77 protein-coding genes are annotated in these 98856 nt (G+C 64.5%); 28 read left to right on the plus strand and 49 right to left on the minus strand.

What is annotated here, in order from left to right:
* Positions 1-87 precede the first annotated feature (87 nt).
* From ACE3TQ_RS08610 to ACE3TQ_RS08620, 3 genes are read left to right on the plus strand one after another with little or no spacing between them, the layout of a single operon-like run.
* Positions 88-927 carry an HDOD domain-containing protein gene (locus ACE3TQ_RS08610; RefSeq protein WP_374581664.1) on the plus strand — a complete coding sequence of 280 codons (840 nt, stop codon included), beginning with the start codon at positions 88-90 and terminating at the stop codon, positions 925-927.
* A 39-nt stretch (positions 928-966) separates the two neighbouring features.
* Positions 967-1908, plus strand: a complete 942-nt coding sequence (locus tag ACE3TQ_RS08615; protein ID WP_374581665.1) for a DUF2157 domain-containing protein — start codon at positions 967-969, stop codon at positions 1906-1908.
* Entirely contained in the window at positions 1905-3452 is a 1548-nt protein-coding gene (locus ACE3TQ_RS08620) for a GDYXXLXY domain-containing protein (protein ID WP_374581666.1), read from the plus strand. The genes ACE3TQ_RS08615 and ACE3TQ_RS08620 overlap by 4 nt, the downstream gene beginning before the upstream one ends.
* A gap of 3 nt (positions 3453-3455) precedes the next feature.
* On the opposite strand, the gene hmpA is transcribed toward ACE3TQ_RS08620, so the two are convergent.
* Positions 3456-4637 (minus strand): NO-inducible flavohemoprotein, encoded by a 1182-nt coding sequence (gene hmpA, locus ACE3TQ_RS08625; protein WP_374581667.1) that lies wholly within the window; start codon positions 4635-4637, stop codon positions 3456-3458.
* Between the two features lie 102 nt (positions 4638-4739).
* Positions 4740-5198, minus strand: coding sequence for an Rrf2 family transcriptional regulator (locus ACE3TQ_RS08630; protein ID WP_374581668.1), 459 nt, complete (start codon positions 5196-5198; stop codon positions 4740-4742).
* Between the two features lie 93 nt (positions 5199-5291).
* On the opposite strand from ACE3TQ_RS08630, the gene ACE3TQ_RS08635 reads away from it, so the two are divergent.
* From ACE3TQ_RS08635 to ACE3TQ_RS08660, 6 genes are read left to right on the plus strand one after another with little or no spacing between them, the layout of a single operon-like run.
* Entirely contained in the window at positions 5292-6482 is a 1191-nt protein-coding gene (locus tag ACE3TQ_RS08635; RefSeq protein ID WP_374581669.1) for an NnrS family protein, read from the plus strand.
* 2 nt (positions 6483-6484) lie between these two features.
* Entirely contained in the window at positions 6485-8161 is a 1677-nt protein-coding gene (locus ACE3TQ_RS08640; protein WP_374581670.1) for a cbb3-type cytochrome c oxidase subunit I, read from the plus strand.
* 1 nt (position 8162) lies between these two features.
* Positions 8163-8774 carry a cbb3-type cytochrome c oxidase subunit II gene (locus ACE3TQ_RS08645; RefSeq protein WP_374581671.1) on the plus strand — a complete coding sequence of 204 codons (612 nt, stop codon included), beginning with the start codon at positions 8163-8165 and terminating at the stop codon, positions 8772-8774.
* Positions 8761-9363, plus strand: a complete 603-nt coding sequence (locus tag ACE3TQ_RS08650) for a cytochrome c (protein WP_374581672.1) — start codon at positions 8761-8763, stop codon at positions 9361-9363. Before ACE3TQ_RS08645 ends, ACE3TQ_RS08650 begins: the two co-directional genes overlap by 14 nt.
* Positions 9320-10000: an SCO family protein gene (locus ACE3TQ_RS08655; protein ID WP_374581673.1), complete on the plus strand. Its 681-nt coding sequence runs from the start codon at positions 9320-9322 to the stop codon at positions 9998-10000. The genes ACE3TQ_RS08650 and ACE3TQ_RS08655 overlap by 44 nt, the downstream gene beginning before the upstream one ends.
* Positions 9997-10554, plus strand: coding sequence for a hypothetical protein (locus ACE3TQ_RS08660; RefSeq protein WP_374581674.1), 558 nt, complete (start codon positions 9997-9999; stop codon positions 10552-10554). Before ACE3TQ_RS08655 ends, ACE3TQ_RS08660 begins: the two co-directional genes overlap by 4 nt.
* Here ACE3TQ_RS08660 and ACE3TQ_RS08665 read toward each other — a convergent pair.
* The gene (locus ACE3TQ_RS08665) at positions 10521-11300 is read right to left on the minus strand and encodes a response regulator (RefSeq protein WP_374581676.1); all 780 of its coding nucleotides are present in this window, start codon (positions 11298-11300) and stop codon (positions 10521-10523) included. The two genes, ACE3TQ_RS08660 and ACE3TQ_RS08665, sit on opposite strands and share 34 nt — an antisense overlap.
* 71 nt (positions 11301-11371) lie before the next feature.
* Here ACE3TQ_RS08665 and ACE3TQ_RS08670 point away from each other — a divergent pair, with 71 nt between their 5' ends.
* Positions 11372-11782, plus strand: coding sequence for a hemerythrin domain-containing protein (locus tag ACE3TQ_RS08670; protein ID WP_374581678.1), 411 nt, complete (start codon positions 11372-11374; stop codon positions 11780-11782).
* On the opposite strand, the gene ACE3TQ_RS08675 is transcribed toward ACE3TQ_RS08670, so the two are convergent.
* Genes ACE3TQ_RS08675 through ACE3TQ_RS08690 form a run of 4 tightly spaced genes read right to left on the minus strand, consistent with a single transcriptional unit; the run spans position 11783 to position 16770 of the window.
* Complete coding sequence (locus tag ACE3TQ_RS08675) at positions 11783-12418, minus strand: FABP family protein (RefSeq protein WP_374581679.1); 636 nt, start codon at positions 12416-12418, stop codon at positions 11783-11785. It abuts the gene before it with no gap.
* Positions 12419-12436: 18 nt separating this feature from the next.
* On the minus strand, positions 12437-15082 hold the full coding sequence (locus tag ACE3TQ_RS08680; RefSeq protein ID WP_374581680.1) for an EAL domain-containing protein: 2646 nt from the start codon (positions 15080-15082) through the stop codon (positions 12437-12439).
* A gap of 1 nt (position 15083) precedes the next feature.
* Positions 15084-15506, minus strand: coding sequence for a phosphate ABC transporter substrate-binding protein (locus ACE3TQ_RS08685; protein WP_374581682.1), 423 nt, complete (start codon positions 15504-15506; stop codon positions 15084-15086).
* Positions 15507-15519: 13 nt separating this feature from the next.
* Positions 15520-16770, minus strand: a complete 1251-nt coding sequence (locus tag ACE3TQ_RS08690) for a porin (protein WP_374581683.1) — start codon at positions 16768-16770, stop codon at positions 15520-15522.
* A gap of 228 nt (positions 16771-16998) precedes the next feature.
* On the opposite strand from ACE3TQ_RS08690, the gene ACE3TQ_RS08695 reads away from it, so the two are divergent.
* Complete coding sequence (locus tag ACE3TQ_RS08695; RefSeq protein ID WP_374581684.1) at positions 16999-17418, plus strand: NUDIX hydrolase; 420 nt, start codon at positions 16999-17001, stop codon at positions 17416-17418.
* Here the strand turns inward: ACE3TQ_RS08695 and ACE3TQ_RS08700 are convergent, their stop codons facing one another.
* Positions 17419-18159, minus strand: a complete 741-nt coding sequence (locus ACE3TQ_RS08700) for an SDR family oxidoreductase (RefSeq protein WP_374581685.1) — start codon at positions 18157-18159, stop codon at positions 17419-17421.
* 26 nt (positions 18160-18185) lie between these two features.
* Between ACE3TQ_RS08700 and ACE3TQ_RS08705 the strand changes: the two genes are divergently transcribed.
* The 3 genes from ACE3TQ_RS08705 to ACE3TQ_RS08715 all read left to right on the plus strand — a co-directional run bounded on the left by ACE3TQ_RS08705 (position 18186) and on the right by ACE3TQ_RS08715 (position 19687).
* On the plus strand, positions 18186-18695 hold the full coding sequence (locus tag ACE3TQ_RS08705) for a bacteriohemerythrin (protein WP_374581686.1): 510 nt from the start codon (positions 18186-18188) through the stop codon (positions 18693-18695).
* A gap of 98 nt (positions 18696-18793) precedes the next feature.
* A complete protein-coding gene (locus tag ACE3TQ_RS08710; RefSeq protein WP_374581688.1) occupies positions 18794-19210 on the plus strand; it encodes a DoxX family protein in 417 nt (138 codons plus the stop codon).
* A gap of 60 nt (positions 19211-19270) precedes the next feature.
* Positions 19271-19687: a universal stress protein gene (locus ACE3TQ_RS08715; RefSeq protein WP_374581689.1), complete on the plus strand. Its 417-nt coding sequence runs from the start codon at positions 19271-19273 to the stop codon at positions 19685-19687.
* Between the two features lie 6 nt (positions 19688-19693).
* Here the strand turns inward: ACE3TQ_RS08715 and ACE3TQ_RS08720 are convergent, their stop codons facing one another.
* The 6 genes from ACE3TQ_RS08720 to ACE3TQ_RS08745 all read right to left on the minus strand — a co-directional run bounded on the left by ACE3TQ_RS08720 (position 19694) and on the right by ACE3TQ_RS08745 (position 25073).
* Complete coding sequence (locus ACE3TQ_RS08720; RefSeq protein WP_374581690.1) at positions 19694-20437, minus strand: YoaK family protein; 744 nt, start codon at positions 20435-20437, stop codon at positions 19694-19696.
* A gap of 22 nt (positions 20438-20459) precedes the next feature.
* Positions 20460-21371, minus strand: coding sequence for a dihydrodipicolinate synthase family protein (locus tag ACE3TQ_RS08725; RefSeq protein ID WP_374581692.1), 912 nt, complete (start codon positions 21369-21371; stop codon positions 20460-20462).
* A 1-nt stretch (position 21372) separates the two neighbouring features.
* The gene (locus ACE3TQ_RS08730; RefSeq protein WP_374581693.1) at positions 21373-22644 is read right to left on the minus strand and encodes an FAD-dependent oxidoreductase; all 1272 of its coding nucleotides are present in this window, start codon (positions 22642-22644) and stop codon (positions 21373-21375) included.
* Positions 22641-22835 (minus strand): 2Fe-2S iron-sulfur cluster-binding protein, encoded by a 195-nt coding sequence (locus ACE3TQ_RS08735; protein ID WP_374581757.1) that lies wholly within the window; start codon positions 22833-22835, stop codon positions 22641-22643. The genes ACE3TQ_RS08730 and ACE3TQ_RS08735 overlap by 4 nt, the downstream gene beginning before the upstream one ends.
* A gap of 172 nt (positions 22836-23007) precedes the next feature.
* Positions 23008-24129 (minus strand): NAD(P)/FAD-dependent oxidoreductase, encoded by a 1122-nt coding sequence (locus tag ACE3TQ_RS08740; protein ID WP_374581758.1) that lies wholly within the window; start codon positions 24127-24129, stop codon positions 23008-23010.
* A gap of 2 nt (positions 24130-24131) precedes the next feature.
* The gene (locus tag ACE3TQ_RS08745; RefSeq protein ID WP_374581695.1) at positions 24132-25073 is read right to left on the minus strand and encodes a 4-hydroxyproline epimerase; all 942 of its coding nucleotides are present in this window, start codon (positions 25071-25073) and stop codon (positions 24132-24134) included.
* Positions 25074-25174: 101 nt separating this feature from the next.
* Here ACE3TQ_RS08745 and ACE3TQ_RS08750 point away from each other — a divergent pair, with 101 nt between their 5' ends.
* Positions 25175-25930, plus strand: a complete 756-nt coding sequence (locus ACE3TQ_RS08750) for a helix-turn-helix domain-containing protein (protein WP_374581696.1) — start codon at positions 25175-25177, stop codon at positions 25928-25930.
* A gap of 50 nt (positions 25931-25980) precedes the next feature.
* The gene (locus ACE3TQ_RS08755) at positions 25981-26451 is read left to right on the plus strand and encodes a hypothetical protein (RefSeq protein ID WP_374581697.1); all 471 of its coding nucleotides are present in this window, start codon (positions 25981-25983) and stop codon (positions 26449-26451) included.
* Here the strand turns inward: ACE3TQ_RS08755 and ACE3TQ_RS08760 are convergent.
* A complete protein-coding gene (locus ACE3TQ_RS08760) occupies positions 26424-27041 on the minus strand; it encodes a glutathione S-transferase family protein (protein ID WP_374581698.1) in 618 nt (205 codons plus the stop codon). The two genes, ACE3TQ_RS08755 and ACE3TQ_RS08760, sit on opposite strands and share 28 nt — an antisense overlap.
* Before the next feature lie 120 nt (positions 27042-27161).
* Between ACE3TQ_RS08760 and ACE3TQ_RS08765 the strand changes: the two genes are divergently transcribed.
* The 4 genes from ACE3TQ_RS08765 (at position 27162) to ACE3TQ_RS08780 (ending at position 33648) form a co-directional block, all read left to right on the plus strand.
* A complete protein-coding gene (locus ACE3TQ_RS08765) occupies positions 27162-27617 on the plus strand; it encodes a universal stress protein (RefSeq protein WP_374581699.1) in 456 nt (151 codons plus the stop codon).
* A gap of 202 nt (positions 27618-27819) precedes the next feature.
* Positions 27820-30219 carry a CehA/McbA family metallohydrolase gene (locus ACE3TQ_RS08770; protein ID WP_374581701.1) on the plus strand — a complete coding sequence of 800 codons (2400 nt, stop codon included), beginning with the start codon at positions 27820-27822 and terminating at the stop codon, positions 30217-30219.
* A 311-nt stretch (positions 30220-30530) separates the two neighbouring features.
* Entirely contained in the window at positions 30531-32066 is a 1536-nt protein-coding gene (locus ACE3TQ_RS08775; RefSeq protein ID WP_374581702.1) for a PoNe immunity protein domain-containing protein, read from the plus strand.
* Between the two features lie 949 nt (positions 32067-33015).
* The gene (locus ACE3TQ_RS08780; protein WP_374581703.1) at positions 33016-33648 is read left to right on the plus strand and encodes a DUF4291 domain-containing protein; all 633 of its coding nucleotides are present in this window, start codon (positions 33016-33018) and stop codon (positions 33646-33648) included.
* A gap of 2 nt (positions 33649-33650) precedes the next feature.
* Here the strand turns inward: ACE3TQ_RS08780 and ACE3TQ_RS08785 are convergent, their stop codons facing one another.
* From ACE3TQ_RS08785 to ACE3TQ_RS08860, 16 genes are all read right to left on the minus strand, one after another.
* On the minus strand, positions 33651-34166 hold the full coding sequence (locus tag ACE3TQ_RS08785; protein WP_374581705.1) for a hypothetical protein: 516 nt from the start codon (positions 34164-34166) through the stop codon (positions 33651-33653).
* Entirely contained in the window at positions 34163-34669 is a 507-nt protein-coding gene (locus ACE3TQ_RS08790; protein WP_374581707.1) for a hypothetical protein, read from the minus strand. The genes ACE3TQ_RS08785 and ACE3TQ_RS08790 overlap by 4 nt, the downstream gene beginning before the upstream one ends.
* A gap of 163 nt (positions 34670-34832) precedes the next feature.
* On the minus strand, positions 34833-35105 hold the full coding sequence (locus ACE3TQ_RS08795) for a hypothetical protein (protein ID WP_374581708.1): 273 nt from the start codon (positions 35103-35105) through the stop codon (positions 34833-34835).
* On the minus strand, positions 35105-45919 hold the full coding sequence (locus ACE3TQ_RS08800; RefSeq protein WP_374581710.1) for an NBR1-Ig-like domain-containing protein: 10815 nt from the start codon (positions 45917-45919) through the stop codon (positions 35105-35107). The genes ACE3TQ_RS08795 and ACE3TQ_RS08800 overlap by 1 nt, the downstream gene beginning before the upstream one ends.
* A 215-nt stretch (positions 45920-46134) precedes the next feature.
* A complete protein-coding gene (locus ACE3TQ_RS08805; RefSeq protein WP_374581711.1) occupies positions 46135-46641 on the minus strand; it encodes a PilN domain-containing protein in 507 nt (168 codons plus the stop codon).
* A complete protein-coding gene (locus tag ACE3TQ_RS08810; RefSeq protein WP_374581713.1) occupies positions 46638-47396 on the minus strand; it encodes a hypothetical protein in 759 nt (252 codons plus the stop codon). Before ACE3TQ_RS08810 ends, ACE3TQ_RS08805 begins: the two co-directional genes overlap by 4 nt.
* Complete coding sequence (locus ACE3TQ_RS08815; protein ID WP_374581714.1) at positions 47377-49026, minus strand: GspE/PulE family protein; 1650 nt, start codon at positions 49024-49026, stop codon at positions 47377-47379. The genes ACE3TQ_RS08810 and ACE3TQ_RS08815 overlap by 20 nt, the downstream gene beginning before the upstream one ends.
* Before the next feature lie 8 nt (positions 49027-49034).
* Positions 49035-50219 carry a type II secretion system F family protein gene (locus ACE3TQ_RS08820; RefSeq protein ID WP_374581716.1) on the minus strand — a complete coding sequence of 395 codons (1185 nt, stop codon included), beginning with the start codon at positions 50217-50219 and terminating at the stop codon, positions 49035-49037.
* 11 nt (positions 50220-50230) lie between these two features.
* Positions 50231-50653: a type II secretion system major pseudopilin GspG gene (gspG, locus tag ACE3TQ_RS08825; protein WP_374581717.1), complete on the minus strand. Its 423-nt coding sequence runs from the start codon at positions 50651-50653 to the stop codon at positions 50231-50233.
* Between the two features lie 11 nt (positions 50654-50664).
* On the minus strand, positions 50665-51120 hold the full coding sequence (locus ACE3TQ_RS08830; protein WP_374581718.1) for a type II secretion system protein: 456 nt from the start codon (positions 51118-51120) through the stop codon (positions 50665-50667).
* Complete coding sequence (locus ACE3TQ_RS08835) at positions 51121-51492, minus strand: type II secretion system protein (protein WP_374581720.1); 372 nt, start codon at positions 51490-51492, stop codon at positions 51121-51123.
* A 3-nt stretch (positions 51493-51495) separates the two neighbouring features.
* Complete coding sequence (locus tag ACE3TQ_RS08840; RefSeq protein WP_374581721.1) at positions 51496-51969, minus strand: type II secretion system protein; 474 nt, start codon at positions 51967-51969, stop codon at positions 51496-51498.
* On the minus strand, positions 51966-54281 hold the full coding sequence (locus ACE3TQ_RS08845; RefSeq protein WP_374581722.1) for a cohesin domain-containing protein: 2316 nt from the start codon (positions 54279-54281) through the stop codon (positions 51966-51968). Before ACE3TQ_RS08845 ends, ACE3TQ_RS08840 begins: the two co-directional genes overlap by 4 nt.
* Before the next feature lie 3 nt (positions 54282-54284).
* Positions 54285-54794, minus strand: a complete 510-nt coding sequence (locus ACE3TQ_RS08850) for a hypothetical protein (protein WP_374581723.1) — start codon at positions 54792-54794, stop codon at positions 54285-54287.
* A gap of 2 nt (positions 54795-54796) precedes the next feature.
* Positions 54797-55342, minus strand: coding sequence for a hypothetical protein (locus ACE3TQ_RS08855; RefSeq protein ID WP_374581725.1), 546 nt, complete (start codon positions 55340-55342; stop codon positions 54797-54799).
* A gap of 162 nt (positions 55343-55504) precedes the next feature.
* A complete protein-coding gene (locus ACE3TQ_RS08860; RefSeq protein ID WP_374581759.1) occupies positions 55505-56461 on the minus strand; it encodes a GlxA family transcriptional regulator in 957 nt (318 codons plus the stop codon).
* A 107-nt stretch (positions 56462-56568) separates the two neighbouring features.
* On the opposite strand from ACE3TQ_RS08860, the gene ACE3TQ_RS08865 reads away from it, so the two are divergent.
* The gene (locus tag ACE3TQ_RS08865; RefSeq protein ID WP_374581726.1) at positions 56569-56868 is read left to right on the plus strand and encodes a putative quinol monooxygenase; all 300 of its coding nucleotides are present in this window, start codon (positions 56569-56571) and stop codon (positions 56866-56868) included.
* Between the two features lie 319 nt (positions 56869-57187).
* Here ACE3TQ_RS08865 and ACE3TQ_RS08870 read toward each other — a convergent pair whose 3' ends face one another.
* The 3 genes from ACE3TQ_RS08870 to ACE3TQ_RS08880 form a co-directional block, all read right to left on the minus strand.
* A complete protein-coding gene (locus ACE3TQ_RS08870; RefSeq protein WP_374581727.1) occupies positions 57188-59383 on the minus strand; it encodes an NHL repeat-containing protein in 2196 nt (731 codons plus the stop codon).
* 125 nt (positions 59384-59508) lie between these two features.
* Complete coding sequence (locus tag ACE3TQ_RS08875; protein WP_374581729.1) at positions 59509-60798, minus strand: ABC transporter substrate-binding protein; 1290 nt, start codon at positions 60796-60798, stop codon at positions 59509-59511.
* Between the two features lie 12 nt (positions 60799-60810).
* Positions 60811-62790, minus strand: a complete 1980-nt coding sequence (locus ACE3TQ_RS08880) for a TonB-dependent receptor plug domain-containing protein (protein ID WP_374581730.1) — start codon at positions 62788-62790, stop codon at positions 60811-60813.
* Between the two features lie 153 nt (positions 62791-62943).
* Between ACE3TQ_RS08880 and ACE3TQ_RS08885 the strand changes: the two genes are divergently transcribed.
* From ACE3TQ_RS08885 to ACE3TQ_RS08900, 4 genes are read left to right on the plus strand one after another with little or no spacing between them, the layout of a single operon-like run.
* Positions 62944-63453 (plus strand): YfiR family protein, encoded by a 510-nt coding sequence (locus ACE3TQ_RS08885; protein WP_374581732.1) that lies wholly within the window; start codon positions 62944-62946, stop codon positions 63451-63453.
* A gap of 16 nt (positions 63454-63469) precedes the next feature.
* Positions 63470-66163, plus strand: a complete 2694-nt coding sequence (locus ACE3TQ_RS08890) for a response regulator (protein ID WP_374581733.1) — start codon at positions 63470-63472, stop codon at positions 66161-66163.
* Entirely contained in the window at positions 66163-68253 is a 2091-nt protein-coding gene (locus tag ACE3TQ_RS08895; protein ID WP_374581734.1) for a putative bifunctional diguanylate cyclase/phosphodiesterase, read from the plus strand. The genes ACE3TQ_RS08890 and ACE3TQ_RS08895 overlap by 1 nt, the downstream gene beginning before the upstream one ends.
* Positions 68254-68284: 31 nt before the next feature.
* Complete coding sequence (locus ACE3TQ_RS08900) at positions 68285-69022, plus strand: substrate-binding periplasmic protein (protein ID WP_374581735.1); 738 nt, start codon at positions 68285-68287, stop codon at positions 69020-69022.
* A 30-nt stretch (positions 69023-69052) separates the two neighbouring features.
* Here ACE3TQ_RS08900 and ACE3TQ_RS08905 read toward each other — a convergent pair whose 3' ends face one another.
* Genes ACE3TQ_RS08905 through ACE3TQ_RS08940 form a run of 8 tightly spaced genes read right to left on the minus strand, consistent with a single transcriptional unit; the run spans position 69053 to position 82632 of the window.
* Entirely contained in the window at positions 69053-70765 is a 1713-nt protein-coding gene (locus tag ACE3TQ_RS08905; RefSeq protein ID WP_374581736.1) for a ShlB/FhaC/HecB family hemolysin secretion/activation protein, read from the minus strand.
* 21 nt (positions 70766-70786) lie between these two features.
* Entirely contained in the window at positions 70787-79816 is a 9030-nt protein-coding gene (locus ACE3TQ_RS08910) for a YDG domain-containing protein (RefSeq protein ID WP_374581737.1), read from the minus strand.
* An 11-nt stretch (positions 79817-79827) separates the two neighbouring features.
* On the minus strand, positions 79828-80250 hold the full coding sequence (locus tag ACE3TQ_RS08915) for a hypothetical protein (protein WP_374581738.1): 423 nt from the start codon (positions 80248-80250) through the stop codon (positions 79828-79830).
* A complete protein-coding gene (locus ACE3TQ_RS08920) occupies positions 80247-80741 on the minus strand; it encodes a GNAT family N-acetyltransferase (protein WP_374581740.1) in 495 nt (164 codons plus the stop codon). Before ACE3TQ_RS08920 ends, ACE3TQ_RS08915 begins: the two co-directional genes overlap by 4 nt.
* Positions 80738-81271 carry a phage tail protein gene (locus tag ACE3TQ_RS08925; protein ID WP_374581741.1) on the minus strand — a complete coding sequence of 178 codons (534 nt, stop codon included), beginning with the start codon at positions 81269-81271 and terminating at the stop codon, positions 80738-80740. The genes ACE3TQ_RS08920 and ACE3TQ_RS08925 overlap by 4 nt, the downstream gene beginning before the upstream one ends.
* A gap of 10 nt (positions 81272-81281) precedes the next feature.
* Entirely contained in the window at positions 81282-81812 is a 531-nt protein-coding gene (locus ACE3TQ_RS08930) for a phage tail protein (protein ID WP_374581742.1), read from the minus strand.
* An 11-nt stretch (positions 81813-81823) separates the two neighbouring features.
* Positions 81824-82336: a phage tail protein gene (locus ACE3TQ_RS08935; RefSeq protein ID WP_374581744.1), complete on the minus strand. Its 513-nt coding sequence runs from the start codon at positions 82334-82336 to the stop codon at positions 81824-81826.
* Positions 82337-82353: 17 nt separating this feature from the next.
* The gene (locus tag ACE3TQ_RS08940; RefSeq protein WP_374581745.1) at positions 82354-82632 is read right to left on the minus strand and encodes a hypothetical protein; all 279 of its coding nucleotides are present in this window, start codon (positions 82630-82632) and stop codon (positions 82354-82356) included.
* A 171-nt stretch (positions 82633-82803) separates the two neighbouring features.
* Between ACE3TQ_RS08940 and ACE3TQ_RS08945 the strand changes: the two genes are divergently transcribed.
* Positions 82804-84420, plus strand: coding sequence for a sensor histidine kinase (locus ACE3TQ_RS08945; RefSeq protein ID WP_374581746.1), 1617 nt, complete (start codon positions 82804-82806; stop codon positions 84418-84420).
* Here ACE3TQ_RS08945 and ACE3TQ_RS08950 read toward each other — a convergent pair.
* Positions 84404-86698, minus strand: a complete 2295-nt coding sequence (locus ACE3TQ_RS08950) for an FdhF/YdeP family oxidoreductase (protein WP_374581747.1) — start codon at positions 86696-86698, stop codon at positions 84404-84406. The genes ACE3TQ_RS08945 and ACE3TQ_RS08950 overlap by 17 nt on opposite strands.
* 168 nt (positions 86699-86866) lie before the next feature.
* On the opposite strand from ACE3TQ_RS08950, the gene ACE3TQ_RS08955 reads away from it, so the two are divergent.
* The gene (locus tag ACE3TQ_RS08955) at positions 86867-88540 is read left to right on the plus strand and encodes a diguanylate cyclase domain-containing protein (protein ID WP_374581748.1); all 1674 of its coding nucleotides are present in this window, start codon (positions 86867-86869) and stop codon (positions 88538-88540) included.
* A gap of 16 nt (positions 88541-88556) precedes the next feature.
* On the opposite strand, the gene ACE3TQ_RS08960 is transcribed toward ACE3TQ_RS08955, so the two are convergent.
* The 6 genes from ACE3TQ_RS08960 to ACE3TQ_RS08985 all read right to left on the minus strand — a co-directional run bounded on the left by ACE3TQ_RS08960 (position 88557) and on the right by ACE3TQ_RS08985 (position 96534).
* Entirely contained in the window at positions 88557-90557 is a 2001-nt protein-coding gene (locus ACE3TQ_RS08960; protein ID WP_374581749.1) for a methyl-accepting chemotaxis protein, read from the minus strand.
* Between the two features lie 10 nt (positions 90558-90567).
* Entirely contained in the window at positions 90568-91329 is a 762-nt protein-coding gene (locus ACE3TQ_RS08965) for a TorF family putative porin (RefSeq protein WP_374581750.1), read from the minus strand.
* Positions 91330-91425: 96 nt separating this feature from the next.
* Entirely contained in the window at positions 91426-92454 is a 1029-nt protein-coding gene (locus tag ACE3TQ_RS08970) for a diguanylate cyclase domain-containing protein (RefSeq protein ID WP_374581751.1), read from the minus strand.
* Between the two features lie 71 nt (positions 92455-92525).
* Positions 92526-93137, minus strand: a complete 612-nt coding sequence (locus ACE3TQ_RS08975; protein ID WP_374581753.1) for a redoxin domain-containing protein — start codon at positions 93135-93137, stop codon at positions 92526-92528.
* Positions 93138-93158: 21 nt separating this feature from the next.
* Entirely contained in the window at positions 93159-95267 is a 2109-nt protein-coding gene (locus ACE3TQ_RS08980; protein ID WP_374581754.1) for a protein-disulfide reductase DsbD family protein, read from the minus strand.
* A 40-nt stretch (positions 95268-95307) separates the two neighbouring features.
* On the minus strand, positions 95308-96534 hold the full coding sequence (locus ACE3TQ_RS08985) for a PepSY-associated TM helix domain-containing protein (RefSeq protein WP_374581755.1): 1227 nt from the start codon (positions 96532-96534) through the stop codon (positions 95308-95310).
* Positions 96535-96632: 98 nt separating this feature from the next.
* On the opposite strand from ACE3TQ_RS08985, the gene ACE3TQ_RS08990 reads away from it, so the two are divergent.
* A complete protein-coding gene (locus tag ACE3TQ_RS08990; RefSeq protein WP_374581756.1) occupies positions 96633-98759 on the plus strand; it encodes a TonB-dependent receptor in 2127 nt (708 codons plus the stop codon).
* Positions 98760-98856: the final 97 nt, after the last annotated feature.

The raw sequence follows: 98856 nt of genomic DNA on the forward strand, positions 1-98856 counted from the left end.
TCTATGCGCTTCGCGCATAGATTGTCCGATTGTCAGACCTGACCCCGAATTTGGCACTAAGGGCCGTGGGGCCGTATAATTTTCGGCATGAATAAACTGGAAGCTTTCGGACACGTCGCCGCGCTGGCGATCCGCGGGGATCTCGTCTTCCCGACCAGCGTCAATGCCGCCCTGCGAGTGCAGCTCGCGCTGGATGATCCGGATTGCCCGATGGAGGACGCGATCAAGCTGGTGCTGGCTGAGCCGCAACTGGCGGCCCGTACCGTCGCGCTGTCCAATTCCGCCATGTTCAACCGCACCGGCGGGCCGGATGTCACCAACGTCCGCAACGCGATCATGCGCGTCGGCTACCACAACCTGTACGCGCTGGCCGCCGCCATGGTGGTGCGCGCCTTCGGCAGCAAGATCGTCGATCCGGAACTGCGGGCCAAGGCCGAACAGCTGTGGCAGCACACCATCCACGTCGCCTGCCTGGCGCGCATCATCGCGCGCGAAGTCACTGGCGTGAATCCGGATACCGCCCTGTTCGCGGCTATCGTGCATGAAGTGGGCGGCTTCTACCTGCTGTCGCGCGCCGACGAATTCCCAGGCCTGCTGGAACCCGATCCGGAAAACTGGCAGACCGCCAGCGAGGAAATCATCACGCGCGAAGTGCTGAAGAAGCTGGGCATCCCGGCCGAAGTGGCGGAAGCCATCGAGAGCCTGCGCGGCGGCATGCTGCAGATCCCGCCGGAGACCCTGCTCGATACGCTGCTGCTGGCGAACCACTTCGCCCCAGTGCCCTCGCCGCTGTCCAGCACCGATGCGGAGGAAGCGCCGCATGAGGATTCGGTGATGGATTTGTTCATCGACAGCGAGAAGCGCGCGCGCATGCTTGAGGAAGCTCAAGCAGATGCACTGGCAATGAACGCGGCGCTGCTGGTCTAGGTTACGCTTGGTCGCTCTAAATGCGACCAGGAGTAACCGATGAAGCTCCGCACAACTATCTTCCAGCTAGCAGTCCACTATAAGCTGGACCGCTATTCCACCACCGAACTGCAAACCATGGCCGGCCTGCTTGGGCAACCGAGCTGGCTGCCGGCCCGCCTGCCGATGGCGACGGCAATCGCGGGGGCTGCCCTGCTTGGACTGGGCATCATGTTCTGGATTGCCGCCAACTGGGATATCCTCGGGCGTTTTGGCCGCATCGTCTTGTTGCAAGGCGTGCTGGCGGCCAGCCTGCTGACGGCCTGGCACTTTCCCATCTGGCGCAGCATGGCTGCCCTGCTGGCCCTGCTCTCCATCGGCGCGCTATTCGCTTGCCTGGGGCAGACCTACCCCACCGGGGCCGATCCGTGGCAGTTGTTCGCGCTTTGGGCAATTCTGGCGCTGCCGCTTTGCCTGGCTGTGCGCAACGATGTAGTCTGGATGCCCTGGCTGCTGGTGGCGCAGTTGGCCATACAGCTTTGCGTTGAGCAATCAAGTGCGCGCTACGCGCCGCGCATAGGGCCACATCTCGCCGGCTGGCTAGCCGCACTCGCGGTCGCTGCCGCAATGATGCCTCACTTCCGGCCACTTACCGGTAGCGGTTTGTGGTCACTGCGCCTTGCCACGCTCACCGTCCTGGGCGTGGTCACGGCAAGCTGCATTCGCCTTTCCACCAGCAACACCGCATTATGGCTGGCGACTCCGATCCTGGGTGTGAGCGCCCTGGCGACAGCGGAAATGGAGAATACCGATTTGCCAACCGTCGCCATGCTGGCGTTGGGCTTCGATGTTGCGTTCTCCGCCCTCGTGGCATCGCTTGTGCTTTCTGGCCGCGCGGGACTGTTCGGAAGCATGCTGATAATCGCGCTAGTGGTCGTGGCGGTATTTGCAGCGACCGCCCAATTTTTGATGAAGTTGCATCGGGATGGAGGCCAGCCATGAACCGGGATGGATTGGAGCAAATCTTGCGGGAGGCTGTCGATATCGCGAACGCCCCCGAACCGAACACCCGGCCATGGCCGATCGTCATGCTCATGACGCTTGGGGCCTGGCTGGCGACGCTGCCAATACTTGCCTTGATCGCCCTACTGGCGTGGGACGGTCTGCGCAGCGGTGGCGCGCTGCTCCCGCTGGGATTCGCTATTTTCACGGGCGCGTTCGTATTGCTGTTCAGCTTCCCCGAAAAGAAACTGCTGGGACAAATGGCCCTCGCCCCCCTGATGGCGGGCCTGGCTGCGGTCCTTTTCCATTTCATCTTCAAGGACGAACCACAAACCGGCGCCATTGTTACGTTTTTCATGGCGGCCAGCGCCGGTCTGGCGCTGCCTCAAAGTTGGCAGCGGACCATAATGGGTGTCACAGCCGCAGCAGTGCTCTTTCATTTTTTCCGATCCCGATACATCTGGTTGCCTGAGCGGGGGATCGGGCTTTGGAGCCTGGTGCATCTCCAGGCAGCGATGTGGCTGACAGGGCGCGCAATGGCGCGTGACCCAAATCCCGCCTTGCGCCTGGCGCCTTTCCTTGACGGCTGGCTGGCCATGACCTTGCTGGGGCTGGTGTACTGCGCCGGCCCTGCTTTCCTGACGCCGGGCGCCTTGTATTTTGGCGAGGCCGAACCATTCCATCCCGGGCGCTTGGCAACGTATGCCGTTTCGCTGGCCTGCGCCTGCGCCGGCGCCGTCATCGTCGCGCGCGCCTTTCCCGCCCTGCGCCAGGGCTGGTGCCTGGGAATCGCGCTGACACTGGCTGTCTTCACTTGCTTCATGCCCTGCCTGGGCGCCGTGCTGCTGGTTGCGGCATGCTGTGCCGCCGACAGCAAATATCGCATGGCCTGCGCCGCTGCCCTCGCCGCTGCCTGGGCAATAGGCAGCGCCTACTATGACCTGGCTTTTCCGCTGTACCAGAAGGCTATCCTGTTTGCTTCCGTTGGTGTGGCCGTGATTGCATTCAGCTGGCGGCCATTGCGCGCGCTGGCTTACGCGCCAGTCGTGCGGCCGAATGTGGCCTACACACGGGCAGGACGTATCTGCCTTGTCCTGGGTGGTGTGGCATCGCTGGCGATTGCCAACGCGTCCATGGTGCGCAATGAAATCGTCATCGCACGCAGTGCGCCCGCCTATATTGAACTAATGCCCGTCGACCCGCGCTCCCTGGTGCAGGGTGACTTCATGCAACTGAACTTCCAGCTTCCGCCCGATTCACCGCCAAGCTATCGAGACGCGGCATTCGCGGTCGCACAACGCGGCAACAATAACGTCACGCGGCTGGTACGCTGGCATGAAGACGACAGTGCGCTCCGCCAAGGCGAGTTCCTGGTCGGACTGGAAATGAAGAACGGCCGATGGATGGTGGCCAGCGACGCCTGGTTCTTCCGCGAGGGCGAAGCGCAGCGCTTTGCCACGGCGCGCTACGGCGAGTTCCGCATTTCGCCCTCCGGCAAGGCGCTGCTGGTCGGTTTGCGCGGCCCCAACCTGGAGCCGCTTTAAGGCTTAGTCGAGCGCCTTGGCCGGACCGAAGAACTCATAGTAGGTCTGGCTCTCCGGCACGCCCAGTTCGCGCAGGCTGCGTTTGACGGCCTGCATGAACGGGGCCGGGCCGAGGAAGTAGGCGTCGACGTCGCGCGACTGCGGCAACCATTCCCCTAATTGCTCTTTGCCCAGCAGGCCGATGGCGTCCGCTGCGGGCTGCCCGGCGCGCTGTTCGGCGTAGATGTAATGGCGCTTCAGTTGCTGGTGGCGCTGCGCCAGACCGTCGATATGTTCGCGGAAGGCGTGCACCCCGCCGTGGCGGGCGGCGTGGATGAAGCGGATCTCCCGCCCGGTTTGCAGCGCCTGCTCCAGCATGGCCAGGGTCGGGGTGATGCCGACACCGCCGGAGATCAGGACGATCGGCCGGCTGCCCTCGGCCAGACTGAAGGCGCCGGAAGGCGGGAACAGTTCCACCGTGTCGCCCACGTCCACCCGCTGGTGCAGGAAGCCCGACACTTTGCCGCCCTCTTCGCGCTTCACGCTGACCTGGTAGGTCTGGCCGTTGGGGGCGGCCGACAGCGAGTACTGGCGGCGCTGCTCTTCTCCATCCACCAACACGCGCACGCCGATGTACTGGCCGGGCGCAAAGTCCATCACGGCCTGGCCGTCCGCCGGGCGGAAAACAAAGGTGGTGATCTCTTCGCTCTCAATGCGCTTGGCGGCAACGATGAAGGCGCGCGCGCCGCGCCAGCCGCCTTTGGCGGCGGCTGCGGCCTGGTAGGCCTTGCCCTCGGCGCCGATCAGGATGTCGGCCAGCTGGCCATAGGCTGCGCCCCACGCTTCCAGCACTTCGTCGGTGGCGGTGGCGGCGCCCAGCACCGCGCGGATCGCTTTCAGCAGGCTGGCGCCGACCATCGGGTAGTGCTCGGGCTGGATCTGCAGGGCGACGTGCTTGTTGACGATGGCGCTGGCGAGCGGTCCCAGTGCTTCCAGCCGTTCGATATTCCTGGCGTACGCCAGGATGCCGTTGGCCAGGGCGCGCTGCTGCTCGCCGCTGTGCTGGTGGGCCTGGTTGAAGAAAGCTTTCACCTCGGGGAAGTCGGTGAAAAGAATCTGGTAGAAGTGGCGGGTCAGTGCTTCGCCGCCCTGCTCCAGGATGGGCACGGTGGCGGTGACGATGGCGCGGTGTTCTGCAGACAGCATGGGTACGGCTCCTCAGGAGTTAAACATGCATTCATCATACATGTTTAAGCCAAGCCTCGTCAATAAAGATGTATTTGAAATACCTAATTAATTGGGCGGGTGTCAGCCGTGCTTTTTCGGCATTTGCAGGATCACCGGCTGCGCGCCGCCCTTGCCTTTCGGTCCCGGCAGGATATCGGCCAGCGTCATCCCGTCGAGCACGTGCAGGAAGGCTTCGGTGGCTTCGCCCAGTTTGCGCTTGAGGGCGCAGTCGCGCAGGAATGCGCAGCTGCCGCCGTCGGCATCGAAGCATTCGGCGATATGGAAATCCGATTCGCTGTCGCGCACCACGTCGCCGATATTGATTTCCTCTGGTTCGCGGTTCAGGCGCAGGCCGCCGTGCCGACCACGCACAGTTTCCACCAGGCCGCTGGCGCCCAGCTGGTGGATCACCTTGGTCAGGTGGTTCTTCGAGATGTCGTGCAGGTCGGCGATCTCCTGGATGGTGACCAGCTTGTCGCGGTTCATGCCCAGGTACATCAGCGAGCGCAGGGTGTAATCGGTAAAAGATGTGAGTCTCATGATCCAGGTCGCCTAAACATGCATTCAGAATATTGCTTTACACAAAGCGGTAATGTAGCATTCATTATACATCTTAAGAACATGAGGCCAGCCATGCGCAGCATCCTTACCCCCACCGAGCCGACGCCCAGTGCACAACAACCGCACCCCTTGCTGCGGCTTGGTTTCCGCCCCTTCTACCTGCTGGCCGCCTTGCTGGCGGCGTTGTCCGTGCCGGTGTGGCTGGCCAGCTACAAGGGCCTGCTGCCGGCCCTGCCGGCGGCCAATATGCTGTGGCATATGCATGAAATGGTGTTCGGCTTTGGCGGCGCGGTGATCGTCGGTTTCCTGTTCACGGCGGGCCGCAACTGGACCAACCTGCCAACGCCGGCCGGCGCCCACCTGGCGGCGCTGGCCTTGCTGTGGCTTGCCGGACGCGGGGCGATGCTGCTGGCGCCAAAGGAAGCGGCGTTCGTCGTCGACGGCGCCTTCCTGCCGCTGTGCGCGCTGGCCTTTGGCCGCGTGCTGGTGCAGGCGCAGAGCAAACGCAATTACCCTATCCTCGGCATCCTGGCGTTGCTGTCGCTGGCCAACCTGCTGTTCCACGCGGCGGCCAATGGCTGGATTGCCCTGTCGCCCTTCACGCCGGCGCATGGCGCGATCCTGATGATCACCGTGCTGGAAGCGGTGATCGGCGGCCGCGTGATCCCGATGTTCACCCGTAACGGCGCACCGGGCAGCCAGCCGGCCAGCGTGGCCTGGCGCGAGAAGGCCAGCATCGCCCTGCTGGCGGCGACCGCCGTGGTTTGGGTGGCGGGCTTGCCCGGCATCGTGGTGGCCCCGGTGGCCTTTGCCGCAGGCGCCATCAATGCCTGGCGCCTGCTGGGCTGGGCGCCGTTCGCCACGGTGCGCGTGCCACTGCTGTGGATCCTGCACCTGGCCTACGCCTGGGTCGTGGCCGGGCTGCTGCTGCTTGGCTTTGCGGCGCTCGGCATCGGGTCGGCCAGCAGCGCCTTCCACGCGCTGGCCGTGGGCGGCATGGCGGGCCTGATCCTGGGCATGATCACGCGCACCGCCCTGGGCCACACGGGCCGCATGCTGCGCGCCGGCCGCGCCGAAAGCGCAATGTACCTGCTGCTGCAGGCTGGCGCTGTGGCCCGTTTGTGTGCCAATATTATCCCCGCCGGGATTCGTGACTACCTGTTACTGGGCTCCGCCTTGGCCTGGTCGTCTGCTTTCCTGCTCTATGTCTTCGTGTATGCCCCATATTTGAGCCAGGCCCGTGTCGACGGGCGGGAAGGATAGCTGTGGATACCGTCACCCTGCTTCTCTCTTCTTTCATACTGTCAGTCACCGGCCTGCTGGTTTTCATCTGGTCTTTGCGGCATCGCTTGTTTGATGCGAGTTCGGCGGCGGCGAGCGTCATCTTCTCGCCCGGCGAAGTGGGCCACGGCGAGGAGCCGGCGGCCACGCCGCAACAGCGCGCGGGACTGGCGCAGCCGGTCGCCGGCGAGGCGCGGCCCGCGCCCGATGCGGCCGAGCGGGCGGCCCTGGAGCAGGAACTGGCCGAGCGCGTGCAGGCCGACCGCTCCAGCGCCTTCACCACGTTCGTGTTCCTGGCCTGTTCGGTGGTGTGGCTGCTGGTGGCCACGGCGGCGGGCCTGACCAGCTCCATCAAGCTGCACGAGCCGGACTGGCTGGCGCAGTATCCGTGGCTGACCTTCGGCCGCATCCGCACCATCCACCTGAACGCCGTGGCCTACGGCTGGGCGCCCATGGCGGCGCTGGGAATAGCGATCTGGCTGCTGCCGCGGCTCCTGAAAACCCACCTGGTAGGCGGTCGCTTCGCCATCTTCGGCGCCATGCTGTGGAACGCCGGGCTGGTGGCCGGCCTGGGCTGCATTGCGGCGGGCATCAGCGATGGACTGGAGTGGCTGGAGATCCCGTGGCAGGTGGATGTGCTGCTGGTGGCGGGTGGCGCGCTGGTCGGCCTGCCGCTGGTCTACACGCTGCAAAGCCGCAAGGTGCATCACCTGTACGTGTCGATCTGGTATATGGGCGCGGCGCTGTTCTGGTTCCCCATCCTGTTCCTGATCGGGAACCTGCCGGCGGTGCACTTCGGCGTGCAGCAGGCGGCCATGAACTGGTGGTACGGACATAACGCGCTGGGGCTGTTCTATACGCCGATGGCGGTGGCCTCGGTGTACTACTTCCTGCCCAAGATCATCGGGCGGCCGGTGCAGTCGTACAACCTGTCGCTGCTGGGCTTCTGGACGCTGGCCTTCTTCTACGGCCAGGTGGGCGGGCACCACCTGATCGGCGGGCCGGTGCCGGGCTGGCTGATCACGCTGTCCATCGTGCAGAGCGTGATGATGGTGATCCCGGTGATTTCCTTCTCCATCAACCAGCATATGACCATGCGCGGGCACTTCGGCAAGCTGCTGCACTCGCCTACCCTGCGCTTCATCGTCCTGGGCGGCATGATGTACACCCTGAGCTCGATCCAGGGTTCGATCGAAGCGCTGCGCAGCGTGAATACGGTGGCGCATTTCACCCACTTCACGGTGGCGCACGCCCACCTCGGCCTGTACGGCTTCTTCTCGATGGTGATGTTCGGCGCCATCTACTTCGTCATGCCGCGCGTGATGGCGTGGGAGTGGCCTTACCCGAAACTGATCGCCTGGCACTTCTGGCTGGTGGTGGCCGGCTTCTCGATCTACTTCGTCGGCCTGTCGATTGGCGGCTGGCTGCAGGGGCTGGCCATGCTGGATGCGGCGCGGCCATTCATGGATTCGGTCAATGTCACCATTCCATGGCTGAAGAGCCGTTCCATCGGCGGTGCCATCATGACCCTCGGCCACCTGGTCTTCGCCTGGCATTTCGCGACAATGGCGCTGCGCTACGGGCCGCGCCGGGTCGGGGCGGCGCTGCTGCATACGCGGGGCGGCGCTGCCGGCCCTTCCAGCAACCTGGCGGGAGCCTGAGATGCAAGACGAACTCAAACTGCTGGGCGGCGCCATGGTGACGCTGGCCCTGGCCACCTCGGCGCTGGTGGTGGTGCCGCATGTGCAGCTGCGCAACGGCGAGCCGCCGGCAGCGCTCAAGCCCTACACGGCGCAGCAGCTGCGCGGGCGCCAGGTGTATATCGAGAACGGCTGCATTTACTGCCATTCGCAGCAGCCGCGCGACAAGTCGCAGGCGCCGGACGACCAGCGCGGCTGGGGCCGGGCGTCGGTGGCGGCCGACTACCACTACGATACGCCGCACCTGCTGGGCACCATGCGCACCGGGCCGGACCTGTTCAACATCGGCGCGCGCCAGCCCAGCGCGGACTGGCACCTGGGGCATATGTACCAGCCGCGCGCCTATGTGCCAGGTTCGATCATGCCGTCCTATCCCTACCTGTTCGACGTGAAGGATGCGGCGGAGCCGGGCGACCGGGTGGTGAACCTGCCGCCCGGCCACAAGCCGCCGGGCAAGGTGGTGGTGGCCAAGCCGGCGGTGCTCGACTTGGTGGCCTACCTGCAAGGGCTGGACCACACCTACCCAGTCCTGCCGGCGCCGCCGGTGAAAGGAGGACAGAATGGCACAAAATGATTTCGGGGCGCAGCAGCGCGAAAATCCCGACCCGACCGAGAAGGACCGGCCGATACCCTGGTTTGTGCTGGCTGTGGTGGGCGCGGCGCTGGCGTGGGCCGTCGGCTATATCCTGACCGTGCGCGACGACGACCCGGCGCTGGGCGACCGGCGCACCATCGAGACGCTGCAGGCGAAGGCCGGCGGCGCTGCGGGCGGTGCCGCGGACGGGGCGCAGGTGTATGCGGCGCAGTGCGTGGCCTGCCACCAGGCCAGCGGCGCCGGCTTGCCGGGCGTGTTCCCGCCGCTGGCCGGTTCGGAGTGGGTGCTGGGCGACGAGAAGGTTGCGGCGGCCATCCTGCTGCACGGCGTGACGGGCAAGCTGACGGTCAAGGGCAGCGCATACAACGGGCAAATGCCGGCCTTCAAGGACAAGCTGGGCGACGCCGAGATCGCGGCGGTACTGAGCTACATCCGCGGCAATTTCGGCAACCAGGCGGCGGCGGTGACGCCGGCTGTGGTGAAAGCGGCGCGCGATGCGGGCGCCGAGCGCAAGGAACCGTTGAATGGGGACGATGACCTCGCCCGGCTCACCAAGCCGGCCGGCTGAAGGCGACTTGCGCCGCACGGCCCTGCTGCTGGCGGCCATGGCGGCGCTGGCCGGAGCGGCGCTGTGGCAGGCGACCATGGGATTCCGCGTGGTCGCCACCGAAGAGGGGCGGCGGCTGGCGATCGCCGACGCGCCGCGCGCCCTGCCACCGGCCCGGCTCTTGCTGCCGGCAGCGGGCGGCGCGCCGCCACGCGCGGCTGCCCTGCCCGACCTGCTGGCGCGCGATGGGCGGGTGGCGATCGTGACCTTCTTCTATACGCGCTGCACCTCGGTGTGCTCGGTGCAAGGCACCGAACTGCAGCAGATGCAAGGCGAGATCCTGGCGCGCGGCCTGCAGGACAAGCTGCGGCTGCTCGCCATTTCCTTCGACGCGCGCGATACGGTGGCGGACCTGGCGGCGTACGCGCAGCGCATGCGCGCCGACCCGGCGCTGTGGCAGGTCGCGGCGGTGCCGGATGCCGCGCAGCGCCAGGCATTGCTGGAGCAGGCCGGGATTATCGTGCTGCCGGCGCCGCTGGGGGAATTCCAGCACAATGCCGCCTTCCATATCATCGGGCGCGATGGACGGCTGTCGCGCATCGTCGATTATGAGCAGCCGCAAGCAGCCCTGCACGCGGCGCTGGAGGCGGCGCGATGACATCGCGGGCCGCAGCGGCGGTGCTGGTGGGCGCGGCCTGGCTGCTGCGGGGGCCGCTGGAGGCGTCGATGGCGCTGCACATGGCGCTGCAGCTGCCGCTGATCGTGGTCGGCGGCGCGCTTGCCGGCGCTGGCCGCGCGGGGCTGGGGCGCTGGGATGCGCACGGGCTGGCGGGGCTGTCCTGGCTGCTGCTGGCCAGCGCCTACTGGATGGTACCGCGCGCGCTGGAGCAGGCGTTGACGCTGCCGCTGGCGGAGCTGGGCAAGTTCGCCAGCCTGTTCCTGGCCGGCTTCCTGCTGCCGGGCGCCCTGGCGCGGGCGGCGGCGGTGATCCAGCTGTTCTTCCTCGGGAATTTCTGCGCCATGATGGCGATCGCCGGCATGCTGTACCAGGACCTGCCGCAGCGCCTGTGCAACGCCTACACGCTGGACGACCAGGTGATCACCGGTGTCGGCCTGGTGGTGGCGTCGCTCGGCATCGCGGCCGCCTGGTGCATCTGGCAGCTGCCGGCCCTGGGCGGCTATGCCGGGCCGGAAAGGCGCAACGCCAGGTAGGCGTCCAGCCCGGCGCAGGCACGGTCGAAGCCGGCCTGCCCTGCCAGCGCCGACGCCAGGTCGGCATGGCGCCAGGCTGCTTCCAGCGCGCCTGCCGCATGCGCCAGCCGGGCCGCGCCAATGGTTTGGGCGGCGCCGCGCACGGCGTGGGCGATGCGCCCGATGGCCGCCAGGTCGCCGCGGGCGCAGGCGCTGCGCAAGGCGCGCCGGTCGGCGGCATTGGCGGCGGCGAAATCCTGCAGCAGCCTGGCGGCGACGGGCGCGCTGCCGCCGGCCAGTGCGTTCAGGCGCACCGGGTCGAGCGTCGCTTCGGCGGCGGCGGGCAGCGGCAGCCACTGCGCCATCAGGCGCGCCAGCGCTGCCATCGTAGCGGGCTGCGGCAGGTGGTCGTCGATGCCCGCCTCGTAGCACGCCTCCAGGTCGCGCAGGAAAGCGTAGGGCCAACTCGCCACGATGGCCACGTTGCCGCTGTCGCCGGCCCGTATGGCGCGCGCCAGAGCGTAAGCATCCATGTCCGCCAGCCAGCATTCGGTAATCACCATGCCTGCCGCGCCGCCGCGCCACAGGGCCAGCGCCTGGGCGCCATCGGCAGCCGGCAGGGCCGTGTAGCCCAGGCTGTGCAAGCGGCGCAGCATCAGTTCGCGGCTGGCGGGATTGGGGTCGGCCACCAGCACGGCGCGCGGCAGCGCGGCGGCATCCGCCGCATCCACCGCCTCCACCGCTTCCAACATCGGATTCGATAACATATATCCCTCCTGCATCTTTTATTGAATTATGCCATAATATGCATTCTAAATGCATGTTTAAGGAGAGCGCCATGAAAGTGCAACGTTTCGAACACGACCATCACGAAATCCTGGAAGGCATCCGCCAGCTGCGCAAGCTGGTGGCCAGCGGCATCGAACAGAACGCCGGCCCGATCACCCAGCTGCTGCGTACCATGAGCGCGTCCATCAAGCTGCACCTGGCGGTGGAGGACCGCGTGGTCTACCCTGCTTTCGCCAACTCCGGCCACAACGACCTGGCGGCGCTGGGCCGCTTCTATCAGCAGGAAATGGGCGACCTGGCGCAGAAATACATGGCCTTCGCCACGCGCTGGACCCTGCCGCACCGGCTGCAAGCCGATCCGGCCGGCTTCCGGGCGGAAGCGAACAGCGTGTTCAAGGCGCTGTTCCTGCGTACCAAGCGCGAGGAAAGCGAGCTGTATCCCGCTTTCGCCCGGCTGTGATTACTTGCGCGCCAGCGGGTTCGGGGTCGGCTCGGCGACCTTGTGCAGCACGTTGCGGTCGACGTGGTGGAAGGGTTCGTGCTCCTTGCCGCGCAGGAGCATGACGGTGTCTTCCTCGTAGCCCCAGGTGCCGTCGTCGTTGATGGTGACCTTGATGCGGTACTCGGTGGTCTTGAAGCCGAACTCCAGGAACGGGTTGGAGCAGATGCCGTAGGTGTCCTGCTCGCGGCGCGCCACCAGCTCGAACTCCCTGGCGTCCGGCGCGGCAATGCCCGACGCCATGGCGATCTGGCCGCGTGGGATGGCCAGGGTCTGGATCACGGTGCTGGTGCCCGGCTCCCACAGCCAGTAGCCGACCTGTTCGTGGTAGGTCTTGATATTGTCCGGTTTATTCACGATCAGGACGTAGCGCAGGCCATAGAACAGCTGCGGGCCGTTGGTGACCGGGTCGATCGGCTGCAGTTCAATGCGCTCGACGTAGGCCTGCTTGCGCGGGCCGTCCGCCTTGGGCTTGATATCCAGGCCGCGCTGGCCTTCCCAGATGCCGGCCATGGCGCGCAGCGGGCCGAGGTTGGCCAGCGTGTCCATGTCGATATTGGATGGTTCGGTGTAGATGTCGTTGCTGTATTCGCTCATGGCTTGCTTGCTCTGTAATCAGGGAGCAAACATTGTAACCTCGTCCGCCACTTCTTCGCCGAGCAGCATGGCGGTGATGCGCTGCGCCGGCACCGGGCGGCTATACAGGTAGCCCTGCACCTCGTCGCAGCCATGCTGCTGCAGGAAGCTGCGCTGCTGCTCCGTCTCCACCCCTTCCGCGATCACGCGCATGTCCAGCTGGTGCGAGAGCGAGATGATGGCGCAGGTGATGGCCTGGTCGTCGGCGCTGCCGGCCAGGTCGCGTACGAAGGACTGGTCGATCTTCAGGCGCGTGATCGGGAACGACTTCAAGGCCGCCAGGCTGGAATAGCCGGTGCCGAAGTCGTCGATCGCCAGGGCGATGCCCATCGCTTCCAGCTGGCGCATCTTGGCCACCGATTGCGCCGTGTCGCGCATCACCATGCTCTCGGTCAGCTCCAGCTCCAGCCATTGCGGGCACAGGCCGCTCCATGCCAGGGCCGAGGCCACCCGCTCCACCAGGCGCGGGTCGTCGAACTGGCGCGCCGACACATTGACCGACACCACCAGCGGCGGCAGGCCGGCGTCCTGCCAGGCGCGCGCCTGGCGGCAGGCTTCGCGCAGCACCCATTCGCCGATCGGGATGATCAGGCCATTCTCCTCCGCCAGCGGGATGAACTGGGCCGGCGTGATGTTGCCGCGCTGCGGATGCTGCCAGCGCAGCAAGGCCTCGACGCCGAACATGCGGCCCGATTCCAGGTTGACCTTGGGCTGGTAGGCCAGCGACAGCTGGTTTTCCGCCAGCGCCTTGCGCAAGCCGTCGGTCAAGGCCAGCTTTTCCTCCATGCCGGCGTTCATTTCCTGCATGTAGAACTGGCAGTTGTTCTTGCCGCTTTCCTTGGCGCGGTACATGGCGGCGTCGGCATGCATCATCAGCGTGTCGGAGTCGCGCCCGTCGCGCGGATAGACGGCGACGCCGATCGAGCAGCTGACCTGCATCTTCTGCCCTTCCAGCACGATCGGCTCGACCACCGACTCCAGGATCTTGTTCAGCAGCGGCACCAGCACCTGCGGGTCGTCGTCCAGGTGCGGCAGCACCAGCACGAACTCGTCGCCGCCGAAGCGGCCCACGGTGTCTTCGCGCCGCACGCAGCCCACCATGCGGTTGGCCACTTCCTTCAGCAGCTCGTCGCCGGCGTTGTGGCCCAGCGTGTCGTTGACCAGCTTGAAGCTGTCGAGGTCGATGAAGGCCACCAGCACCGATTCGCCGTTGCGCTCGGCGTGCGCGATGGACTGCTGCAGGCGGTCGCAAATCAGGCTGCGGTTGGGCAGGCCGGTCAGGGTGTCGTGGTGCGCCATGTGGTAGATGCGTTCTTCGGCGCGCTTGCGTTCGCTGATATCGCGCACGATCGCCACCACGCCGCCTTCCACGCCCACCACCTGCCAGTGCAGCCATTCCGCGCGCAGCTGCGGCGTGGCGTTCGGGCCTTCCTCCTGGTGCACGCCGCCGTTCTCGGTGACATGGGCCAGGCGTTCGAACATGCCGTTGTGGCGCGCGGCCGGCAGCCAGCCGCACAGGGTCTGCGCGCGCAGTTCGCTGCGGCTGATGCCGGTCAGCTGTTCGGCGCGCGAGTTGATGGCGGCGAACTTGAAGTCCACCACGGCGCCCTCTTTGTTGCGGATGGCGCGCAGCACGAAGAAGGCGTCCATATTCGATTCCGACGCGGCGGCATAGGTTTCCTGCGCACGGCGGATGCGGCGGCGCGCCTTGGCGCCCAGCCAGACGCAGGCCCAGGCCATGGCGGCCAGCAGGATCAGCACGGCGCTGGCGACCCCGGCTTCCCATAGCAGCTGGCGGCGCTGGGCCGCGAAGGCGGCCATCTGCTCCCCTTCCGCCAGGCCGACCACGGCGCTCAGGTGCAGGCCGGCCAGCTGGCGCACAGCGGTGTAGCGCTTGACGCCGTCCCAGCTGGCGGGCAGCGGCACGCCGGGCCGCGCCTGCAGCGCCGCCAGGTCGATGCGCTGGCCGAAGGACTGGCGGTCGCCCACGCGCAGCGCGCGCACCACGCCGTCGTCGCCGACCAGGCCCAGCACGCCTTGCTCGCCCAGGCGGCTGCGTTCGTAGCCGCTGGTGAAGTAGGCCGGGTCCACCTCGACGATGGCCACGCCGGCGAATGCCCCGCGCGCATCTTCCAGGCGGCGCGTAAAGTGCAGGTGCCAGTCCTGGTTGGCCGGGTCGCGCATGACCTGGGCGATGTAGGTGTAGTTGCTGCGCTGCTGCTGGTGGAAGCGGAAATAGTCTTCCTGCGCCACGTTGAGCGGCGGCGCGGCCGGGTTGCTGGCCACGGTGTCGCCGTGCGCGTCGACGATGCTGACGATGAACACCAGGCCGGACGGCAGCAGGCCATGCGCCTGCAGGTCCGGCAACGCGCCGCGCGCGCCCTGGCGTTCGGCGCTGTATTTGAGCACCTTGAGGGTCTGCTCGATGCCATTGATGCTGCGCGCCACCTGCGCTTCGTAGGTGGCGATCATTTCGCTGGCCGATTCGGCGGCCAGCTCGCGCGCGGCGACTTCCTCGCTGTCGATGAAATGCAGGGTGGCGGCCCAGACCACCGCCAGCAGGACAATGGTAAACAACGGTAGCGAGACTTGCGTCTCCAGGCACATGCGAAGCCAGCGTTTCATATCAATGCACCACCAATACGGGTCGGACACTGGCATCGAGCGCGCTGCGCTCGATGTAGCCAATCAGGGTCGGGTTGTCGGCCACCAGCTTGCGCACTGCCTGGCTATTCGGCAGTTCGCGCGGCGGCTGGCCGCGGCCGGTGAAGATTTTCTTGGTCCAGTAAGCCTTCATCAGCGCCGGCGTGCGGTTCGCCACCTTCAGGTAGAACTCGTCGCGCAGCGGGGAGCCGATCGGCAGGTCGAGCGCCACCGCCTCGCCGCCGTCCGGGAAGCGGCGCGCCTCGGCCAGGAAGATGTCGGCCACCTGTTCGGCGCGCAGGGCGGCGACCGGGCTGCGCGCCGACACCACCACCACCAGGTCGGCGGCGGCGGCCGCGCCGGCGGCCAGCGCCAGCAACAGGCAGCATAGGAATTTGCGGATCATGCCGTGCCCCCGCTCAGAAAACGAAGTCCAGCGCGGCGCTGACCACGCCGAAGCTGCGGCCGTAGCGGTAGCCCGGCTGCAGGTTGGACAGGGTGCCGCTGGTGCCCTTGCGCGGGCGCACATGGTCGAACTGCAGCTTGACGGCGGCATTGCTGGCGGCGTCCCAGCGCAGGCCGGCGCTGACGCTGTCCTGCACCGAGATCATGCTGAGCCAGGCGTTCAGCTCCGTATTCAGGCGCTGGCCGGCCGCCGCGTACGGGGGCGGCAAGGCCGCCAGGTCCAGGCCATCGACGCGGGTGGCGGTATTGGCCACCACCTTGCTGAACGTGGCGTACGGCGTGAAGCTGCCGAAGCGGTAGCCGCCGCTGATATAGCCGGCGCTCTTGTCGCCCAGCAGGGAACGCGCATTGATGCGGCCCACCTCGCCCATCACGAACCATTGGCCCGGGTCGTAGGAGGCGCCGATGCTGAGCACCGAAGCGCGCTTGCCGTCCGGTTCATAACGGCGCGCCAAAGCTTCGCCCTGCGGGCCGAACTGGCGCAAGGCCGTGAACAGCTGCTCGCCCATCCTGGTTTCCAGGTCGGCGCGCAAGGCGGTGGCGCGCACGGTCACGGCGCCCATGGTGCTGGTGTTGGAAATGCCCGTCAGCTGGTGCGCGTCGGCGCGCAAGGTGTCGGACAGGCGCACCCGGGTGCGCCCGAACAGCACCTGGGTCGTGTGCTTCCACTGGCCCAGGTCCCAGCGGTAGCTGGCGTCGATGCCATCGCTGTTGCTGATCGGGAGCGCGCCATACAGTTCGGTCGGCGTGCGCACCGAGGTCAGCGCGTAGCTGGCTTTGCGGTAGTCGCCGGACAGGAACAGCGGCAAGGCGATGCGGCCAAAACGCAGGCTCAGTTCCGGCGACACCTGGTATTGCACATTGGCCCATTCCACCACCGGACTCCAGGAATTGGTCAGGTTGCGCTCGGCCACCACCTGCAGCACGGCCGACCACTGGCCGCCATCATAGGCCAGCTGGCTGCCCAGGCGGCTGTCGACGGCATAGCTCCAGTCGCGCGTGGCGCCGGCCTGGCCCGGGTTCAGCGGGTTGGCGGAAAAGTCGGCCTGCTTTTCGCTGGAATGCACGGCGCTCAGGGTGCCAAAGCCGCCAAAGGTCCAGTCGCTGCCCTCGCGATGGCCGGCCTGCGCCGGCACTGCGGCAAGCAGTTGCAGGGCCAGCACGGCAAGGGCAGTCGGGGCAGGCGTCAGGTGCAGCTTTGGCATAATGGCACTCTTGGCAAGAAACGTCGGCAATATTCGGGCAACGCTTGCCATTCTGGCATGCGTACGCTGGGCGAACCGGGGTGGATAAAGGCTGGGCGGACAAAGCGCGCCAATTGAATTCTCACACTTTATAGCAGCCGTTTGTAACTGTCGAGAAATTTCCGTAGAGTACTGTTTCTATCCGTTGGGTAATTATCAACGCTAATAAAAAGCAAAGGAATCAAGGACATGCAGCAAACCTCCTGCGGAACGCTCGTGGTAAATTCGACACGCCAGTTGCTGCTTTGTCATGTCACTGGCACCGGCAGCTGGGATATCCCCAAGGGCCTGCAGGACGCCGGCGAGACGCCGCTGGCGGCGGCCCGGCGCGAGCTGTTCGAGGAGGCGGGACTGGACTTTGACGCCAGCCGTTTTGAAGACCTGGGAGAGTTCAGCTACCGCCCGGACAAGCGGCTGCACCTGTTCAAGGTCGAAGTGGGGGACGAGTTGTGCAGCCTGGACCACCTGCGCTGCACCAGTTTTTTCCCGCACCAGCGCACCGGCGAGCCGACGCCGGAGGCGGACGGCTTCCGCTGGGCCGCGCGCGATGAACTGAGCACGCTGTGCTGGCCGCGCATGGCGGCGCGCCTGCTGGCGATGGAGTGGTGATCAGGCGCCGCCGGACACGCGCAGCGTGGTGCCGGTGATGTAGCGCGCCGCCGGCGACAGCAGCCACACCGCCGCTTCCGCAATTTCCTCCGGATCGCCCACGCGCAGCATGGGGATACGGCCCGCAACGCGCGCCGGCCGCCCGGCATCGCCGGAACTGGCGTGGATGTCGGTCTGGGTGGTGCCCGGCGCCACGCCGCACACGCGAATACCCTCCGCCGCCACTTCCTTGCCCAGGCCCATGGTGAAGGTATCGACCGCCGCTTTGCTGGCGGCGTAGCCGACATACTCGTTCGGGCTGCCGGCCGTGGCGGCGGTTGAGCTGATATTCACGATCACCCCGCCCTGCCCGTGCGCGCGGAAAGCCGCCAGCGCCAGCCGGCTGCACTGCATCAGCCCCAGCACATTGGTGCGGAACACGCGCTCCAGCACCGCCGGGTCGGTGGCGCTGAAGGTGCCCAGGCCGCCGGTAATGCCGGCATTGTTGACCAGGCCCGTCACCGGCCCCAGTACACGCTCGGTTGTGGCGAACAGGCGGGCGATATCGTCGTCGCGCGCCACGTCGCCCTGCACCGCCACGGCGCGCCCGCCGGCCGCCTCGATTTGCGCCACCACGCGCGCCGCCGCGTCGGCGTCGCTCACATAGTTCACAGCCACCGCCCAGCCGTCGGCGGCCGCCTGGCGGGCAATTGCGGCGCCGATGCCACGGCTGGCGCCCGTCACGATGAGTACTTTATCCATGCGCCGTATTGTATTTGATCTGGGTCATGGAATCCGCAGCGCCGGCGCGCCAGACTGGCGCAATCGACAAGGAGGTCACCATGCAACGCCTGGAATGGAGCCCGCTGCTGGAAACCGGGGTTGCCGAAATGGATGCTTCGCACCGCGCGCTGCTGCAAGCTATCCACGCAACCATCGACGCCGACGATACATCCCTGCCTGGACGGATCGCCGCACTGCTGGCCGCCCTGGCCGCCGATTTCGCCGAAGAAGAAGCCATGATGGACCAGTTGCACTACCCCGCCGCGCATGAGCACCGCGCCGCCCACCGCCGCCTGCTGGCCGCGCTGCAGCACGCGCTGCCCGTGGCGCAGGTCGATCCCGACGGCGCGCGCACCCTGCTGGAGCGGCTGCCGCGCTGGTTCCTGGGCCACCTGAGCGCGATGGACCTGCCGCTGGCCGTGGCCTATGAACGGACCGCGCGCCCCTACGCGCCGCCGCCCGGAGCACAGCTGCGGATCGAGCTGGCGCGCCTGCTACAGGAGCAAACCATCTGATTTAACGATAGATCTCATCGAAACATATAGGCTTCCGGAATGGGTTGCTGCGGCATAAGATGCCTCCATCAACAACACATTCCTGAAGGAGCCATACCATGAACAACCAAACCAACACCACTGTCCTGCCACTGACCGGCCGCATCCTGATGGCCGCCATCTTCATCATGAGCGGCATCGGCAAAATCGCCGCCCCGGCGGCCACCATGGGCTACATCAGCGCCATGGGCCTGCCCTTCCCTGCGGTGGCGCTGGCCGGTGCCATCGGCATTGAAGTGATCGGCGGCCTGCTGCTGGTGCTCGGCCTGTACACCCGCCCGGTCGCCCTGGCGCTGGCCGCGTTCTCGATCGTGACGGGCCTGGTCTTCCACAGCGCCGTCGGCGACCAGAACCAGATGATCCACCTGATGAAGAACCTGGCCATGGCTGGCGGCCTGCTGCAAGTTGCCGCCTTTGGCGCCGGCAGCCTGAGCCTGGATGCCCGCCGCGCTCCGGCCGCGCTGCGCGCCGCCTGAACGGTTGCCGAAAAACGGCGGGACACTTAGACTGCGACACCAAAAAGGAGATTTAGTCTGATGTTCCGCCACATCCTCATTCCCAGCGACGGTTCCGCCGCGTCCCAACTGGCAGTCAACGCCGCCTTGCGCATGGCGCGCGAGAGCGGCGCCCGCGTAACCGCCATCCACGTGCTGCCGGAAGAACCGGCCCTGGTGTCGCGCACCGAAGCCCAGCTGGCGGCCGCCGCCGAGGACGAAATCCTGGCCGCCATCGCGCGCCAGGCCGGCACCCTGCACGTCAACTGCACCACCCTGCAAGTCCACCACGAACAGCCGCATGCGGCCATCATCGCCACCGCCCTGCAGCGCGGCTGCGACCTGATCGCCATGGCCTCGCGCGGGCGCAGCGGCCTGGCCAGCCTGATGCTAGGCAGCCAGACGCAGAAAGTGCTCACGCACAGCAAGATCCCGGTACTGGTGTTCCGCGAGGGTTGACGCGCCCTAGCGCAGGCGCGCCTTGAGGTCGTCGTAGATCGGCACCGCCGCCAGCGCCAGCAGCACGCCGGCCAGCGGCAAGGTCGCGCCAAAGCCAATCGCCTTGAAGCCGAACGCGCCCGCCAGGGCGCCGATAAAGAAGGACCCGACCAGGGCGGCCAGGATACGCACCCGCTTCCAGTCCGCAGCCACCAGCGGCACGGCCTGGTCGTCGCGGTTCCAGTAGCACGCCTTGCCGGCCTCGATACCCAGGTCGGTGATGATGCCCGTCATATGCGTGGTGCGGATCTCGGCGTTGGAAAGCTTGGTGATGACGGCGTTCTGCAAACCCATCATGAAGCACAGCAGCGTGACCGTGGCCGGCAGCACCAGCACGTCGATCGCCTGCAGGCGCGCGCCAAGCACGCCGAAGGCCAGCAGCAGCAACGCTTCCAGCAGCAGCGGCAGCGCGAACTCGCTGTGCAGACGGCGGCGGCGGGCGAAATTGACCATGATGGCGCAGCAGGCGGCGCCCGCCATAAAGGCCAGCAAGGCGCCGGCGCAGTCGATGGCGGCCTCGATGGCACCCAGCGCCAGGTCGTCGGCGGCGGCCGACAGGATGCCGGTCATATGGGAGGTGTACTGCCGGACGGCGAGGAAGCCGCCGGCGTTGGCCGCCCCCGCCACGAAAGCGAGGGCGATGCCGAGGTGGCGATTAGCCTGGGCGGCGCGCTGCCGCCCGGTCAGGCGTCTGACATAGTTGATCGGCATTCGTCCCCGGCATGGTCATGGCTTACAGGTAAGCGCTGACGTCAGGACGGGTGGCCAGGGCTTGCTGCACCACCTGGACAATGTACTCGCGTTCCGCGCCGCGCAGTGGCTGGCGTGGGCGGCGTACGTTTTCGTTGCCGACACCGACCAGTGCTTCCACCAGTTTCAGATTTTGCACCAGCTTGGTCGAAACGTCGAGGTGCAGCAGCGGCATGAACCACTGGTACAGCTTCAGCGCTTCCGCATAGCGGCCGGCTTTCATCAGTTTGTACAGGGCCACGGTCTCTTTCGGGAAAGCCACCACCAGGCCGGCCAGCAGGCCGTCCGCACCCACGGCCAGGCCTTCGAAGGACAGGTCGTCCACGCCCATGAAGATGGCGTAGCGGTCGCCCACGGCGTTGCGCAGGTCGGTCACGCGGCGGATGTTGTCGGTCGATTCCTTGATCGATTCCAGCTCTTCGCAGTCGGCCAGTTCCTTGAAGTCGGCCGGGGTCAGGTCGACTTTATAGGTCACCGGGTTGTTGTACACCATGATCGGCAGCTTGGCAGCCTTGGCGATGGTGCGCAGGTTGGCTTTGGCCTCGTAGGCGTCGGCGGCGTACAGCACGGAAGGCATCACCATGAAGCCGTCCACGCCCAGGTCGCGCGCTTCCTGCACATAGCGCTCGGCGTTGGCGGTGCGGGTTTCGCTGACGTTGGCCAGCACCGGCACGCGGCCGTTGGCCACTTTCACGGCAGTCTTGGCGACCGCCAGCTTCTCTTCAAACGACAGGGTGCTGGCTTCGCCCAGGGAACCGCAGGTCACCAGGCCGTGGCAGCCACTGTCGATCATGAAGGAGAAGTGCTTCTCCATTTCGGCGTGGTCCAGCTCCTCGTTGGCGTGGAATTTGGTGGTTACTGCAGGGAATACGCCTTCCCATTTGATTGCTGCCATTTCAAGTCTCCTTGTGAGGTTCGAGGGTGATGATGCTGCCGGCACGGGCCGGCGAGATCGGTGTACGCACGGCGTCCGGACGCCATCCATACAGGAAATCGGTTGCGTTGCCGCAGATGCGGCCCTGGCACGGACCCATGCCGCAGCGGGTGTGCAGCTTGGCGCTGCGCCAGTTCGGTTGCGTGCGCAACTCGTCGTGGCACACGTCTTCGCAGCGGCAGACGATGGTCTCGGGCTGGGCCAGCGTGCGCAGTTCGGCGCGCGGCGCGAAGGCTTGCGCCAGCCTGCCGGCGAAACCGCGCCACTTGTCGCGCTCGGCGAAGTGGACCTGGGCCGCGCTGGACTGGCCGGCAGCCGCCAGGCCGGCGATGCGCCCTTCCACCAGCGCCAGGTCGACGCCGCCAACGCCGGTGCCTTCGCCGGCGCAGAGGATGTTGGCCACGCTGGTGTGCTGCCACGGGTCGGTCTTCACCGCGCCGTCTTCGATGGCGCAGCCCAGGGCGCGCGCCAGCTCGGTATTGGGCAGCAGGCCGTAGCCGCAGGCCAGGTAGTCGCAGGCGATGTCGATGCTGGCGCCCTTGCGCTGCACCAGCACGGCGCCCAGCTTTTCGTCGCCGCAGGCGGCGCTCACATAGCTGTCGCTGTAATACGGTATGCCGCGCAGGCTGGCGCCCAGCTTGAGCGCCTGCAGCGCTTTGGACGGCGTCAGCGCCAGGCCGGCGGCAAAGCGCGCCAGCGCCGGCAGGCCGGCCTGCTCGATGATGGCGGCGACAACCGCGCCGCGCTCCTTCAGGGTGGCCGCCACCGCCAGCAGCAACGGGCCGGTGCCGGCCACCACCACGCGCTTGCCCTGCACTGGGTAGCCGCCCTTGGCCAGCGCCTGCAGCCCGCCGGCGCCGGTCACGCCGGGCAGCGTCCAGCCGGGGAACGGCAGCAGCAGCTCGCGCGCGCCGGTCGCCAGGACCAGGCGGTTGTAGCGGATGCTGTGCGCCTGCTGCGCGTCCTGCACCAGCAGTTCGCCGGGCTGGGTTTGCATCAGCACGCGGGTGGCGGGCAGGAAGACGACGTTGTCCGCCGCCTGCAAGGCCTGCCACAGGTCGCGCGCCCTGGAGTCCTGCTGCTTGCCCGGACCGCCGCGCCAGATCTGGCCGCCGGCCAGCGGGTTATCGTCGATGATGGCGATGCGGCCGCGCGCCGCGCCGGATGCGGCCTGCGCCGCTGCCAGGCCGGCCGGGCCGGCGCCAACGATCACAATGTCAAAAAATTGCGTCATGCCGCAGCTCCCGTCTGCACATCCATGCCCGGCGCGGCCAGCGTCTGGCAGGACAGCACATGGGCACGGCCGTTGACCGTGACGCGGCACTCCTGGCACACGCCCATGCCGCACAGCGGTGCGCGCGGCTGCCCGCCGACCGAACGGCGCGTTACGCCCGCCCCGCCCGCGCCCTGCCCCGCGCTCGCCAACGCCGCAGCGCACGGCGAAGCGCCGGCAGCGGCGGCAGCAATCTGCGCGCGGCCCGCCGCGCCCGCCGCGCCAGCCGCCTCGCGCGCATCGGCCGCAATCGCGATTGCAGCGGCAACGGTGGTGCCGGCGGCGACGGAAGTGCTGCGCCCGTCGATCGTCAAAGTAATCTGGTCAGCCATAAGCCCTCCCCCGCTCGCCGAAGCGGCCTGGCAGGTAAGGACGGGCATCGATGCCCGCCTGCCCGCCCGCCATCTGCGCGGCCAGCAGTTCCGCCGTCGCCAGCGAAGTAGTGATGCCCAGGCCTTCATGCCCCGTCGCCAGCCACACGTCGCGGCGCGCCAGGTCGGGACCGATCAGCGGCAAGCCATCCGGCGTCGCCGCCCGCAGACCGGTCCAGCAACGCAGTATGTTCAGCCCAGCCAATGCCGGCGTGTATTCCACCGCCCGGCGCAGCATGCGCGCCATCATGGCCGGTTCCGCCGCCAGGTCGGTGGTATCGAACTGGCGGGAAGACCCGATCAGCACCTGCCCGGTGGGGCGCGGCTGCAGGTTGAACGCCACCGAATCGCCATCCGACGCATGGGCGCTCTTGATGTAGCCCAGCTCCACCAGCTGGTGCCGGATAAAGCCCGGGTAGCGGTCGGTAATCATGATGTGGCCCTTCTTGGGCCGCAGCGGCAAGTCCGGCGCCAGCCCCAGGCAACGCGTGCCCGCCGCCAGCACCACCTGGCCCGCCGACAGATGCGAACCATCCGCCAGCCGCACGCCGCCCTCCTCCAGCGCCACCACATCGCCCTCGATGAGGGTCGCGCCGCGCGCCACCGCCCGCGCCAGCAGGATGCGAGCGCTCTTGGGCGGATACACCAGCCCATCGCCCTGCACGAGCAAACCACCGGCCAGGCCCGGACGCAGCTGCGGCTCCAGCTTGTACAAATCCGGCGCACCGATCACATCGCACTGCAGGCCATGCGCCGACATGGTGGCGGCCTTGGCGCGCGCCGCCTCCAGTTCCTCATCGTCGGCAGCCACCCAGATCGTGCCGCAGCGGCTGTACTCATGGCGCTGCGGCTGGCCGTCCACCAGTTCGCGCCACAGCTCCAGCGAATGGGAGCTCAGCGCCAGTTCGGCCGCGTTGTCGTCCATGGCCACCAGGTGGCCCATGCCGGCCGCCGTGGCGCCGCTGCCGACCGCATCGCGCTCGACCACGGCCACGCGCAGGCCGCGCGCCGACAGGGCATCGGCGCAAGCCGCGCCGATAATCCCGGCGCCGACGATCAGCACGTCCGGTTTCATGATCAACGAATGCCCCAGACGAATGGATCGCTCGGATCAAGCACCAGGGTCGACGTCGCATTGACCCACGCCTTGCCGCGGATCGAAGGCAGCACGCGCTCGCCATCGCGGCGATAGGAAGCCTCGAACACGCTGCCGACGATGCTCTCCTGGCGCCACACCTCGCCCTCGGCCAGCTTGCCGTCGGCCGCCAGGCAGGCCAGCTTGGCGCTGGTGCCGGTGCCGCAAGGCGAACGGTCGTAGGCGTTGCCCGGGCAGAGCACAAAGTTCTGGCTGTCCGCGCCGTTGCGCGAATCGGCAAAGAGTTCGATATGGTCGATCAGCGCGCCGTTATCGCCGGTAATGCCTTGCGCCTCCAGCGCATCCTTGATCGCCGTGGTGTAGTTGGACAGCTCGCGCACATTGCCCAGCTCCAGCTGCCGGCCATGGTCCGACACCAGGAAGAACCAGTTGCCGCCCCAGGCGATATCGCCACGCACCACGCCGTAGCCCGGCACATCGACCGGCACCGCCGACGCCTTGCGCCAGGACGGCACATTATTCACGGTCACGCTGCCATCTTCATGCAGCTGCGCCTCCACCACCCCCACCGGCGTATCGATCCGGTGCACGCCGGCGCTGATGCGGCCCATATAGGCCAGCGACGCCACCAGGCCGATGGTGCCGTGGCCGCACATGCCGAGGTAGCCGACGTTGTTGAAAAAGATGACGCCTGCGGCACAATCCGGCGCATGCGGCTCGCACAGCAGCGCACCGACCAGCACGTCCGAACCGCGTGGCTCGCACACCACGCCGGAGCGGAAACCGTCATGCTCATCACGGAAGCGCGCCAGGCGCTCATTCAGGGGGCCGTTCCCCAGGTCGGGGCCGCCGTCAATCACCAGGCGGGTGGGTTCGCCGCCGGTGTGGGAATCGATAATGGCTATGGTTTTCATGCTTGCCATCTTAGGCTCTTCGCCGCCCGCCGTCTTGCATCGCCGCCTCGTTGAAGGTGACGAAATCTGCACAATCGTGTAAAAATGAAGTAATTGACGGGGAGGACGGCATGGCAGCACATCATTTACACAGTTCCGCGCGCAGCGAAATGGGCGCAAAGATCGGTGATGTCTTCTTTGCCGAGCCCCTGTTCGACACCCTGCCGGACGTGGTGTTCTTCCTGAAAGACCGCCAGGGCCGCTATGTGGTGGTCAACCAGACGCTGGCCCGCCGCTGTGGCATGAAGGACAAGGCCGGCCTGCTCGGCAAGACCGCCAACGAAGTCTTCGCCGCCCCACTGGGCCAGCGCTTCCAGGCCCAGGACCAGGCCGTGCTGGACGACGGCATGCTGATCGAAGACCAGCTGGAGCTGCACCTCTACCCCAACCGCGACCCGGGCTGGTGCCTGACCCAGAAACGCCCGTTGCGCGACGCCCACGGCGCCATCATCGGCCTGGCCGGCGTGTCGCGCGACCTGGCCATGGCCGACCACAAGAACCCGGCCTACCACAAGGTGGCCGACGCCGTGCGCCTGATCCACGAAAAGTACAGCGAACCCCTAACCCTGCCGCAACTGGCGCGCACCGCCCATATGTCGGTCGCACAGATCGAACGCTACTTCGACCGCATCTTCCACCTCACACCGCGCCAGATGATCATCAAGACCCGGCTGGAAGCCGCCTCGCGCCTGCTGGCAGGCAGCGCCAGCGTGGCCGATATTGCCCAGGCCTGCGGCTACGCCGACCACAGCGCCTTTACCCGCCAGTTCCGCGCCACCGTCGGCGTCACCCCCAGCGAATACCGCCAGTTGCAGCGCGGCGACTGAGCCTTCGCCCGCCGCGCTATCCTGCGAACTCCAATGGTATGCTGCGCAATATGAAAATTCGCCTCCCCGCCATCCTCGCCACCCTCTGCCTGACGTTCAACGCCACTGCGGAACCGCTTTTGTTCACAGGACAGGTGCAGTCAATCACACTACAGCCGTCCGGCGTCGGCCAATGCTCGCTGCCGTGCGGCGCCCCGAAGCCGCCGGTGAATGGCATCCAAAGCATCTGTATCAGCAATATGGGCGGCTGCCAGAACGCCATCGTCAAGGTATTGACCGACCACCTGGGCGGTGGCGCGGAAGGCAAGGAATTGGCGTTCGCTTCGCGCACCGGGGAATGGGGCAAGCTCAATTTCCCGAATATGGCCGAGCCTATCCTGGTTTACTCACGCGGCGGCCAGCCACGATGGCACCCTTTAGTGGAGCGTGAAGGGACAAGCTACGTGGACGCGCCCGACGGCCAACGCCCACTAAGCGACTTCATAAACGAGTTTCAGGCGCAGCCCGTCAGCTCACGGTAGGCGGGACGCTCCCGCAACAACTCCAGGTAGCCCTGAATTGCTGGATAGGACGGTCGCTCGATCGGCGTTTGCAGCCATCGGTTCAGCGACAGGCCCAGCACGATATCGGCCAGTGTGAAGGCGGCGCCGGCGGCATACGGCCCGTGCGCAGCCAGATGGCGGTCCAGGATACCGACATTCCGGTTCCAGGCCGCCGCACTGGCCGCAACCTGCGCCAGATCGGTGAACGCGGCATGCCCCCGCACCAGCGCCATGAATGCATAGCGCCAGGAAGAATTCAGGTCCGTCGCCTGCCAATCCATCCACTGCTCAACCCGAGCGCGCGCCTGCGGATCGACCGGCAGCAAATCAGCCCGCCCCGTCTTGCCAGCCAGGTAGCGGCAAATACTGTTCGACTCCCACAGCACAAAGTCACCATCCACCAGCACCGGCACCATCGCATTCGGATTCAGCGCCAGGAACTCAGGCACATTGGTGGCACGGAAGCCATCGCCCCAGTCCTCGCGCTCATATGGCAGACCGGTTTCGGCCAGCGTCCACATCACCTTGCGCACGTTGATAGACGTAGGCTTTCCCAACAGTTTGATCATAAGGCTCAGCTCAACCAGAAATCGTCAACGGACAAATCATAAACCGAATTTGACCCAGATCATGGCTGCACGACTCCCGGCGGCACACACTGCCTGCATCCAGTCCAACAGGAGGAAGCTATGTACAAGCACATTCTTTTCCCGACCGACGGTTCGCCCGCCTCCAACGCAGCGCTGCATGAAGCAGTCAATTTCGCCAAGGAAGCCGGGGCACGGATCACCGCGCTGCACGTCATCCCTGAGTTCCACATCTTCACCTACCACCCCGACATGCTGGAGGACACGCGCGGCGTGTACCTGAAGGAAAGCGAACGCCATTCAGCGGCCGTGCTGGAAGACGTGGCCAAGGTGGCGCGCGAGCACAACGTCCCCTGCGACGTCGTACAGCGCCGTTCCGACCAGCCCTATGAAACCATTGTCGCCATCGCCGTCGACTACGGCTGCGACCTGATCGCCATGGCCACCCACGGCTACAAAGGCGTACGCGGCGTGCTGCTGGGCAGCGAAACGCACCGCGTGCTGCTCAACACACCAGTGCCGGTACTGGTCTTCCGGCCGCGCGAAACTGCGGCTTAAACGCCACAACGCGCAAAGAGAATTATGACGACCCCGTCACACTGCGCGACCAAAACTGGACAAATCGCCGGATTTGTCCAGGATGGGACTTTTCAAACCGGTATATAAGCCTGGCGTCTGAATCGCCAAGCTTTTCCATATTTGTCCGGTACCCCGTGCTGCAGCATAGTCACGCCCATTATTTACAGCACGGGGAACCACCATGTCTTTCGCAATCCGCCAACTGGCGCTGGCCGCCGCCCTGGTCGCCGCAAGTGCCGCCCAGGCCTCCAGCGCCGACCACCACGAATTTGAAGCCACCCTGCACGCGCCCTACCGCGCTGCCGCAGGCGCAAATGAAGCGCGCAGCTTCACCCTTGAATTCAGCTTCCCCAACGTCAGCGAAGCGCAAGCCGTAAGCTGGGTGCTGGAAGTCGTGTCCCCCAACGGCACCACGGTGGAACGCTGGACCGGCGTCGAACGCCTGCACGGCAAACCGGTCAGCGTGAACGTCGACTGGCAAGGCCGCAACCGCCGCAATGCCCTGCCACGCGGCATCTACAAAGCCCGCCTGCGCGCCATATCGGAAGAATCGAAACGCGGCCTGGCCGCCAGCGCCGACGCGGTACAGGCCCGCATTGCCGCCCACGGCGACGATGTGCACGAACAGGAATGGGACATTGCCATCGGCCAGCAGCAGACCAAAGCTGGCGCGCCGGTCATGATGGCCGCCGCACCGGCCCCCTCCGCCCTGCCATACACCGTCTACTTCGGCAACCTGCACAGCCAGACCAACCACAGCGACGGCGGCGGCGACCTGGCCAGCTGCAGCGGCGCGCAAGCGCCGCAATCGGCAGCCTACGGCCCGAACGACGCCTTCAGCTACGCCAAGAACCGCGGCCTCGATTTCCTGATGGCGTCCGAACATAACCACATGTACGACGGCTCGGACTCCACCAACACCTCGGCCAGCCCCGCCACCGCTAAGGCGCTGTACCAGTCCGGCCTGAGCGACGCGGCCAACTTCAACAGCGCCAACCCCGGCTTCCTCGCCATTTACGGCCTGGAATGGGGCGTCATCAACAACGGCGGCCACCTGAACATCCTGAACGCCAACGAGCTGCTGGGCTGGGAAAGCAACAGCTCCGGCCAGCTGCTGGCCGACACGCTGACCGCCAAGAACGACTACGCCGCCCTCTACACCCTGATGCGCCAGCGCGGCTGGCTGGGCCAGTTCAACCACCCTTCCACCTCGGGCCAGTTCCTGGTCAACTCCGTACCGCTCGGCTACACCGCCGACGGCGACGAAGCCATGGCCCTGTGCGAAGTGATGAACACCTCCGCCTTCTCCACCAACACCACGGAAAGCGAAACAGGCCGCAGCAACTACGAAGGCGCCTGCCGCAAAGCGCTGGAAGCCGGCTTCCACGTGGCCTTCTCCACCAACCAGGACAACCACTGCGCCAACTGGGGCGCCTCGTACACCAACCGTACCGGCGTGCTGATCCCGAACGGCACCGCCCTGACCAGCGCCAGCTTCATGGACGCGATCCGCGCCCGCCGCGTGTTCGCCACCATGGACAAGACCTCGCAGCTGGTGCTGACCGCCAACGGCCGCATGATGGGCGAACGCTTCACCAACAGCGGCCCGCTCAACCTGGTGGCCAACTTCAGCAGCACCAGCGGCAAGACCGTCTCCACGGTCGAAATCTTCGAAGGCGTCCCAGGCCGCAACGGCACCGTGACCCTGCTCTCCTCCAGCGCCAACACCACCACCACGCCAAGCGACGGCGCCCACTTCTACTACGCCAAAGTGACGCAAAACGACGGCAACATCCTGTGGTCGGCACCGGTCTGGGTGACGCAGCAGGCTGGCGGCGGCGACACTGCCCCCCCAACCGTCAGCGCAACGAGCAGCGGCAGTAGCGGCACCATCACCTTCAACGCCAATGCCAGCGACAACGTGGGCGTGACCAAGGTCGAGTTCTACGTCGACGGCGCGCTGAAAGGCAGCGACAGCGCAGCGCCCTGGTCCTACGCCTTCAACTCCAGCAGCATCGCCAACGGCAGCCACGCCCTGACCGCCAAAGCGTTCGACGCCGCCGGCAACAGCACCCTGTCGGCGCCCGTCAACTTCAACGTCAGCAACGTCACCGCGCAGCAGCTGGTGCTGAACGGCGGCTTCGAATCCGGCAACACCAACTGGAGCGCCAGCAGCGGCGTGATCACCAACGACAGCTCGGTCGCCGCCCGCACCGGCAGCTGGAAGGCCTGGATGAACGGCTACGGCAGCGCCCACACCGACACGCTGTACCAGCAAGTCAGCATCCCATCCAGCGCCAGCAGCGCCACCCTCGGCTTCTGGCTCAAGATCACATCGGACGAAACCACCACCAGCCAGGCCTACGACACACTGAAAGTCCAGGTCCGCAACAGCAGCGGCGCGGTACTGGCCACCCTCGCCACCTACTCCAACCTGAACAAAGGAACGAGCTACGTGCAGCGCACCTTCGACCTGGGCGCCTACAAGGGCCAGACCGTGCGCATCTACTTTGAAGGCGTGGAAGGCTCCACCGTCGCTACCTCCTTCATCGTGGACGACGTGACGCTGAACGTGCAATAACCAAGCTGCACCCTGGGCACAAGCCTTTGTCAGGCTTGTGCCTGAGACCACCGCCGCACTCAATTGGACTCCTCTTGCTGTAAGCCGAATTCTGGGGTGTAATGGCGCCTCTTAGTTATTAAATGAGCAACGCCATGCATAACAGCCTGCCAGAAGACGTCTTCTATCAATCACTGCGCGAACCCTTACTGCGGTTTTATGGTTACGAGCAGTTGTTCTCCGATCACGTGGAGACCTTTGGGCAGGTGACTGCCGGCCTGCAACACCACGCGCAGAACCCGGGCGGCAGTTCGCACTACAGGTTAATGGACATGGCCGAACTCCTGGCCAGCGACGCCACGGCACACCTGGTCAACTGCTACAGCGCCGGCCACCCGATCTCCGACCTGCAACAGTTCTATGGCCGGGCAGTTGAGTACTGGGAGACTTACGCACATTATAACCAGGCCTACAACGACAGCGGCGAGCGTGAAACACCATGGGCGCATGTACCGCTGGCCAGCCCCAAATACCACCAGGCGTTGACAATGACCTGCTTCGCCCTCCTGCTCGGCAAGCAAGACATGCTGCAGCGGCTTGCCCCCTTACTGGACTACTGCAACGACTATCGCGATGGGCTGCTCGAACGCCTGCTAAGCTGCAGCGTCGACGGCCGGGAGCCAGGCACCAGCATTTGCAGGCGCAACCTGCCCTATTCGAAAACACTCGCCATTTTCTCCGCGCCAGCAGCGAACCGCCCGCAATTGATGGCACGCTACCTCGCCGAGTGGTACCAGTCCAGCCGGCGGGAAGACTACTTCAACCGGCACGAAAAGGGACACGACTTCGTCGGCTACTGGTCCTGGGAGGCTGCGGCGATCACGCTGGTACTGGGAATCGACGACAGCAGCTATCGCGACATGCCCTACTACCCGAAGGATATCGTCGATTTCGCGCGCGCTGCGTATGGGGACGATGGGCCGGTCTATCACGCCCCTGCCACGCTGGGCCCCAGCGAGTTGCCCGTCCCATCCAGCTTTGGCGAACTGCAGGAGTATTGGCAATTCAAGAAATTCTCCATGGCCGAATTCGAGAGCAAGCGCCGTTCCGGCCGCATGCGCTACGAGAGCTATGAAGACAACCTCGAATACGCAGCGCTGAAGACCTTCTACGAATGCGGCGACCCCGATGATTACGACGCGGCAGCCCAGTTGGCATGGGAATCCGTCAACCACCTGCGCAACTGCTTCAGCGCCGGCCATACGCTGGAAGACTTGCATGCCTTCTATCCTTTGGCCGTCGGCTTCTGGGAGAACTACGGGCGTTTGCTGAAGTCCTATGCGCCCGGCGCGAATGCGGCTCGGGCATATGAGGACGACGACTACGATGAATTCAAGACCTGGGTTGACTTGCGTGGCGACGATTACCATACCGCCCTGTCGCTGGTGTGCTTCGCCATCCTGCTCGGCCACCAGGACCAGTTGGCCCGCATCATGCCCGTCCTCGACCACGGCAACCAGCGTCGCGACGCACTGTTGGAACAGCTTGTCGCGCCATGGGTACCTGGCCGAGGCGAAATGCCAAAGAAATGCACACGCGGCAAACCCTACTCGCAAACCTTGCCGCTGTTCTCCTGCGCACCGGAGAAACGTGCAGCCATGATGGCGGAATACATGCGCGGATGGTACGACATGAGCGAGAACGAGCCCTACTTCGGCACCAACCGAAAAGGCATGCAGTACTTTGGCTATTGGTCATTCGAAGCGGCCGCCATCACCTTCGTACTCGGCATCGACGATGCGACTTACCGCGAGGACCGCTTCTATCCGCGCGACCTGGTCGACTTTGCCCTGTCACGCGCTGCCTGACCAATTTGACTTTGCCAAGCTTGAAATCGCTGAACTGAAAGTACTGGCACGCAACGCTTCGCGCCTCCAGCGAAGGCACTACATCGACCTAGGGCGCGACCACCTAGCCTGGCAAGAAATCGCCGCATCGTCGGAATTAGAGGGCATCACCATGACCGACAGTGCCAAACGTGCCGGACGCATGATCCCCGGCTACCCCAGCTATGTACAGGTAATAATGAAGGAGAGCCGCGCCAGGCGTCTGCGTTGACCCGGCGTCGATTCAGTCAAGGCCGCGCAGCACCCGCGCTGCCCGGCCTTGACGGCCCGGACCAAAGCACCCTCGGTCATGCGGTCCAAGCTGGATGTTCGCCTTGCGCCGCACGTAAACTCGGGGCTGGGCCTTGGGGTTGCATTCACACCAACTAACGGCGAAGCGCGGAGGCAAGCGAAGGCACGGGCGCCGTAGCGCGCCCTGTAGCCCTGACCATGTTGCGTGTTCATACTGACTGACGGCAGCGCGCTGCCGTACGCGCCGTAGGAGCGCACGCCGTGGCGCTGACTGCTTGATGCGCCCCCAAGGCGCACTAGCTGGATTGGCAGCCACGCAGGGGCGCAAGACATAACGCCCGTTCCGTCAAGCCGCAGGGCGCGTAGGCGAAGCCGGAGCGATCGGCCCAAGGAACGAAGCGCAGCGTAGTGAACGGGCCGATTTGACGGAATGCCGCGTTATGTGGAATCGGCCGCGCAGCGGCCGATTTCCCCCGGAGCGACTGTGCCTTTGCTGGTGTTGACCTGACTGACGGCGGAGCGCGGCGGCAAGCGCCGCCAAGCGCGCGCCCCCTAGCCCGCGAACGAACCAAGCGTGGCCTTTGCTCCCCGCGCAGCGGCTGGCGGTATCGCGCAGCGACTGACTGGATTGTCCCCATTGCGTCATATCAACTTTCGAAGCAAGAAGTAAAATGACGACATGTCGAATACTAAACTCCCTGCCCCCATCCAGCAGATCCGTGCCATTTACGATGATCAGACCATTCGCGTTTATCAAGCCTACTCAGGTGAAATCGCCGATTCAGCAATAGCGAACGGAACTTTCGTCTCTCCCCCTTTCAAGATGGGGAGAATGACTTGGATCAAGCCATCATTCCTATGGATGATGTATCGCTCAGGGTGGGGGTTGAAGGATCCTGGACAGTCCCGGATCCTGGCAGTCGACATTTCTCGCGAGGGGTTTGAGTGGGCATTAGCCAACAGCTGTCTTAGTCACGGGCAGGGTACCAACGATCGAGAAAAATGGCGACAGCTTTTGGAAAACACACCTGTTCGAGTCCAATGGGATCCTGAAAGAGATCTCTTATTACAACCTCAAAGCTATCGCGCTATTCAAATCGGCTTATCCAAACACGCCGTCGACCTTTACGTTCACTCATGGATTCAGCGGATCATAGATGTGACCCCCATAGCTCATGCTATTCATGCCCATCTTCTGCGCAATGAAATTGAGGCAGCGCGAACATTGGTTCCCGTGGAGCGACCGTACCCTATTCGTCACGATCAGTTCCGCAACGTTTTCACCGGGACAGAGTCCGACGCCCACCCATGATACTAATCTTGGCCCCCGGTCTCTAGCGAGCGCAATAGTCGCTGTGCATTTTCCGCGAGAACTGGATTGTCGCCGCCGGCGATCAGGCCTAACTTTGCTTTCGCATCATCGCTGCCAATTGCTTGCAGCGCATATAAACACTTTACGCCGAGGGCATAACTCTCATCGTAATCCAGGTATGGGAACTCGACGAGAGCTGCGCGATATAAGCAATCCACGGTCCCAGGCAGCCTCAAATTCTGCAAAACCATCGCGATATTCTCGTGCTGCATGTGCCAGTCCTGCAGGATGAGCTCACACAACACTTCAGCGCATTCAGCACCAAAGCCAAACTGAAATCCGAGAAGCATAAGATGCTCTACGGCGTCTGAATCACGCTCTTTCAGAGCTGTTTCGAGTTGCTTTGGTAAGAAGGCCGACGCCGGATCGCGAACCTCGGGGAATTGCTTAAGAAATTCTTCCTTAGAGATTCGCCCGAGAGTCAAAGCTAAAGCCAATTCTTGCATTTGTTTATTCATTGTCGCACCGCCGAAAATCCTTGGATGTTCGAGTTAAAGGTATCAAGCGCTCTCCCTTGGCCAAGTCCGATATTAATTTGCGAACCTTCAGCTTTAAAGAACGCATTGCTTGACGACCAGCCCTTCGATACCACGGGCATTTCTCCATAAAGCGATTTCGAAAGAGCGGAAGCATCCCTTACACCCATACCTTCCAACGCATTGAGCGTGCCGCTCCTCATCTTGAATTGAACCAGAACGCCCTGATAGTTCTCCGAGAATGCTCGGGTTGGAGAAATAAAGGTTTCAGCGGTTGCCGGCAGCCTGCCTGTGGCCACGAGCTCTTGGTAGTGGGCGGCGCTCATAGTTCGATAAAAGACCTCCGCCTCTTTCGCAGCAAACAGACCTCGGACCCAAACCAGCGCTCTGGCAGGCAACGACAGAACACCCGCGGCATCTACCGCTAGGTCAGCCTTCTCCCGAAGATCGACACCCTTCTGCCTGGAGCTGAAATTCGGATCCATGACATCGCCGATCTTACCGGAAGCGAACCCCTGCGAGAATGCTTCAACGCTAGGGTCCGGAGCCATTGCCATCCCAGTCTTAGCGCCGACGAATCCAACGACTGAAGGAGTAGTGTTTGCCGACTTGGTATTGGCTTTTTCCTACTTCAACACACCGAGGGCATCACGGCCCCTTCGAGGCATCACGCGAAGTGTGCTGGTTCAGTAACTTTACAACGATAATCATACCCAAGGTGACAATACCGGACGCAACAAGGCCAATAACTAAACTAGGCGCTATTACGAAAGACAGTAATTCCCAATTGATGTTCCCCGCCGCATCCATATACTCATTTTGAGGATTATGTGAGAGCGCGATATAGGCGACAAGCCCCGGGGGAACAACCATCGCCATGAGCGCGCAGAAGATCACAATCATTTTTTGAAAGCGTGTCATTACTCGTTCACCAGTTGATTATACGTAGGGTGGCTATGTTGACCTCCGCGATACTGCTCCCTGAAGGATTGACGCGCATTTCTCATCTGGAGAAGAGACGGATCGCTCCAAGGCTTGCTATCGTAGATGGCTTGCACCCTTGCCCCATAATCCGACACCTTATCCTTTGCCAATGAGTTATACAGCGTTGCCACTCCTCTTACCGAGGGATTGTCAAGTCGGTCCGCAATCCCCTTAATGATCCGGATACCAGCCTCAATGTTGGTTGCTGGATTCTTCAAGTCCTCACGCGAGTAGCCGAGACCAGCCCATGTATCAGGTCGAACATTCATCGGAAGAATCGAAGTATTCTTCTGGAACGGTGCTACCCAACTGTCATACCAGCCATGCGTGGTTTCCATGTACATAATGGCTTTTACAAGATTCGGATCAACTCCATACTTCGCTGACCTCTCGTCAATAAGCCCAGAATACTTGGTTACTTGCTCTTGCATCCGCCATTCATAGAATGGCTCATCTGCGGAAGCACCGGGGTTTTCAGCAATGCGAATAGTCCCGTGAGTTCCGTTAAGAATACTCTGGCGGCGTTCGCCTTCAGTTCCCAGCCCATTGATTGCCGAAGCGCTAGCTCCTTGGGCAACAGAGAAACTATTGATGCTTGCGTTATTTTGGGCAACAGTTCTGCTCGCAGCCGTCCCCGTTGACACCACAGCACTTGGGTTATTAACGACGCCATTACCGGCCGGGATACCGCCACTACGTCCCCAACCGAAATTAAAGTTGAAGCTGAAGTTAAAGCCAGTGCTGGAACCCGACGAGCCGGAGCCGATCCAACCGGTGAAGTTATATCCACTTGGATCAACAAATGCCAGCGGATTGTTGATGACATAACTGTATCGATTGTAGTTCTGTCCTTCCAACGGATCCTGAATCATCGGATCCGGGCTGAGGAAGCGCGAGGTGACCGGGTCATAAACCCGTCCATTCATATGCACTAATCCCAGCTGGTCCAGCATCTCGTGGCCGGTATAACCCTTGTTGTCGATCACGCCATGCCCTTCGCCACCGCTATCGTGGTCGGACGTGCTGCGGCGCTTACCCCACGCGTCAAACTCCATCTGTTCCTTCAAAATCCCAGCTTGATTGGTCACCGCGACAAGGCTGCCCAAGTGGTCGCCATGGGTCCAATAGAGCTCAGGTGTGCTTGCGCCTGGCCTATCAATCTCCATGCCAATACCAAGCGGCCAGTATGTCTTGACCGTTTCGTCGTCGCCCTTGTACTCCACTTCCTGTGCTCCGGCGTATACAACGACCAGACCATCGCTGCGCTCCTGACGCGTACGTTGGTGCTCAGGTCCGTAGACGAACGTGCTCCATGCGCTGCCGCCAGAACAGTCAGTCGGGTTGCCGCCTACGACGATCTTTGCTGGCATATTAAAGCTGGTCCAGCACATCGCGCGGCCAGCGCCGCTGACCATATTACCGTTAAGGTCATAGTCAAACCTCAGCTCACCTGCCGGGCCGGAGATCGACTTCAGGGCGTGCGGCATGTTCATTACGGGCTCGTTCGTGTAATAAGTAAAACTGCCGACTCCAGTTTTGGTCTTCATATTGCCAACGGCGTCATAGCTGTACTCGAGCAACGACTTGCCTGTGACTTGGCTCGAAGTCAATCGGTTCAACTCATCATAGCTAAAACCCTCAATGAAACCGTTACCGCGCCAGTAACGCGTACGCTGTTGCATGTTGCCGATCCGGTCGAAGGAATAGTGCTCTTCCCAAAGCGGCCTCTCCTGCGTATCCGACAACACAACATCGGAGGCCAGGCCAGTAAATGGATTAAAGTCGGTACGCAACTGCAAACCGTTCCCGAACGACAGTGCTGTCTGGCGTGCGCCGGCATCCTGGGTCAAGATCTGCCACAACAACTTATCGCCGCGCAAAATGCGGTCAAGATAGCCATACTTGTTGTACTTCAAGCCATACGATTTGACCGGACCGGCTTCACGTTGATATTCGAGACCGGCCACACGTCCCCATGCGTCATATTTAGTCACACTGGAATACAGTTTTCCATAGACCTTCTCCTCGGTCGCCTTTAGGCGGCCTTTTTCATCGTACTGGTAATTACGACGATAGTCCTTGGCATCGCTTGTTCCCGTATAAGAGACAGCCAGCTTCCCTACACCGTTGGCAGCGCTGTCGTATTCCCAGTGGCTTTCCAAGTCCGTTTCAAAGCGAGCGCGCATGCGGTCCAACATATCAAATGCGAAATAAGTCTTCTGCCCCTTCGGCCTTTGCTTTCGACTTTGCTGCGCCCAGACCTGGCCCAATGGGTTGACCCAGTAGTCAGTAACACCCATGTTGGGGTCATTCAGCTGCACTTTGCGGCCCAACATGTCGTACTTCACCACGACCTCGAATTTGTTCGGATCTACGGAACGCGCCAAGTTGCCAAACGACTCATACTCCAATTGAGTGCGCCCGTTCTTGGCGTCGGTAATCTCGACTACCTGGCCAATTTCGTTTCGCTTCGTTGTCCGCTTCTGGCCTTTGGCGTTGCTCTCCTCGGTAAACAGTCCCATGTGCTTAATGGTGGCGCTGTGAGCGTCCCCGTTTTCGTCAAGGGTAGTTACTTTAGTGACGCGATCCAGGTCATCATAGTCAAGGCTGCGAGCCAGAACCGCACGTTGGTTCACGAAATGCGGCTGGTCGATTTCCTTCAATCGACCACGATCGTCGTAGCGGCGGTCCGTCACCACTTTGGCGCCGTTAAAGCCCCACGTAGCGATACGCAGTACGCGGCCAGCACTGTCCATGTAGGTCAGCTCAGGCATTGCAATGCGGTCGATACCATTGGTCGCCTCTGTGTGATGAACCATCTTCGCTCCAGATGGGCAGCTCACCGAGCACTGCTTCAGCTGGCCGGAGATCGTATTCCCGTCAGGGCCAATTTTCTTTACTGCGCGGCCAAGACCATCGATCACCCAATCAGTCCTCAAACCGTTTGCGGTGGTCCACTGCCTCAAGGCACCCGTGGCGTAATCGTACTTAATCACTTCCTCCTGACCGAGGTGATTCTTAACCTTGTACGGGAAACGCCCCTTTTCATATTCGAGTTCCGAAACGGTGCGTGTCTTGATCGTCGCACAGTCCTTTTCTGGCCAAAGAGTGTCACCGCACGCAGGATCGGTCCAGCTCTGCGTAACCTTTTTCACAAGACCGTAGAGATTCTCGGTCCGGTCAAATACTGTCTCCAATGCGAGCGGAGTGTCTTTGGCGATGGTTTCCTTACTGCGCAAACCGGTGTTTTGGTCGTACTCGTAGTCCACTGTACGGGTTACGGGATCCATGCCGCTGCCGAACTTCATAACGCTCACTTTAGTCGGCAGACCGCTCAGGTAGGCCTTGCCAGCCTCCGTGAGGAACTTCGTCTCGGTTCGCGTTACATACGACTTGGTCTCAGGCGTGTCGGTCGTCGTGACCGTTTGCACGTTCAGGTTGCCCCACCCATCCAGATACTCGTTGACGGTGCGGACATTTCCGAGGCTCGGATAGCTATTGTTTGTGAAGTCCACGTCGCGGCGGAGCACAGACTTTTCTTTCACAAACGGGAAGTAGGTTACGCCGCCATCGAGAGGATAGCGTTTTGTTTCAAGGGAAAAATTCGTATATTCAAGCGCATACGAGCCATGAGTTTTACTTACAGTGATTGGCATCCCGACAAACGGGAAGTCCTGGCGGAACTCATGCTTGGTCACGATTTTCGTAGCCTGGTCAATCGCGCCCATTACGGCGAAGCCAAGATCACCGCGGCCATGCGCATTGCGCATCGCACCTTGGTAGTAGAAGTCGGTCGCCAGCATTTGGCCGCGACCGTTATCTTGACGCAGTTGCTTGACCAGCACTCCCGAGGAAGTGCTCATCATCGGATAAGTTGGAATTCTGAAGCGGCCATTGTCGTCGGCATAACGCGTATAAACCTTCTCATCATCTCCACGCGAATAGCTCACCTCTTCGCGATAACCAAGCCCATTGACCACGCTGACCATTTTATCTTGCATGGCCGGCAGCTCCACTGAGGTAACCCAGCAAGTCTTGTAAAACCGGCCGTCTCTCTTAGATGGATATGAAGTGCAATTAAGAGATGCCGGGACCTCGCTCGGCCCGGACATGATTAGTCGGGAAACGGTGTCGAACGCATAGCGCGTCGAAGGAGAGAGGCCATTGGTTTCAATCTTTTTACATACTTCCGCTTCGCCGCTGATATGGCACAGCTCAGGGTGTTCGGAGTCCTTGAGGGTCCAAAATCTGCTTGCGCCATCGCCGGTAAAATCTCCGATGCCGGGATAATAGAATCGCCGACTCATAATGTCCGTCATGACCCACCCCTGCAAATTCCGGCACTCTAAGCCGGTTTCGGAACTCTGGCAAAGCCTCGCCACCGGTTTGCTAGAGCCGGGAGCATATTTCATGTAAATCAAATCAGCTAGACCGTCTCCATTTACATCGCCTGTTGCTTGACCGGAAACCGTTTCGCTATCGGTAACTACATCAAACTTCTCACATTTCAGATTCGAACCTGTGATTTGGCAGAGTGCGATAGCCGTCGATGTGTTCGAAAGGCGCACAATGGAGTAGAAGTGGGGCGTCCCTTGTTTGCTCAATTGGATCGGGACTAGCTGCTCCAGCTTGAAATTCGTTGGTATTTGCGCAGCTATTGCCTCGCAAGTCATCCGGTCGCCACTATAGGCGCAAGCCGTCATTTGATTCTGATTGTTGAAGTACGCCAGTTGCATGCGGCCATCGTTTAGGAAGCTATGTAGAACCGGAGGATTCGCCCTTTTCATACCGGTTTGCAGAGGCAATTCCCCGCCGGCTTCGCACGTGGAAAAGTTTGGGCTGTCATTCGAAAAAGCTGGAGTTGCAGCAAGGCAATATGCCCACTTACGGTCATCAAGATCGAATAGCACCAGGTCATCCCTGCCGTCGCCGTTCAGGTCACCGGCCGTCAGATCGGTGTAGGTGCCACTCCCAATGGGGAACGAAAGTTCGGTGGACAGAAGAGTACCGACCGCTGTCCTACCGCTCAGCCTATTCAGCAGCGGCCGGGTCGTGCAACGCTCATCGGAACAATTCGGGTCACGAACCCCACCCCTTTGCGCAACAAGAATGGAAGTTTTGCCAGAACCGTCAAAGTCTCCAACGGCAGTGGTTATCGGAATATCCCGATTGTCCCCAAATACTTCCAAATCAAATGGCGCGATGATCTCCTTCAGTTCCGGATCACCTCCGTCGCCCCAGCCGAATGCGGTCCTGGGCAGCGCTTCCATTTTCCCACTGGACGAATTAAACACACTGGCTTGCATCCATTCCACGAGACTGCGGCTGCTGGTTCGGCTCGAGGTGTAACGTATCTCCAGGTCGCGCACCAGGTCACCGCCGGTCGCGTCTGCCGAAATATTAATGAACGTCTTTACGTGGGTCAGGCGTCGCACGAGATCGTTACGCGCTCCGCCGATATACTGAATCTGGGAATCGTTCCGGTCTTCGTACTCAAAACGCACCGCCAGATCCGGAGCTTGTTTCGCGTTGATGTTTCCACCATAGCTGATGAGCGACGGGAGGTACTCACCGCGCGTCGCGTCTCTAGAGTATTCCAGCGTCATGTAGTTGCCCGAACGGTCTTCTGTGCGGCCAAGAGCCCAAAGTAGCTGGCCCGCCGGTCCAACCGCATCGATTGCGCTCGCAGCAGTGTTGCCGTAGTAGTGAATACGGCCATTCTTTTCCTCGACCTTAAAGCTGCCATCTTGCAGGCGCGAGATTCGGCTAAATCCTTCGACTTCGGTGCGATATTGCGCTTCTGGGGCCCAGTAGTTTGCATCGTCGCTACCACCACTTGCGCGAATCAAGCGCATGCCATCCAAGCACAAGCGGTCAGAAGATTCGAAACTAATCCGCCCTGCCGTACCATCCTGTGCGATTGTTTTCGGGCAGCGATGGATTGTCGAAAGACCGGCCAGCGACCAGCCGAGGCCAACCATTCCGTTGGCTCCTTTACTAGAGTAATTCAGCGACAGCCTTGGCTCGAGGCCAGCGTTGCCCGGCGGAACCGCCAGCGGAATGCTATACGACGCGGCGCCATCATTCCCGACACTGAGGCTACCCGGCAAGGTACCAGCGTTTTCCGCAGCAAGATCCTTAAACTCTTCAGTCTCGATTGGCTCCGCCGCAGGGTCAGGTTTCACGTCGGCGCTGACTGCGAGTGTCACGGCCGTCGTTTCCATTAAGACGATACCGGCCCCGTCCAATAGCTTGGCGCGAACCGAGTAAAAGCCTTCCATGGTTGGCGTCCAGATATAGCTCCATTTTTGGCCAGAATTGGTAGCGCCGCCCACAACGCCAGGCGTTCCACCGCCCTCACCGTCTCCATGGCCGAACTCCAGGGCGAGCGGCGCGGGCACGCCCACTTTGTCGATATAGAATTTAACCGTTGCGCCGGCCGGAACCGTTTCATTGATCTCAATGCTGAGTACGGTTGGCCGGTTCAAGCCGACCACGGTGCCAGTTGCCGGGGATACCACTCCCGGTACAAAACCGGCATCAATATAGAACTTGCGTTCTTCAGTAATCAGGGTGGTGCCGCCTTGACGCACTTTTGCATAGGTAATGTATGGCAGTGCGCTTGGTGTCAAGCCACCCTTGCTAATGGAGTAAGCACCACCGCCTTCTGCCACCCCGGGAAGCCATTCGCCATTCACATGGAATGCGACATCGTCAATAGCGCCGCTGGCACCAGTCACCTGCGCACGCAAGAATGCTGGAGATGGCTGGCGGAAGCGGTCACTGTTGCTTGCATTAGGCGATGTCAGGCCAATGCGCATGCCGTCCGGCATACGGCAGTTATTGTCCTCGCATGGCAAGATGATCTGGGCGCCATTGTTGGCACGGGCCTCCACGTACAGCTTGGCGCCGGGATACTGGACTGCCGCTTCAGCCAGACTGGAAATGAAGTGGTGGCTGGAGCCTGCGGTACCGCACGCGGTGCGGACGGAGCCGTCGCTTGGCTCGGAGCCAGCATTGGCGATGCCGCTGCCAATCTTCGTTCCGCCCAGCTTCTCAGGGGCATTAACGTAGATATCGTAAGCCATAGCCTCGTCAGAGCCTGCGCGGCATACCCAACCAACCAATTCCAGCTTCTGCGCTGCATTCGAACGCACGCCGGATACGACGCCAAGCAGCGCGCTGTCGGTGATGCTCACCAGTACTGGTGCAGACTCGCCGATGCGGTTGCCGGTATCAGTCGCACGCAGTTTCAGGCGGTAGGTTCCGCCAGGCAGTGCAATGGCTTCGTTAATCTGGAGATTTGCGGCCGGGCCATTCACAACCTTGACTGGTGCGACTTCATAGCCTAAACCGCTGTCCTTGAAGACTTCCAGTTTGCTGATCTGGCCGCCCTGGACGCTGGCCGAGCCAGTCACGGCGATAGCCGCAGTTTGGCCCGGTGCTACCCGCACATTGCCCGGAGCAGCTTTGAAGGTAACGGTTGGTACCACAATTGGGCCGACTGTTACGCCAACGTTCGGCGTGTCAGCACTGATTACGTCGCCCTTATCGTTCTCCAGTCGCCATTGGAAGTTATAGGCACCATTCGTCGAAGGGGCCACTACATCAAAGGCAAAAGTGTACTCGCTGCCCGGTGCCACGACTGCGTTGAGCGGAATGCGGCCGTTAGCGTTCCAGGTGGTGCTGTCAACCGGGTTTAGTGCGCGCAGAACGAACCCAGGCTGCCAAGGCAAGGTACCCGTATTGCGCAACTTGATCCACACGGGATAGCGCTCACCGGCGGTCATATCCTGGCGCACAGACTGCGCGATGAATGTGGCGTGGTTACTGACGACGGTAAACGTGATCGGCTTACTTTGAGCCGTCCCGCCAGCGCTATCGATGATGCGGGCAAGCAGAGTGTGCGTTCCAGGTGCGAACTGCAGTTCTGCGACGTAGTTGGGCTGGACAGCCGTATGCACAACTTGCGATCCATCCAGGATCTCCGATTTGACGGAGGTAGTAGATCCATAGGTCTTGCCCCATACGCCCACTTTCACGGGCGCCGTGCTGCCGTTCGCAGTATAGGTTTCACCCATTTTTGGCACGATGATTTCGGTTGCCGGTGGACCTGCGGTGGTCACTGCTACGGTCTTGCTTAGGGTCTTAGCACCAAACGTCTCCGACTCGCCCTCCACTTGGCGCATCATTTGCCATTGGAATGGGTAGCTTCCCGGATCATTTGGAGCGGTTGCTTCAAAATCGAATTGCACTGTTGCATTTGGTGCAACTGGGCCAGGCACAGGAATACGAACGTTCTCCCAACCCGGCGTAACCGCGGCCAGCATGTAGCCATCTTCCGCAGTCCATGTGGACGTACCGACGTTCCGCATGCTCACGGACACCGGATATTTTTGACCACCGGCCATCTGGGCAGGTACCGTCACAGTGCCGTATGTAGCATTGTTCGACAGTACAGTGACTGTAATGAACTCGGTCCCTACTACTACCTGCCCAAAGTTGTCAGTGGCGCGCAACTTCAGGCTGTGTGTACCCGGAGCTAACTCAACGGTGGTGTTGATCTTATCGCCGTCGACGGTCGCCAAGACGGTGACGTGACTGAGCACCTCCAGCTTGACGATAGACGCATACGCGCCAGCCATGGCAGCGCCTTGCACATTCACCGATGCTTTAGCCCCGGTAGCAATGAATCGCTCGCCAGTCATTGGCGCTGTCAGTGACGGAACCGTAGGCTTTTCCGGATTCACGGAAATCTGGCGTTTGAGCGAGCGCTCGCCAAACCATTCCCGTCCGCCTTGTAGCATTTGGAACTCAATGTCGTAGGTACCAGGTACTGCCGGCGCGCGAATTGGTATGGTGATGGCCGTCTGGGCCCCGGCGGCTACACTCCCAGGGAATTTGTGAGGCAAGCCCCAAGTCTCTGCAATTTTGGGATCGGGTACCGCGAAGGCGTGACCTTCGTCTTGCGACCACGGCTTAGAACCCGAGTTCCGCATAGTGACGACGTAGTTGTACACCGCACCTGCAGTTATCTCTGTAATTGGACTTTGGCTGACGTAGTCGGCGTTGTTGGCCGATACATTGATGTTGGCAATCGGGCTGAACCCGACTTCGCCCCATATATCGGTAGCACGCAAGCGTAGGGGGTGTCGCCCTGCCGATAGCGTAATAACCTGATTGATGGAGTTGCCGCTAACTGTAGCGTGGACAATAGCACCTTCCACAATCTCCAACTTGGAAATGGTCGAGTTTGTTCCTGCCACCGCATTACCTTGAACCTGAACCTGGATAGTCGTACCGGTCGCCGGTTCGAAGACATCTAAGTTCGCTGGCTTCGTCAAAGTGACAACCGGGATTTCGCGGGCGATGGCAACAGAGACCAGGACCGCGCTACCGAAGACTGCCCTACTCTTTTCACGCAACCTCCATTGCGTCTGAACTGTTCCCTCATTCGCAGGTGCTTTCAGACGACCAGAGAATACAGCAGTTCCTCCTGGTGGAACGGTAGTCGTCAAAGGCATAGAAGTGATGCCGTATGTCGTATTGCCGACAGGGTTCGTAGTTATCAGCTCGACGCCTTGTGGTGTCCAAGTCGTACCACCGGTGTTCTTCATCGTGACGGTGACATCATATTCGCCGTTGGGCACCATCTTCGCTGGAATTGTGTGTGAAACTACGGTAGCTCCATCCAGCAGCGCATCGATCTTTATGATCGATTGCGTGAACTTGCCAAAGCTATCTGTCGCTTTCGCATACAAAGTTTGGTCAACCGCAGCACGTCGCAACGTCTTCTCATATATAGGTCCGTCGACCTGGTCGACTTCCGTTAGCGTCGAATTGGCAGTATTGTACGCAAGGATCTCGATCTTGCTTACTGTAGCCACGCCTGTAGGGGTGGCGGTTACTTTGATGGGTACTTCGATAAAGCCCGCATCGCCGATGAACGCCTGACCTGCAGTCGGGCTCTGGACGTTCACCGCCGGACCCGCACCTGAAATCGGAATATTCAGTGGCGGCGTCGCCTCACCGATGTAATCTTTGCCCACTTCCATTGGCCGCCATTGCATACCGTAGTAGCCCAAGGTCGTCGGTGCTGTAATCGTACCGGTGAATGCGCCGGTTGCTCCCGGTGCGACTGTTGCGGTCGCGAGCATAAGGCGGCTGACACCCCAGGTCGCATTCTCAGCTGGGTTCTGGGCGACCAAAGCGTACTGGCCAGCCTTCCATGTGACATTGCCAGCGTTCTTCATCGTAAAGCTGATAGCCCGCGTCCCGGCGTTCAATACCGCAGGAACAGTATGCGAAACGAACTGGGCATTTTGAACCCTTGGCGCAACCGTGATAACGAAATTGGTCGAAGGGGTACCAAACAACCCTACCCCCTGCTGCTCCATTTGCCATTGGTAGTTATATACGCCGGGCGTCGACGGCGCGACACCATTGTGGTTGACGTACAAGAATCCGTTGACTGCCACCGTCGTGGCGACGCAGCGCGATGTGACCTCCCACCCTGTCGGATTCAAGAGCTTAGCGCAGTACTTGGCCGCACTCGTCCAAGATGTGGTACCAGTGTTCTTGAAACTCATGGTAATTGAGTAGGGTTCACCCGCCACCATGTTAATCGGCACCGTTTGGGCGCCGATCACGGCGTTGTTCGCTGCCATTACCAGGCTGGGAACGAGCATGCAGAGTGCCAGGAGCAAGGCGAACACGTTTTTCACGTGAGATTTCAAGATCTTCAGGAACATAGGTCGTACAGTGGCGCGGCGCGCCGTGGATTAGCATTACTGGGATAAGGAGGCGGTAAGCGACTGGCTGGAGGGCGCAAGGCCCAAGGCGGGAGGACACCCGCCGATGGCTTGGAGTTACTGCTATTCACCTTATATTTATTATCAACAATTATCTCAAAGAAATAACCGTTGCATTCTCACCAAATTTCACAGATAGAGCTTTTAATTTGAAATCATTGAATCAAAGAGGCTCTGATCTCAAAAGAGGTTGTCTTGAGTGACTGCCTCATTGTCGATCGCTGGCGCGTCAGATAGACGCGACCAATCGCCTCCTGCTCGGACAGTCGCGCCAAATAGGCCACCACCGCTTCAACGCTTTTGGCTTCGCCTCGCAGTACTAGTTGCGCATTTGCCTTATCCGGATCGAACGCAAGCAACTCCACATCTTCAGAGCTGGCACGTTCCAGGGCCTTGAAAACTGGGTACCAGTTAAAACGACGTTCGACAGCCAACTTGTTCCACTCCTGGTTGCGCTCCAATTCCGCCTTGCTCAATTCGATCTTGGGCGGTGGCGGCAACTCCAGGGCAGTAGCAACCTGCACGAGGTGTGCGACTGCCTTTTCGGCATGCCAGCATTTGTAAGCGGCAAAGCTGGCGCATGCCAGGCAAATTGCAGCGACAAACCACATGTGCTTTGCGGCAGGCGGAACGGGTGCAAGGAAGCGATCAAGCACCATCATGCGAAGCTCCAACATGCGCGTGGCAGTTTCCTGATCTGAGCCTGAGCAAATAGCTGGGACAGGCGCGATTCGTTCCATGCGGCGAGTGGCTGGCTACATACTTCTACCTGGCGAATCGCCGGACAACGCATTTGGATGCGCGCTTCGAGGCGAGTGGCTGCCTGTTCTACCGTGCCGACAATCGGTTCTATATCAAGCGCACTCAGCCTGCCAGACTGGTGTACAACGGCTGTCAGGCGACCGGGTTCATTGATCAACAATACTGACTCACCCTTCTTCAATGCGGGGCGGTGATACCAGTAAACTGCGGCAGACACCGGAAGCACGGAACGCAGCACCACGCCAGCCTTGCTGCATTCGGCCCGCAACTGGTCTACCAAGCTCGCTGGCAAAGCGGAGGTGAATCCCGGTGCGCCATAGTGGCGAAAACCTGTATGCGCACACCACCCTTCGTCAGCAATAAATCCCATGGATTCAAGGATTGCGCGGCCATATGCATTGACCTGGGCTTCGCTGTGCAGGCTGTCCTGCCAGGGCACCAGCGCTACGCGCGCATGGCTATCCGAAACGACAACATCGGCACGGGCGAAACGGCCGAACCGTCGCGTCTGCACGGCAAGCAGCTCACGCACGGTTTCAAGTTGCCCGGCGAAGTCCATTCCAGATTCAGAACGCGTCTCCAGCGCGCCGCGCCGTAGCCAGCAATGTCCACTGAATAGACCAACAGAGATAGCCTCAGGCCACAAACGTAACACGATTCACCTCTTGCAAAGTTGAGTGCCCCTGCCGTACAAGGTCCAGTGCGACGTCACGCAGGAAACGCGTTCCCTGCAACCGGGCTTGCTCTTTCATGGCGCGAATAGGTGCGCGCGCGACGATCATTTCGCGAATCTCATCCGTAAGGCGCAACACTTCCGCGATCGCGCGACGGCCCTTATAGCCTGTGTTGCGACATTGCGGACACCCGCGGCCGGCAGAGAATGCAAAGGTTTCAGGGTCGCGAATGCCTGATTCTTCAAGCAACTCCGAGTCGACCTGTACGCGTTCGACGCAATGCGGGCAATTCTGCCGCACCAGACGCTGCGCGACGACGCCCGTCAACGATGAGACGAAATTATAGGGGTCGACACCCATGTGCATGAAGCGTCCGATCACGTCGAAGGTGTTATTGGCGTGCACAGAAGTGAAAACCATGTGCCCAGTCAACGCGGACTGCACGGCAATTTGCGCTGTTTCCGGATCGCGAATTTCACCAACCAGGATCTTGTCAGGGTCATGACGCAGGATCGAGCGCAGACCTACCGCAAAAGTAAGCCCCTTCTTTTCGTTGACCGGGATTTGCAGCACGCCTGGAAGCTGGTATTCGACCGGGTCTTCAATGGTAATCACTTTGTCCTCGCCGCGATTAATCTCTGTCAATGCGGCATAAAGCGTCGTGGTCTTGCCGCTGCCGGTAGGCCCGGTAACCAGCATCATGCCGTAAGGTTCGGCCGCCAGGCGACGCAGAAGCTGGATCGTCCGACCGTCGAACCCCAGCGAGTTCAAGGTAAGCCGCTGAACGCTATCCATGACCGCCTTCTTATCCAGCACCCGCAGCACCGCATCTTCGCCGTGAATGCTGGGCATGATCGAGACACGAATGTCGATATCACGGCCCCGCGAGGCAACGCGGAAGCGGCCATCCTGGGGGATCCGCTTCTCGGCGATATCCAATTCAGCCAACACTTTGATGCGTGCAATCGCCTGTTCTGCCAAGGTGACGTTGTTGACGGCCGCGATCTGGTTCAACACACCATCAATACGGAATTTGATCACGAGCCCCTGCGGCAGGGACTCCAGGTGGATATCACTGGCCTCCAGGCGCAAAGCGTCGAACACAGTCGAATCAATCAAGCGGACGGCAGGACTGGACTCTCCCTGGATCGAAGTCAGGGTCAGATCGGCACTGGCATCCCTTTCGATTTCGATGATGTCGTCATCGCCGACCGCTTCGGCGACGGCGCTGAACATCGCCTCGTGCGCTTCGAGGTACTCCCGAATTGCCGCAGGATCGGACAAATAAACTGCGCCCAAGTCCAAAGTCGCCAGCCATGCGCCAAGACCCTCTTGCAACGGCGCGCCTAGCACAGCGACGCGCGTCCCCAATTCCTGTTCGCGTCCAATCAACGCAAACCGATCCACCATGTCGCGGTAGCGAGCATGCTCAAAATCAGGCCGCAATGAAGCTAACCGGTCCGATGGCATGGCCTGATACCCGAGCAACGCCGCAGTCTGCTCCAATGCTTGCGACTCGGGTAGGCCGCTTTTGCCAGCAAGCGTGGCCAACCAGCGTCCCGGCATGGCCTCCCGGCCCGCCTTGGCAATTTCTTCAAATGTTATAGACATTTCTTTTATCAGACGATATTCGCCAAGTCGAAAATTGGGCTGTACAAAAGCAGAACGATTGCACCCACGACGAAACCGATGCCCAGCATGAGGACCGGCTCTATCAAGCGTCCGGTTGCATCAATCCAGAGCGCCGTCTCCTGGTCATAAAAATCTGCCACGCGTCCCATCATTTCATCGAGATTGCCTGAAGACTCTCCCGCCAGGAGCAGCCTGACGGATACCTCCGTACTCATGCCGCACTCTTGCATTACCATCGACATGGCACTACCTTCGCTCACCATGCGGATGGCGCGTTCAAGATTGGCATGCATTGCCTGTGGCAAAGACGCGCGGGTCATCCGCATGGCCGCCAAAACACTCACGCCGCTATGCAGCAGCATGCCAAGGGTCCGGTACAAACGTGCCAGTTGCAGAACCCAGATCCGTTCGCCAACCAAGGGAAGTGCCAGCAAGCGACGATATGCGAGGCTTCTTACGGAAGGGTGCAATATGACCGTCAAAATACCGGCAACCAAGCCAAGAAAACTCCCCCAGGCGAGCCATTGGTTTTCACGCACAAAGGAACCCCACAACTGAACAAATCCAGCGGCGCCCTGCTTCATGGTTCCAGCGTCGTCATAAACTTCGCTAAACCGTGGCAAGACGTAGAGCATCAGGAACGAAATAACAAGGAAGCCGACCGCCAGCAGGACAGCGGGATACGTTGTCGCCGCCACCACCTTCTGGCGGATATCGTCTACCTGCTTTTGATACCGCATGAAGCGCTCGATGGATTCCCGAATCGTTCCTGTGGTCTCGCTGGAGCGCACCATCGCCACGTACAACGACGGAAAAACGGATGGCAGCGACTCCATTGCATCGGAGAGTTGGTTTCCATCTTTTAGCTCGCGCAATAACGCATCGTAAATGGCACGGTTGCGCCCACGTTTATCGTTTGCACCGAGCATGTCGATAGAGTCGACAACAGTTTGCCCTGCATCGAGCAGCGAGTACAACTGCTGGTTGAATACTGCAAGGTTGAACTTTGGTACGCTCGCATCTCGCCCCATCCGCCGGCGGGCGGTCCGCAACTCGACCACGCGACCACCGCTTGTAGCCAGCAGCTTGCGAGCCTCCTGTTCACTGACAGCGTCGACCTGAAGGTCGACCACCTGCAGCGCGTCGTTCAATACCTTGGCGTGGAAACGCATTCAGTTCACGCTCAGTTCCAGCTGGTCACGTCAGCATCCTCTTTCGTGCCGTTTTCCTTGCCATCGGCGCCAAGAGAGGAGATGTCGTATTCGCGGCCATTTTTTCCAGGCGAAGCAAATACATAAGGTTTCCCCCACGGGTCGTCGGGAATGCCCTTTTTCAAATAGGGGCCATTCCAGTTGGTGACGTTATTTGGTTGCGCGAACAGCGCTACCAGGCCCTGCGAGGTAGTCGGATAGCTACCGACATCAATACGGTACTGGTCCATTGCCTTCTCGAAGGATTCGATTTGTGCCTTGGCGATCTGGGTCTTGGAACGGCCAATTTGACCGAAATACTTTGGCGCTACGAAAGCGGCGAGCAGTCCGATGATGACCACCACCACCAGCAGTTCGAGAAGCGTGAAGCCACGCATATTTTTAGGGCTCTGCATCAAGCCTCCTATTAGTTAGGGTTAAAGACAAACTTCCAATCGCTGTATTTTTTGGCACCGGCAAAGGCCGCCAGCTCATGCGGGAACCCGTCGCGCTTCATCGGGATAAGCGTCGATAGTGAGTAGACTCCGATAATTCCACCGTCGTCATTTCGCACTACGCCCCAGTCCTTTGCCCCGGTGATCGGATCGCGATACAGTTTTCGGAGAGGCCGCGTCGGATTGTTCAGATCACCGTGATAGAGCAGGTCCGAAAGCTTGTTTGCGTAGCGTTTCCCAGTAGGGCTTTGGTGGTAATAGGCCGCAATTGCGTTTCTGTAGGCCATCCCAGCCCACAGCAGTTGGGTCTCCTTATCACGCTTTTCGGCTGTCTTTGCACTCTCCAGAGCGCGCACTGAAGCAATCGCCAGCACAGCGACCATGAACATGACAACCACATACGTAAATCCTTCCTGCCGGCGCTGCATTTACCAATCCTTCAGCCAAGTACCGTCCCTGCCGGCATTAGGTGCGCCGCTGCGTACATCAATCACACCCGTCACGCCTTTATCCTCGGACGTGACCAGGATCCAGCTGCGGTTACTGCGCGTGAACGGATCGATTGGCACCTTGCGCAGGTAATGTTCGAGCACCAGCTCGTCCAGAGAAGCAGGATAGCGATTCCTGTCCGCATAAAACTTGTCAATCGCATCGCGCATAATGTAAAGATCCTCTTTGAGAACATCTTCCTTAGCGCGATCCATATTTCCGAAATAGCGCGGCGCCGCAACCGATACCAGCAATGCCAGAATGGTGACAGCGACGAGCAGCTCGATCATTGTGAAGCCGTTCTTACGCATGGATCACCATTCGGAATAGGGGACGCCATTCAAGCCTTCCCGGGTTGAAGTCGAGTAGACATCGAATACGTCCTTCCCGGCCTTGGGGGCATCAGGTTCTGAGGCTGAATCGCGCAGTCCCCATGAGCTGGCAGCGGGCGTCTTGGCGTCCGGATGGAAGGGATCGCGCGGCACCTTGCGCAAGAAAAACACTGGGGGTCCGGACGGATTGCTCAAATCCTTCACACCAGCTGCCAAGTCCACCAAACCTGGCGGGTACCCTGTGCCGCCATTGACCTTCGCTATGCGGCCGGCATCGACGGCGGCTTTGTAAGCGTCGATCGCACCCCGAATATCGCGCAGCGCAGTGCGCAACGCACGCTCCTTTTCTCGCCGTAGTGTGGTTTCCATTACCGGCACCGCAACCGCTGCGAGAATGCCCATGATGGCGGCGGCAGCCAGTAGCTCAATAAGGCTAAAGCCCCTCTGGTGCTTCATCTGCTAACGTCCATCAGGTGCAAAACAGGAATGCCCGGACGAGGTATTGCTTTTTCCGCTCCAACCGGCGTCAATGCGATGAGGCCAACAGACGCTTCGGTCACTTCCTTCAAGGCACGGAGCTTGAGAGCAACGAGTCGCCCCGTGCCCTTTCGAGGCGCCCCATCAGGCGCGCTGGCGCCTATCGAGATACGTCCTCCCGCCGCATCAATTGTTTTGCTAAATGCGCCCTTCCCATCTTTGCCAAAGTACTGGCCGTCATCCACGGCTACAATCTCAAACTCAGCGGGCTGGTATGAGAACTGCAATGAAGTCGCGCGCAAACTGTCGGCACTGTCAATGTCCAGCGACAACTCGACTATTTCTCCGACTTTCGCGCTGCGAGGACCAATCCATGTCAGCTTTGGTGCGCCTGGAGGCGATGTGACAACCGGGTTGACGGATCGGTTCGAACCGGGTGCTGTTCCAGCCGCTGGTTTACCACCTACAGCGGGGTCAGCATCCTGCCCAGGCTTCATCTCGCGTAGCAATAGCGGACGGTTGCGGATCGATGCCTCAGTGCCCGACCAGAACGATTCCAGCGACGGGTCCTTGCGCTGCATGTTTCGAATCAGGTGGGGCGTTATCGAAAGAACGATTTCGGTTTTTTGCCTGTTGTCGTTCTGGCTGCCGAACAGCCTGCCGAGGATAGGGAGGTCGCCGAGCAGCGGCACACGATTTGCGGACATGCGGTCTTCATCATTGATCAGGCCCGCCAGTACCTGCGTTTCACCATCTTTCAATCGCAGGGTGCTGTTAAAATTTCGTGTGCCGATCTGATATGCCTGCGAACCATTATTGGTTTTTACGGACGACACCAGCGAGCTGACTTCCATCGAGATCTTCAACCCGATCTCATCCCGCAAATGAATGTCCGGCTCCACCTCTAGCTTCAGGCCGACATCCAGATACTGGATATTCTCGGTTACGAAGTTATTGGTGCTTGTCGTGGTTACGACAGGTACCTTGTCCCCGATCATAACTTTTGCCTTTTCGCGATCGCGCACGCGGATACGAGGATTCGCCAGAAGGTTCGCGTCTCCATCCATTTTTTGAAGATTGATCGTCGCGCTCGGGACTGTGATTCCAAGCTTTTCCGATGTCAGGTTACGCAAGTCGTGGATGGTCATCGTGGCCGGGGCCGTACTCCCCTGCCCGGTGGTAGGTTTGCTTACACCCGTAGGCGTGACTGAGAACGCGCTGTTCCACTGAATGCCGGCATTAAGCAGCCTCGAACGATTAATTTCCAGTACTTCCACCTCCAGCATCACCTCCGGCTCTTCAAGATCATGCAGGCGAATCAGCTTCTCCGCGAGCGCGACGGTTTCAGGCGGCTCACGCAGGACAATCATGTTGTACTTATCATCCACAAAAGGATCTTTGATTTTGAGGACGGTCTTGAGCAGGCTGGCTGCTTGCTTGGCCTCTACATTCGACAAGTAGAACGCGCGCACAACAAGGTCCTGGTACTCCCGCAGCTTGCTGGCGGAATTGGGATAGATCAAAACACTGCTTGAGTTAAGCACCTTCTTCTCTAGCTGGCCGGTCGACAGGATGACATTAATGGCATCTTCCAACGAAGTCTGTTTTAGGAAGACCGTTGTGCGCTGGTCGGTTTTGACATCGCGATCAAAAATGAAATTGATGCCAGTGCTTCGCGATAGCGCATCGAACACCATACGGATGCTGGCATCCCGAAATTCCAAATTAATCGGTTTCTTATAGAGTGCTCCCAGCGACGGCTCAAGCAGTACCTCCTTCGCCTGCAGCTCGTCGATTTCGCGGCGGACTGCCTGCGCCCCGGTGTGGGATGGCGCTGCCTTAAGGGCGCGCGCAACAACTTCCGCAGCCTTGGCCGTATCTCCTGCCTTCAAGGCAGCGCTGGCTGCTTCAGCATCGGAATCGGCACGCGCGAGCAGCTCAAGACGCTCCAGACCTGCCAGCGCCCGCGCATTATCGCGATCGAACTGCAAAATGCTACGGAGGTTCCGCTCAGCCAGCTTGCGGTCATTGTCCCCGAGCGCCAACTGTGCTGCGCCAAACAGCGTTTCTATGGACTCCTCTTTGGCACGAATCCAGTCACGCCGGTAAATCACGTCTCCTGGGGTGAGTTCAACGGCTTTTTGCAGTTCTGCGACCGCTTTGGGGTAATCCTTACGCTCGTAGGCGCTCAAGCCGTTGCGGTGGTGGCGCTGAGCGGCGCAGCCGGCCAGGACGACTAGCGCTACGAGCAAGACACCGCGCTTCAATTTGCCGGGGAATTGGGGGAACATGGTTCAGTTTTCCTGTGCTGGAATGGCCAGCGTTTGCTTGAGGCCCGACGACACGGACTCAAACTCAATCACGGAAGGGCGAATTACGGCGACTTTATAGCTCCCGTCCAACACATCTCCTTGCTGGGCGAGCACGACCTGATCTCCTCTCGCGAGGTAGACTGTTCGCTCATTGCCATTGTTCATTTGCCCCACAAATTTGTAGGGAAGCGGCGGCGGTGGCGGAGGCGTCGTGTCGACTGGAGCAGCCGCAACTGGCTGCTTTGACGGCTCAGGCGGAGGCGGGGGCGCTTGCCATCCGCGCTCCGCGAAAGGATCTTCATCACTCGCCACCCAGGCGATTTCCGGTGAAGCAGCAGGCGGCGCCGCCGTCTGGCTAACAGATTGACGTGTGCGGGACGCTGGTATCACTACTTCCACCAGATTTTCATCTTCAGCCGCCGGGAACGCCACTGCCGCAACCGTGGCCGCCAGCGCCAGCAAAAGCAGCGTCCAGCGCTTCTTCGCATCCATTGCTAGTCCTTAAGGAAGAATGCGGAAAAAGCCATCTCGCAGGCTAGAGGCTGAGCCATTCCTGCCTCTCTGCCACAGCGGATAGAGTCCAGTACCACATGCGGCATATCGGCCGCCAGCGCGGCTATGAACTTGCGCACATCGAGGTAACGAGTCTTGACGGTCATCGTTATTCGATAACGTAAATACGGCTGGCGTTCACCTTCTTCCAACACATAAGCTGCTTCATCAACCGGCAGACCGACACTCGACGCTAACTCATGAAACTGCGCCGTGAACTGCTGGCTGGAGAATTTCTGCAAGCTGGCAGCCTGTTGCTTTGGGATTGGGTCATCTGCAACTGCCGGCGACACGACTTGCGATTTCCTCGCAAGCCTCAGCTCTGCAACGAGCTCTGTCATTTTCTTAAACTCATATTCCGAAAATGCCCACAAAGTCGCTGCAGCTACCGCTGCCAATCCCGACAGCAAAAGCATGAACAGTGCGATTCGCTGACGACGCCACGATGCGGAGATATGGAAGCGGATTTTCTGCGGGAAGGGACTCACGGATGCGAAATGCTATGACAGACATGGCAATACACATTGCTATTGAGCAATGAACATGAAATTATACTAGTGAAATTTGCATGACAAACTATCCAATTGTCACAAACCAGGTGTAATCGATGATCAACCAAGTATGGCTAGTTCCTCCGTGAGCACGTCGGGTCAACTACGAATCTCACGCAAGCCCTTGCCCAATTTACGCCGCAACAGCGTCCGCAGCGTCACGCCATCGCGATAGCCCACTTGCTCGGCGATGCGGTCGATATTCTGGCCGCTGGTCTTGAGCAGGTGGACCGCGCGTTCGATGCGCAGGTCCTGCACATAATTCACCGGCGTCTTGCCCAGCACTTCCTGCAGGCGTCGCGCCAAGGTGCGTTTGCTGGTGGCCAGCGCTGCTGCCGCTGCCTCCAGGTTGAAGCCTTGCGCCAGGTTCTGCCTCACCCACCGGTCGAAGCTTGTCACCAAGGGGTCGGCATGGGCGAGATGGTCGGAGATCACATAGGCGGATTGCGCGGGCCGCGCATCCACCACCAGGTAGCGCGCCACCATTGCTGCCAGCTCCGGGCTCGCTTGCCGGATCAGGCTCAGCGACATGTCGAGGTGGCTGAGCGCTGCGCCGGCAGTAACGAATTGGCCAGACGCCACCACCATACGCTGCGCATCCAGCCGCACGTGTGGATAGCGCTGGCGGAACATCGGCGTCAACCACCAGGTGGTGGTCGCCTCCTCTCCATCCAGCAGGCCGCTTTCGGCCAGCACGAACGTTCCGATGCAGGCAGCAGCGATGCGTATGCCCTGCGCTGACCATTCGCGCAAAGCGGTTCCTGCCTCGGCGATCTCCGTGGTCCCCAGCGCGGCTTCGAGTGGTCCTGGCATCTTATGGCCGATAGCGGGCAGGATTACCAAATCCGGCGCCGGGGCTTGCGTCAAAGGCACCACCGGCACTTGCATACCCTGCGCGCTGCGCACTGTCGGACGGATGCCCGCCAGGGTGACGTGGAAGGCAGGCTGCGGAGATTCCAGCAATGGCGCCAGTTCATTGGCGGTGGTGAATGCGTCCAGCACCGCCGCGAGTCCGGTGTCGAATACGCTGTCGAGCGCTAGTACAGTAATCTGCATGGCAAGATCGGCATCAAAGCTGTCAATCGCGCCAGTGTCGCAGTGCGGCGACCGTCTGTAAAGTGCCTCCATCGCAGTTTCGCGATTAATCCAACAAGGAGATAAACATGATCAAGTACGCACTGTTCGCCCGCTTCGAAGCCAAGCCGGGCAAGGAAACCGCCGTCGCTGATTTCCTGCAAACCGGCCTGGAGCTGGCCAAGCAGGAGGCTGGCACCAAGTACTGGTTCGCCCTGCGGCTGTCCGAGCGCGTGTTTGGCGTCTTCGATGCCTTCGAAACGCAGGAAGCCCGCCAGGCCCACCTGAACGGTCCCATCGCCCAAGCCCTGATGGCGCAAGCGCCGGAGTTGTTCGCTTCGCCGCCGAGCATCGAGCCTATTGATGTGCTGGGGCTGAAGTCAGCTTAACCTCAAGTTAGCAGGGCACAAAGCGACAAGCGTGTGAACGTTTTTGCGCAGTCCCTGTCCAAGCAAAACCCGGCCTTCCCATTCGCTCAGAGTCGAGGCATCCGTGGGGAGGCCATATGGGCGGATCTGGGCGGAAGGGAATTTCAAGGACCTGCGCTCCAGCCTGGAGAACGGTTTCGCCGAGTGCCGGGCCGAGGCGAAAGCAACCAGGCGCTCCTCAACGTCGATGGTGAAGGTCGTCTTGCCGGCAAGCCTGCGCCAGGCTGGGCACCAGCAGCAACAGGCAGGCCAGCAGGACTCGCACCATCGCCCACCTCCATCATTCAAGCTGGTAGGCGTAGATATTGACGACGTTATAGGTGGTGTCGGGCACATACACGCGGCGGTCGCGCGCATAGATGAAGAACGGCATCCATACGCCGCCTGCTTCCGGATACTTCTTGAAGACGCGTTCTCCTGTCACAAACTCCAGCGTGTCCTCGCCGATGCGGAAGATCTTCAGCGCGCGGTTGACCAGGTCGTTCACAATCAGGTGCCCTTCCCTGTCCACGCAAAGGCTGGCCGGCAGGTAGAAGTTGGCTGCATGCTTCTGCAGGTCTTCGCAGTAGCCCGGCTTACCGTAGGACCAAAGGCTATTGCCCTGCCGGTCGAACACGCGGATGCAGTGGTTGAACTGGTCGCACACGAAGACCCGGTCCTGGGCGTCGATGGTTACGTCGCTTGGGGCAAACTTGGCCAGCGCTTCACCGTCATCCTCCCACTGGAAGTTCTTGACGAAGGAAACCAGGCCGGAGGGCTGCAGCTGCCACATGGAGATGCGGTTGTTGCCCGAGTCGGCGATGTAGATTTCGCCGTGGCTGTTCACTTCCAGCCCTTGCGGCGCTTTCAGGGTGCCGTCGCCGCCGATGCCGTCGCGGCCGAAGGGCAAGCCGTAGTTCAGCAGATGGCCGTTGGGGCCGAACTGGAACATGGATACGTTGCCTGCATTGAAATTGGTGATGAAGACGAGCGGCGTACCGGGGCAGATCTGGCCCAGCAAGGGCTGGTTTTCGGACGGGTAGTACACCGCCATCGCCAGGCCGCCGGGCATGAAGAAGCCGCGCATCATGTCTTGCAGCTGGGCGATCGGGTCGGCGGCGGTGTTGAACGTCTTCATGCACCAGTTGCCGGAGTCGATGTTGAAGGACGAGCTGGCAGCGTGTGCCAGCGGGTCCAGGCGGGCATGGTGCTTCAGCTGGTCGTACCAGTATTTATAGATGTTCGCGGTCGCGGTGGCCCAGCTGTCGATCCAGTTCAGCTGCGGCAAGGTGCCGCTGCCGGCGCGCGCGGGGTCGACGCCGATCACCGATGTCATGCAGTTGAACTGCGATGTGGCAGCCTTGATGGTCTGGTTGTCGCGCCGGTGGCCCACCGCGTCCAGCAGCACGGCTGCCTGGTCGCCGCCGTCGCGGTCGGGGGCAATGCGCATCTTCAGCACGATGGAGGCGAAGGGTTCGGTCACGTAGAACACATTGGGTTCAGCGGCTTCGCAAATCTGGTAAGGGCCGACGAAGATCGCGTCCTGCAGCGCGCCGTACACCATGTCGGCGATGGAGTGCGCCACTTGGGGCTTGGTGTTCCAGAGCGGTAGCATGCCGTCCACCACGGTCAGCAGCTTGCCTTCCGTGTCGTACACGGTGATCGAATCTTCCAGTTGGCCGGGCACGAAGATGCGGTCGTCGATCACGCATACCGAGCGCATGACGTTGAACTTGCCGATGCCGGTCGGGTCGCCAAAACTGTGCAGCAGCGAGGTCTCGCCCGGGCACTGCACTTTTTCGTCCTTGACCGGCCAGGCCGTGTCGATCTTGAGGATTTCGTAGTGGCCGGTGTTGGCCAGGTAGATATTGCCGTGCGCGTCGGACGCCAGGCCTTGCGGCCAAAGCAGGTCATGCACGCTGTTGGCGTCGTGCACGGCGCGGAACTGCAGCACGAACTTCCCTTCCGGCGTGAACTTGACGCAGCGGCTGTTGTCGCTGTCGTCGGTGTGGAAGAATTCATCGCTGACGTAGACAAAGTGTTTGCCGTTCGCTTCGCGCACAATGGTGATGCCATTCGGGTCGCTCAGCGGCGTAAAATTCTTGCCGTTGATGCCGTCCGCGGCGTCGCCGAAGGCGAACTGGAAGTCGACATTGTGCTCGTCGTATTCGAACACCACGACACGGCCATTGCCCATGTCGGTGCAATACATCAGGTCCTGCTCGGGGTGCGGGCACAGGTGGAACGGCATCAGCAGGCGGCGCGCCTGTTCGCTGCCGGCGCCGGGGGTGTCGATCACGTGCAGCAGCGTATTCAGGTCGGCGGTGAACACCAGCACCCGGCTGTTGCCGGTATCGCACACCCAGATATGGTTGTAGTGGTCGCGCGCAATGCCGACCGGTGAATTCATGGTGAAGTCTTCCGGCAGTTCGCCGCGAGCAGTCGAGCCCGGCAAAACGATCTCGCCATAATGCGTGACGTGATGAAATTTGGTCATGGCCTTCCCCGCCTGGTTGTTGAGCTTTCCAGTATCCGGGCTGCCGTAAAAAACAGCAACGCGGGCCATAAAGCCTGCAACGGCGGGGATTCGGGGCTAGCAGATGGCTAGGTGCCAGACCTGGCCTAAGGGAAGGAAATGACCTTCCGTTCGACGAAGCTCACGCTCCCGTCCGCTGCCTTGACCGCTTCCAGGATCAGGTAGGTGCCGGCGGTGGGGTCGCCACTGGCGTCGAAGTCGATCACGCTGCCCACGCCCTGGTAGTCGATATCGCGCCCGGCCTTGATGGCGGCCAGCGCTTGCGCGTACTGGCCGGGGTGGACCTGCAGCGCTGCCGCGCCGTCGGCGCGCGAGACGGAGGCCAGGTTGGCCAGCACCGCGCTGCGCGTGTTGGCGCCGCCCTGGGCCATGGCCAGGGCGATCAGGTAGACCGCGTCGTAGCCGGTGAAGGAGGTGCCTTCCGGCTCCAGGCCAACCGCCTTGACGAAGGCGCTGCGGTAGGCCGCGTAATCGGGCGAGTCGCGCGGGGCCGTGGGCGAAACTGCCTGCATGCCGATGCCGGCTTCACCGGCGTTGTTGAGGAAGGCGACGCCGAAGTTGCCGGCGCCATACAGGCGCGGCATCTGCGCCCCGAGCCTCTCTTTCAGGCCGCGGGCAATGCTGGCGCCATCGAGCGCGAAACCGGCAATGAAGACGGCGTCGGGCACGCCGTTGGCCAGCAAGGCTGTCAGTTCGGCGTCGAAACCGACCGTCTTGTTGGCCGGGTATTGCACCTTGGCCAGCGGCGGCAGGCCGCGCGCGGCCAGGCGGGCGCGCACCGCTTCGCTGGCGCCCTGCCCGAACACGTCGTCCACGTGCAGGATGGCGATGCGGCTGTGGCCCTGGGCCAGCATGTGGTCGGCCACCGCCGCGCCTTGCAGCACGTCGGAGGCGACGGTGCGCCATACCGTGCCGTTGTCGGCCAGGGTGGTGATCTGCGGCGAGGAGCCGCTGACAATGAAGGGCATGCCGGCGGCGATGGTGGCCTGCTGCGCTACGGGAATGGCGACGCGGCTGGAAAATGGTCCGAAGATGGCGGGCAAATCCATCGCCAGCAGTTCGCGGGCGCTCTGCACGCCGGTGTCGGCATCGAGTTTGTCGTCGCGCAGCACCAGCTCCAGGGGCTGGCCGTTCACGCCGCCGGCGGCGTTGATCTCCTGCACCGCCAGGCGCGCCGCGTACTCGACGAACTGGCCCTGGTTGGCGGCGCTGCCGGTGCGCGTGGTCAGCAGGCCGAGTTTTACCGTGCCGGGCGTGGTCACGGCGGCGGGGTTGGCATCGACCGAGGTGCCGCCGCCGCAACCGGCGAGCATCAGCGCCAGCGCCATTGCCAGCGCCAGGGTGGCCGCAGCGGGTGTCTTGCCGCACTTTTCCATGCTGTCCTCCGCTTAGAAACGGTAGCTGTAGCTGACGGTCGCCGTGCGCGGCTCGCCCGGCAGGTCGATGCCGCCGTAACCGGGTTCGGCGTACTGCCGGTCAAACAGGTTGCTGATGCGCAGGGCCAGCGTGTGGCGCCCGATGCTGCGCTGCCAGTTGGCGTCGGCCAGCGCGTAGGACGGCAACTGATAGGGCCGCAGCAGGTTTTCCTGGCTATTCACCTTGCTGGCGCGGCGCGGCGAGACGTGGCGCGCCGACAGCGCAAACTGCCCCAGCCCGGCGTGCAGTACCTGCCAGCTCAGGCGCGCCACCAGGCGCGGGTAGCTGGCGGTCGGCGTCACCTGCACCGCTTGCAGGCGCGGCTGGAAATGGTCGTCCGTATCGGCCCAGGCCAGCTGCGCGCGCCAGCGTTGCGCGCCGCGCTGCCACATCGCCTCGCCTTCCCAGCCCTTGCCTTCCTGCCGCCCGCTGTTCTGCGGCTGCAGGTTGGCGCCCAGCGGCAGCAGCTCGGTCTTGTCGCGCACCGTGAGCGTGTAGGCGTTGGCGGACAGCGCCAGTTCCGGCGTGGCCTGCCAGTGCAGGCTGGCTTCCGTGCTGGCCGAGGTTTCGGGACGCAGCGCGCGGTTGCCCAGCACCTCGCCGGCGTACAGCGGCTGGGCGTACAGCTGGCTGGCCGTGGGGGCTTTATAGGAAGTGCCGTGCAGCAACTTATAGTGCAGCGTGGGCGACAGGCTGCCGACCAGGGCGATGCGGTGGTTGGTGTCGGCGCCGAACACGCTGTGGCGGTCGCGCCGCACATTGGCGGTAACCCCGAGCCAGCCCCAGGGGCGGAAGCTGTATTGCAGGTAGGCGCCGGTATTGGTGATGCGCTCACGCGCCTCCTGGCCGGAGACCAGCGTGCGGCGCCCGCTGGCCACGTCCACACTGTAGACGCGCATGCGCTCCTCGGCGTCGCGGCTGCGGTCCAGCCCCAGCACCACGCTGTGCTGCTCGCCGAAGCGGCGCTGCACTTCCAGGTTGTAGGCTTGTTCGGAAAAGCCGATGGCGCGCTGCGGGTAGCTGGCCGCCGCGCCGAGCGACAGGCGCTCGCGCCCATCCGGCTCGCCCTCGGCATGGGCGGCGCTGGCGCGCAGGGTCCAGCTTTCCCAGCCGCGGTATTCGTGCTGCAGGCGCACGGTGCGCTGGTACAGCGCCAGGCGGTTGTCGCGGCTCAGGATGCCGAAGTCGAGGAACTGGGCGTCGCTGTCCAGGCGGTAGGCGTGCGCCATCAGGGTGGTGTCGTGCACATCGGCCGCGTAGCCCACGCGCAGCAGGGCGTTGCGCGGGCGCGTATCGTCGTCGCCCGAGGCGGTGGCGCCGGCGGCCGTGGTCGCGCGCCGGTACAGGGGCGAACTGGCGGGCAAGCCAACGTCCTTGCGTTGCAGCCCGGCGCCGGCCACGGATGCCATGAACTGCCAGGGGCCGTGGGCCGCCTGGGCATGCGCGGCCAGCGCGGCGCCGCGCTCGCCGCCCGCGCTGTAACTGGCGGTTACCGCATGCTGCCGCTGCTCGCCGCTGCGCGTGATGATGTTCACCACGCCGAGGAAGGCGTCGGCGCCGTACAGTGCAGAGGCGGGACCGCGCACCACCTCGATGCGTTCGACCGCTTCCATATTCAGCAGGCTGGGGCCGAGGAAGTTGCTGGCGTCGCTGCGGAAGGCCAGCGGCTGCCCGTCCAGCATGACTTTCAGTATGCGCGACCAGGCGCGCACGCCGGCGTTGATGCCGCGCACGCCGACATTGGGTGCCACGCGGTCGGAAATGGCGTACATGCCGGGCACCTGCACCAGCGCTTCGGCCACCGAGCGGTAGCCGAACTGGCGGATGTCTTCCGCCGTAATCACCGAGATCACCGCCGGGGCGTCGCGCGCCGACAGGGTTTGCCGGCTGGCGGTACTGAACGGCATGTCCAGCAGGGCTTCGACACTGACGTTGAACAAGTCCGTATCCAAAATGGCATCCTCCGGCAAGGTGACCGGGCAATAGTAGTCCTATTTTGCGCTGCAGCGCGACGCTTTTGGCTTGGGCACAACAATCTTTCAAATAGTCAAACGCGAATGGTGGCAAAGTTTATACTTGCTGGGATGCAGCCTGACCTTGTTTCAGTGACGCTCCGCTACGCCCTGCTGCTGGCGGCTTGCTGGCCGCCCATCCTGAACGCGCAGGCGTCGGTCTCGAAGGAACAGATCAAGGCCGCGCTGGTCTTCAATTTCATGAAATTTACGGAATGGCCGGCGGACCAGGGCAACGGCCCGCTGGTGCTGTGCCTGGCCAATGCCGACCGCCGCACCGAGGCGGCGTTCGGCCAGGTCAACGGCCGCACCATCGACAGCCGCACCATCCAGGTCCGGCCGGCCGCCACGCCGGATGTGGGCGCCTGCCACCTGCTCTACATCCAGGACAACACCGCGCGCGAGCTGCTGGAACGCGTCAGCGCCAGCTACCCCAAGGTGCTGACCGTGGGCGACCAGGACGACTTTACCGATGCGGGCGGCGCGATCGGGCTGGTGGAACTGAATGGCCGTGTCCAGTTCAAGGTGAACATGGACATGCTCAAGCGGGGCAACTACAAGGTCAGTTCGCAGTTGCTGAAACTGGCCGTCAATTTGCGCTGAAGGCGAGGAAGGGCATATGTGGCGCCGGCTCATGCTCAAACAGAAGATCACCTGGCTGGTGCTGGCCCTGTGCGCGGTCATGCTGCTGGTGTTCGAGCTGGTGTTCCTGCGCTCGCAGCAGACCACCCTCACCGCCCAGGCCCAGCGCTCGCTGGACGGCCTGGCCGAGATGATCGCCTACAGCAGCGCCGCCGCCCTCACCTTCGACGACCCGGAAGCCGGACGCCAGACCCTGGCGGCGCTGGCCAGCGTGCCGGAAGTGGTGCAGGCCACCGTCAGCCATCCCGGCGGCCGTGTGTTCGTCAGCTTCCAGGGCGCCGGCGCGGGCGGCGATGCCGGCAAGGTGCTGCTGGCGCGCGCGCCGGTGCGGCAGAAGGACGCGGTGATCGGCCAGGTCGAACTGCGCGGCTCCCTGCGCTATGTGGACCAGGCCATGCTGGACGCCATGCTGGCGGCCGGCATCCAGGGCCTGGCCGGCCTGCTCGGCGTGGGCCTGCTGGCCTGGTATATGGGCGGGCGCCTGGGCGCGCCCCTGCTGCGCCTGTCGCGCCTGGCCAATGCGGTCGGCACGCGCGGCGACTACAGCCTGCGCGCCGATCCGGGACGCGACCAGGACGAGGCGGCCCAGCTGGCGCGCCGCTTCAATGAAATGCTGGCGCAGATCGAGGCGCGCGATGCCGAGCTGGCGCGCCACCGCGACCACCTGGAACAGGAAATCGCGCACCGCACGGCCGACCTGGTGCGGGCGCGCGACGCGGCGGAAGCGGCCAGCCGCGCCAAGAGCGAGTTCCTGGCCATGATGAGCCATGAGATCCGCACGCCGCTGAACGGGGTGCTGGGCATGACCGACCTGCTCGGCAACACCGAGCTGGATGAGCGGCAGCGCCGCTTCGTGCGCATCGTGCGCCGCTCAGGCGACGACCTGCTGTCGCTGCTGAACGACCTGCTCGACTTTTCCAAGATCGAAGCCGGCCGCTTTGAGCTGGACGATGCGGCCTTCAGCCTGACGCTCTTACTGGAGAACGTGGCCGAGCGCTTTGCGCCGGTGGCGCACGGCAAGGGGCTGGAACTTAGCTGCGCGGCGCCCACGCGCGCCCTGATGCTGCGCGGCGACAGCAAGCGCCTGGGCCAGGTGCTGACCAACCTGCTGGCCAATGCCGTCAAGTTCACCGAGCGCGGACAGGTGGTGCTGCGCGCCGAGGCGGAGGATGCGCCGGGCGAACGCGCGCGCATCCATTTCTCCGTCAGCGACACCGGCATCGGCATCGCGGCCGACAAGCTGCCCATCCTGTTCGAAGCCTTCACCCAGGCCGACAGTTCGACCACGCGCCGCTTCGGCGGCACCGGCCTGGGGCTGGCCATCTCGCAGCGCCTGGTGGGGCTGATGGGCGGCGTCATCACGGTGCAGAGCAAGGAAGGCGTGGGCAGCGAGTTCGCCTTCACGCTGGAACTGCCGCGCGCGGCGGCCGTGCCGGACGAGCAGGAAGCCATGCTGGAGCCGATGCGGGTGCTGGTGGTGGACGACAATGAGGTGAACCTGGAAATCCTGACCGAGCAGCTGCATTCGTGGGGCTGCCGCGTGACCCAGGTGCAGGACGTGGCCGGGGCGCGCCAGGCGCTGGCGCGCAGCGTGCAGCCGTTCGAGCTGGTGATCACCGACATGATGATGCCGGACGAAGACGGCGCGGGCCTGGTCACCTATATGCAGCAACAGCCGCAGCTGGCGGCGGTGCCGGTCATCATGCTCAGTTCCGCCGGCATGCAGTGGCACGGCAGCGGCGAGGCCAACGCGCCGCAGGTGCTGACCAAGCCGGTGCGCCAGTCGGAACTGTACAACGCCCTGTGCCATGCCCTGCGCAAGGCGCCCGGCGGCAAAGACGCGCCGCGCCCGCGCGCGCGCCGCCTGCGCCTGTCCGGCCACGTGCTGCTGGCGGAAGACAACCTGGCCAACCAGGAGGTGGCGCTGGCCATGCTGCACAACCTGGGCGTCTCGGTGGAGGTGGCGGCCAACGGCATGGACGTGATCGCGCTGCTGGAGCGCCAGCAGTTCGACCTGATCCTGATGGATTGCCAGATGCCGGTGATGGACGGCTTCCAGGCCACCGCCGCCATCCGCGCGCGCGAGGGCAGCGAGCGCCACATCCCGATCGTGGCGCTGACCGCCAATGCGGTGGCGGGCGACCGCCAGCGCTGTCTGGCGGTGGGCATGGATGAATACCTGTCGAAGCCGTTCACCCAAGACCAGCTGGGCGACATGCTGCGGCGCTGGCTGGCGCCGGCCCCGGCGCGCGGCGCGCGCGCGGCTGCGGCCGGCCTCGCCGCGCCGGCGGCTGCGGACGCGGCGGGCGATGCCGGCGCCGCGCCCGCCGGGCTGCTGGAGGCCGAGGCGCTGGACACGCTGCGCCGGCTGCGTCCGGGCCTGCTGCGGCGCGTGGTGGACGCCTGGCTGGAGCAGTCGCCCGGACTGTATGAGGAGATGCAGCTGGCGGCGCGCACCAGCGACAGCGCCCTGCTCTACCGCGCCGCCCATTCGCTGAAAAACGGCTCGGCCAATGTCGGCGCGCGCCAGCTGTCGGAACTGTGCGCCGAGCTGGAACAGCGCGCCCGCCACGGCCAGCTGGACGAGCTGGAAGCGGCCATGGCCGAACTGGCGCGCTCATACCACGCCACCAGCGACGCCCTGCGCGCGCTGCAGGCGCGGGAGGCGTGATGGAGCGCCGCGCCAATCCGCTGGTGCTGGTGGTGGACGATGAGCTGGCGGCGCGCCTGATCACCCGCGCCACGCTGGAGGAAGGCGGCTTCGAGGTGGTGGAAGCTGCCAGCGCGGCGCAGGCCCTGGCGCTGTTCGAGGACTGCCACCCGGACGTGGTGCTGCTGGACGTGCTGTTGCCCGACGGCGACGGCGTGGCGCTGTGCGAGCGCATCCGCACCCTGCCGCACGGGCGCGACCTGCCGATCGCCATGGTCACCGGCGTCAACGACAACGAATCGATCCAGCGCGCCTACCAGAGCGGCGCCACCGACTTCATCACCAAGCCCATCGCCTGGGGCACGCTGGCGCACCGCACCCGCTTCCTGCTGCGCGCGCACCAGGCCATGCGCGAGCTGGCCCTGGGGGCCATGCGCATGCGGCTGGCCGCCAGCGTGTTCGAGGCCAGCAACGACGCCATCCTGATCTGCGACCGCCACAACCGCATCATCTCCACCAACGCCGCCTTCACCCGCATCAGCGGCCATCCGGCGCAGTCCGTGCTGGGCCAGGACCCGGCGCTGCTGTTCGCCGACGTGGGCGCCCGCATCCAGTACCAGACCATGTGGGAAACGCTGGCCGCCAACAATGCCTGGCAGGGCGAGTTCACCTGCCGCCGCCGCAACGGCGACACGTTCCCGGCCTGGTTCTCCATGAGCCTGTGCCGCGACGCCGAGGGCGAGCCGGAACACTACATCGCCCTGTTTACCGATATTTCGCTGCGCAAGGTGCAGGAGCAGCGCATCGCCCACCTGGCTTTCCACGACGAGCTGACCGGCCTGCCCAACCGGCGCCTGGTGGCCGACCGGCTGGCGGTGGCGCTGGCCCAAGGCAAGCGCGACGACAGCCAGGTGGCGGTGCTGTTCGTCGATATCGACCGCTTCAAGAACATCAACGACTCGCTCGGCCACGCCTGCGGCGACCAGCTGCTGCAACAGGTGGCGCAGCGCCTGCACGGCGCCCTGCGCGGCGGCGATACGGTGGGCCGCATGGGTGGCGACGAATTCGTGCTGCTGTGCCCCGGCGCCGGCCATGGCGCCGCCATCGCCGCGCGCGCCCAGGCCATGCTGGCGCACCTGGCCGAGCCCTATGAGGTGATGGGCATGCGCCTGCACGTTTCGGCCAGCATGGGCATTGCCTGCTACCCGGATGACGGCGACACGCCGGAAGTCCTGGTGCGCAATGCCGATGCCGCCATGTACCTGGCCAAGGAACAGGGCCGCAACAACTTCCAGTTCTATGCGCCGGAGCTGAACGCCAGCATCCTGTCGCGCCTGAAGCTGGAAATGGAACTGCGGCGCGCCCTGGAAGCCGGCCAGTTCGAGCTGTACTACCAGCCCAAGCTGGCCATGGCCGACGGCCGCCTGACCGGCGCCGAGGTGCTGATCCGCTGGCGCAACGACGAAGGGCAGCTGGTGCCGCCCAACCGCTTCATCCCGGTGGCCGAGGAGTGCGGCCTGATTGGCGCCATCGGCGACTGGGTGCTGGCCGAATCCTGCCGCCAGCACGCCGCCTGGCGCGCCGCCGGGCTGGCGGTGCCGGTGCTGGCGGTGAATGTCTCGGCGCGCCAGTTCGCGCAGCCGGAGTTCGCCGACAATATGGGCCGCATGCTGGCCGAACTGGGCACGCCGCCGGCGGCGATTGAACTGGAGCTGACCGAATCGATGCTGATGGCCGACGTGCGGCGCACCGCTGCCACGCTGGAGCGCTTGAAAGCACTCGGCTTTTCCATCGCCATCGACGATTTCGGCACCGGCTTCTCGAGCCTGAACTACCTGCGCCACTTCCGCCTGGACGTGCTGAAGATCGACCAGTCCTTCGTGCGCGAGCTGCTGCAGGACCGCGCCGCGCTGGCCATCGTGCAGTCCATCATCGCGCTGGCGCGCGCCCTCAGCCTGCAAACCGTGGCCGAGGGCGTGGAAACCGAAGCGCAGCGCGCCCTGCTGCAGGATCAGGGCTGCGACGCCATGCAAGGCTACCTGGTGGCGCGCCCGCTGCCGGCGGCCGACTTTGCCGCCTGGCTTCGGGCGTACAATAGGAACCTGACATGACCCAGCACGGCACCCACACCATCCCAAACCCATGCGTCGAGCACTGATTACCGCCATCCTGGCCGCGCTGCTGCTGCCGGCCGCCGCCGCGCCCACGGTCACCATCGGCGCCGAGGACGACTGGGCGCCCTACTCGTCGGGCCCGGACGGGCATGCGCGCGGCTTTGCGGTGGACGTGGTGCGCGAGGCGTACGCCCTGGCAGGGGTGGATGTGCATTTCAAGGCCCTGCCCTATTCGCGCTGCATGGCCGAAACCAGGGCCGGACGCCTGCTGGCCTGCTTCGACGCGGTGCCCAACAGCCTGATCGCGCCGCATTACCTGTGGCCCAAGCTGCCGCTGTTCTCCACCCACATGAATATCTATGCGCGCGCCGGCGCGACGGAGCGCAACCTGCGCGCACGCGACCTGGAAGGCCATATCGTCGGCGTGCAGCGCGATTACGAGTACGGCGACGCGTTCGACCTCAACACGCGCATCGTGCGCCATGTGGTCGACAAGAACGAACACGGTTTCCGCATGCTGCACGCGGGCCGCATCCAGTATATGGCGGCGGAAGCGCGCATCGCCGAGGCGCTGTTCCGCAGCAAGCCAGCCGAATTCGGCGGCAAATTCGTCCTGGTCGGCACGGTCGCGACACCGGAACTCTTCATCGCCTTCAGCAAGCACTTCCCTGGCAGCGCCGACATGCTGGCCCGCTTCAACGAGGGCTACGCCAGGCTGCGCAAGTCGCCGCGCTACAAGGAGCTGGAAGACAAGTGGTTCAAGTAAGGCGCGCGCCGGCCGCCCGGCGCCGCGGCCTCAGAACGGCAGGCTGGCCGTGAACCAGCCGCGCACGCGCGACGACTTGCCGTCCGCGTCCTCGCCCTTGCTACCCGGCGCCGGGTTGGCGCCGATCTTGCGCGCCACCTGCACCTGCAGCGAGGCGCCGCCGGTGCTGCGCCAGGTCGCACCCAGGCCGGCGCCCTTCAGCGTATAGCTGTTGCCGGGACCGTTGGCCGGCAAGGCGCCGGTGTACACATGCTTGTTCAGGCGCACGTGGCCGGCATCGACAAAGGCCGCCAGGCCGGTGCGCCAGGCCGGCAGCTCCAGCTGCAGTTCGGCCGACAGCACGTGGCCTTCGTCGCCGCTGGCTTCCCCGGCCGGATAGGCGCGCACGCGGCCCGGTCCGCCCAGCGACATTTTTTCGCCGGACTCCAGGTTGCGCGAGGCGAACTGGCCGCTGGCGTTCAGCAGCAGGCCCAGGTTGCCCGCCACGCGCTGCAGGCGGCCCACCTGGTAGGACAGGTGGGCGAAGCGGCCGGCACTGCGCGCACCGGCGGCATCGGCCGCCGCCGCTGCCGCGTTGCCGTCCAGGTCAAGGTGGCCCAGGCCCAGCTCCAGGCTGGCCTGGGTGGCGGCGCTTTCCTGCTGGCGGCTGAAGCTCAGGGCCAGCGGCAGCAGCCGCACATGCTTGTCGCTGGTGACGGCGCCGCTGGCGAAGTTTTCGTAGCGCTTGTCGTCGTAGCCGGCGCGCAGCTGCAGGTTGGTGGCGCGCGTGCGCAGCAGCGGATAGCTGGCGATCAGCTGCGCCACATTGGCGGTGCCGTGCGCGTCCAGTGCCTTGAACTCCTCGCCCAGCTTGTAGCGCATGCGCGAGAAGGCGGCGCCGGCTTTCAGACCGCTGCCGCCCAGCGGCGCGATGTAGCCCGCGCGGCCGTAGCGGTAGCCGTCGCCGGCGGTGGAGGCCAGCAGCGACAGCTGGCCGCCGTAGCCGCCCAGGTCATTCAGCGCCAGGTTGCCGGACAGGCGCGTGGCGCCGGTGTAGCGGTTGCTGGCGTTGTCGATGCTGAGCGAGCCGCTGGCCAGCGGGCCTTCGCCCAGCTGCACCGCCAGCTCCGATTCGCCCAGGCCTTGGCCCTTGCTTAATTCGGCGCGCGCGCCCATGCCGGGCAGGTCCTGCACCAGCAGCAAGGCGCGCTCCAGGCGGTCTTCCTGCACCGGCTGGCCGACCGGTACCAGGGCGTCCAGGTAGCGCTGCGCCACGGCGGGGCGCAGGCGCACGCTGGCGTCTGGTACCAGGCGCACCTGCGAGATGCGGCCTTCCAGCACCTGGATGGTCACCTCGCCGTTGCCGATCTCCTGCGCCGGCAGCACGGCGCTGGCGACGAAATAGCCGCGTTCGCGGTAGAAGGCGGTGACGGCATTGCAGGCCTGCTGCAGTTCGGCGAAAGTGAGTTCGCGGCCGCTGTAGGGCGCCAGCACTTGCTGCAAGGCGGCCGGCGCGAATGCGCTCACGCCCTGCAGCACAAAGCGGCGCACCAGCACCTTCTGCGCGCCTTCCAGCGCCAGGCCCGGCAGCGGGGCGGCGTCGGGCAGCACCTTGCCGCTGGCGGCGGGCTGGCGCACCAGCGCCGGGGGACGGTTCTGTTCCAGGATGCGGCCGGCATCCGGCAGCGGTTGAGCCTGGGCCAGCGCCAGGGATGGGCTGCACAGGATGGCCAGCGCCAGGCTGTTTTTCGTATGTTTCTGCACTTGCTATCTTCCTGCTTCTGATCAGTTGGGGGCGCCGACGGTGTTCACGCCGCCGCCGCGCACCATTACGCGGCTGCCGCCGCCGATGGTGTATTCGCGGGTTTCATTGTCGGACTGCTGCTGCAGGGCGCTGCCGTTGCCGCCGTTCCGGCCAGACTGCACCAGCTGGCCCGCCAGCGCTGCCGCATTGGCACCGCCGTTGCTACCCGCGCCGCCGTTGCCGGCGACGCCTTCCGGCACGCGGTCCTGCACGCCGTTCGCGCCCGGCAGCGAGACCAGCGCCGCGCCGCCGTTGCCCAGCTGGGCCCACAGGCTGCCGCCCTGGCCCGGCATCGGCAGCGGTGGATTGAGCAAGCCGCCCACCAGGTTGTCGATCAGCTGCGGTGCGCGCTGCACGGTCAGCACGCCATTGACGTAGCTCACCGCATAGTTGTCCAGGCTGTTGCCGCTGATGTTGATGGCGTAGCTGCCGGCCGGCGCATCGAGACCGGCGCCGGTGCTGGTGCGCACGTCGCCCAGCAGGGCCACCGTATCGCCACCCACCAGGCCGGTAGCGGTCCAGGTCAGCGCCGGGTTGGCGTTGCCGAAGGCGCGCACCTGGTCGTCGGCGCGCACGACCAGCGTCGCCGGGGTGATATTGCCGCTGGCGGTGACGCTGCTGCTGGCCAGGACATAGTTGGACGCCAGGCCGCTGCCGTTGCCCAGCGTGTAACCGCTGGCCGTAACCACTTTGCCGTTGCCGGCATTGCGGTTGTCGAACTGGACGCTGGCCGGCGCCTGCAGCACCAGGCTTTCGCCGTTCACCAGGCCGGACAGCGTGCCGATGCTCGACAGGCTGGCATTGGTGGTGCCGTCGTAGGTCTTGTTGGCTACTGCCACGCCGCCGATCGATACCTGGCGCGCGCTGATGCTGCCTGCCAGCGTAACGTTCTTAGGCAGCAGATAGTTCGACAGCGCGGTGCCTGCAGCGGCCGAGACGGCGCCGCCCGGCAAGGCTGCCGTGACGCTGTTGGCGCCCGCCACATTGGCGCTGTTGTACTGCCCCTGCAGCGCGCCGACGCTGGCGCCTTCGCCGCTGGCAAAGCCGGACAGGCCAACCTGGCCGGCCGCCAGCTGTGCTGCGGTGCTGCCGTCGTACACTTTGCCGATGCTGCCGTTGGCAACCGCCGTCAGCGCCTTCGGCGTGATCGACGCGCTGGCGGTGGCGGCGCTGCCCACCGTGTAGTTGCCGGCATCGGCGCCCGACAGGGAAATGCCGGACACGGTGATCGCCTTGCCCTGGCCCACATTCTTGTCGCCAAAGACCGCGTTGCCGTTGACCTGCAGGCTGTCGCCGGCCAGGCGGTTGTCGCTGTAGGAGACAATCGCCGCCAGGGTGCCGTCGTACACCTTGTCGACGCCGGTCGCGCCCACCTGCAGCGCGCGCGGCGTGATGCTGGCGGTCGAATTGGCGATCACGGAGACGGTGTAGTTGCCCGCATCGGCGCCGCTCACGGAGACGCCGCTCAGGTTGACCGCCTTGTTGCTGCCGACGTTTTTGTCGGCGAAGCTGCCCGAGCCGCCGGACAGCGAGAGCTGGTCGCCGGCAATCCGGTTGTCGCCCGACAGCGAGACCGAGGTCGAAGTGCTGCCGTCGTACACCTTGTCCGCCGCCGTCACATTCACCGTCAGCGTGCGGCGCGTGATGGAGCCGGTGCCAGTGGCGGTGATCGATGCCAGCTGGTAGTTGGCGGCGTCCGCGCCGCCCAGCGTAATGCCGGTGGCGTTCACGGTCTTACCGGTGCCGGCGTTCTTGTCGGCGTAGCTGCCGCTGCCCGACAGGACCAGCGTATCGCCCGCCACGCGGTCGTCGGCAAAGCTCAGCTGCGCGGTGGTGGTGCCGTCGTACACCTTGGTGCTGCCGTTGGTGCTGACGTTCAGCGTACGCTGCGTGATATTGCCGCTGGCCGTCGCCGTGCTGGCGCCCAGCGCATAGTTCGCCGCGTCGGCGCCCGACAGGGTCAGGCCCGAAACCGTGATGGCCTTGCCGTTGCCGGCGTTCTTGTCGGCGTAGGCGGCGTTGCCGCTTACGCTCAGCACGTCGCCCGCCAGGCGGTTGTCGGCGTAAGTCACCACGGCCGCCACAGTGCCGTCGTACACCTTGTTGCCGCCGGTGGCAGTCGCCGTCAGCGTACGCGGCGTGATGTTGGCCGTGGTGCTGGCACTGGTCGCGGCCAGGGTGTAGTTGGCGGCGTCGGTGCCGCCCAGCGTGATGCCGGTGACGTTCACCGTCTTGCCGTTGCCGGCGTTCTTGTCGCTGAAGGCGGCCGCACCATAGCCCAGCGTCAGGGCATCGCCGCTGACGCGGTTGTCGGCCAGGGTCGCGCTGGCGGCCGTGGTCTGGTCATACACCTTGCCGGCGGCGCTGGCTGTCACCGCCAGGGCGCGCTGCGTGATATTGGCCGTGGTGCTGGCGGTCGTGGCCGACAAAGTGTAGTTGCTGGCGTCCGCGCCCGACAGCGTGATGCCGCTGACGCTGACCGTCTTGCCGTTGCCGGCATTCTTGTCGGCGAAGGCGGCGTTGCCGCTGAGCGCCAGGTCGTCACCGGCCACGCGGTTGTCGCCGAAGTTCACGCTGGCCGCCGTGCTGCCGTCGTACACCCGGTTCACGCCGGTGGCGCTGACCGCCAAGCTGCGCGCCGTGATATCGGCGCTGCCGCTGGCGGTGCTGGAGGCCAGCACGTAGTTGTCCTTGTCGGCGCCGGACAACGAAATGCCGTTGACCACCAGCGCCTTGCCGCTGCCCGCGTTCTTGTCGAGGAAGGCAGCGCTGCCGCCGGTCACGGTCAGCAGGTCGCCGGCCACGCGGTCGTCGCCCAGCGTTGCCGTGGCCGCCGTGGTGCCGTCGTAGACCTTGTTGCTGCCCACGGCATTCACCACCAGCGTACGCTGGGTGATATTGCCGGTGGTGGTGGCCACGGCGCCCGACACGGTGTAGTTGCCGGCATCGGCGCCGGACAGGGTCACCGCGCCGACCTGGATGGTCTTGCCGGTGCCGACGTTCTTGTCGGCGAAAGTGCCGCTGCCGTTCACCGCCAGCACGTCGCCCTGCACGCGGTCGTCGCTGAACGACACGGTGATGCCGGTGCCGCCGTCGTACACCTTGTTGCTGCCTGCGATGCTGATGTTCAGCGTGCGCGCGGTGATATCGGCGCTGGTGCTGATGCTGCTGGATGCCAGCGTGTAGTTGCCCGCATCGGCGCCGCTCAGGGCCAGGCCGCTGGCGGTCACGGTCTTGCCGGTGCCGGCGTTCTTGTCGGCGAAGGCGGCGCTGCCGCCCACTGCCAGCACGTCGCCAGCCAGGCGGTCGTCGGTATAGCTGACGGTGGCGGCGGTGCTGCCGTCATACTGCTTGTTGGCCGCGGTGGCGCCCAGTACGTTCAGCGTGCGCTTGCCGATATTGGCGCTGGCGGTGGCGCCGCTCGACGCCAGGGTGTAGTTGCCGGCGTCGGTGCCGCCCAGCGCGATGCCGCTGACGCTGATCGCCTTGCCGCTGCCCGCGTTCTTGTCGGCGAAGGCGGCACCGCTGTAGGTCAGCGACAAGACGTCGCCCGAGACGCGGTCGTCGCCCAGCGTCACGCTGGCGGCCGTGCCCTGGTCATAGGTCTTGTCGATGCCAGTGGCGCTGGCGGTGAGCGTGCGCTTGCCGACGTTGGCCGTGGTCGCGGCGCTGGTGGACGACAGGACGTAGTTGACCGCATCGGCGCCGGACAGGGCGATGCCGCTCACGCTGACCGCCTTGCCATTGCCCGCATTCTTGTCGGCGAAAGTGGCGTTGCCGCTGATCGTCAGCACATCGCCGCCTACGCGGTTGTCGCCGTAGGTCACGCTGGCGGCGGTGCTGCCATCGTAGGTGCGGTCCACGCCGCTGGCCGTCACGTTCAGGCTGCGCGCGGCAATGTCTGCACTGCCGCTCGCGGTGCTGGAGGCCAGCACGTAGTTGGCGGCGTCGGCGCCGCCCAGCGTGATGCCGGCCACGCTCAGCGCCTTGGCGCTGCCTGCGTTCTTGTCGGCGAAGTTTGCGCTGCCGCTGCCCAGCATGAGCGAGTCGCCGGCCACGCGGTCGTCGGTCAGGGTCACGCTGGCCGCGGTGGTGCCGTCGTAAATCTTGTTGCCGCCGCTGGTTCCCACCGTCAGCGTGCGCTGCGTGATATTGCCGGTGGCGGCAGCCGTGCTGACCGACAGCGAGTAGTTGTTCGCGTCGGCACCGGACAACGAGATACCGCTGACCGAGATCGCTTTGCCGGTGCCGGCATTCTTGTCGGCGAAGCTCGCGCTGCCGCCTACGGTCAGCGTATCGCCCGCCACACGGTCGTCGCCAAAACTGACGCTGGCGGCGGTACTGCCGTCGTACACCTTGTTGTTGCCGGTGGCAGTCACCGCCAGCGCGCGCGGGGTGATCGCTGCCGTGCCGCTCGCCGTAGGAGAGGCCAGGGTGTAGTTGCCGGCGTCCGCGCCGGACAGCGCCAGGCCGCTGGCCGTCACGGTCTTGCCGCTGCCTGCGTTCTTGTCGGCGAATGCCGCGCTGCCGGATACGGTCAGCACATCGGTGCCGATGCGGTTGTCCGTGAAGCTGGCGACGGCTGCCGCGGTGCCGTCGTACACCTTGTTGGCGGCATTCACACCCACGGTCAGCTGGCGCGGCGTGATGGCGGCGCTGGCGGTGGCGCTGGTCGAAGCCAGCACGTAGTTCGCCGCATCGGCGCCGGCAACGGCGATGCCGTTCACCTGTACCGTTTTGCCGTTGCCGGCGTTCTTGTCGGCGAACGCGGCGCCGCTGCTGGAGAGCGACAGGGTGTCGCCCGCCACGCGGTCGTCGCCCAGGGTGGCAGTGGCGGCAACGCCGCCGTCGTACACCTTGTCGGCGGCAGTAGCGCTCACGTTCAGGGTGCGCGCGGTGATGTTGGCCGTGGTGCTGGCCGAGGTGGAAGCCAGCGTGTAGTTGCCCGCATCGGTGCCGGACAGGGAAATGCCGCTCACGCTGACCGCCTTGCCCGTGCCTACCTGTTTGCTGGCGAAGGTGCTCGATGCGGCGCTGGCCGTCAGCACGTCGCCCGCCACGCGGTTGTCGCCCAGGGTCACGCCGGCCGACAGCAGGCCGTCGTACACCTTGTTGATGCCGGTGGCCGACACCGTCAGCTGGCGCGGCGTCACCTGCAGCGTGCCGCCGGCGAAGTTGATGGTATAGCCGAGCGAGCTGGCCAGGGTGCCGATATTCAGGTTGTAAGTACCGACGTTCTTGGTGAAGCCAGTGGCGGCAGCGGAGCCGGTAAAGCCGGCCGACGCGTCGTTGTCGATCAGACCGACCGGGATGTAATTGAAGACAGGCAGCGTGCCGGTACCGTCGTAGACTTTGCTTGCCGCCTGCGCGCTCACGGTCAGCGTAGGCGCCCGCTTGTACATGAACCAGTTGGCCCCCGTTGCATAGGCTGGCGCGCTGCCGGTGTAGGCCTGGTTGTAATGCTTGCTGTAGCCGCTCATGCCCTCCAATGCCTTGTCCGGATCATCGGCATATACGTGGTAGTAGCCGTTGGCGCCGCCCTGCAGCGCGGTGGCACCGGCTTTATTGGTAAAGGTGCCGCCACCCGCGCCGGCCGCCGCCACCACCACCGTCGCGGCGCCGTTGCCGCCGCGCCCAACCAGGCTGCCGCCGGCCTCGATCACAACGTTGCTGCCTTCGTCCGCGCCCTTATTGACAACCGTCACCGTGTTGCCTTTGACGGTACCGGCGATGGTGATGTCGCCGTTCGCTTTATAGGTTTGCCCTGCGCCGGTATCGATGGTCAGGTTGACATTACCGGCATCGATGGTCCGGCCGCTGTCGACGCTGATCACGGCCTCGCCCGCAGCGCGATAGGTGCTGACCACACCCGCTGTAGTACCTGCGTTGGCCGTCACGTTCAGCGTGCCGCCCATGGTGATGTCGGAACCGAGCACCACGCTGCGGCCCGCCTGCAGCGTCAGGTTGCCGTTGCCGGCGGCGGTCATGGCGCTGCCGCTCTCCCAGGTAATGTCGTTATTGGCCTGCAGCGTGATGCTGGTGCCGGCCGCCAGCGCGGCGGCCAGCTTCTGCGCGTCCATGGTGGCGTTCAGGTGCGCCTTGGCCGTCGCGTGGCTGAAGCTCAGCGAACCGGCGGCCGGCGCCGGCACCAGGCGGAACACCGACACCGCGCCGCTGCCGGCCGTGTTGCCGTCGCTGGAGTTGGTGAAGGGCTGGCCCACCACCAGGCCGTCGCCGGCGCCGTTCAGCGCCACGGCGAAGCCGAAGTTGCCGTAATTGTCCAGGTCCAGGCTGATGTCCCGGCCCTGGGTATAGTCGCGCCCGAGCGAAGCGGTCAGGCTGGCCGTGGCGAAGTTGGCGCCCATGTCGAACACGCGCACCGCGCCAGGACCGGGGCCATTGGCTTCCAGGCCGCCGTTGCCCGGCTCGCCGACTGCCAGGCGCGTGCCGGCGTCGCTCAGCGCCAGTGCGGAGCCGAACAGCGCGCCTTCGCGCAGCGTGATATTGGCCTTGCTGCCGCCCTGGCCGATGGTGCCGGCCAGGCTGCGGCCGCTGAACGCGTTGTTGTACAGGTAGACCATGCCGCGCCCACTGTTCTCGCCCGGCGCGCCCACCGCCAGCTGGCTGCCGGTATCGTCCAGCGCAACGGCGGTGCCGAACTGCGCCTCGGACGAGGCGCCGCCGGTGAAGCTGCCGACGCTGCCGAAGGTGGCGCCCGACTTGCTGAACAGCTCGACGCTGTTGGCGTACAGCGCGCCCACCGCCAGCTTGTCGCCGGCGCCGTTCAGGGCGACCGACACGCCGAAGCCGCTGCCGGCGCCGTGCGTCCCGCTGCTAATGACCTGGCCCGCCGTCGGCGCACTGAAGCCGCTGCCGAAGCTGAAGGTGTACACCTTGCCCGCCAGGTCCGCGCCCAGGGCGCCGACAGCCAGCGCGGTGCCGTTGTTGTTCAGGGCTACCGAGCTGCCGAACATGTCCTGGCCGGCCAGGCTGGCCGACAGGTTCAGGTTGTTGGTGCCGGTGTAGCCATGGCCGATGGTGCCGGCCAGCGTGGCACCGCTGAAATTGCCGCCGCTGAAGCTGAACAGGCGCACCGCGCCGTAGTTCTTGTCGGCCGCGCCGGCCACGCCGTCGTCGAACGGCGCGCCGACCGCCATGCCGTTGCCGTCCGAGGTCAGGGCCACGCTGTAGCCCATGCCGTCGCCTTCGTCCAGGCCGGCAACGTTGTAATGCTTGCCGCCGCTGAAGCCTTTGCCCAGGATGGCGTCATAGGTCCACACGTTGGCGTAATTGCCGATCACGATATTCTTCGGGTCCAGCAGCAGGTGGCCGCCCTGGCCCAGGCTGATGCTGTCCAGGCCCACGTAGCGCAGGTCTTCCTTGCCGGAGATTTCCACCGCGCCGCCGCTGGCCGCGCCGGTGGCCTTGATAGCGCCCAGCATGGTGGTCTGCTTCTGCGACCATATGATGGCGGTGCCGCCCTGGCCGCCCGCGCCGCGCGCGGACACGTCCAGCAGGGTGCTGTCGTTGATGAAGGTGGCGTCGGCATTGGCGATGGCGGCGGTGGCGCCCCAGCGCCCGCTGAAGCGCTGCGCATCCGGCGCGTCGGCGCGCTGCGCGCCGCCCTGGAAGGCGCCGCCCACGCGCACCAGGCCGCCCTGGGTAGCGCCGGAGGCGTCCACCTGCGTGCCCAGCAGGCGCACGTCGGCCCCGCCCAGATCCACGCGTCCGCCCACGCCGGCCATGCCGCGCGCATCGTGGCGGCCGGACGACAGCAGGCTGCCGCCGGCCTGCAGCGCAATGCTGCCGCCGTCGGTGGCGCCGCGCACATTGCTCGATGCCGCGCTGTTTTCCAGCAGGCCGGCGCCGGAGGCCAGCACGATGCTGCCGCCCTGCCCGGCCGAACCGGCAGCCGACAGCGCCGCCGCATTCGACAGCTCGCCCGCCGCTTTCACGGCCACGCTGCCGCCTTGCAGGCCGTCGGCGCGCAGCGCGCCATCCAGCGCCACAAAGCTGCCTTCCACCGCCACGCTGCCGCCGCGCCCGTGCGCCGCGGAGGCGTCCAGGCTGCCGGCCTGGACCTGGCCGTCGCCCACCAGGCGGATCGTGCCGCCGTCGGTCACCAGGCCGCGCGCCTGCACCACGCCGCTGTTGTTGACGGTGGAGCGCGCCAGCGCTTCGGCGGCGCGCGCCGTCAGCAGCACCTGGCCGCCGTCGGCCTGCACCAGGCCCTTGTTCTCGGCCAGCGCGTCCAGCGCACCCTGCTCCACGCGCACGGTGATCAGGCCGTCGCCGCGGAAGTCCAGGCCCACGGCCTGGCCGGCGGCCAGCGCCACGCTGCCGCCGTTGGCGCTGATGCTGCCGCTGCTCGAAACGCTTGGCGCCAGCAGCGCCACAACGCCGCCCGGCGCGCGCAGCGTGCCTTCATTGCGCACCGCGCCCGCCGCGCCATCGGCGCGGAACTGGTAGCTGCCGGACAGGAAGGACTGGTCGGACAGGCCAAGGCTGGTCGCCACCAGGCCGCCCACATCCACCTGCGCGCCGGCGCCGAACAGCACGCCCTGCGGGTTGACCAGGAACACCTTGCCGTTGGAGGACAGCTTGCCCAGGATGGTGGTGGCCTCGCCGCCCACCACCCGGTTCAGCGCCACGGACGACGCGTTCGGCTGGTTGAAGCGCACCTGCGCATTGGCGCCGATGTCAAAGCCTTGCCAGTTCATGATGGCCTGCTGCGTGGCCTGGCTGACGGTCATGCTGTTGCCCTTCACAGACACGCCGGCCTGCCCCGCCACCAGCCGCATGCCGGTCGGCAGCGCATTCGCAGGCGGCGCCGCCAATGCGCTTCCGCTGGCAGCGCCCAGCGCCAGGCTGGCCGCCAGCACGGCGGCGGCACGGCGCCGCGCGCCGCCCTTGCCATGGCTGCGCGTGCCCTCGGCCACGGCGACCCAGCAGCGGTGCAGCGTGCTCCAGACGAGGCGGTAGAAACGGTTGGCGGAAGCGTGTTTGTGCATGGGATCAGTCCTCAGGCCTGCAGGTTGAAGTCGGCGCGCAGCAGAATGCGGGCGCCCTGGCGCGCGCCGGGCTGCAGGAACAGCAGCTGGCGGCCGGTGGCTTCGTGTTCGATTTCATAGCTGCCGGCCTGGATGGCCGGCACGGCGGCGGCGGAGAACAGCAGGGAGAACTGCTGGCTGGCGCGGCCCTCGGGGGCCAGCTGCGCGGTTTCCACCGCCTGCAGCGTGAGTTGCAGCGCGCGGTGCTCAGGGTGGTTCAGCCAGAAGGACTGGTTCACCAGGGTCTCGGCCACGGCGCGGCTCCAGGCGAAATCGCCGCCCGCCGCGGCGCCCTCGGATGCCGCCACCGGCGCGGTGATGCCCAGGCCCGCTGCCAGCAGCGAACCGCCGCCCGCCTTCAGCCAGGCGCGGCGCGAAAATGCTTGCTCACTCACTGTTGTTCTCCCATCGTGTTCTCCCATTCCATGGCCCGGTGCATGCCGGACACCCCAGTTTCTTTAAAGCCCAGGCGGCGATACAGCGCCTCGGCCGGATTGTTCAGTACTACATTCAGGCGCAGCGGCTGGCGCGCCGCCGCTGCCTGCTGCTGCAAGCCGCGCAATAGGCCGCCGCCGATGCCGCGCCCGCGCCATTCCGGCAGCAGCGCAATATCCAGCAGCAGAAAGGCGCCGGCGTGCTGCGCCACCACCATCCGCCCCACCGCCGCGCCGCCCACTTCGATCACCTCGAAGCGCGCCTGCGGATAGCCATGGCGGAACGACTGCTGCTGCGCCGCGAACTGCAGGTCGAGCAAGGTGTCGAGCGTGGCGGCATCCAGCCCGCCCAGGCCGAGCTCCGGCCCGCGCACCGCGCCGAACAGCGCGCGCAGGAAGGCGCGGTCGGCCGCGGTCTCGCTGCGCAGGGCAAGCGCGCCGCGCTCGCTCATGCGCGCGGCGGGAATTCGCCTTGCATGGCGATGCAGAACAGCATGCCCAGGTAAGGCTGGCGGTTGTTATGCGGCTGCCCGCTGCCCGCCGGCGCCACCGGGTTGGGCTCCACCGTTTGCATCCCGCCCACGTTCTGGCTGAATATGTGGTTGACCTGGCCCGCCGCGTTCTTGGCGAATCCGGTCGACGAACCGGGCGCCACCTGCGAGGCGGCCGAGGTAGCGGCTCGCAGCTGGTGGGTGTGCACCGGGATCTGGGCAGCGGTCAGCGTGACGCTCGACGTGCCGCCCTGCTCGCCCAGGAAGCGCGGCGACAGGCCCTGGCCCTGGCCCGGGTGCATCGGCATGCGGCCGTTCAGGTCCGGCAAAGCGAACGTCGATTTGCCGTCGCCGCCGTAGGTGGTGCCCAGCAGGGAGAACAGCGCCGTGTTCTGCGAAATCGGCAGCAGCTGGCCGTCGCAGGTGGCCCAGCCCTTGGGCGCAAAATTGCCGGCAAAGATGCGGACTTCCGCAACAAATGGAGAACTCATCGTGTGCCTTTCAGTTCTGGGGCTGAGGGAACATGCCGTACAGCGAGATGATGAAATTGATGCAGGTGTACGGCGCCATATTGGTGTGCGGCTGCGAGCCGCCTGCGGAGCCCATGGCATTCAGCGCCATGGCCTGGGTACCGCCGTCCGTCAGGCCGTAAATGCCCGAACCCGCGCCGACCGAGGCCGCCGGATAGCCGTTCAGGTTGGTGTAGGCGCCGCTGCCGCGCTCCGTGCTGGCCACCATCGCGTGCGTATGGCTGGGGATCTGCGTATGGTTCAGGGTCACTTCCTCCACCCCGCCCCATTCGGCCAGCGTGAAGTTGAAACCGCCTACCGAACCGGCGTGCATCGGCACGCGGCCCTGCAGGTTCGGCAGCGCGAAGGTCGACTGGCCGTCGCCACCATAGGTGGTGCCGAGCAGGATGAACAGGGCGTCAAACTCGGAGATCTGCAGCAGCTGGCCATCGCAGAAGGCCCAGCCGGTCGGAGCGAAATTACCCGCAAACATGCGGATTTCGCCGAGGTATGAATCAGACATAGTTACTCCGTTCAGGTGGGAGATGGGAATACGCCCTGCAGCGCAATCACGTAGTTGAGGACCAGGTAAGGCTGCATGTTCAGGTGTGGCTGCGAACCGCCGACGCTGGACACCGTGGCCGGCGCCATCTGCGTGTTCGGGGTGCCGTTGAACATGTCGCGCCCCAGGCGGCCCTTGCGCGCCAACAGCGCACCGGCCGGATCGCCCGAGTTGGCGACCGCGGTACTGGCGGAAACCGTGTGCTGGTGGCTCGGCATCTCGGCGTGGGTCAGCGTATGCGCCACCTCGCCGCCGGCCTGGCCGCGCGTCACTTCGCCGCTCCAGCCGGCATGCACCGGCACGCGGCCGCGCAGGTCGGGCAAGGCGAAATTGGTCTGGCCGTTGCCGCCGTAGGTCGTCCCCAGCAGCGAAAACAATGCCTGGTTCTGGTTAATCGGCAGCAGCTGGCCGTTGCAGAAGGCCCAGCCCTTGGGCGGGTAATTGAACGCGACGAGTTTGATCTCGCCCATGTAAGGCGTTCCCATGTCAGCTCCTGGAGGGATTAGTTATTGAATACGGCGTGGTACTGCACGCCGGCCGCAGTGCGGGCGACGGGTACCAGGAAAATGGCGAGCGGCGCATCGCCGTCGCGCAGCAGTTCCACGGTCTGCTGCTCCAGCTCGGGCGCAGGCGGCCCCTGGAAAGTCAGCGCAAACGCTTGCGGATTGCCCGATGGTTCAACCTCGGCCAGCACCAGGGCCAGCCCCAGCTCCGGCGGTGCGCCGGCAACGGAAAATACGGCCCCGAGACGAGCCTGGAAGTAGCTTACATCTGTCAACACGGCAATCCTGCAAAAATTCTATTCGTGAAAAATTGATCATTGTACGATGAAAAATGCTTAATCTGTATTACAATTTTGCAACAATCGTGAAAAAACAGGCGTTGCAAAGCTTATACTTTCAATGAGTTAGCAACGCTTCCGGGCGCCCCTCCCCTCGTGCCGATTTAACAAATGACCCGCTCGATTGCCGCCCGCCTGTTGCGCATCATCTTCGGCTGCTACTTCGTGGTGACCGTGCTGGTGACCGCCTTCCAGCTGACGGCGGAGTACAAGCACACGCGCAACCGGGTCGAGCGCGAGATCGAAGCCATGCAGCACACCTTCGGCCCCGGCATTGCCGATGCCATGTGGCGCTTCAACGACGACATCATGCGCGGCATCCTGGCCGGCATGAAGGAGCTGCCCATCGTGGTCGGCATCAAGGTGGTGGACGACCAGGGCAAGCTGGTGCGCGCGGTGGGCACCGTGCTGGACGAGCAAGGCAAGCATATGCAGGCCCTGCCCGACGGCCGCCTGGCGCCGCCCACGCGCGACGACGGCCTGTTCGGCGAAGTGTTCAGCCGCGAATTCCCGATCGCCTATCCGCTGGAGAACGGCGCCCTGCAGCCGATCGGCACATGGACCGTGTATTCCAACCGGCGCATCGTGGTCAGCCAGGTGCAGTATGGCTTCGTGCTGATCCTGGTGAACTCGGTCATCAAGACCATGGCGCTGTGGTTCATCTTCCTGCTGGTGGTGCGCCACCTGCTGGGCAAGCCGCTGCGCCAGCTGAGCGACTACGTCGGCCGCCTGACCATCGACAACCTCGGCGACCAGCCGCTGCGCCTGCGCCACGGCGGCAATACGGAACTGGACCTGCTGGCCAACAAGATCAATGAAATGCGCGAGAACATCCTGGCCGGGCTGGCGGAGAAAGCCGCCCTGTATGAAGAACTGGCCGCCCTCAACGAGACGCTGGAGCGGCGCGTGGAAGAACGCACGCGCGCCGCGCGCCACGCGCAGGACGAGCTGGCGCGCAGCGAGCGCCTGGCGGCCCTGGGCTCGATGGTGGCCGGCATCGCGCACGAGCTGAATACGCCGATCGGCAACAGCCTGATCGCCGCCAGCACCCTGGGCGACAAGGTCAAGGCGCTGGGCGCCAGCTACGAGAGCGGCTTGCGCCGCTCCGACATGGCCAGGTTCCTGGAGGAGGCGGAAGGCATCGGCGAGCTGATGACGCGCAATATCGAGCGCGCGGCGCGCCTGGTGTCGAGCTTCAAGCAGGTGGCGGTGGACCGCGCCAGCTCGCAGCGGCGCAAATTCGACCTGGGCACCGTGATCCAGGAAAACCTCAACACCCTGTCGCCGGTGCTGCGCAAGACGCCCTACGAAGTGGTGCTCGACGTGGCGCCGCTGGTGGCGATGGACAGCTACCCCGGCCCGCTGGGCCAGGTGGTGGTGGCCCTGGTCGACAACGCCCTGCAGCACGCCTTCCACCAGCGCGACCACGGCCGGCTCTCGATCACGGTGCCGGTGCCGGCGGGCGACACGGCCGACATCATCGTCAGCGACGACGGCGCCGGCATCGCCGCCAGCCATATCAACCGCATCTTCGACCCCTTCTTCACCACCCGCATGAGCGAAGGCAGTTCAGGCCTGGGCCTGAACATCGTGCACAACATCGTCACCACCATCTTGGGCGGCAAGATCCAGGTCGAGAGCACGCCCGGGGTGGGCACCAGCTTCCGCATCACGATCCCGCTCGATGCGCCGATGCACCACGAGGAGCCGATTATCCCGCAGGCGTGAGCAGCACCGGCACTTCCTTGAAGGCCGGGGTCTTGGAGCCGCGCGCCATCAGGTCGGGCGAGATGAGCGGGGTCAGTTCCGGGAAGTAGCCGAACACGTCGCCTTCCGGCACGTCGTAGCGCACCAGCTGGTAGCCCTTGCACTGGCGCGCAATGCCGTCCGGCGCGGCGGCGTGGATGTCGACCAGCTGGCCGTCGCGCAGGCCCAGGCGCGCCATGGTGGCGGCGCCGATGAACAGCACCTTGCGCGTGTGGTGCACGCCGCGGTAGCGGTCCACCTCGCCCGTGCTGTCGCGGTAGACGGTGGTGTTGTACTGGCGGTGCGCGCGCACGGTGGCCAGGCACAGCACCGCGTCGCCGTACTGGGCGCGGGCGCGGCGCATGATGGTGTCCTGCGGCAGCGCAATGGCGGTGAACTGCGCCTTGCCGCTGGCGGTGCGCCAGTCGCGGTTGCGCGCGCTGTTCGGCAGGTAGAAGCCGCGCGGCTGGGCGATCCGTTCGTTGTACTTTTCAAAGCCGGCCACCGCGGTCTGCGCCACCTGCTCGATCAGGGAACGGGTGGTGGCGTAGTCGCTGCCCATGGCCTGCCACGGAATGGCCGACTCGCCCAGCGTGGCGCGCGCCAGCTCGGTCACGATATGCGGCTCCGAACGCAGCTTGGCGCTGGCCGGCTCGCCGCGCCCGGTGGAGGCGTGCACCATGCTGGCCGTGTCCTCCACGCTGACGAACTGCGGCCCGCCGGCCTGCTCGTCGCGCTCGGTGCGCCCCAGGCAAGGCAGCAGCAGGCCGACGCGGCCCGGGTGCAGGTGGGTACGATTGAGCTTGGTGGCGATATGCACGGTCAGCTGCAGGCCCTGCATCGCCTGCAGCACGCGCGGCGTATCCGGCCCGGCCACGGCGAAGTTGCCGCCCAGGCCGAGGAAGGCATGCACCGAGCCGTCCATGATGCCCTTGATGGCGGCCACCGCGTCCAGCCCGTGCGCCGCCGGCGGAGTGAAGCCGAACACGCGCTGCAGGCCGTCCAGCCATTCCTGCTTGGGGCGGTTGGTCACGCCCACGGTGCGGTCGCCCTGCACATTGGAGTGGCCGCGCACCGGCATCAGGCCGGCGCCCGGGCGGCCCACGTTGCCGCGCAGGAGCATCAGGTTGACCAGGGCCTGGATGGTTTCCACCGCGTACTCGTGCTGGGTCAGGCCCATGCACCAGGTGGCGATGCTGGCCCTGGAGGTGATGTAGACCGCCGCCGCCTGCTCGATCCGGGCGCGCGACAGGCCACTGTCGGCCTCGATCTGCGACCACGCCGCGGCGCGCACGGTGGCCGCGAATTCCTCGAAGCCGCTGGTGTGGCGCGCGATGAATTCATGGTCCAGTACCTTGCCGCCGGCCTGCTCCGCTTCCAGCACGGCCTTGGCCATGCCGGTCAGCGCCGCCAGGTCGCCGCCCACGCGCACCTGGAAGTACTCGGTGGCGATGCGGGCGCCATGCCCTGTCAGGGTTTCCTTCGGCGACTGCGGGTCGGCGAAGCTGCGCAGGCCCGGCTCCAGCATCGGGTTGAACACCACCACGCGGCAGCCGCGCAGCGCGGCTTCGCGCAGGTCGCCCAGCATGCGCGGGTGGTTGGTGCCGGGATTCTGGCCGAACACGAAGATAGCCTCCGCGTGCTCGAAGTCCTCGCGCGTGATGGTGGCCTTGCCCACGCCCAGCGTGCTGCCCAGCGCCATGCCGGACGACTCGTGGCAGTAGTTCGACGAGTCCGGCATATTGTTGGTGCCGAAGGCGCGCGCGAACAGCTGGTAGGGGAAGGCAGCCTCGTTGCTGCTGCGGCCGGAGGCGTAGAACACGGCGCGCTGCGGCGAGTCGAGCGCGCGCAAGGCTTGCGCCGCCAGCTGGAAGGCCTGCTCCCACGCCACTTCGCGGTAGGTGTCGCTGGCGCTGTCGTACAGCATGGGGGCGGTCAGGCGGCCGAAGCCTTCCAGTTCCGCTTCGCTGCGCTGGCGCAGCTCGGCCAGCGTGTGGGCGGCAAAGAATTCGGGCGGCGCGCGGCGCGGCGTGGTCTCGTGCGCCACGGCCCAGGCGCCCTGCTCGCAGAAATCCACCGCCTTGTCCTTGGGCGAATCGGGATAGGCGCAGCCCGGGCAATCGACGCCGAGCGGCTGGTTCAGGCGCGGCAGCACTTTCAGGGCCGGCACGGCGCCGTTGCTGCGCAGCGCCTTGGCCGTGCCATGCAGCGAACCAAGGCCGCCGGCGGATTTTTTATAGAAGCGAATCGGGTGCTGCACGTGGATCTCCGGCCAGTCATTCAAGTCAGAATGTTAACATAAACCCACATAGTCGCCTTTTCTTGTCAGCAAGAAACAACTTGCGGTATACTCGGGGCGCGCCCTACTCCCGCGCACTGTTCCCCTCTGGCCAAACCCTCGCCTGCTGCCTCCTCGCTGGAGAAGGTTATGCGCCGCATTCCCACGTACCAAACATTCAAATTCAAGCTCACGGCCCTGCTGGTGCTGATGGTCATGCTGGCCAGCGCGCTGGTGGGCGGCGCTTCACTGCTGGTGGCGGAACGCGAGATGCGCAAGGTCATCGGCAACCAGGAAATGGCCACCCTGTCCGGCGCCGCCGCCTACCTCGACCGCGACATCACGTCCAAACAGGAAGTGCTGCGGGTGCTGGCGGAAGGCTTGCAGGCAGCGCCGGTGGCGCACGGCAAGGTGCAGGACCAGCTCGAGCAGCGCCTGGCCCTGCGTGACGCATTTGCCAACGTTGCCGCGCTGGGACGCGACGGCCAGCTGCTGGCCAACCTGCAGGACCGGCGCATGGTGGGCAAGCTGAACAGCCATGGCCGCCAGTTCTTCCGCGATACGCTGGCGGCGCAGGAAGGCGTGGTGTCGGCGCCGTTCCGCAGCATCCTGTCCGGCCGCCCGGTGGTGGCGGTGACGCAGCCGGTGCTGGACCGGGCCGGCGCCATCGACTACGTGCTGGTGGGGACCATCGACCTGCAGCGCCCGGCCTTTGCCGGCCAGCTGCAAGCCTTGCGCGGCCACGCCTCCGGCTACCTGTTCATCGTGGCGGCCGACGGCACCATCGTCTACCACCCGGACCCGACGCGCGTGCTGGCGCGCGACGCCGCAGCCGGTTCGCTGGCGCACACCGTGCTGGACGGCAGCGACGGCTGGCGCCACGATGTGCAGGACCAGGGCCGCCCCATCATGCTGGCGCACACGCGCCTCAAGCACCTGGACTGGACCATTGCGGTGGCGGTGCCGCTGCAGGACGTGTTCGCAGCCATGTCCGGCGTGCGCCTGCGCGCGCTCGGCACGGCCGCCCTGGCGGCGCTGGCGGCCGGCCTGCTGGGCTGGCTGCTGCTGCGCCTGATGCTGGCGCCGCTGTACCAGCTGTATGGGCAGGTGCTGGCCCTGGGCCGCGCCGCGGTCGATATCGAGCAGTTCAACTCGTCCCGCCCCGATGAATTCGGCCAGTTGAGCCGCGCCTTCTACCAGGTGTCGCGCCAGCACCAGATCGCCGAACGCAACCTGCAGCACCTGGCCACCACCGACCCGCTGACCGGCGCCCACAACCGGCGCATGTTCGACGAGTTCTTCCCGCAGGCGCTGAAGCGCGCCATCCGCGCCGGCCAGCAGATCGGCCTGGCGGTGCTCGACATCGACCACTTCAAGGCGATCAACGATACCTACGGCCACCAGGCCGGCGACGCCGTGCTGGTGCAGTTCGCCGACCGTCTGCGCCACGCGGTGCGCAGCACCGACACCGTGGCGCGCATCGCGGGCGATGAATTCGTGATCGTGTTCGAGCACCTGGACGCCGCGCACGACGTCAACCTGCTCGGGGAGAAGGTGGTGGCGGCCATGAAAGCGCCTTTCAGCGTGAACGGCAAGGCGCTGGAAGTGACGGCCAGCATCGGCATCGCCCTCACTACCGAGCTGCCGGCCGACGTCGACAAGGTGATGCTGGCCGCCGACCAGGCGCTGTACTGCGTCAAGGCTGCGGGCCGCAACGGCTTTGCCGTCAACTGCGTGGGCGCCGAGCGCATGCTGTCGGTGCGCGATTTCGCCGCGCCGGCCAAGCCGGACAAGAAGCCGACCTGGCCGTCGAGCAGGATGTAAGCCGCGCGCGCGGCGCTTAGCCGCGCAGCGCCAGCGGCCGGCGCGCCGCAGCGGCGCCCGCCCCGCCACTATCCGCCGCGCTGCCCTCGGCCTGCGACAGGCGGAACTCGCCCACCAGCGCCACCAGGGTGGCGGCCTGCTCCTGCAGGCTCTCGGCGGCGGCGGCGGCCTGCTCCACCAGCGCCGCGTTCTGCTGCGTCACGCCGTCCATCTGGCCGATGGCCTGGTTGACCTGGCCAATGCCGTTGCTCTGTTCACCGCTGGCGGCGCTGATCTCGCTCACGATATCGGTCACGCGGCGCACGCTGGACACCACTTCCTGCATGGTGCTGCCGGCCTGCGCCACCAGCGCGCTGCCCGCCTCCACCTGCTCCACCGAGTTGCCGATCAATTCCTTGATTTCCTTGGCCGCCGCTGCGCTGCGCTGGGCCAGGTTGCGCACCTCGCTCGCCACCACGGCGAAGCCGCGGCCCTGTTCGCCGGCGCGCGCCGCCTCCACCGCCGCATTCAGGGCCAGGATATTGGTCTGGAAGGCGATGCCGTCGATGACGGAAATGATGTCGACCACCTTGCGCGAGGAATCGTTAATGGACGCCATGGTGTCGACCACCTGCGCCACCACTTCGCCGCCGCGCGTCGCCACTTCCGAGGCGCGCGCCGCCATCTGGTTGGCCTGGCGCGCATTGTCGGCGTTCTGCTTGACGGTGCTGGTCAGCTCCTCCATCGTGGCGGCGGTTTCCTCCAGCGCGCTGGCCTGCTGCTCGGTGCGCGCCGACAGGTCGGAATTGCCCTCGCGGATTTCCTTGCTGGCCACCGCCACGCTGTCGGACGACTCGCGCACCCGCGCCAGCACCGAATGGATCTTGGCGACGAAGGTGTTGAAGCCGGTGCCGATCACCGCCAGTTCATCGTTGCCGCGCACCTCCAGCCGCGCGCTGAGGTCGGCGTTGCCGCTGGCCAGGCCCGACATGGCGTCGCCCAGTTCGCGCAGCGGCTGGGTCAGGCGGAATACCACCGCCACCAGGATGAAGCCGGTGGCCACCGCGCACAGCAGCGACACCAGCAAGGTGTAGGTCAGCAGCTCGCGCGCCGAGGCTGTCGCCACCGAACGCGGGAAGCTCATTTTCACCGCCCATGGCGCGATATCGGGGTGCAGCACCAGCGGCTGGATCAGGTGCGCCATGCCCTGCTTGTCCTCATACTCGTAAGCCTTGCCGGCGCGGATGCTGTCCAGGCCTTCCTTCGGGATATCCTCGGCCGGCTTGCCCACCAACGCCTCGGCCGGGTTGCTGGCATACAGGCCGCCGTTCGACACCAGCGACAGGCGGCCGCCTTCGATCGACTTCATCTCCTTCAGGATCTCGCCCAGCTTGGTCAGCATGAAGTCGGCGCTGGCCGTGCCCTGGAACTTACCGTCGATCATGATCGGCGCCACCAGCGACGCCATCAGCACGTCCTTGCCGCCCACCGGATAGGCATACGGCTCGGTGAAGAACACCTTGCCGCTGCGCTTGGGAATGTCGTACCAGTCGTTGGCGCCGGGCTTGGGGTCGAACACGATCGGCTCGATATTCACCCCGCCGCCAGCGGCGCGCGTGTAGTACGGCATGTAGCGGCCCGTGGCGTCGTACTCCGGCTGCTTGCCGGCGTACTCGGCGTCCTTGCCATCGAGCGCATTCGGCTCCCAGGTCACCGCCGCCCCGATCAGGTCCTCGGAGCTGAACAGGGCCGCCTTGGTGATGGCGCCGGTCTGCTCGCGCGACAGGGTCAGGCCGCCGCCGCGCGTGGCGCGCTGGGTGGCGCCGAGCTGGATGATGGTGGCCAGGTTGCGCCCGATGCGCGCCTGCAGGGCCGACGCGGCCGCCGCAGCCTGGGTGCGCGCCAGGTCCATCGCATCCTTCTCCGCCGTGCGGCTGCTCTTGATGCCGGTCACCGTGGCGGTGACGGCCAGGCTGACCACAACCAGCAAGGTGGCTGCAATGCAGATCTTTGCATTCAGCGACAATTTCGACAGCATGCTGCGCTCCTCAGAAAGTCTTGGCGATGGTGACTACGAAAGTAGCCTTCTCGGTATTCGAATACGCCAGCCGGCCGGCGGCATCCGGCACACCGTTGGTGTAATCGCGGTAGGCGCTGGTGGCGCCCCAGCCGCGCGTGACGGCGCCGGCGACGGTCCAGCCGCCTTCCAGCACCTTGGTCACCCCGACCTTGGCATCGCGCCAGTCCCAGATCTCGTTGCCGGCGCCACCCACGCGCGCGTCGCCCGCGTGCAGGTTGAGCGTGAAGCCGGAACCGAGGTCGTAATTCGCGCCCAGGTCCAGGTAGCCGGTGCCGCGGCCGTGCGTGATGCCGAAGAAGTGCGGGCTGACCGTGTAGTTGTATTTGGCGTAGTAGGCCTTGTAGGTCAGCCCCAGCGACAGCTCGGTGTAGTTGAAGGTGGTGTCGGTGGAACTGACTTTCGCGCCCGGGTACAGGTACTGGTACAGGATGACGCTGTAGCCGACGTCGCCCGCCGTGGCCGAATAGCCGGCATACAGGTCCCATTCCAGCTTGGCTTTTTCGATGAACTTGTCGCTGACGTTGGAAGCCCAGGTGCCGGCGATGAAGCCGCTCGGGTGGACATAATCCACGCCCACTTGCAGCGCCGGTTTGTCCCAGGTCTGGCGGATGCCGCGCGAGACGTACTGGCTGGCGAGTGTGACGGTGGAGGTCAGGGTGGGAGTGGCGGGGCCTTCTTGTGCCTGGGCCGCGCTTGAAACCAGGAGTGCCAACAGCAGTGTGCGTTTCATTCCTACCCTCGCTTTCAAATTGTGTGAAACACGTAGCAATAGTAGTTGCAAATCTGTTCCCTCGGGGTAATACACAGAGGGAACGTTGTGGCCGTGCTACGCGGCCACGGTTTTGCGTGCCTGCTTTACACGGTACATGGCCTGGTCGGCCAGATCCATTAACTGGGTCATGTCGCGCCCATCCTCCGGGCTGATAGCGTAACCAATGCTGGCGCCCAGGCGCAGCGGGCGTCCTTCGAACTCGAACGGCGCGGCGATCGCGCTGCCCAGGCTATGGCATTTGTGCCCCACCCCGTCGCGGTCCAGCACGCCGCACAGCAGGATGCCGAATTCGTCGCCGCCCAGGCGCGCCGCCAGGTCTTCCTGCCGCAGCTCGCGCGCAATGCGCTCGGCCACCTGGCAGATGGCGGCGTCGCCGGCGCGGTGGCCCAGGGTGTCGTTGATGGCTTTCAGGCCGTCCATGTCGAGATTCACCACCGCCACGCTGCCGCAGCCACGTCCGGCCTGCGCCAGCTGCTGGCGCAGGCGGTCGTAGAACAGGGCGCGGTTGGCCAGGCGGGTCAGGGTGTCGTGCGTGGCGCGGTAGTACAGGTCGCTCGACTCGTACTGCACCGCGTGGTAGATGGCGGCGCCGATCAGTTCCGACAGCAGGCCGAGGATCTGCGCCTGCTGCTGGTCGAAGGCGTGCGGCTGCGGCGCGCCGACCTTCAGCACGCCCACGCTCTGCCCTTCGTGGTGCAGCGGCACCACCAGCATGGAGCGCAGGCCCACCTTGCGGCAGGCTTCGCGGTCCACGCGCGGGTCGGTTTCGCTGTCGTCGCAGCGCAGGATCCGGTCCTCCGCCACGCACAGGCCGGACAGGCTGCCGCTGCGGCGCAGGCGCAGGCCGAGCGCACCAGCGGCCAGGCCGGCCGTGGCGCGGTACACCATGTCTTCGCCTTCCGCCAGCTCGACGATGGCGGCGCTGGCGCCGCACAGGGCGCCGGCGCGCTGGCAAACCAGCTGCATCACGCCGCCCAGGTCCAGGCCCAGGCGCGCGATATCGGTTTGCAGGTTAATAATCTCCAGCAATACTGCCGGATTCAGGTTCAGCCCATCCATCATGCCGCCGCCGACAAATCTCACACATTCTCACGGCTTCCAGTGTGACTGATTTGTGAACAAGTGGCAACTTTTGTGGCGTTCCTGCCGTACTTTCACCCGGCAGTGTCGTATTTCACGGTGCAACCGTAAGGCTGGGTCACCGGCTTGCTGACCGCTTTGCCGGCCGCCAGTTCATCCAGCGCCTGCACCACGTAGTTGGTGGCACCGGGGATGTCGTCGGCGCTTGCGCTGGGCTTGCTGTCGATGGCGCCGGCGTAGACCAGCTTGCCGGCCGGGTCGATCACATACATGTGCGGCGTGGTGCGGGCGCCGTAGGCACGGCCGATATTGCCCTTGTCCAGCACCAGGTTGCTGATCACCGCCTTTTGCTCCTTGCTCCACGCGCCGAGGCTGGCGGCGGTCTTCGGGTCGGCGGCGGCGCCCGAGGTGTTCAGGCTGACCCAGGCCGCGCCCTTGGCGGCGGCGTGCTTCTGGGTGGACTGCATATTGCCGCTCTTGTAGTGCTTTTTGACGAAGGGGCAATCCGGGTTGACCCATTCCAGCACCACGTATTTGCCCTTGAAATCTGCCAGCGAGACTTGCTTGCCGGCGGTGTCGGTGCCGCTGAAGGCGGGCGCCGGCTGGCCGATCTGCGCTTGCGCCAGCGCCGCGCCGCTGCCCATGAAACCAAATGCCACGACTGCGCTCAATGCCAGGTGTTTCATCACGACCTCCTTGGAAAAAGACTACAAACGGGCGAGCGCGGAATGGATCGCATCCGCGCTCAGTACTTCCGGCAGCAGTTGCGGCGCGCTATCCTGGGCGCCATACAGCACATACACCGGCACGCCGCTGCGGCCCAGCTCCTGCAGCTGCTGCGCAATCAGCGGGTCGCGGCTGGTCCAGTCGGCACGCAGCAGCAGTACCTGCTTTTGCGCCAGCGCCGCCAGCACGGCGGGATCGCCGAGCGTGGTGCGTTTATTGAACTGGCAGGTGATGCACCAGGCAGCGGTGAAATCGACAAATACCGGACGTCCCGCAGCGCGCGCCTGCGCCACCGCCTGCGGCGACCAGGGCTGCCAGGCGCCGCCCTGCTGGCCGTCGCCAGTGTCGCGCTGCGCCGCAGCCGGCGCGGGCGGCGCCTCGGCGGCGGCCTGCAGCAGCGGCACGCTCCAGCCCAATGCTCCGGCCAGCCCCAGCAGCGCCGCCAGCGCCGTGGCCGCTGCCCTCGCCTTTCCGCCCGCCCCGTGCGCCGTGGACCATGCGCCCATGCCGGACCAGAGCCAGGCCGCAAGGCTGGCGGCCAGCAGCAGCACCAGCAGCGCCGCCATGCCGTCCACCCCGGCCTGGTGGCCCAGCACCCAGGCCAGCCAGACCACGGTGGCGAACATGGGGAACGCCAGCAGCGCCTTGAAGCGCGCCATCCACGGCCCCGGACGCGGCAAGGCCCTGGCCAGGCGCGGCCAGGCGCTCAAGGCCAGGTAAGGCGCAGCCATGCCCAGGCCCAGCGCGCCAAAGATGGCCAGTGCCTGCGGCCACGGTGCGGCCAGCGCTGCGCCGACCGCCGCGCCCATCAGCGGTGCCGTGCACGGCGAGGCGATGGCCACGGCCACCGCGCCGGTCAGCGCATCATCCAGCAGCGGGTTGCGGGCACGGTAGGCGGCCAGGCGGTCGGGCAGCAGCGTGCCGACTTCGAATACGCCCAGCAGGTTCAGGCCGATCAGGGTGAACAGCAGCGCCAGGCCGGCGATGAAGAGCGGTGATTGCAGCTGGAATCCCCAGCCGACCAGGGAGCCGCCGGCGCGCAGGGCCAGCAAGGCGCCGGCCAGCGCGAGGAAGCTGGCCACCACGCCCACCGTGTAGGCGATGCCGCCGGCCAGCTGGCGCCCGCGCCCATCCGCCCGCTGGGCCAGCGCGACCGCTTTCAGCGACAGCACCGGGAACACGCAAGGCATCAGGTTGAGCAAGGCGCCGCCTAGGAAAGCGAACAGCAGCAGGAGCGGCAGCGCGGTGGCGCCGGCGCCATCCATGGCCGCTGCCGGCGCAGGCGCCGGGATGCCTGCGGGCGCCGGCGCGGCAGCGGGCGCGGGCGCGGCGCTGGCAGGCCAGCCGGCAACGGGCGCCGTCAGCGCGACGCCGCCTGGCACGCCGGGTTCGGCGAGGACCAGCCTGAGCGCCGCCGGGCTCTCGCTGCGCATGGCCGACAAGGGCGCGCGCAGCAGCAGCCGGCCGTCGACCCAGCGCTGCACAGGCGCGGCCGCGTGTTCGAAGACGCCGCCCTGCTCCGGGAAGAACTGCAAAGGCTTGCCGCGCCACGCCGCCGGCAGGCCGTCAAGCGCGAATTCCACCGCCGCGCCCTCGACCCGCGCCGCCGCCTGCGCGCCCGGCAGCACGCGTGGTGCGGCGGCAGCTGCTGCCTCGAACGCGGCCCGCGCATCGCGCACCGGCGCGCCTGGCGCCAGCTGCAGCGCGAATTGGCCCGACTCCGGCAGGCAGATGTCCTTGCACACCAGCCACTCCGCCTGCAATTTGACGTCCAGCGCGCCGTCGGATGCCACGCGCACCGGCACCGGCAGCAGCACCGTGCCATCGTAGCCAAAATTCACGAGGGGGCCATACGGCAGCCGCTGCGGCACCGGCCAGGCGATGTCGCCGGCCGAGCTCCCGGCCGGCAGGCTCCACTTCAGCGTTACTGGCAAGCCGGAATCGCCGGGATTCTTCCAATAGGTATGCCAGCCATCCTTATGCACCAGCTGCAAGCCCAGTTGCAAAGGCTTGCCAGCGGCGACGCCCTGCGGCGCGTAAGCCAGCAGGGTCGCGGTAACGTGATCGGTGGTGACGGTGGCACGGTTCATGGGCAGCAAAGACTCCCCTCAAAAGGCCAGCTTAGCGCATTCAGGCAGCCGCAGTATGTCGTATTGTTGCAGGCGCCGCGGCCGCCAGCGCCGCCGCTGCGCGCGCCTTGCGGTGCATGGCGCGCCGCCCCAGCCACAGCACCAGTCCGGTGACCATGAACAGCAGCGGCGCCAGGCCGGATACCGACACCAGCACCCGCCCCGGCAGGCCGAACGCCTCGCCCGTGTGCAGCGGATACTGCCAGTTGAGGAAGGTGTCGCCCGCGGGCGCTGCGAGCGGATCGCGCACGCGCAGCACCGCGCCACTGATGGCGTCGACGCTGACGCGCGTATTGCCATCGCCCTGGCGCACCTCGCCCGGCTGGCGCAGGCGGATCTCGTACGGCGCCTTGGCCGAACCCAGGCTCACGCGCGACAGGCGGCCCTGCGGCAGGTGCCGCTGCGCCGCTTCCAGCGCGGCCGCCACATTGATCGGCTTGCGGCCTTCCGCTGCCGCGTTGACCGGCTTGCTATTCGGCTCCAGCGGCGCCACCGCCGCCACCACCGGGCGCACCCATTCCGGCAAATTCATCGCCATGCCGCTAAAGCCCAGCACCGCCAGCACCGGCGTCATGAAAAAGCCCGCCGCGCGGTGCGAGCTGTAGTTGAACTGGCGCGACGTCAGCGCGCCGCGCACGGTGAGCGCCTTGCGCAGGCTGGCCAGCGTATGTTTCGGCCACCACAGGGCCAGGCCAAGCAGCGACGTAATCGTCAGGAACAGGCCGCTGATGCCGATCACGGTCTTGCCAACCTCGCCGGCAAACAGATAGCGGTGCAGGTGGAACAGGCTTGGCATCAGCAGCGGGCGGCTCACGCCAAACTCGCCCCAGTTGCGCTCACCCAGTACCGCCAAGGTGTAGCGGTCCAGCATGACCTGGCGCGAGACGTCGGTGTCGAAAGCACCCTTGGCCTTGTTCGGCTGGCGGTACCAGGCCACGTACACATCGCTTGCCGCGTGCGGCAGCATGAGCTGGGTCGGCTTGCCGTAAGCGGGCATGGCCGCCAGCCTGTCCACCGCCGCCTGCACCTGCAGCGGCGTCGGCGCGGCGTCCGCCTGGCCGGCCGCGCCGCGCGACTGCAGCAGCGCCGGGTTGAGCGCCGCATCCAGTTCGTGCATCCACGCCAGCGGCACGCCGGTCAGCCCCGCCATGACGAACAGCGCCCCGAACAGCAGGGACGCATAAAGGTGGAGGTCGCGCAGGCGCGCGCGCAGCAAACCGGTCAGCATTATCAAAAAAGCCAGCAATAAATTAGTTTGAAATTATAAATGAGAATGATTATCATTGTCGGCCTGATTTTTGTATCTTTCTGTTTAGGAGTTACCCGATGACCACCCTGCATCCCCTCGCCCGCGCAGTTGCCCTGGCCTGCCTGGCCGCCTCCGGCACCACCGCCCTGGCCCAGTCCAGCGAAGCGCCGATGAGCGAAGTGGTGGTCACCGCCACCCGCAACAGCAAGAGCGTGGACAAGATCCCCGGCGCGGTCAGCGTGATTTCGCAAAAAGAGCTGGAAGCGCAATACCTGCTGGCCGACGACCCGTCCGCCGCGCTGGCCACCTACATTCCCGGCTACGCGCCCAGCCGCCAGAAAATGAGCTCCACCGGCGAATCGCTGCGCGGCCGCAATACCCTGATCCTGCTGGACGGCGTCCCGCAGACCAACCCGCTGCGCGGCGGCATGCGCGAAGGCTATGTGGCCGATACCGCCATCATTGAGCGCGTGGAAGTGATCAACGGCGCCTCGGCCATGCAGGGCATGGGCGCCACCGGCGGCATCGTCAACTACATCACCAAGTCGCCCAAAGGCGAAGGCACCACGCACAGCGTCAACGCGCGCCTGTCGTCCCAGCTGCGGCACGACAGCCTGGACTGGAAGACCGGCTACACCCTGCAGCACAAATCCGAGGGCTTCGACCTGCTTGCCTTCGGCAGCATCCAGCAGCGCGGCCTGGGCTACGACGGCCAGGGCCGCCCGCTCGGCATCGAAAGCGTGCAAGGCGACACCATGGATTCCGAAGGTACCGACCTGTTCTTCAAGGTCGGCAAGAATTTCGGCGAGCAGCGCCTGCAGCTGACCGTCAACCGCTTCCGCATGGAAGGCGACGGCAACTACAAGCAGGTACCGGCCAATTTCGCCGCCGGCACCCCGACCAGCGCCACGCGCGGCACCCCGCCCGGCGCGCCGCCGCGCAACAAGGTTGAAACCAGCAGCCTGGAATACCGCCACAACGAGCTGTTGGGCGGCGCCTTCAACGCCCAGCTCTTCAAGCAGGACTTCGCCTCGCTGTACGGCGCCACCAACACCTCCACTTTCCAGGACGTGAAGCTGGCCCCGGTGGGCAGCCTGTACGACCAGTCCGAAGTGGTGGCCGACAAACACGGCGCCAAGCTGACCTACGTGCGCCCCAATACCGTGATCAGCGGCCTGGAATTCACCGCCGGCCTGGACTACCTGCGCGACCGCACCAAGCAATGGCTGGCCGGCACCGGCCGCACCTGGGTGCCAACCCTCGACTTCACCTCGCTCGCCCCGTTCACCCAGCTCGAATACGACATCGGCCCGCTGACTGTGCGCGGCGGCGTACGCCACGAAGACGCCAAGCTGGACGTCGACACCTACACCACGCTGGCCGCCTACGGCAGCCGCCTGGTGCAAGGCGGCCAACGCTCCTTCACCAAGAACGTGAAAAACATCGGCGCCGTCTGGCGCTTCAGCCCCAACTGGTCGGCCTTCATCTCCAGCGCCGAAGGGTTCGGCCTGCCGGACGTGGGCCTGGTGCTGCGCGCCGTGAACCGCCCGGGCCAATCGGTCGACAAGCTGTTCGACATGGAGCCCGTCATCACCCGCAACAACGAAGTGGGCCTGAACTGGCGCGGCGCGCTGGGCAACGTCGGCGCTTCCTACTACGACTCGCGCTCCAAGCTCGGCACCGCACTGCGCATCAATTCGGCCGGCATCGGGCAGCTGGACCGCGTACCGACGCGCGTGCGCGGCTGGGAAGTGTCCGGCGAACTGCGCGCCTCGCGCGCGCTGTCGGCCTTCGGCTCCTACGCCCGCACCATGGGCAAGACCGCCACCACCGCCGGCGCCCCGATGGACGTGGCGCTGGGCGCACGCTCGCAGGGCCCGGACAAGCTGGTGGCCGGCGCCAACTGGCAATGGATGCCGAAAGCAAACCTGCGCCTGCAAGCCACCACGCTGAAAGACCGCGACATCAATATCGGCCGCACGGTCGGCACCGCCAACCTGGAAGAGCACTTCAAGGGCTACACCCTGGTCGACCTTGCCGCCAGCTACGACTCCCCATGGGGCAAGATCGGCGTCGGCATGGAAAACCTGACAGACCGCCAATATGTTGGTTATTACCCACAATCGGTCAGCTACAAAGACCCCGCCTCCCACTTCGCCGGCCGCGGCCGCACCCTCTCTCTGAGCCTGGTCCGTAGCTTCTAAGAAATTCGGGGTCAGGGGTGTCAAAAGGGCAATTATTTGACAGCGTTGAATAAAAGGACGATTGTGCGGCCAGACCCCGACATGCTATACAGCAGAA

This window comes from Pseudoduganella sp. (genome assembly GCF_041914865.1).
In the GTDB taxonomy this organism is placed as follows: domain Bacteria; phylum Pseudomonadota; class Gammaproteobacteria; order Burkholderiales; family Burkholderiaceae_D; genus Rugamonas.

Excerpts from the sequence above, each read along its gene's own strand:
- ACE3TQ_RS08760 (WP_374581698.1), bottom strand. The coding sequence starts at position 27,041 with ATGATCAAACTGTTGGGAAAGCCTACGTCTATCAACGTGCGCAAGGTG.
- ACE3TQ_RS08975 (WP_374581753.1), bottom strand. The coding sequence starts at position 93,137 with ATGAAACACCTGGCATTGAGCGCAGTCGTGGCATTTGGTTTCATGGGC.
- hmpA (WP_374581667.1), bottom strand. The coding sequence starts at position 4,637 with ATGCTGTCTGCAGAACACCGCGCCATCGTCACCGCCACCGTGCCCATC.
- ACE3TQ_RS08935 (WP_374581744.1), bottom strand. The coding sequence starts at position 82,336 with ATGGGAACGCCTTACATGGGCGAGATCAAACTCGTCGCGTTCAATTAC.
- ACE3TQ_RS08920 (WP_374581740.1), bottom strand. The coding sequence starts at position 80,741 with ATGAGCGAGCGCGGCGCGCTTGCCCTGCGCAGCGAGACCGCGGCCGAC.
- ACE3TQ_RS08910 (WP_374581737.1), bottom strand. The coding sequence starts at position 79,816 with ATGCACAAACACGCTTCCGCCAACCGTTTCTACCGCCTCGTCTGGAGC.
- ACE3TQ_RS08945 (WP_374581746.1), top strand. The coding sequence starts at position 82,804 with ATGACCCGCTCGATTGCCGCCCGCCTGTTGCGCATCATCTTCGGCTGC.
- ACE3TQ_RS08980 (WP_374581754.1), bottom strand. The coding sequence starts at position 95,267 with ATGAACCGTGCCACCGTCACCACCGATCACGTTACCGCGACCCTGCTG.
- ACE3TQ_RS08765 (WP_374581699.1), top strand. The coding sequence starts at position 27,162 with ATGTACAAGCACATTCTTTTCCCGACCGACGGTTCGCCCGCCTCCAAC.
- ACE3TQ_RS08955 (WP_374581748.1), top strand. The coding sequence starts at position 86,867 with ATGCGCCGCATTCCCACGTACCAAACATTCAAATTCAAGCTCACGGCC.
- ACE3TQ_RS08665 (WP_374581676.1), bottom strand. The coding sequence starts at position 11,300 with ATGTTATCGAATCCGATGTTGGAAGCGGTGGAGGCGGTGGATGCGGCG.
- ACE3TQ_RS08645 (WP_374581671.1), top strand. The coding sequence starts at position 8,163 with ATGCAAGACGAACTCAAACTGCTGGGCGGCGCCATGGTGACGCTGGCC.
- ACE3TQ_RS08900 (WP_374581735.1), top strand. The coding sequence starts at position 68,285 with ATGCGTCGAGCACTGATTACCGCCATCCTGGCCGCGCTGCTGCTGCCG.
- ACE3TQ_RS08720 (WP_374581690.1), bottom strand. The coding sequence starts at position 20,437 with ATGCCGATCAACTATGTCAGACGCCTGACCGGGCGGCAGCGCGCCGCC.
- ACE3TQ_RS08795 (WP_374581708.1), bottom strand. The coding sequence starts at position 35,105 with ATGACACGCTTTCAAAAAATGATTGTGATCTTCTGCGCGCTCATGGCG.
- ACE3TQ_RS08870 (WP_374581727.1), bottom strand. The coding sequence starts at position 59,383 with ATGACCAAATTTCATCACGTCACGCATTATGGCGAGATCGTTTTGCCG.
- ACE3TQ_RS08775 (WP_374581702.1), top strand. The coding sequence starts at position 30,531 with ATGGCCGAACTCCTGGCCAGCGACGCCACGGCACACCTGGTCAACTGC.
- ACE3TQ_RS08675 (WP_374581679.1), bottom strand. The coding sequence starts at position 12,418 with ATGAGCGAATACAGCAACGACATCTACACCGAACCATCCAATATCGAC.
- ACE3TQ_RS08690 (WP_374581683.1), bottom strand. The coding sequence starts at position 16,770 with ATGCCAAAGCTGCACCTGACGCCTGCCCCGACTGCCCTTGCCGTGCTG.
- ACE3TQ_RS08830 (WP_374581718.1), bottom strand. The coding sequence starts at position 51,120 with ATGCAGCGCCGGCAGGAAGGATTTACGTATGTGGTTGTCATGTTCATG.
- ACE3TQ_RS08610 (WP_374581664.1), top strand. The coding sequence starts at position 88 with ATGAATAAACTGGAAGCTTTCGGACACGTCGCCGCGCTGGCGATCCGC.
- ACE3TQ_RS08670 (WP_374581678.1), top strand. The coding sequence starts at position 11,372 with ATGAAAGTGCAACGTTTCGAACACGACCATCACGAAATCCTGGAAGGC.
- ACE3TQ_RS08695 (WP_374581684.1), top strand. The coding sequence starts at position 16,999 with ATGCAGCAAACCTCCTGCGGAACGCTCGTGGTAAATTCGACACGCCAG.
- ACE3TQ_RS08840 (WP_374581721.1), bottom strand. The coding sequence starts at position 51,969 with ATGAAGCACCAGAGGGGCTTTAGCCTTATTGAGCTACTGGCTGCCGCC.
- ACE3TQ_RS08865 (WP_374581726.1), top strand. The coding sequence starts at position 56,569 with ATGATCAAGTACGCACTGTTCGCCCGCTTCGAAGCCAAGCCGGGCAAG.
- ACE3TQ_RS08715 (WP_374581689.1), top strand. The coding sequence starts at position 19,271 with ATGTTCCGCCACATCCTCATTCCCAGCGACGGTTCCGCCGCGTCCCAA.
- ACE3TQ_RS08680 (WP_374581680.1), bottom strand. The coding sequence starts at position 15,082 with ATGAAACGCTGGCTTCGCATGTGCCTGGAGACGCAAGTCTCGCTACCG.
- ACE3TQ_RS08790 (WP_374581707.1), bottom strand. The coding sequence starts at position 34,669 with ATGGATCCGAATTTCAGCTCCAGGCAGAAGGGTGTCGATCTTCGGGAG.
- ACE3TQ_RS08845 (WP_374581722.1), bottom strand. The coding sequence starts at position 54,281 with ATGTTCCCCCAATTCCCCGGCAAATTGAAGCGCGGTGTCTTGCTCGTA.
- ACE3TQ_RS08650 (WP_374581672.1), top strand. The coding sequence starts at position 8,761 with ATGGCACAAAATGATTTCGGGGCGCAGCAGCGCGAAAATCCCGACCCG.
- ACE3TQ_RS08805 (WP_374581711.1), bottom strand. The coding sequence starts at position 46,641 with ATGATGGTGCTTGATCGCTTCCTTGCACCCGTTCCGCCTGCCGCAAAG.
- ACE3TQ_RS08815 (WP_374581714.1), bottom strand. The coding sequence starts at position 49,026 with ATGTCTATAACATTTGAAGAAATTGCCAAGGCGGGCCGGGAGGCCATG.
- ACE3TQ_RS08750 (WP_374581696.1), top strand. The coding sequence starts at position 25,175 with ATGGCAGCACATCATTTACACAGTTCCGCGCGCAGCGAAATGGGCGCA.
- ACE3TQ_RS08930 (WP_374581742.1), bottom strand. The coding sequence starts at position 81,812 with ATGTCTGATTCATACCTCGGCGAAATCCGCATGTTTGCGGGTAATTTC.
- ACE3TQ_RS08860 (WP_374581759.1), bottom strand. The coding sequence starts at position 56,461 with ATGCAGATTACTGTACTAGCGCTCGACAGCGTATTCGACACCGGACTC.
- ACE3TQ_RS08835 (WP_374581720.1), bottom strand. The coding sequence starts at position 51,492 with ATGCGTAAGAACGGCTTCACAATGATCGAGCTGCTCGTCGCTGTCACC.
- ACE3TQ_RS08890 (WP_374581733.1), top strand. The coding sequence starts at position 63,470 with ATGTGGCGCCGGCTCATGCTCAAACAGAAGATCACCTGGCTGGTGCTG.
- ACE3TQ_RS08895 (WP_374581734.1), top strand. The coding sequence starts at position 66,163 with ATGGAGCGCCGCGCCAATCCGCTGGTGCTGGTGGTGGACGATGAGCTG.
- gspG (WP_374581717.1), bottom strand. The coding sequence starts at position 50,653 with ATGCAGAGCCCTAAAAATATGCGTGGCTTCACGCTTCTCGAACTGCTG.
- ACE3TQ_RS08820 (WP_374581716.1), bottom strand. The coding sequence starts at position 50,219 with ATGCGTTTCCACGCCAAGGTATTGAACGACGCGCTGCAGGTGGTCGAC.
- ACE3TQ_RS08965 (WP_374581750.1), bottom strand. The coding sequence starts at position 91,329 with ATGAAACGCACACTGCTGTTGGCACTCCTGGTTTCAAGCGCGGCCCAG.
- ACE3TQ_RS08800 (WP_374581710.1), bottom strand. The coding sequence starts at position 45,919 with ATGTTCCTGAAGATCTTGAAATCTCACGTGAAAAACGTGTTCGCCTTG.
- ACE3TQ_RS08710 (WP_374581688.1), top strand. The coding sequence starts at position 18,794 with ATGAACAACCAAACCAACACCACTGTCCTGCCACTGACCGGCCGCATC.
- ACE3TQ_RS08740 (WP_374581758.1), bottom strand. The coding sequence starts at position 24,129 with ATGAAACCGGACGTGCTGATCGTCGGCGCCGGGATTATCGGCGCGGCT.
- ACE3TQ_RS08985 (WP_374581755.1), bottom strand. The coding sequence starts at position 96,534 with ATGCTGACCGGTTTGCTGCGCGCGCGCCTGCGCGACCTCCACCTTTAT.
- ACE3TQ_RS08655 (WP_374581673.1), top strand. The coding sequence starts at position 9,320 with ATGGGGACGATGACCTCGCCCGGCTCACCAAGCCGGCCGGCTGAAGGC.
- ACE3TQ_RS08745 (WP_374581695.1), bottom strand. The coding sequence starts at position 25,073 with ATGGCAAGCATGAAAACCATAGCCATTATCGATTCCCACACCGGCGGC.
- ACE3TQ_RS08620 (WP_374581666.1), top strand. The coding sequence starts at position 1,905 with ATGAACCGGGATGGATTGGAGCAAATCTTGCGGGAGGCTGTCGATATC.
- ACE3TQ_RS08925 (WP_374581741.1), bottom strand. The coding sequence starts at position 81,271 with ATGAGTTCTCCATTTGTTGCGGAAGTCCGCATCTTTGCCGGCAATTTT.
- ACE3TQ_RS08730 (WP_374581693.1), bottom strand. The coding sequence starts at position 22,644 with ATGACGCAATTTTTTGACATTGTGATCGTTGGCGCCGGCCCGGCCGGC.
- ACE3TQ_RS08660 (WP_374581674.1), top strand. The coding sequence starts at position 9,997 with ATGACATCGCGGGCCGCAGCGGCGGTGCTGGTGGGCGCGGCCTGGCTG.
- ACE3TQ_RS08990 (WP_374581756.1), top strand. The coding sequence starts at position 96,633 with ATGACCACCCTGCATCCCCTCGCCCGCGCAGTTGCCCTGGCCTGCCTG.
- ACE3TQ_RS08780 (WP_374581703.1), top strand. The coding sequence starts at position 33,016 with ATGTCGAATACTAAACTCCCTGCCCCCATCCAGCAGATCCGTGCCATT.
- ACE3TQ_RS08755 (WP_374581697.1), top strand. The coding sequence starts at position 25,981 with ATGAAAATTCGCCTCCCCGCCATCCTCGCCACCCTCTGCCTGACGTTC.
- ACE3TQ_RS08725 (WP_374581692.1), bottom strand. The coding sequence starts at position 21,371 with ATGGCAGCAATCAAATGGGAAGGCGTATTCCCTGCAGTAACCACCAAA.
- ACE3TQ_RS08850 (WP_374581723.1), bottom strand. The coding sequence starts at position 54,794 with ATGGATGCGAAGAAGCGCTGGACGCTGCTTTTGCTGGCGCTGGCGGCC.
- ACE3TQ_RS08875 (WP_374581729.1), bottom strand. The coding sequence starts at position 60,798 with ATGGAAAAGTGCGGCAAGACACCCGCTGCGGCCACCCTGGCGCTGGCA.
- ACE3TQ_RS08785 (WP_374581705.1), bottom strand. The coding sequence starts at position 34,166 with ATGAATAAACAAATGCAAGAATTGGCTTTAGCTTTGACTCTCGGGCGA.
- ACE3TQ_RS08685 (WP_374581682.1), bottom strand. The coding sequence starts at position 15,506 with ATGATCCGCAAATTCCTATGCTGCCTGTTGCTGGCGCTGGCCGCCGGC.
- ACE3TQ_RS08615 (WP_374581665.1), top strand. The coding sequence starts at position 967 with ATGAAGCTCCGCACAACTATCTTCCAGCTAGCAGTCCACTATAAGCTG.
- ACE3TQ_RS08700 (WP_374581685.1), bottom strand. The coding sequence starts at position 18,159 with ATGGATAAAGTACTCATCGTGACGGGCGCCAGCCGTGGCATCGGCGCC.
- ACE3TQ_RS08705 (WP_374581686.1), top strand. The coding sequence starts at position 18,186 with ATGGAATCCGCAGCGCCGGCGCGCCAGACTGGCGCAATCGACAAGGAG.
- ACE3TQ_RS08960 (WP_374581749.1), bottom strand. The coding sequence starts at position 90,557 with ATGCTGTCGAAATTGTCGCTGAATGCAAAGATCTGCATTGCAGCCACC.
- ACE3TQ_RS08630 (WP_374581668.1), bottom strand. The coding sequence starts at position 5,198 with ATGAGACTCACATCTTTTACCGATTACACCCTGCGCTCGCTGATGTAC.
- ACE3TQ_RS08770 (WP_374581701.1), top strand. The coding sequence starts at position 27,820 with ATGTCTTTCGCAATCCGCCAACTGGCGCTGGCCGCCGCCCTGGTCGCC.
- ACE3TQ_RS08635 (WP_374581669.1), top strand. The coding sequence starts at position 5,292 with ATGCGCAGCATCCTTACCCCCACCGAGCCGACGCCCAGTGCACAACAA.